The sequence below is a fragment of the Kitasatospora sp. NPDC023385 genome, from assembly GCF_055664045.1.
Genome location: NZ_JBVOOL010000012.1, coordinates 56876 through 171269, shown reverse-complemented (window position 1 = coordinate 171269; position 114394 = coordinate 56876). Strand labels below are relative to the sequence as shown.

The 114394-nt window shown below is 73.4% G+C and carries 103 protein-coding genes and 3 riboswitches (1 of these 106 only partly in view); of the genes, 28 read left to right on the top strand and 75 right to left on the bottom strand.

The window, feature by feature from the left end; translation table 11 throughout:
• The 3 genes from AC0B61_RS20450 to AC0B61_RS20440 form a co-directional block, all read right to left on the bottom strand.
• Window positions 1-479 carry the 5' portion of a C40 family peptidase gene (locus AC0B61_RS20450; protein ID WP_471742116.1) on the bottom strand. 946 nt of this gene lie to the left of the window's left edge, so the window shows 479 of its 1425 coding nt (coding positions 1-479); its start codon is at window positions 477-479; its stop codon lies beyond the left edge, outside the window.
• A 115-nt stretch (window positions 480-594) separates the two neighbouring features.
• On the bottom strand, window positions 595-870 hold the full coding sequence (locus tag AC0B61_RS20445; protein WP_471742115.1) for a hypothetical protein: 276 nt from the start codon (window positions 868-870) through the stop codon (window positions 595-597).
• Window positions 871-907: 37 nt separating this feature from the next.
• Window positions 908-1123 carry a hypothetical protein gene (locus AC0B61_RS20440; protein ID WP_471742114.1) on the bottom strand — a complete coding sequence of 72 codons (216 nt, stop codon included), beginning with the start codon at window positions 1121-1123 and terminating at the stop codon, window positions 908-910.
• A gap of 365 nt (window positions 1124-1488) precedes the next feature.
• Between AC0B61_RS20440 and AC0B61_RS20435 the strand changes: the two genes are divergently transcribed.
• Together AC0B61_RS20435 and AC0B61_RS20430 are read left to right on the top strand one after the other, a co-directional pair.
• On the top strand, window positions 1489-2475 hold the full coding sequence (locus AC0B61_RS20435) for a LuxR C-terminal-related transcriptional regulator (RefSeq protein WP_471742113.1): 987 nt from the start codon (window positions 1489-1491) through the stop codon (window positions 2473-2475).
• A 194-nt stretch (window positions 2476-2669) separates the two neighbouring features.
• Window positions 2670-3449 carry a VOC family protein gene (locus AC0B61_RS20430; RefSeq protein ID WP_471742112.1) on the top strand — a complete coding sequence of 260 codons (780 nt, stop codon included), beginning with the start codon at window positions 2670-2672 and terminating at the stop codon, window positions 3447-3449.
• 94 nt (window positions 3450-3543) lie between these two features.
• On the opposite strand, the gene hisF is transcribed toward AC0B61_RS20430, so the two are convergent.
• From hisF to hisD, 8 genes are all read right to left on the bottom strand, one after another.
• The gene (gene hisF / locus AC0B61_RS20425) at window positions 3544-4314 is read right to left on the bottom strand and encodes an imidazole glycerol phosphate synthase subunit HisF (RefSeq protein WP_471742111.1); all 771 of its coding nucleotides are present in this window, start codon (window positions 4312-4314) and stop codon (window positions 3544-3546) included.
• Entirely contained in the window at window positions 4311-4742 is a 432-nt protein-coding gene (locus AC0B61_RS20420; protein ID WP_471742110.1) for a RidA family protein, read from the bottom strand. Before AC0B61_RS20420 ends, hisF begins: the two co-directional genes overlap by 4 nt.
• The gene (priA, locus tag AC0B61_RS20415) at window positions 4739-5461 is read right to left on the bottom strand and encodes a bifunctional 1-(5-phosphoribosyl)-5-((5-phosphoribosylamino)methylideneamino)imidazole-4-carboxamide isomerase/phosphoribosylanthranilate isomerase PriA (protein WP_471742109.1); all 723 of its coding nucleotides are present in this window, start codon (window positions 5459-5461) and stop codon (window positions 4739-4741) included. Before priA ends, AC0B61_RS20420 begins: the two co-directional genes overlap by 4 nt.
• Window positions 5462-5481: 20 nt before the next feature.
• Window positions 5482-6117 (bottom strand): imidazole glycerol phosphate synthase subunit HisH, encoded by a 636-nt coding sequence (gene hisH, locus AC0B61_RS20410; RefSeq protein WP_471742108.1) that lies wholly within the window; start codon window positions 6115-6117, stop codon window positions 5482-5484.
• A gap of 80 nt (window positions 6118-6197) precedes the next feature.
• On the bottom strand, window positions 6198-6350 hold the full coding sequence (locus AC0B61_RS20405; protein WP_471742107.1) for a hypothetical protein: 153 nt from the start codon (window positions 6348-6350) through the stop codon (window positions 6198-6200).
• Window positions 6347-6940: an imidazoleglycerol-phosphate dehydratase HisB gene (hisB, locus tag AC0B61_RS20400; protein WP_471742106.1), complete on the bottom strand. Its 594-nt coding sequence runs from the start codon at window positions 6938-6940 to the stop codon at window positions 6347-6349. Before hisB ends, AC0B61_RS20405 begins: the two co-directional genes overlap by 4 nt.
• A gap of 5 nt (window positions 6941-6945) precedes the next feature.
• The gene (locus tag AC0B61_RS20395) at window positions 6946-8094 is read right to left on the bottom strand and encodes a histidinol-phosphate transaminase (protein ID WP_471742105.1); all 1149 of its coding nucleotides are present in this window, start codon (window positions 8092-8094) and stop codon (window positions 6946-6948) included.
• The gene (gene hisD, locus AC0B61_RS20390; protein WP_471742104.1) at window positions 8091-9398 is read right to left on the bottom strand and encodes a histidinol dehydrogenase; all 1308 of its coding nucleotides are present in this window, start codon (window positions 9396-9398) and stop codon (window positions 8091-8093) included. Before hisD ends, AC0B61_RS20395 begins: the two co-directional genes overlap by 4 nt.
• Window positions 9399-9488: 90 nt before the next feature.
• Between hisD and AC0B61_RS20385 the strand changes: the two genes are divergently transcribed.
• The 3 genes from AC0B61_RS20385 to ybaK are packed head-to-tail and all read left to right on the top strand — an operon-like array spanning window position 9489 to window position 12348.
• The gene (locus AC0B61_RS20385) at window positions 9489-11069 is read left to right on the top strand and encodes an oxidoreductase (protein ID WP_471742103.1); all 1581 of its coding nucleotides are present in this window, start codon (window positions 9489-9491) and stop codon (window positions 11067-11069) included.
• A 42-nt stretch (window positions 11070-11111) separates the two neighbouring features.
• Complete coding sequence (locus AC0B61_RS20380; RefSeq protein ID WP_471742102.1) at window positions 11112-11840, top strand: LON peptidase substrate-binding domain-containing protein; 729 nt, start codon at window positions 11112-11114, stop codon at window positions 11838-11840.
• Between the two features lie 13 nt (window positions 11841-11853).
• Window positions 11854-12348 carry a Cys-tRNA(Pro) deacylase gene (gene ybaK, locus AC0B61_RS20375; protein WP_471742101.1) on the top strand — a complete coding sequence of 165 codons (495 nt, stop codon included), beginning with the start codon at window positions 11854-11856 and terminating at the stop codon, window positions 12346-12348.
• Between the two features lie 152 nt (window positions 12349-12500).
• Here the strand turns inward: ybaK and AC0B61_RS20370 are convergent, their stop codons facing one another.
• The 6 genes from AC0B61_RS20370 to AC0B61_RS20345 form a co-directional block, all read right to left on the bottom strand.
• Window positions 12501-13202: a hypothetical protein gene (locus tag AC0B61_RS20370; RefSeq protein WP_471742100.1), complete on the bottom strand. Its 702-nt coding sequence runs from the start codon at window positions 13200-13202 to the stop codon at window positions 12501-12503.
• Window positions 13203-13256: 54 nt separating this feature from the next.
• Window positions 13257-14066 carry an ABC transporter permease gene (locus AC0B61_RS20365; RefSeq protein WP_471742099.1) on the bottom strand — a complete coding sequence of 270 codons (810 nt, stop codon included), beginning with the start codon at window positions 14064-14066 and terminating at the stop codon, window positions 13257-13259.
• Window positions 14063-15061, bottom strand: a complete 999-nt coding sequence (locus tag AC0B61_RS20360) for an ABC transporter ATP-binding protein (protein ID WP_471742098.1) — start codon at window positions 15059-15061, stop codon at window positions 14063-14065. The genes AC0B61_RS20365 and AC0B61_RS20360 overlap by 4 nt, the downstream gene beginning before the upstream one ends.
• A 94-nt stretch (window positions 15062-15155) precedes the next feature.
• Entirely contained in the window at window positions 15156-16517 is a 1362-nt protein-coding gene (locus AC0B61_RS20355; RefSeq protein ID WP_471742097.1) for an NYN domain-containing protein, read from the bottom strand.
• A 300-nt stretch (window positions 16518-16817) separates the two neighbouring features.
• Complete coding sequence (locus AC0B61_RS20350) at window positions 16818-17846, bottom strand: aspartate-semialdehyde dehydrogenase (RefSeq protein ID WP_471742096.1); 1029 nt, start codon at window positions 17844-17846, stop codon at window positions 16818-16820.
• A gap of 113 nt (window positions 17847-17959) precedes the next feature.
• The gene (locus AC0B61_RS20345; RefSeq protein WP_471742095.1) at window positions 17960-18850 is read right to left on the bottom strand and encodes a dihydrodipicolinate synthase family protein; all 891 of its coding nucleotides are present in this window, start codon (window positions 18848-18850) and stop codon (window positions 17960-17962) included.
• Window positions 18851-18967: 117 nt separating this feature from the next.
• Here AC0B61_RS20345 and AC0B61_RS20340 point away from each other — a divergent pair, with 117 nt between their 5' ends.
• Window positions 18968-19855, top strand: a complete 888-nt coding sequence (locus AC0B61_RS20340; protein ID WP_471742094.1) for a LysR family transcriptional regulator — start codon at window positions 18968-18970, stop codon at window positions 19853-19855.
• A gap of 135 nt (window positions 19856-19990) precedes the next feature.
• On the opposite strand, the gene dnaE is transcribed toward AC0B61_RS20340, so the two are convergent.
• From dnaE to AC0B61_RS20325, 3 genes are all read right to left on the bottom strand, one after another.
• Window positions 19991-23524: a DNA polymerase III subunit alpha gene (dnaE, locus tag AC0B61_RS20335; protein WP_471742093.1), complete on the bottom strand. Its 3534-nt coding sequence runs from the start codon at window positions 23522-23524 to the stop codon at window positions 19991-19993.
• Between the two features lie 135 nt (window positions 23525-23659).
• A complete protein-coding gene (locus AC0B61_RS20330) occupies window positions 23660-24547 on the bottom strand; it encodes a hypothetical protein (protein WP_471742092.1) in 888 nt (295 codons plus the stop codon).
• Between the two features lie 62 nt (window positions 24548-24609).
• Window positions 24610-25065, bottom strand: a complete 456-nt coding sequence (locus AC0B61_RS20325; RefSeq protein ID WP_471742091.1) for a VOC family protein — start codon at window positions 25063-25065, stop codon at window positions 24610-24612.
• A 211-nt stretch (window positions 25066-25276) separates the two neighbouring features.
• Between AC0B61_RS20325 and AC0B61_RS20320 the strand changes: the two genes are divergently transcribed.
• Together AC0B61_RS20320 and AC0B61_RS20315 are read left to right on the top strand one after the other, a co-directional pair.
• Window positions 25277-25486, top strand: coding sequence for a cold-shock protein (locus AC0B61_RS20320; RefSeq protein WP_471742090.1), 210 nt, complete (start codon window positions 25277-25279; stop codon window positions 25484-25486).
• Between the two features lie 517 nt (window positions 25487-26003).
• Complete coding sequence (locus AC0B61_RS20315) at window positions 26004-26783, top strand: VOC family protein (protein ID WP_471742089.1); 780 nt, start codon at window positions 26004-26006, stop codon at window positions 26781-26783.
• Window positions 26784-27198: 415 nt separating this feature from the next.
• Here AC0B61_RS20315 and AC0B61_RS20310 read toward each other — a convergent pair whose 3' ends face one another.
• From AC0B61_RS20310 to AC0B61_RS20265, 10 genes are all read right to left on the bottom strand, one after another.
• On the bottom strand, window positions 27199-28458 hold the full coding sequence (locus tag AC0B61_RS20310; protein WP_471742088.1) for an MFS transporter: 1260 nt from the start codon (window positions 28456-28458) through the stop codon (window positions 27199-27201).
• Window positions 28451-29182: an HAD family hydrolase gene (locus AC0B61_RS20305; protein WP_471742087.1), complete on the bottom strand. Its 732-nt coding sequence runs from the start codon at window positions 29180-29182 to the stop codon at window positions 28451-28453. Before AC0B61_RS20305 ends, AC0B61_RS20310 begins: the two co-directional genes overlap by 8 nt.
• Window positions 29183-29351: 169 nt before the next feature.
• Window positions 29352-31079 carry a carbamoyltransferase family protein gene (locus AC0B61_RS20300; RefSeq protein ID WP_471742086.1) on the bottom strand — a complete coding sequence of 576 codons (1728 nt, stop codon included), beginning with the start codon at window positions 31077-31079 and terminating at the stop codon, window positions 29352-29354.
• 563 nt (window positions 31080-31642) lie between these two features.
• Window positions 31643-32221, bottom strand: coding sequence for a dienelactone hydrolase family protein (locus tag AC0B61_RS20295; RefSeq protein WP_471742085.1), 579 nt, complete (start codon window positions 32219-32221; stop codon window positions 31643-31645).
• A 136-nt stretch (window positions 32222-32357) separates the two neighbouring features.
• Window positions 32358-33239, bottom strand: a complete 882-nt coding sequence (locus AC0B61_RS20290) for an ABC transporter permease (protein WP_471742084.1) — start codon at window positions 33237-33239, stop codon at window positions 32358-32360.
• Complete coding sequence (locus tag AC0B61_RS20285; RefSeq protein ID WP_471742083.1) at window positions 33236-36043, bottom strand: alpha/beta fold hydrolase; 2808 nt, start codon at window positions 36041-36043, stop codon at window positions 33236-33238. The genes AC0B61_RS20290 and AC0B61_RS20285 overlap by 4 nt, the downstream gene beginning before the upstream one ends.
• 163 nt (window positions 36044-36206) lie before the next feature.
• Window positions 36207-36668: a GNAT family N-acetyltransferase gene (locus AC0B61_RS20280; RefSeq protein ID WP_471742082.1), complete on the bottom strand. Its 462-nt coding sequence runs from the start codon at window positions 36666-36668 to the stop codon at window positions 36207-36209.
• A gap of 1 nt (window position 36669) precedes the next feature.
• A complete protein-coding gene (locus AC0B61_RS20275) occupies window positions 36670-37608 on the bottom strand; it encodes an RluA family pseudouridine synthase (RefSeq protein ID WP_471742081.1) in 939 nt (312 codons plus the stop codon).
• Between the two features lie 72 nt (window positions 37609-37680).
• Window positions 37681-38316: a signal peptidase II gene (lspA, locus tag AC0B61_RS20270; protein WP_471742190.1), complete on the bottom strand. Its 636-nt coding sequence runs from the start codon at window positions 38314-38316 to the stop codon at window positions 37681-37683.
• 160 nt (window positions 38317-38476) lie between these two features.
• The gene (locus tag AC0B61_RS20265; protein WP_471742080.1) at window positions 38477-38941 is read right to left on the bottom strand and encodes a TraR/DksA family transcriptional regulator; all 465 of its coding nucleotides are present in this window, start codon (window positions 38939-38941) and stop codon (window positions 38477-38479) included.
• Window positions 38942-39582: 641 nt separating this feature from the next.
• On the opposite strand from AC0B61_RS20265, the gene ileS reads away from it, so the two are divergent.
• A complete protein-coding gene (gene ileS / locus AC0B61_RS20260) occupies window positions 39583-42765 on the top strand; it encodes an isoleucine--tRNA ligase (protein ID WP_471742079.1) in 3183 nt (1060 codons plus the stop codon).
• Window positions 42766-42905: 140 nt separating this feature from the next.
• Here ileS and AC0B61_RS20255 read toward each other — a convergent pair whose 3' ends face one another.
• The 16 genes from AC0B61_RS20255 to rsmH all read right to left on the bottom strand — a co-directional run bounded on the left by AC0B61_RS20255 (window position 42906) and on the right by rsmH (window position 61643).
• A complete protein-coding gene (locus tag AC0B61_RS20255; protein ID WP_471742078.1) occupies window positions 42906-44279 on the bottom strand; it encodes a DivIVA domain-containing protein in 1374 nt (457 codons plus the stop codon).
• 59 nt (window positions 44280-44338) lie between these two features.
• Window positions 44339-44620, bottom strand: a complete 282-nt coding sequence (locus tag AC0B61_RS20250) for a YggT family protein (protein ID WP_030060143.1) — start codon at window positions 44618-44620, stop codon at window positions 44339-44341.
• A 102-nt stretch (window positions 44621-44722) separates the two neighbouring features.
• Window positions 44723-45334 carry a cell division protein SepF gene (locus tag AC0B61_RS20245; RefSeq protein WP_471742077.1) on the bottom strand — a complete coding sequence of 204 codons (612 nt, stop codon included), beginning with the start codon at window positions 45332-45334 and terminating at the stop codon, window positions 44723-44725.
• A gap of 305 nt (window positions 45335-45639) precedes the next feature.
• The gene (locus AC0B61_RS20240) at window positions 45640-46446 is read right to left on the bottom strand and encodes a YggS family pyridoxal phosphate-dependent enzyme (RefSeq protein ID WP_471742076.1); all 807 of its coding nucleotides are present in this window, start codon (window positions 46444-46446) and stop codon (window positions 45640-45642) included.
• On the bottom strand, window positions 46446-47177 hold the full coding sequence (gene pgeF / locus AC0B61_RS20235; protein WP_471742075.1) for a peptidoglycan editing factor PgeF: 732 nt from the start codon (window positions 47175-47177) through the stop codon (window positions 46446-46448). The genes AC0B61_RS20240 and pgeF overlap by 1 nt, the downstream gene beginning before the upstream one ends.
• The gene (ftsZ, locus tag AC0B61_RS20230) at window positions 47174-48403 is read right to left on the bottom strand and encodes a cell division protein FtsZ (protein ID WP_471742074.1); all 1230 of its coding nucleotides are present in this window, start codon (window positions 48401-48403) and stop codon (window positions 47174-47176) included. The genes pgeF and ftsZ overlap by 4 nt, the downstream gene beginning before the upstream one ends.
• Window positions 48404-48766: 363 nt before the next feature.
• Entirely contained in the window at window positions 48767-49573 is an 807-nt protein-coding gene (locus AC0B61_RS20225) for a cell division protein FtsQ/DivIB (RefSeq protein WP_471742073.1), read from the bottom strand.
• A complete protein-coding gene (gene murG, locus AC0B61_RS20220) occupies window positions 49566-50672 on the bottom strand; it encodes an undecaprenyldiphospho-muramoylpentapeptide beta-N-acetylglucosaminyltransferase (protein ID WP_030239918.1) in 1107 nt (368 codons plus the stop codon). The genes AC0B61_RS20225 and murG overlap by 8 nt, the downstream gene beginning before the upstream one ends.
• Before the next feature lie 6 nt (window positions 50673-50678).
• Complete coding sequence (gene ftsW, locus AC0B61_RS20215; RefSeq protein WP_471742072.1) at window positions 50679-52019, bottom strand: putative lipid II flippase FtsW; 1341 nt, start codon at window positions 52017-52019, stop codon at window positions 50679-50681.
• Window positions 52020-52126: 107 nt separating this feature from the next.
• Entirely contained in the window at window positions 52127-53623 is a 1497-nt protein-coding gene (gene murD / locus AC0B61_RS20210; RefSeq protein ID WP_471742071.1) for a UDP-N-acetylmuramoyl-L-alanine--D-glutamate ligase, read from the bottom strand.
• Window positions 53620-54681 carry a phospho-N-acetylmuramoyl-pentapeptide-transferase gene (gene mraY, locus AC0B61_RS20205; protein WP_471742189.1) on the bottom strand — a complete coding sequence of 354 codons (1062 nt, stop codon included), beginning with the start codon at window positions 54679-54681 and terminating at the stop codon, window positions 53620-53622. Before mraY ends, murD begins: the two co-directional genes overlap by 4 nt.
• Complete coding sequence (locus tag AC0B61_RS20200) at window positions 54681-56084, bottom strand: UDP-N-acetylmuramoyl-tripeptide--D-alanyl-D-alanine ligase (RefSeq protein ID WP_471742070.1); 1404 nt, start codon at window positions 56082-56084, stop codon at window positions 54681-54683. The genes mraY and AC0B61_RS20200 overlap by 1 nt, the downstream gene beginning before the upstream one ends.
• Window positions 56081-57646, bottom strand: coding sequence for a UDP-N-acetylmuramoyl-L-alanyl-D-glutamate--2,6-diaminopimelate ligase (locus AC0B61_RS20195; protein WP_471742069.1), 1566 nt, complete (start codon window positions 57644-57646; stop codon window positions 56081-56083). The genes AC0B61_RS20200 and AC0B61_RS20195 overlap by 4 nt, the downstream gene beginning before the upstream one ends.
• 84 nt (window positions 57647-57730) lie before the next feature.
• Complete coding sequence (locus tag AC0B61_RS20190; RefSeq protein WP_471742068.1) at window positions 57731-59956, bottom strand: peptidoglycan D,D-transpeptidase FtsI family protein; 2226 nt, start codon at window positions 59954-59956, stop codon at window positions 57731-57733.
• Window positions 59957-60020: 64 nt separating this feature from the next.
• Window positions 60021-60512, bottom strand: coding sequence for a cell division protein FtsL (gene ftsL, locus AC0B61_RS20185; protein WP_471742067.1), 492 nt, complete (start codon window positions 60510-60512; stop codon window positions 60021-60023).
• A 156-nt stretch (window positions 60513-60668) separates the two neighbouring features.
• Window positions 60669-61643 (bottom strand): 16S rRNA (cytosine(1402)-N(4))-methyltransferase RsmH, encoded by a 975-nt coding sequence (gene rsmH / locus AC0B61_RS20180; protein WP_471742066.1) that lies wholly within the window; start codon window positions 61641-61643, stop codon window positions 60669-60671.
• Between the two features lie 538 nt (window positions 61644-62181).
• On the opposite strand from rsmH, the gene AC0B61_RS20175 reads away from it, so the two are divergent.
• From AC0B61_RS20175 to AC0B61_RS20160, 4 genes are all read left to right on the top strand, one after another.
• On the top strand, window positions 62182-62724 hold the full coding sequence (locus AC0B61_RS20175; RefSeq protein ID WP_471742065.1) for a beta-class carbonic anhydrase: 543 nt from the start codon (window positions 62182-62184) through the stop codon (window positions 62722-62724).
• Between the two features lie 371 nt (window positions 62725-63095).
• Entirely contained in the window at window positions 63096-64040 is a 945-nt protein-coding gene (locus tag AC0B61_RS20170; RefSeq protein ID WP_471742188.1) for an AAA family ATPase, read from the top strand.
• A 2-nt stretch (window positions 64041-64042) separates the two neighbouring features.
• Window positions 64043-65365, top strand: a complete 1323-nt coding sequence (locus AC0B61_RS20165) for a DUF58 domain-containing protein (protein ID WP_471742064.1) — start codon at window positions 64043-64045, stop codon at window positions 65363-65365.
• Window positions 65362-67794, top strand: a complete 2433-nt coding sequence (locus AC0B61_RS20160) for a transglutaminase TgpA family protein (RefSeq protein ID WP_471742063.1) — start codon at window positions 65362-65364, stop codon at window positions 67792-67794. The genes AC0B61_RS20165 and AC0B61_RS20160 overlap by 4 nt, the downstream gene beginning before the upstream one ends.
• Before the next feature lie 121 nt (window positions 67795-67915).
• Here AC0B61_RS20160 and AC0B61_RS20155 read toward each other — a convergent pair whose 3' ends face one another.
• The 3 genes from AC0B61_RS20155 to AC0B61_RS20145 all read right to left on the bottom strand — a co-directional run bounded on the left by AC0B61_RS20155 (window position 67916) and on the right by AC0B61_RS20145 (window position 70156).
• Window positions 67916-68305, bottom strand: coding sequence for a DUF3040 domain-containing protein (locus tag AC0B61_RS20155; protein WP_471742062.1), 390 nt, complete (start codon window positions 68303-68305; stop codon window positions 67916-67918).
• Between the two features lie 471 nt (window positions 68306-68776).
• A complete protein-coding gene (locus AC0B61_RS20150; protein WP_471742061.1) occupies window positions 68777-69529 on the bottom strand; it encodes a methyltransferase domain-containing protein in 753 nt (250 codons plus the stop codon).
• A gap of 45 nt (window positions 69530-69574) precedes the next feature.
• Entirely contained in the window at window positions 69575-70156 is a 582-nt protein-coding gene (locus AC0B61_RS20145) for an SAV_6107 family HEPN domain-containing protein (protein WP_471742060.1), read from the bottom strand.
• Window positions 70157-70732: 576 nt separating this feature from the next.
• Between AC0B61_RS20145 and AC0B61_RS20140 the strand changes: the two genes are divergently transcribed.
• On the top strand, window positions 70733-71344 hold the full coding sequence (locus AC0B61_RS20140; protein ID WP_471742059.1) for a DUF4126 domain-containing protein: 612 nt from the start codon (window positions 70733-70735) through the stop codon (window positions 71342-71344).
• A gap of 243 nt (window positions 71345-71587) precedes the next feature.
• On the top strand, window positions 71588-73081 hold the full coding sequence (locus AC0B61_RS20135) for a phytoene desaturase family protein (protein WP_471742058.1): 1494 nt from the start codon (window positions 71588-71590) through the stop codon (window positions 73079-73081).
• A 42-nt stretch (window positions 73082-73123) separates the two neighbouring features.
• On the opposite strand, the gene AC0B61_RS20130 is transcribed toward AC0B61_RS20135, so the two are convergent.
• Both AC0B61_RS20130 and metF read right to left on the bottom strand, forming a co-directional pair.
• The gene (locus AC0B61_RS20130; protein WP_471742057.1) at window positions 73124-74011 is read right to left on the bottom strand and encodes a hypothetical protein; all 888 of its coding nucleotides are present in this window, start codon (window positions 74009-74011) and stop codon (window positions 73124-73126) included.
• 203 nt (window positions 74012-74214) lie between these two features.
• On the bottom strand, window positions 74215-75129 hold the full coding sequence (metF, locus tag AC0B61_RS20125) for a methylenetetrahydrofolate reductase [NAD(P)H] (RefSeq protein WP_471742056.1): 915 nt from the start codon (window positions 75127-75129) through the stop codon (window positions 74215-74217).
• Window positions 75130-75347: 218 nt separating this feature from the next.
• On the opposite strand from metF, the gene AC0B61_RS20120 reads away from it, so the two are divergent.
• Window positions 75348-76463 (top strand): polyprenyl synthetase family protein, encoded by a 1116-nt coding sequence (locus AC0B61_RS20120; protein ID WP_471742055.1) that lies wholly within the window; start codon window positions 75348-75350, stop codon window positions 76461-76463.
• 74 nt (window positions 76464-76537) lie between these two features.
• On the opposite strand, the gene thiE is transcribed toward AC0B61_RS20120, so the two are convergent.
• The 3 genes from thiE to AC0B61_RS20105 all read right to left on the bottom strand — a co-directional run bounded on the left by thiE (window position 76538) and on the right by AC0B61_RS20105 (window position 78854).
• Window positions 76538-77188 carry a thiamine phosphate synthase gene (gene thiE, locus AC0B61_RS20115; protein WP_471742054.1) on the bottom strand — a complete coding sequence of 217 codons (651 nt, stop codon included), beginning with the start codon at window positions 77186-77188 and terminating at the stop codon, window positions 76538-76540.
• Entirely contained in the window at window positions 77188-77553 is a 366-nt protein-coding gene (locus AC0B61_RS20110; protein ID WP_471742053.1) for an Rv2175c family DNA-binding protein, read from the bottom strand. Before AC0B61_RS20110 ends, thiE begins: the two co-directional genes overlap by 1 nt.
• A 95-nt stretch (window positions 77554-77648) precedes the next feature.
• Window positions 77649-78854, bottom strand: coding sequence for an NAD(P)/FAD-dependent oxidoreductase (locus tag AC0B61_RS20105; protein ID WP_471742052.1), 1206 nt, complete (start codon window positions 78852-78854; stop codon window positions 77649-77651).
• A 114-nt stretch (window positions 78855-78968) separates the two neighbouring features.
• A riboswitch (TPP riboswitch) is annotated at window positions 78969-79081 on the top strand.
• Between AC0B61_RS20105 and thiO the strand changes: the two genes are divergently transcribed.
• The 4 genes from thiO to pknB all read left to right on the top strand — a co-directional run bounded on the left by thiO (window position 79076) and on the right by pknB (window position 83157).
• Window positions 79076-80272, top strand: a complete 1197-nt coding sequence (gene thiO, locus AC0B61_RS20100) for a glycine oxidase ThiO (RefSeq protein ID WP_471742051.1) — start codon at window positions 79076-79078, stop codon at window positions 80270-80272. It overlaps the preceding riboswitch by 6 nt.
• On the top strand, window positions 80269-80478 hold the full coding sequence (gene thiS, locus AC0B61_RS20095; RefSeq protein WP_471742050.1) for a sulfur carrier protein ThiS: 210 nt from the start codon (window positions 80269-80271) through the stop codon (window positions 80476-80478). Before thiO ends, thiS begins: the two co-directional genes overlap by 4 nt.
• Window position 80479: 1 nt before the next feature.
• The gene (locus tag AC0B61_RS20090; RefSeq protein ID WP_471742049.1) at window positions 80480-81277 is read left to right on the top strand and encodes a thiazole synthase; all 798 of its coding nucleotides are present in this window, start codon (window positions 80480-80482) and stop codon (window positions 81275-81277) included.
• A 101-nt stretch (window positions 81278-81378) separates the two neighbouring features.
• Window positions 81379-83157, top strand: coding sequence for a Stk1 family PASTA domain-containing Ser/Thr kinase (pknB, locus tag AC0B61_RS20085; protein WP_471742187.1), 1779 nt, complete (start codon window positions 81379-81381; stop codon window positions 83155-83157).
• A 32-nt stretch (window positions 83158-83189) separates the two neighbouring features.
• Here pknB and AC0B61_RS20080 read toward each other — a convergent pair whose 3' ends face one another.
• The gene (locus AC0B61_RS20080) at window positions 83190-83819 is read right to left on the bottom strand and encodes a sulfite oxidase-like oxidoreductase (protein ID WP_471742048.1); all 630 of its coding nucleotides are present in this window, start codon (window positions 83817-83819) and stop codon (window positions 83190-83192) included.
• Window positions 83820-84047: 228 nt separating this feature from the next.
• Here AC0B61_RS20080 and bfr point away from each other — a divergent pair, with 228 nt between their 5' ends.
• Window positions 84048-84527 carry a bacterioferritin gene (gene bfr / locus AC0B61_RS20075; RefSeq protein WP_471742047.1) on the top strand — a complete coding sequence of 160 codons (480 nt, stop codon included), beginning with the start codon at window positions 84048-84050 and terminating at the stop codon, window positions 84525-84527.
• A gap of 4 nt (window positions 84528-84531) precedes the next feature.
• On the opposite strand, the gene AC0B61_RS20070 is transcribed toward bfr, so the two are convergent.
• The gene (locus tag AC0B61_RS20070; protein WP_471742046.1) at window positions 84532-84831 is read right to left on the bottom strand and encodes a (2Fe-2S)-binding protein; all 300 of its coding nucleotides are present in this window, start codon (window positions 84829-84831) and stop codon (window positions 84532-84534) included.
• 174 nt (window positions 84832-85005) lie between these two features.
• Entirely contained in the window at window positions 85006-86355 is a 1350-nt protein-coding gene (locus tag AC0B61_RS20065; protein WP_471742045.1) for a class II 3-deoxy-7-phosphoheptulonate synthase, read from the bottom strand.
• A gap of 303 nt (window positions 86356-86658) precedes the next feature.
• Here AC0B61_RS20065 and AC0B61_RS20060 point away from each other — a divergent pair, with 303 nt between their 5' ends.
• Entirely contained in the window at window positions 86659-88620 is a 1962-nt protein-coding gene (locus tag AC0B61_RS20060; protein WP_471742044.1) for an anthranilate synthase family protein, read from the top strand.
• Between the two features lie 113 nt (window positions 88621-88733).
• On the opposite strand, the gene AC0B61_RS20055 is transcribed toward AC0B61_RS20060, so the two are convergent.
• Genes AC0B61_RS20055 through AC0B61_RS20045 form a run of 3 tightly spaced genes read right to left on the bottom strand, consistent with a single transcriptional unit; the run spans window position 88734 to window position 91521 of the window.
• A complete protein-coding gene (locus AC0B61_RS20055; protein WP_471742043.1) occupies window positions 88734-89429 on the bottom strand; it encodes a response regulator in 696 nt (231 codons plus the stop codon).
• On the bottom strand, window positions 89426-90640 hold the full coding sequence (gene macS, locus AC0B61_RS20050; protein ID WP_471742042.1) for a MacS family sensor histidine kinase: 1215 nt from the start codon (window positions 90638-90640) through the stop codon (window positions 89426-89428). The genes AC0B61_RS20055 and macS overlap by 4 nt, the downstream gene beginning before the upstream one ends.
• Before the next feature lie 29 nt (window positions 90641-90669).
• Window positions 90670-91521, bottom strand: a complete 852-nt coding sequence (locus tag AC0B61_RS20045) for a lysophospholipid acyltransferase family protein (protein ID WP_471742041.1) — start codon at window positions 91519-91521, stop codon at window positions 90670-90672.
• A gap of 175 nt (window positions 91522-91696) precedes the next feature.
• On the opposite strand from AC0B61_RS20045, the gene AC0B61_RS20040 reads away from it, so the two are divergent.
• Complete coding sequence (locus AC0B61_RS20040) at window positions 91697-92491, top strand: alpha/beta hydrolase (protein ID WP_471742040.1); 795 nt, start codon at window positions 91697-91699, stop codon at window positions 92489-92491.
• Entirely contained in the window at window positions 92484-93275 is a 792-nt protein-coding gene (locus AC0B61_RS20035; RefSeq protein WP_471742039.1) for a hypothetical protein, read from the top strand. Before AC0B61_RS20040 ends, AC0B61_RS20035 begins: the two co-directional genes overlap by 8 nt.
• Before the next feature lie 9 nt (window positions 93276-93284).
• Here AC0B61_RS20035 and AC0B61_RS20030 read toward each other — a convergent pair whose 3' ends face one another.
• From AC0B61_RS20030 to AC0B61_RS20010, 5 genes are all read right to left on the bottom strand, one after another.
• Complete coding sequence (locus tag AC0B61_RS20030) at window positions 93285-94070, bottom strand: endonuclease/exonuclease/phosphatase family protein (protein WP_471742038.1); 786 nt, start codon at window positions 94068-94070, stop codon at window positions 93285-93287.
• 164 nt (window positions 94071-94234) lie between these two features.
• Window positions 94235-95179 (bottom strand): ROK family glucokinase, encoded by a 945-nt coding sequence (locus tag AC0B61_RS20025; RefSeq protein WP_471742037.1) that lies wholly within the window; start codon window positions 95177-95179, stop codon window positions 94235-94237.
• Between the two features lie 192 nt (window positions 95180-95371).
• Window positions 95372-95845 (bottom strand): DUF5304 family protein, encoded by a 474-nt coding sequence (locus AC0B61_RS20020; protein ID WP_471742036.1) that lies wholly within the window; start codon window positions 95843-95845, stop codon window positions 95372-95374.
• A 93-nt stretch (window positions 95846-95938) separates the two neighbouring features.
• Entirely contained in the window at window positions 95939-97111 is a 1173-nt protein-coding gene (locus AC0B61_RS20015; RefSeq protein WP_471742035.1) for an ArsA family ATPase, read from the bottom strand.
• Between the two features lie 24 nt (window positions 97112-97135).
• Window positions 97136-97570 (bottom strand): SRPBCC family protein, encoded by a 435-nt coding sequence (locus AC0B61_RS20010; protein WP_471742034.1) that lies wholly within the window; start codon window positions 97568-97570, stop codon window positions 97136-97138.
• A gap of 335 nt (window positions 97571-97905) precedes the next feature.
• Here AC0B61_RS20010 and AC0B61_RS20005 point away from each other — a divergent pair, with 335 nt between their 5' ends.
• On the top strand, window positions 97906-99699 hold the full coding sequence (locus tag AC0B61_RS20005; RefSeq protein WP_471742033.1) for an AMP-dependent synthetase/ligase: 1794 nt from the start codon (window positions 97906-97908) through the stop codon (window positions 99697-99699).
• A 65-nt stretch (window positions 99700-99764) separates the two neighbouring features.
• Here AC0B61_RS20005 and AC0B61_RS20000 read toward each other — a convergent pair whose 3' ends face one another.
• Window positions 99765-100901 (bottom strand): glycosyltransferase family 4 protein, encoded by a 1137-nt coding sequence (locus AC0B61_RS20000; protein ID WP_471742032.1) that lies wholly within the window; start codon window positions 100899-100901, stop codon window positions 99765-99767.
• Between the two features lie 216 nt (window positions 100902-101117).
• Between AC0B61_RS20000 and AC0B61_RS19995 the strand changes: the two genes are divergently transcribed.
• A complete protein-coding gene (locus tag AC0B61_RS19995) occupies window positions 101118-102488 on the top strand; it encodes a glycosyltransferase 87 family protein (RefSeq protein ID WP_471742031.1) in 1371 nt (456 codons plus the stop codon).
• A gap of 8 nt (window positions 102489-102496) precedes the next feature.
• On the opposite strand, the gene AC0B61_RS19990 is transcribed toward AC0B61_RS19995, so the two are convergent.
• The 6 genes from AC0B61_RS19990 to AC0B61_RS19965 form a co-directional block, all read right to left on the bottom strand.
• Window positions 102497-103525, bottom strand: a complete 1029-nt coding sequence (locus AC0B61_RS19990; protein WP_471742030.1) for a hypothetical protein — start codon at window positions 103523-103525, stop codon at window positions 102497-102499.
• A gap of 176 nt (window positions 103526-103701) precedes the next feature.
• Window positions 103702-104748 carry a C40 family peptidase gene (locus AC0B61_RS19985; protein WP_471742029.1) on the bottom strand — a complete coding sequence of 349 codons (1047 nt, stop codon included), beginning with the start codon at window positions 104746-104748 and terminating at the stop codon, window positions 103702-103704.
• A gap of 225 nt (window positions 104749-104973) precedes the next feature.
• Complete coding sequence (locus AC0B61_RS19980; protein ID WP_471742028.1) at window positions 104974-106107, bottom strand: C40 family peptidase; 1134 nt, start codon at window positions 106105-106107, stop codon at window positions 104974-104976.
• 10 nt (window positions 106108-106117) lie between these two features.
• Window positions 106118-106273: riboswitch (cyclic di-AMP (ydaO/yuaA leader) on the bottom strand.
• 335 nt (window positions 106274-106608) lie between these two features.
• Window positions 106609-107646 carry a C40 family peptidase gene (locus AC0B61_RS19975; RefSeq protein WP_471742027.1) on the bottom strand — a complete coding sequence of 346 codons (1038 nt, stop codon included), beginning with the start codon at window positions 107644-107646 and terminating at the stop codon, window positions 106609-106611.
• A 197-nt stretch (window positions 107647-107843) separates the two neighbouring features.
• A complete protein-coding gene (locus AC0B61_RS19970) occupies window positions 107844-109310 on the bottom strand; it encodes an NYN domain-containing protein (protein ID WP_471742186.1) in 1467 nt (488 codons plus the stop codon).
• A 142-nt stretch (window positions 109311-109452) separates the two neighbouring features.
• Window positions 109453-109716 (bottom strand): hypothetical protein, encoded by a 264-nt coding sequence (locus AC0B61_RS19965; RefSeq protein WP_471742026.1) that lies wholly within the window; start codon window positions 109714-109716, stop codon window positions 109453-109455.
• A gap of 202 nt (window positions 109717-109918) precedes the next feature.
• On the opposite strand from AC0B61_RS19965, the gene AC0B61_RS19960 reads away from it, so the two are divergent.
• Both AC0B61_RS19960 and AC0B61_RS19955 read left to right on the top strand, forming a co-directional pair.
• Window positions 109919-110701 carry a rhomboid family intramembrane serine protease gene (locus AC0B61_RS19960; protein WP_471742025.1) on the top strand — a complete coding sequence of 261 codons (783 nt, stop codon included), beginning with the start codon at window positions 109919-109921 and terminating at the stop codon, window positions 110699-110701.
• A gap of 41 nt (window positions 110702-110742) precedes the next feature.
• Window positions 110743-111024, top strand: a complete 282-nt coding sequence (locus AC0B61_RS19955) for an Lrp/AsnC family transcriptional regulator (RefSeq protein ID WP_471742024.1) — start codon at window positions 110743-110745, stop codon at window positions 111022-111024.
• Between the two features lie 7 nt (window positions 111025-111031).
• Here the strand turns inward: AC0B61_RS19955 and AC0B61_RS19950 are convergent, their stop codons facing one another.
• The 3 genes from AC0B61_RS19950 to AC0B61_RS19940 form a co-directional block, all read right to left on the bottom strand.
• Window positions 111032-112396, bottom strand: a complete 1365-nt coding sequence (locus AC0B61_RS19950) for an aminotransferase class V-fold PLP-dependent enzyme (RefSeq protein ID WP_471742023.1) — start codon at window positions 112394-112396, stop codon at window positions 111032-111034.
• Window positions 112397-112447: 51 nt separating this feature from the next.
• Window positions 112448-112566, bottom strand: a riboswitch (SAM riboswitch).
• A gap of 108 nt (window positions 112567-112674) precedes the next feature.
• Window positions 112675-113751 (bottom strand): anthranilate phosphoribosyltransferase, encoded by a 1077-nt coding sequence (trpD, locus tag AC0B61_RS19945; protein ID WP_471742022.1) that lies wholly within the window; start codon window positions 113749-113751, stop codon window positions 112675-112677.
• A 121-nt stretch (window positions 113752-113872) separates the two neighbouring features.
• On the bottom strand, window positions 113873-114298 hold the full coding sequence (locus tag AC0B61_RS19940) for a response regulator (protein ID WP_030240069.1): 426 nt from the start codon (window positions 114296-114298) through the stop codon (window positions 113873-113875).
• Window positions 114299-114394 lie beyond the last annotated feature (96 nt).

Here is a 114394-nt window from a genome sequence, read left to right as displayed (position 1 = left end):
CTGTTGTCGTTCAGGAGCGCGTCGCCGGCCTTGAGGTCGCCCTTGCCGATGGTCTCGGTGACGCCCTGCGGGCCGAAGGTGTCGGTGGTCAGCGAGTCGTCGAGCTTCCAGGCCATCGAGACGTAGCCCGAGCAGTCGGTGCGGTACCCGTCGTGCGAGCCGGTCCAGCTGTAGTCGAGGCCGATGCCGACCCAGGACTTGGCGCGCTGGATCGCCTCGCTGCGGGTGACCGCCGGGGCCAGGACGGAGGCGACCGCCGACGACCCGTCGACGGCGGGCGCCTGGGCGGCCCGGGCCGACTTGGCGACCCCGACCGGCTGGCCGGCGCCGCCGTACTCGCCGCCCGCAACGGCGGTGACGGCGGCGGGGGCCGGGGTGGCGGCGAACGCGGTGGCGCCCTGGACGACCAGGCCGAGCGCGAGCGAGCCGGCCAGCCCGAGGGCGACGGCGGACGTGCGGAGATAGGCATTGCGGGACATGAGTGCTCCTGAAAATGGCATTCGAAGGACCGGCGCGGCACGACGGTGCCCGCTCACCGGGAAAGGAAGACGAAGACGAAGCGCCGGAGGGACTCCGGCAGGATGTGGACGGCCGTCAGCCGACGACGGAAACGCGCCAGGACTGGAAGGCCGGCGACCGCGAGAGGGCGGCCGAACACATGGCCAGCGAATGGGCGGGGGCGCTGTCGGCCTTCCCGCCGCTGGTGAAGATGACGAGGTCGATGGAGTCCTGACGGGCCCTCGACTGGACGTGCTCCAGGCCGCCGTAGGGATCGGCGTGGGCCCAGAGCACGTCCTTCAGGACGTGGGCGTCGGCGGCGGTGGGCAACCGCCGATCGGGGCTGGTCAGGGTCAGGCGGACGATGTGCATCGGATCCGGTCCGGGCGGCCGGCGCCGACGGCGGCGGTCAGTGCTTGTTGTCCCAGCTGATGCTGCCCGGGTCGCGCAGACCGTCCTTGCCGGCCTGGTCGGGGGTGGGGTCGCCCGTGCCGGGGGCGCTCGCCGCGGACACTCCCGTCGCGGTGGCCGGTGCGGCGGCGAAGGCGGTGACGGCCGGAAGAGCGAGCGTGGCCAGCACTGCCGCAGCCGCGAGGACACCGGAGACGCGAGCGGTGATCCGCATGGAGAACAACCCCCTGGTTGATGGTCGGTCGGTTCATCGGCGGACGGCGGCTGGTTCCCGCCGTCCCACCGGCCCGGGGCTCGGCGCCCCTGCAGCTCGGTGATCACATCCTGCAACCCCCGGCCGGTGCACCGGAAGGCCTTCCCCGAGGCATCATCAGGTCTGGCAGCATGGCGCCACCCCAGCCACCCCAGCCGCCCCGACCGCCACAGCCACAACCTGCACATCGACCGACCCCCCAGCCACTGTGACCTCGCCGATGCATCGTCAGATCTCCTTGCACACACATTTGCGAACTGTGAGAATCCCGTAGACGGCCGTGACACCACCCTTGGCCGCGCGCATTGCCGAGACCGGGGGGAATCGTGCTCGAAGTGCTGGGTCTCGACCCGACCGCGGAGGCCGTCTACGCGGCCCTGTTGGTCGAGCCAGGGTGCGGGATCACCGACCTGTGCCGCCGGCTCGGCTTCTCCGAGACCGGCGTCAGAGAAGCCCTCGACCAACTCGCCGACCTCACGCTGCTGCGGCCCTCCCAGGAGGTCTCCGGCGCGCTGCGCCCGGTCAGCCCGGCGGTCGGTCTGGAGGCCGTCATCCGCCGCCAGGAGGACGACCTCGCCCGCCGCCAGCAGGAGCTGGCCGCCAGCAAGGCCGCCGTGGCCCGGGCCGTCGCCGCCTACGCGGACCTGGTGCCCAACACCACCTCGGACGCCACCGAGCGCCTGGTCGGGATGGACGCGATCCAGGCCAAACTCGAGATGCTCGCGCGTGACCTCCGGGAGGAGTTCCTCGCCGCGATCTCGGGCGGGGCGCAGTCCCAGGCCAGCATGGACGCCGCCCGCCCGCTCGACCAGGACGCGCTGGAGCGCGGCGTCGCCATGCGCACGCTCTACCAGGACAGCGTCCGCAACGACCAGGCCACCCACGCGTACGCCCAGTGGCTCACCGGGCTCGGCGGCCAGGTGCGGACGGCTCCCCTGCTGCCGCCCCGCCTGCTGGTCTTCGACCGGCGCACCGCCGTCGTCCCGATCGACCCGACGCAGACCAAGCTCGGGGCGCTCTGCACCAGCGAGCCGGGGCTGGTCGCCTCGCTCGTCGCCCTGTTCGAACAGGCCTGGTCCACCGCCGTGCCGCTCGGCGCCGACCAGCCCACCCACCACGACACCGGCCTCACCCCGGCCGAACGCGACCTGCTCCGGCTGCTCGGGACGGGCCTGACCGACGAGGCCGCCGGCAAGCGGCTCGGCATCTCGGTGCGCACCGTGCGCCGCCAGATGTCCGCCCTCATGGAGCGGCTCGACGCCGCCAGCCGCTTCGAGGCCGGTCTCAAGGCGGCGCAGCGCGGCTGGTTGTAGGCGGCCGGAGCCGCCGCAGACGGCCCGCAGCCCTGGACCGAGCGGGCCGCGCGCAGCCGGGCCACCCGCCGGTCAGGCGCGTTCCGGCTGCGGATGTCGGTGCCCGGGGGCAGACTCGCAGGTGGCCGGGGCGGGGGCGTGCGCGCGCCCGACGGAACCGCCCCGGTCACTCTCCGTCGAAGGGGCACCACGCCATGCTGACCACCGACTTCCCCACCGGCTCCCCCTGCTGGATCGATCTCGGCACCCCGGACATCCCGGCCACCGCCGACTTCTACGGCAAGGTCTTCGGCTGGACCTTCCAGGAGGTTCCCGACGCCGGCGGCTACGGTTTCCTCCAGCTGAACGGGAAGACCGTCGGCGCGATCGGCCGCCTCGACGAGGGGGCCCGGTCCGCGTGGACGACGTACTTCCGCACCGAGGACGTGGGCGCCACCGTGAAGGCCGCCGAGCAGGCCGGCGCGACGGTCCGGGTGCCGCCGACGGACGTCATGCAGGAGGGCTGGTTCGCCGCGCTCACCGATCCGCACGGCGCCGATTTCGCCGTCTGGCAGGCCGGGGGTACCACGGGTCTGGACGTCGTCTCCGAGGACGGCTCCCTGGTCTGGTCGGAGCTGCACACCTCCGGCGCGGAGGTCGCCTTCGCCTTCTACGAGAAGCTGTTCGGCTGGCGGGTGGAGAACTTCGAGCCGTCCCCGGGCATGACCTACCGGGTGCTCTCCACCGCCGCGGGCGACCAGCAGGCCACCAGTTTCGGCGGTATCGCCCCGACCATGTCGCCGGAGCAGCCCTCCGCCTGGACGCCGTACTTCGCGGTCTCCGACGTGGATGCGGTGGTCGCCAGGGCGACGGCGGCCGGCGGTTCGGTGATGATGCCCGCCGAGGACGTCCCGAACGTCGGCCGGATCGCCTGGCTGGCGGATCCGAACGGCGCCCCGTTCGCCCTGATCAAGGGTGAGCCGCGGCAGTCCTGAGCTCACCGGAGGGCCCGCAGCACGAGAGGGGGCCCCGGCATGCGAGGGGGCCCGCCGGGGATCGGCGGGCCCTCTCGCAGGCAGCGGAAACGTCTCACCGCACCGGGTGTCCGGCCTCCCGCAGCGCGCCCTTGACCTCGCCGATCCGCAGGTCGCCGAAGTGGAAGACGCTGGCGGCGAGGACGGCGTCCGCGCCCGCGTCGACGGCCGGCGGGAAGTCGGCGAGCTTGCCCGCTCCGCCGGAGGCGATGACCGGCACGGAGACGGCCTTGCGGACGGCCCGGATCATCTCCAGGTCGTAGCCGTCCTTGGTGCCGTCCGCGTCCATCGAGTTGAGCAGGATCTCTCCGGCGCCCAGTTCGGCGGCGCGGCCGGCCCATTCGACGGCGTCGAGGCCGGTGCCCCGGCGTCCGCCGTGGGTGGTGACCTCGAAGCCGGACGGCGTCGCGGTGCCGGGCGGGCAGCGCCGGGCGTCGACCGAGAGCACCAGCACCTGCCGGCCGAACCGATGGGCGATCTCCCGGACGAGTTCGGGGCGGGCGATGGCCGCCGTGTTGACGCCCACCTTGTCGGCGCCCGCGCGCAGCAGCTTGTCGACGTCGTCGACGGCGCGGATGCCGCCGCCGACGGTGAGCGGGATGAAGACCTGTTCGGCGGTGCGGCGGACCACGTCGTAGGTGGTCTCGCGGTCGCCGGAGGAGGCGGTGATGTCGAGGAAGGTGAGTTCGTCGGCGCCCTCGGCGTCGTAGAGCTTGGCCATCTCGACCGGGTCGCCGGCGTCGCGCAGGTTCTGGAAGTTGACGCCCTTGACCACCCGCCCGGCGTCGACGTCCAGGCAGGGGATGACTCGTACGGCGAGGGTCACGGCTGTTGGCCTTCCAGGGTCTTTGCCAGCCCGGAGCGGTACGCGTCGAGCTCGATCTCGACCATCATCCGGGAGTCGATCAGTCCGTCGACCACCACCATGGTGGCCACCGGGCGTACGGCGTCGAAGAGTTCGCGGTGGGCGCGGCCCACCTCGTCGGCGTCGCGGACGTGGGTGATGTACATCCGGGTGCGGACCACGTCGTCCGTGGTCAGGCCGTACGCGGCCAGGGCCTTGAGCCCCACGCCGAACGCGGCGAGGGTCTGCCGGTACGGGTCGCCCTCGTGCTCGATGCGGCCGTCCACCCAGGCGGTGGAGCCGGCCACGTGCACGTGGTCGCCGGCGGCGATGGCCCGGGAGTAGCCGAACTGGTCCTCCCAGGGGGAGGATCCGCTGATCCGGCCGCGTACGATCCGACCATCCGTCATCCTGAAACCGCCTCCAGGGCCTCTTCGAGGGTGAACTTCTGCTCGTAGAGTGCCTTGCCCACGATGGCGCCCTCGACACCCTGGCCGACGAGCGTGGCGATGGCGCGCAGGTCGTCCAGGGAGGAGACGCCGCCGGAGGCGACGACCGGGCGGTCGGTGGCGGCGCAGACATCGCGCAGCAGCTGCAGGTTGGGGCCGGTCAGGGTGCCGTCGCGGTTGACGTCGGTGACGACGTAGCGGGCGCAGCCTTCCTGGTCGAGGCGCGCCAGGACGTCGAAGAGCTGGCCGCCGTCGCGGGTCCAGCCGCGGCCGCGCAGGGTGGTGCCGACGACGTCCAGGCCGACGGCGATCTTGTCGCCGTGTTCGGCGATGGCCTTGGCGACCCACTCGGGGGCTTCCAGGGCGGCGGTGCCGAGGTTGACCCGGGTGCAGCCGGTGGCGAGGGCGCGGGCGAGCGACTCGTCGTCGCGGATGCCGCCGGAGAGTTCGACCTTGATGTCCAGCCGGCCGGTGACGTCGCGCAGCAGCTCGTAGTTGGAGCCGGTGCCGAAGGCGGCGTCGAGGTCGACCAGGTGCAGCCACTCGGCGCCGGCGTGCTGCCAGGCGAGGGCGGCGGCGAGCGGCTCGCCGAAGGAGGTCTCGGTGCCGGAGGCGCCCTTGACCAGGCGGACGGCCTGGCCGTCCCGGACGTCGACGGCGGGCAGCAGTTCAAGGCTCATCAGAACCAGCTCTCAGACAGTCAGAGGGTGGTGACCCAGTTGGTCAGCAGGGCGGCGCCGGCGTCGCCGGACTTCTCGGGGTGGAACTGGGTGGCCCACAGCGGGCCGTTCTCGACGGCGGCGACGAACGGCTGCCCGTGCGTGGCCCAGGTGACCAGCGGCGGGTTGATCCGCGCGCTGTGGGTTTCCAGCTGCCAGTGCCGCACCCCGTAGGAGTGCACGAAGTAGAAGCGGGTCTCCGGGTCGAGGCCGGCGAACATCCGGCTGCCTTCGGGGACGTCCACGGTGTTCCAGCCCATGTGCGGGATGACGGGGGCTTCCAGCGGTTCGACGGTGCCCGGCCACTCGTCGCAGCCGGCCGTCTCCACGCCGTGCTCGACGCCCTTCTCGAAGAGGATCTGCATGCCGACGCAGATGCCCATGACCGGGCGGCCGCCGGCGAGGCGGCGGTCGATGATCCAGTCCCCGCGGACGGACCTGAGGCCGCGCATGCAGGCTTCGAAGGCGCCCACGCCGGGGACGAGCAGGCCGTCCGCGGCCATCGCGGTGTCGTAGTCGGCGCTGACGGTGACGTTCGCCCCGGTCCGTTCCAGGGCCCGCTGCGCGGAGCGGAGGTTGCCGGAGCCGTAGTCGAGGACGACGACGTTCTTGCCCATGTTCAGGTGCCCAGTCTCTCTACGGCGGGTGTCACAGGACGGCGGGTGTCACAGGACGGTGGGTCACAGGACGGCGGCCGTCACAGGCGCATGAGGCCGGAGGCCAGGCACATCACGGCGCCGAAGGCCAGCACCAGGATGACGCTCTTCGAGTGCTTCTGCTTCCAGAAGGAGATCACCCCGCCGGCCAGGAAGAGGCCGACGAAGATGAGGATCATCGCGGTGTTGTTCACAGCGCACCCTTGGTCGAGGGGAGGATGCCGGCCGCGCGCGGGTCGCGCTCGGCGGCGTAGCGCAGCGCCCGGGCCAGCGCCTTGAACTGGCACTCCACGATGTGGTGGGCGTTGCGCCCGTACGGCACGTGGACGTGCAGGGCGATCTGCGCCTGGGCCACGAAGGACTCCAGGATGTGCCGGGTCATCGTGGTGTCGTAGCTGCCGATCATCGGCGCCATGGTCTCGGGCTCGGTGTGCACCAGGTAGGGCCGGCCGGAGAGGTCGACGGTGACCTGGGCGAGCGATTCGTCCAGCGGCACCGTGCAGTTGCCGAAGCGGTAGATGCCGACCTTGTCGCCGAGGGCCTGCTTGAAGGCGGCGCCGAGCGCGAGGGCGGTGTCCTCGATGGTGTGGTGGGTGTCGATGTGCAGGTCGCCGTCGGTCTTGACGGTGAGGTCGAACAGGCCGTGCCGGCCGAGCTGGTCGAGCATGTGGTCGTAGAAGCCGACGCCGGTGGAGATGTCGGTCTTGCCGGTGCCGTCGAGGTCTATCTCGACCAGGACGGCGGTCTCCTTGGTGGTGCGCTCGACGCGTCCGATGCGGGACATGGGGGTTACAGCTCCTGACTGGCAGCTCGCGCGGAGCGCGCTCGATCAAGGGTGGGGGCGGGCGGGAGGGCGGCGCGGACGGCGGCCAGGAAGGCGTCGTTCTCGGCGGGCGTGCCGGCGGTCACGCGCAGCCGGCCGGGTACGCCGTTGTCGCGGACCAGGACGCCCTGGTCGAGGATGGCCTGCCAGACGGCGTGGGTGTCGTCGAAGCGGCCGAACTGGACGAAGTTGGCGTCCGAGTCGGTGACGTCCAGGCCGAGTGCGCGCAGCGCCTCGACCAGCCGGTCGCGTTCCGCCTTGAGCCGGCCGACGTACCCGAGCAGGGTGTCGGTGTGCTCCAGGCAGGCCAGCGCGGTGGCCTGGGTGACGGCGGACAGGTGGTAGGGCAGGCGCACCAGCTGGACGGCGTCGACGACGGCCGCGTCGGCGGCCAGGTAGCCCAGGCGCAGCCCGGCCGCGCCGAAGGCCTTGGACATGGTGCGGCTGACGACCAGGTGGGGGCGGCCGTCGATCAGCGGCAGCAGTGAGGGCCGGTGCGAGAACTCGACGTACGCCTCGTCCACGACGACCAGGCTGGGCCGGGCGGCCTGCGCGGCCTCGTACAGCCGCAGGACGGTGTCGGCGGCGACGGCGGTGCCGGTCGGGTTGTTCGGCGAGCAGATGAAGACCACGTGGGGCCGGTGTTCGGCGATCGCGGCTTCGGCGGCGTCGACGTCGATGGTGAAGTCGCCGTTGCGCGGGCCGGAGATCCAGGCGGTGCCGGTGCCCCGGGAGATCAGCGCGTGCATCGAGTACGAGGGCTCGAAGCCGATCGCGGTGCGGCCGGGGCCGCCGAAGGTCTGCAGCAGTTGCTGGAGCACTTCGTTGGAGCCGTTGGCGGCCCACACCTGTTCGCGGCCGAGCGGGAAGCCGGTGGTCTTGCCGAGGTACGCGGCGAGGCCTTCGCGCAGTTCGACCGCGTCCCGGTCTGGGTAGCGGTTCAGGCCGCGGGCGGCTTCGGCGACGCGTTCGGCGATCCGGGCCACCAGCTCCTCGGGGAGCGGGTACGGGTTCTCGTTGGTGTTCAGTTGGACGGGCACGGCGAGCTGGGGCGCGCCGTACGGGGACTGGCCGCGCAGTTCGTCCCGGATGGGCAGGTCGTCGATGCGTGTCATGAGCCGGGCACCGTCCAGTCGAAGCGTGCCTTGATCGCGTCGCCGTGGCCGGGCAGGTCCTCGGCGTCGGCCAGGTTGACGACGTGCGCGGCGACGTCCGCCAGCGCGTCCCGGTCGTACTCGACGACCTGGACGCCGCGCAGGAAGGTCTGCACCGACAGTCCGGAGGAGTGGCAGGCGCAGCCGCCGGTGGGCAGCACGTGGTTGGAGCCGGCCGCGTAGTCGCCCAGCGAGACGGGGGTCCAGCGGCCGATGAAGACCGCGCCCGCGTTGACGACCCGGGCGGCCACCGCGTGCGGGTCGCGGGTCTGGATCTCCAGGTGTTCGGCCGCGTAGGCGTTGACGACGGCGAGGCCCTGCGTCAGGTCGTCGACCAGGATGATGCCGGACTGCTTGCCGCCCAGCGCCTCGGCCACCCGTTGGCCGTGCTTGGTCCTGGCGACCTGGACGGCGAGTTCGGCCTCGACGGCGTCGGCGAGTGCCGGGGAGTCGGTGACCAGCACCGAGCCGGAGGTGGGGCCGTGTTCGGCCTGGCTGATCAGGTCGGCGGCGACGTCGGAGGGCAGTGCGCTGTCGTCGGCGAGGACGGCGATCTCGGTCGGGCCGGCCTCGGAGTCGATGCCGATCCGGCCGGCGAAGTAGCGCTTGGCGGCGGCCACGTAGATGTTGCCGGGGCCGGTGACCATGGTGACCGGCTCGCACTCCTCGGTGCCGAGGGCGAACATCGCGACCGCCTGGGCGCCGCCGACGCAGTAGACCTCGTCGACGCCGAGCAGCGCGCAGGCGGCCAGGATCGTCGGGTGGACGCGGCCGCCGAAGGCCTTCTGCGGCGGGGAGGTGACGGCGATGCCCCGCACGCCCGCCTCCTGGGCCGGCACCACGTTCATCACCACGGAGGACGGGTAGACGGCCAGCCCGCCGGGCACGTACAGGCCGACCCGCTCGACCGGCACCCAGCGCTGGGTGACCGTGCCGCCCGGTACGACCTGGGTGGTGTGCCCGGTGCGGCGCTGGTCCGCGTGCACGGTGCGGGCCCGGCGGATCGACTCCTCCAGGGCGGCCCGCACCTTCGGGTCCAGCGTCTCCAGGGCCTCGGTCAGCTGCCCGGCCGGCACCCGGGTGGACTCCAGGCGGACGCCGTCGAAGCGCTCGGTGATCTCGATCAGCGCCGCGACCCCGCGATGGCGTACGTCCTCCGCGATCGGCCGCACCTTCTCCAGGGCGGCCGCGACGTCGAAGTCGGCACGGGGCAGCAGGTCACGCGGGTCGTCCAGCGAGCCGCGGAGGTCGATTCGAGAGATCACGCCACCCAGTGTAAGGAGTGGCCGGAACCGCTGGTCCCGCATTTCAGTCCGTGATACGAAAGGCGAGACGACCGGGGGGACGGGAAAACCATGGCGGAGCGCGCTCCAGAGGGCTGGACCGATACCGAGCGTGAGCTCTGGGAGGCCTACCACCAGGGCCAGGTCCTCGACCTCCGCAGTGGCGAAGCCGGCACCGACGACCCCTTCGGCGACGCCGTCTGGGGCGCCCGGCGGACGGTCCGCGCCGACGTGCTCGCCCACCTGCTGCTGGTCCGCCCGGAGCCCGCCCCCGGGCGGGTCGCCTCGCTGCGGCTCAGCGGCGCGCTGGTCACCGGCGCGCTCAACCTGGCCGGCGCCGCCATCGGCGACTACGTCGAACTCCACGACTGCCGCTTCGAGCACAAGGTCCTCATCTCCGAGGCGGCGGTCTCCACCCTGCGCTTCCTGAACTGCCTGATCCCCCGCCTGGAGGCCTCCCGGCTCTCCACCACCGGCGACCTCCACATCGCCCGCTGCCGCCTGCCCGACGGCATCCGGCTCACCGACGCCCGGATCGGCACCGACCTGCTGCTCAACCAGTCCGTCGTCGGCGGCGACCGCCACGGCCGTGCCGTCTCCGCCGACGGGATCACCGTCCACCAGGACTTCGAGGCCGAACGGCTGGAGACCACAGGTGAGTTGAGCATCCGCACGGCCCGGATAGGCGGACGGCTCTCGCTCCGCGGCGCCCAACTGCGGGCCGACCGGCAGCACAACGACACCTGCCTCAACGCCGTCCGGGTCACCGTCGGCCACACCCTGTACCTGACCGGCTCCGCCGACCAGGGCTGGGCCGGCTCCCGCGGCTACTACGGCTCCGGCTACGGCCAGGTGCCGCCGCCCGACGGCCCCGTCACCCCGTTCCGCGCCTTCGGCCGGGTGCGGCTGTCCGACTCCCGCTTCGAGGGAGCCTGCCTGATCTCCGGCGAATTCCACCTTGAGGGTGACGACGAGCTCTCCCTGCGCCGCATCCACACCCCCGAGTTGCGCTTCACCTGCCGGTTCCGGCCCACCGGCACCGTCTCGCTCTCCCGCGCCCGGGTCGGCAACCTGGTCGACGCCCCGCAGGCCTGGCCGCTCGGCAGGCACCTGGGCCTCACCGGCTTCGTGTACGAGAACCTGCGCCCGATGACCGTCTTCACCATCCAGGAGCGGATCGCCTGGCTGGAGGGCTCCTCGGTGGACTTCCAGCCGGAGTCCTACGAGCAGCTGGCCGCCGCCCTGCGCCGCGACGGCGCCGACGACGACGCCCGCGAGGTGCTGTACGCCAAGCAGCGCCGGCGCCGCCGGACGCTGCCGCTGCCCGCCCGGGTCTGGGGCGCCGTCCAGGACGTCACCGTCGGCTACGGCTACCGCCCGGGCCGCGCGGGCCTGTGGCTGCTGCTCGCCTGGATGCTCGGCAGCGTCTGGTTCGCCACCCACCCGCTGGAGCCGCTCAAGGCCGACGAACGCCCGCACTGGAACCCGGTGCTGTACACCCTCGACCGGCTGCTGCCGATCGTGGACCTCAACCAGGGCGGCTGGAACCCGGGCGGCCTCGCCCAGTGGATCTCCGCCGGGCTGGTCGTCATCGGCTGGCTGCTCGCCTCCACCGTCGTCACCGGGGCCACCCGGATGCTCCAGCGCGGATAACCCGGCGGCATCCCCCGGTCCCGGGGAACTACGCTGTCCGCCGTGACAGAACGGCTTCCGCTCTTCCCGCTGAACACCGTGCTCTACCCGGGCCTGGTGCTGCCCCTGAACGTCTTCGAGGAGCGCTACCGCCGTCTCGTCGCCGATCTGCTCGAACAGTCCGAGGACGCCCCCCGGCGGTTCGGCGTGCTCGCGATCAAGGACGGCCGGGAGCTCTCCCCGGTCCGGGCGGAGGAGGGCCCGGCCGGGCCACTGGACGGCCTCGGCACCGCCACCGGCGACCCGCTGGAGGCGGTCTTCCCCGTCGGCTGCGTCGCCGACGTCGCCTCCGTCCAGCCCCAGCCGGACGGCCGCTACGAGCTGCTGGTCACCGGCACCACCCGGTTCTCGCTCCGCTCGGTGGACGCCTCCGGCCCGTACCTGACCGGCGAGATCGAGCCGATCGAGGAGTTCCCCGGCGAGGGCTCCGGCGCCCTGGCCGCCGAGGTCGAGCGGGCGTTCCGGGTCTACCAGACGCGCCTCGCCGGCGCCCGCGAGGCCAGCACCGTGGGCCGCCAGGAGCTCCCGGACGACCCACAGGTGCTCTCCTACCTGGTCGCCGCCGCCTCGGTGTTCGAGACCCCGGTCAAGCAGCGCCTGCTCGCCTGCCCCGACACCGCCCAGCGGCTGCGCGTCGAACTCGACCTGCTGCGCCGCGAGAGCGCCGTCCTCAGCTGGCTGCCGTCGCTGCCCGCCGTCGACCTCACCCGCCAGGCCTTCAGCCCCAACTGAACCCGGACCCCGCATGGCCAGGAAGAGCAGGAAGGGCGGCCACGGCACACCCGCCACCGTCGCCCTGGAGACCGCCGCCGTCCCCTTCACCGTGCACGCCTACGACCACGACCCCGCCGCCGCCTCCTACGGCGGCGAGGCGGCCGAGGTCCTCGGGGTGGCCGCCGAGCGGGTCTTCAAGACCCTGGTGGCCGACGTGGACGGCACCCTCACCGTCGGCGTCGTCCCCGTCGCCGGTCGGCTCGACCTCAAGGCCCTGGCGGCGGCCGTCGGCGGCAAGCGCGCCACCATGGCCGACCCGGCGGCCGCCGAACGCAGCAGCGGCTACGTCCTCGGCGGCATCTCCCCGCTGGGGCAGCGCCGCCCGCTGCGCACCGTCGTCGACGCGAGCGCGCTCACGCACCCGACCGTCTACGTCTCGGCGGGGCGCCGCGGCCTCGAAGTGGAGCTGGCCCCGACCGACCTCATCGCCCTCACCAAGGCCCGCACCGCCACCATCGCCCGCTGAGCCCGGGGCGGGGCAGGGCCGGGCAGGGTGCACCGACCGCGGGGCAGAACGACGGCGGGGCGCAGGGCCGCGGCCCGTACCAGGCCACCGACCCTCCGCCCCGCCACCGAAAACCACGGCCGAGAAAACCACGGCCGAAGACCGCGAAAACCTCAGACTCGGTCCTCGGGCTCCGCCGGAGCCGCGCCCACCGGAGCCGTCCCCGCCGGCGCACCCCAGTACGGCGGCGGGTCCTCCTCGCGCTTGCCGAACGCCGCCGACAGGGCCAGCAGCACCACCATCGCCGCCATCGGCCACACCAGCAGCGCGCCCAGCGCGCCCAGGTCGATGCTCGCGTCGAAGTGCCCGCCGTTGCCGACCCGCCGGGCCTCCCCGATCAGGTCGTTGCTCGGCCCGAGCCACCGCCCGATCCGCCAGGCACCCACCGACCCGAGCAGCCCGCCGACGGTCAGCCCCAGCGCGACCGCGATGCCGCCGCCGCGCCGCCGGGTCACCAGGAAGGCCCCGAGCGCGGTCAGGATCCCGGCGCCCAGGCCGAGGAGCACGAACACCGCGTCGGCCCCGGCCCGCTGCTCCCCTTCGGGGTCCACGTAGAGGATCCGGTCACCGTCCACGACGAGCGGCACCTTCGGCGCCAGCCAGACCCACAGCCCGGCCAGTGCCAGCCCGACCAGCAGACAGGCGACGACCACGCCCGCCCCGACCCGCACTTCCGGCAGCAGCCGCTGCACCGGCGAGGGCCCCTGCGCGGCGGGCGGGGCCTCCTGCGGGGGCGCGAACGGATCGGGCGCGGCGTCCGGGACCGCCTGCAGATCGGTGCGGGCGGGATCCGGAGGTGTGTTCGGTACGGTCACGGGCCCCATCGTTTCACGACGGCGGTCCGGACGATCCCACCGCCCGGGCGGCTCCTACCGCGAGACGGCGCGCCGGTACGCCCACGTGGCGACGGTCAGCGACACCACGCCCACGCCCGCGCACACCCCCAGGTCCGCGAGCACCATCGCCCAGTCCGGGTCGGGCGTGAACGTCCGCGCGAAGGCCTCCACCCCGTACGTGGACGGCAGCAGGTCCCGCAGCCACAGCACCGGCTGCGGCAGGTGGTCGACCGGCAGGACGCCGAGCAGCAGGGCCGCCGACATCCCGAGCTGCCCGAGCATCGTGGCGATCTCCTGCCGCGGCGCCAGCAGCCCGCAGGCCGCCCCCAGCCCGGACAGCGCGGCGCCCGCCAGCGGCACCACCGCCAGCAGCACCCACAGCTGCCCGAGCGGCAGCCCGAACATGACCGCGCCGACCGCCGCCGTGAGGACCGTCCCGGGCAGCGTGAACGAGGCGTACGCGGCGGCGGCCCCCAGGACCACCGAGGCCGGCGGCACCGGCAGCGTCGCGTAGTGGTCGAGGCCTCCGGTGGCCCGCAGCTTCCCGAAGTACTGGGCGAGCAGGTTCAGCGCGACGAACGCCACCACCAGCACGCTCGACCCGGCGACCACCGACCGCGCCGCCGAGGACTGCCCGGCGTCCACGACGCCCCGCATCATCACCAGGATGCCGACGGACTGGAAGGTGGCCACGAACAGCAGCGGGATCCGCGCCACCCGCGCCCGGGCGAGCTGCGCCCGGTACACGGCGGCGAGGGCCGGCAGCAGCCGGGCCGCGGGGGCGAGCGGAGCGGGCCCGGCGGAGGTCCGGCCGGGCCGCGGGGGCGCCGAGAGCAGGGTCACTTGGCCAGTCCTCCGTGGCGGCCGCCCAGCTTGAGGTACGCGTCCTCAAGGCTCGGCGTGGCGAGGGTGAAGTCGTCGAGCGCGGCGAAGGCGGGGCCGGTGGTGACGGCGGCGACCAGTTCGCGGGCCTGCTCGGGGGTGGTGCGGACGGTCCAGCGGCGCCCGGTGCACTCGGCCCGCTCGCGCAGCGCGGCGACGGCGGGCACGCCGACCGGCGCCTCGTCCCGCCAGACCAGGTCGAGCCGGACGTCGCCGTCCACCAGCGCCTTGAGCCCGCCGGGCGTGTCGCAGGCGATCACCCGGCCGTCGTCGACCACGGCGACCCGGTCGAGCACGGTCTCCGCCTCGATGACGTTGTGGGTGACCAGCAGCACCGTGGTCCCGCGTTCGGCGCGCCGCCGGTCGACGGCGGCCCACACCGCCCGCCGGGCGACGGGGTCCATGCCGGTGGTCGGCTCGTCCAGGACGAGCAGCGGCCGGTCCCCCACCAGGGTGGCCGCGAAGCAGGCGAGCCGCCGCTGCCCGCCGGACAGCTTGGCGAGCGGCCGCTGGGCGAGCGGCTCCAGGCCGAGTTCCGCCAGGACCTCCGCCGCCGCGCCGCGGGCCTGCGCCCGGCTGAGCCCGCGCAGCCGCCCGGTCGTCTCGGCGGCCAGCGCCACCGTCAGCTCGTCCAGCGCGGTGGATTCCTGCCCGAGGTAGCCGAGCAGCCGGGCGGCCCGTTCGGGGTGGCGCACGATGTCGTGGCCGAGCAGCTCGACGGAGCCGGAGTCGGGGCGCAGCAGCCCGGTGATCTGGCGGACCAGCGTCGACTTCCCGGCGCCGTTCGGTCCGAGCAGCCCGAAGATCTCGCCCTGCCGGACGGACAGGCTGATCCCGTCGTTGGCCCGGATCTCGGTGGCGGCCGTGCCGCGTCCGCTGCGGTAGGTCCTGACCAGGTCGCGCACGTCGACGCACGGCGGGGTTTCCCCGGGTGCTCGCCCGGCCGTCTCACTCACGACCGACGACTCTACGCGCTCATCCGGGCGAACCGGACAAGGGGGCCCGGTCGCGGGTGGCCGGGGGCGCCGTCGCGGCCCGCCGGCGGGCGGGTCAGTCGTCGACGACCATCGATCCGCCGGGCACCCGCGCCGCCAGCTCCTTCCAGAAGCCGGCCCGGATGGCGTAGCGGTCGTGCTCGTCGATCTGGTCGTCCTTGTGCGCGAGCAGCCCGAAGCGGGCGGCGTAGCGCAGCAGTTCGCCGTCGACCCGGTGCGGGATGCGCGGGTAGTCGGGCCACAGCACGGTGAGCCGTTCGGAGTCGCCGATCCGCTCGCTCCAGCGGCGGGCGAAGACCTGCCCGACCTCGTGGGCGTCGCCGCCGATGGAGGTGATGTCCTCCTCGCGGTCGGCCCAGCGCTGTTCGGCGGTGGTGAGCTGGGCGAGCGTGGGGAGGTTGTCGCCGGCGGTGACGGCGGGCTCGGGGGCGGGCCGGTCCACCCAGCCGCGGTCGGAGGACCACCGCAGCACCGGCCCGGCCTGCACGACGGCCGTGTGCCCGTTCGCCGCGAGCCCGTTCGCCGGGTGGCCGTTGGCGCCGTGCCCGTTGGCCACGTGGCCGTTCGCGCCCGGTCCGCCGACGCCGGTCCCGTTGGCGCCGTGCCCGTTCGCCACCGGGGTGATCGGGGTGACCGACGGGGGCCGCCCGGCCAGGTCCTTGGGCGTCGGGACGACCTTGAGCGCGGTCGCCGCCGACGGCCTCCCGTTGGCGGCGGGGGCGGCGCCCGCCGGCGCGACGGCTGCCGGACGGACCGCCGGCTCGGCCGGCACCCCGCCCGGCAGCGGGGCGGGCGGAGCGGCCGGCGGGGCGGCGAGGATCTTGGCGATCTCCTGCCGGGCCCCGGGCGCCGGGAACAGGGCGGCGGCGTCGCGCAGTGAGAAGGACCCCTCGATCCACTCCCGGTCGAGCACCCGGCGCTCGTCCGCCTCGCCGACCAGGTCCTCGGACTGGTTGAAGTCGCCGTCGGCGGCCTGCAGCGCCCACAGGTGGACGGCCACGCCGTGTTCCTTGGCGGTCATCATGCCGGGCAGCAGGTCGCCGTCCCCGGTGATCAGTACGACGTCGGCGCAGGCCCGGTTGCGGGCGAGTTCGGAGAGTTCGGCGTGCATCGCGGCGTCCACGCCCTTCTGCACCCAGCGCCCCTCGGCCCGGGTGAGCGCGCCGAGCCGTACGGTCACCCGGGGCAGCACGCGCAGCCGCCGGTGCTCGGGCATCGGACGCCGATCGGGCGCGGCGTCGAACCAGTAGATGCGCAGCAGCGGCAGCCCGGTCTCCGCCTCGGCGCGCTCGCGGAGTGCTGCGATCAGGGCCGTGTGGTTCACCGTGACCTTGGACCGGGACGGATCCCCGGCGAGCAGGCTGGCGGCGGCGCCCAGCAGGTATCCGGCGTCCACCAGGACGACACAGCGGTCCATCGCGCACCTCTTTTCGCTTGCCCTCGGGATTCGGCGGGGTGGCTCGACTGGGGCGGGCGGCACACCCGCCGTCCGGGCGTCAAGAGGTGAGGGGCCCCCGTCGTCGCCCGATCGTTGGGTCACCTTTTACCCGGGGTTCGCCTGCCGAACCTTGCCGGATGTCCCGGTCCCGCAACAGCCGCCCCGACGAAGCGCGCGGAACGCGAAGGCGGGCCCCGTACAACGACGGAGCCCGCCTGCTGGTCACGCGGCGGCGTTTCGGCCCTCGGGCCCTGCGGTCGGGTCCTCGGGCGCGGCGCCTCAGCCCCGGAGTTCGGCGGCGACCAGCTCGGCCAGCTGGACGGCGTTGAGCGCGGCGCCCTTGCGCAGGTTGTCGTTCGAGACGAACAGCGACAGGCCGTTCTCCACGGTCTCGTCCACCCGGATCCGGCCGACGTAGCTCGGGTCGCGGCCGGCGGCCTGCAGCGGCGTGGGGATGTCGGACAGCTCGACGCCGGGGGCGGCGGCGAGCAGTTCGACGGCGCGCTCGGGGCTGATCGGGCGCTCGAAGCGGGCGTTGATCTGCAGCGAGTGGCCGGAGAACACCGGGACGCGCACGCAGGTGCCGGCGACCTTCAGCTCCGGGATGCCGAGGATCTTGCGGCTCTCGTGGCGGAGCTTCTGCTCCTCGTCGGTCTCGTTGGAGCCGTCGTCCACGAGGGAGCCGGCGAGCGGCAGCACGTTGAAGGCGATCGGGCGCTTGTACACCTTGGGCTCGGGGAACTCGACCGCGGAGCCGTCGTGGGCGAGCGCGGCGGCGCCGTCGATGACCTTGGCGGCCTGGTCCCGCAGCTCGGCGACGCCGGCGACGCCGCTGCCGGAGACGGCCTGGTAGGTGGAGACGACGAGCGCGGCCAGGCCGGCCTCCTCGTGCAGCGGGCGCAGCACGGGCATGGCGGCCATGGTGGTGCAGTTCGGGTTGGCGATGATGCCCTTGGGGCGGTCCGCGATGGCCTCGGGGTTGACCTCGGAGACGACCAGCGGCACGTCGGGGTCGCGGCGCCAGGCGGAGGAGTTGTCGATGACGACGGCACCGGCCGCGGCGGCCTTGGGGGCCAGCGCCTTGGAGGTGCTGCCGCCGGCCGAGAAGATCACGATGTCCAGGCCGGTGTAGTCGGCCGTGGCCGCGTCCTCGACGGTGACCTCGGTGCCCTGCCAGGGCAGGGTGCGCCCGGCCGAGCGGGCCGAGGCGAACAGCCGCAGCTGCTCCACCGGAAAGCTGCGCTCCGCCAGGATCTCGCGGACCACGCCGCCGACCTGGCCGGTGGCACCGACAATGCCGATCTTCATTCCGACTACTCCTCTGAATGGTGCTGTTCACAGCCGCACTCTGCCCATCATGCCTTGTCACGGGCGTGGTACGACCGGGTGTTCCACGGTGTGAGAGCGGGCCCGGACAACCCCTAGTGGTCCAGACCACTCACCAGTGCCGACGCGGCGTCCACCTCGGCCCGGCCCGCCGGCAGCAGCGGCAGCCGCACGTCCGGCGTCGGGATCCGGCCCTGGGCGTGCAGCACGCCCTTGGTGACCGCCGGGTTCGGCGCCGCGAACGCGGCCAGCGCCAGGCCGGTCAGCCGGTGCCCGAGCGCCCGCGCGAGGTCGACGTCCCCGGCCTGCCAGGCCTGCGCCAGCTCGACGAACCGGCCGGTGGCCAGGTGGGCGGAGGCGAGGATGCCCCCGGCCGCGCCGAGCGCCAGCATCGGCGGGAGGAAGGCGTCCTCGCCGGTGAGGAACGCGAACCCCTCGGGGGTGTCGGCGAGCAGTTCGGCCGCCGTCAGGTCCAGCCCGCCCGTCGCGTACTTGACGCCCACCACCCCGTCGATCGCGGCGAGTTCGCGCAGCGCGGCGGTGGAGAGCTGCTGCCCGGTGCGGTACGGGATGTGGTAGACGAGCAGCGGCAGCGGGCTGCTCGCGGCCAGCGCCCGGAAGTGCGCGACCGTGCCCGCCTCGCCGGGCCGGACGAACGACGGGACGGTGACCAGCGCGGCCGCGGCCCGCGGCACCCTCGCCCCGAGCCCGGCCAGCGCCTCGGCGGTCGCCCGGGTGTCGCCGCCCGCGGCGCCGACGATCAGCTGCGCCCCGCGCGCGGCGCAGGCGGCCGCGGCGACGTCCACCACCGCGTCCCGTTCCTCGGCGGTCAGCGCGGCCGGCTCGCCGGTGGTGCCGAGCGCGACCAGTCCGGCCGCGCCGGCGTCGAGGACGTCGTGCGCGAGCTTCTCCAGCGCGTCCAGCGCGACCGAGCCGTCGGCGGCGAAGGGGGTGACCAGGGGGACGTAGATGCCCTTGAGTTCCATGCCTGCGATCCTGCGGCCGACGGACGCGCCGGGTCCAGTTCACCTTTCCGACGCTTCTCGTAAGCTGAGCCGATGCTCAAGTCGATGCCCAAGCAGATGCCCGCCTAGGCTGGGCTGATGCTCGACGTCCGACGCCTGCGCCTGCTGCGCGAACTCGCCCACCTCGGCACCATCGCGGCCGTCGCCGAGGCGCTGTCCTTCAGCCCCTCGGCGGTGTCCCAGCAGTTGTCCGTCCTGGAGAAGGAGGCGGGCGTCCCGCTGCTGGAGCGCACCGGCCGGCGGGTCGCCCTCACGCCGGCCGGGCGCAACCTGGTCCGGCACGCCGAGTCCGTACTCGCCCTGCTGGAGCAGGCGGGCGCCGAACTCGCCCACGCCAAGCGGGGGTTGGTCGGCCCACTGCGGATCGGCACCTATCCCTCCGCGGCCCGCGCCGTCATCCCCGCGGTGCTCGCCGAACTGGCCGGCTGGCACCCGGGGCTGGAACCGATGGTCACCGAGGTGGACCCGGCGGCCGTCGGCGCGGCCCTGCGCGCGGGCGAGTTGGACGTGGCGCTGGTGCACGAGTACGACCTCGTCCCGACCGACCCGGAGCCCGGCCTCGCGGCGACCCGCCCGGTCTTCACCGAGCCCATGTACCTGGCCGCCCGCACCCCCGGCACGGTCGCCGAGCAGCGCGGCGCGCCGTGGATCACGTCCCCGCCCGGCACGCTCTGCCACACCATGGCCGTCCGCGCCTGCGAGTCGGCGGGCTTCGCGCCCCGGATCCGGCACCGGATCGACGACTTCACCACCGTGCTGGCCCTGGTCGCCGCCGGCCAGGGCGTCGCCCTGGTCCCCCACCTCGGCGCCGCCCAGCCCCCGCCCGGCGTCGTCCTCACCCGCCTCCCCATGTACCGCCGCACCCGCGTCGCGTTCAGGGCGGGCGCCGGCTCCCACCCCGCCATCTCCGCGTTCGTCTCGGCCCTCCACACCGCCGTGCCGCCGGGCCTGGGCAGCGACTCCTGAGCCCCGGCCGCCCGCCTCCCCTTCCCGCCCGCTCCCCCAACGAAAGTTCCCCGCGCCCGAAGGGGCACGGGGAACTTCGCGAAGCGGGATGGCAACCCACCCGCACCCGGCCTCGAAGACCGGCCGCGTCCTGCGTCAGACCGCCAGACAGCTCGGCCCGAGCAGCTGCTTCAGGTCCCCGAACAGCGCCGGGTCGGACTTCACCCGGTGCCGGTCCAGCCGCAGCACCGTCGTCTTGTCGCGGCTCTCCAGCCGCACCCGCACCTCGGTCGTGCCCCGGTGGCTGCCCAGCACCTCGGCGAGCCGGGCGACCAGCGGCGGCGTGATCTTCCCGCTCGGGATGTTGATGGTGATCGGCGCATCGGCGTGCGCGTTCGACAGGTCGGGGACGGACAGCTCCATGCCCATCAGCCGTGGCACGTCCTCCCGCTTGTCGAGCTTGCCGCGTACGAACACCACGGCGTCCTCGACGAGTTGGGAGGACACGAGCTGGTAGCTCGCGGGGAAGAACATGCAGTCGATCGAGCCCGCCAGGTCCTCGACCGTCGCGATGGCCCAGGCGTTGCCCTGCTTGGTCATCTTCCGCTGCAGGCCCGAGATGATGCCGCCGATGGTGACGATCGTCCCGTCCGGCCGCTCCGCGAGGTCGGCGACGGCGCAGTCCGACTTGTCGGCGAGCACGTGCTCGATGCCGTGCAGCGGGTGCGAGGAGACGTACAGGCCGAGCATCTCCCGTTCCTGGGCGAGCAGGAAGGACTTCTCCCACTCCTCGTCGGAGAAGACGACGTCGAGTCCGAAGCTCGGCTCGTCGGCCGTGGCGTCGCCGCCGAACAGGTCGAACTGCCCCTCGGCCTCCTTGCGCTTCACGCCGACGACGTTGTCGATCATCGGCTCGAACTGCGCGCTGAGGCCCTTGCGGGTGTGCCCGAGCGAGTCGAAGGCGCCGGCCTTGATCAGCGATTCGACGGTCCGCTTGTTGCAGACCACCGACTCCACCTTGTCCAGGAAGTCGGGGAAGGAGGAGAACTTCCCCTTCGCCTTGCGGGTCCGGATCATCGAGTCGACGACCGGGCCGCCGACGTTGCGGATGGCGGTGAGGCCGAACCGGACCAGGGTGTCACCGTGCGGGGTGAAGTCCGAGTCCGACTCGTTGACGTCCGGCGGCAGCACCTGGATGCCCATCTTGCGGCACTCGTTGAGGTACACCGCCGACTTGTCCTTGTCGTCCTTGACGGACGTGAGCAGGCCGGACATGTACTCGGCCGGGTAGTTGGCCTTGAGGTAGGCCGTCCAGTACGAGACCAGCCCGTACCCGGCGGTGTGCGCCTTGTTGAACGCGTAGCCGGAGAAGGGGACGAGGACGTCCCACACGGCCTGGATGGCCGCGTCGGAGTAGCCGCGCTCGCGGCAGCCCTTCCGGAAGGGGACGAACTCCGCCTCCAGGATCTCCTTCTTCTTCTTGCCCATGGCCCGGCGCAGCAGGTCCGCCTGGCCGAGCGAGTAGCCGGCGAGGATCTGGGCGGCCTTCTGCACCTGCTCCTGGTAGACGATCAGGCCGTACGTCGGCCGGAGCACCTCCTCCAGGGGCTTCTCCAGCTCCGGGTGGATCGGGGTGATCTCCTGCTGCCCGTTCTTGCGCAGCGCGTAGTTCGTGTGGGAGTTGACGCCCATCGGGCCCGGGCGGTACAGCGCGAGGACGGCGGAGATGTCCTCGAAGTTGTCGGGCTTCATCAGGCGCAGCAGCGAGCGCATGGGGCCGCCGTCGAGCTGGAAGACACCGAGCGTGTCGCCGCGGGCGAGGAGTTCGTAGGTCGGCTTGTCGTCCAGGGGCAGATCAAGCAGGTTGATCTTGATGCCCTTGTTCTTCTCGATCGCCTTGACGGCGTCGTCCATGATCGTCAGGTTGCGCAGGCCGAGGAAGTCCATCTTGAGGAGGCCGAGGCCCTCACAAGTCGGGTAGTCGAACTGCGTGATGGTGACGCCGTCGGTGTGCCGGGTCCAGACCGGGATGTGGTCGGTCAGCGGCTCGGCGGACATGATGACGCCCGCCGCGTGCACACCGGGCTGACGGATCAGGCCCTCGATGCCGCGCGCGGTGTCGATGACCTTCCGGACGTCCGGGTCGCTCTCGTACAGGCCGCGGATCTCGCCGGCCTCGCTGTAGCGCGGGTGGCTGCTGTCCGTGATGCCGGACAGCGGGATGCCCTTGCCCATGACGTCCGGCGGCATCGCCTTGGTGATCCGGTCGCCCATCGCGTAGGGGTAGCCGAGGACGCGCGAGGAGTCCTTGATGGCGGCCTTCGCCTTGATGGTGCCGTACGTGACGATCATGGCGACCTTGTCGGAGCCCCACTTCTCCGTCACGTAGCGGATCACGTCACCGCGCCGGCGCTCGTCGAAGTCGATGTCGACGTCGGGCATGGAGATGCGCTCGGGGTTGAGGAAGCGCTCGAAGATCAGGCCGTGCGGGATCGGGTCGAGGTCGGTGATGCCCATCGCGTACGCGACCAGCGAGCCGGCCGCCGAACCACGGCCGGGGCCGACCGCGATGCCCTGGCTCTTGGCCCACATGATGAAGTCGGCCACCACGAGGAAGTACGCCGGGAACCCCATCTGGATGATGGTGTCCATCTCGTACTCGGCGAGCTTCTTGTGCTCCTCGTCGTACCCGCCCGGGAAGCGCCAGTCCATGCCCTCCCAGACCTTGGACCTGAAGAAGTCCGCCTCGGACTCGAAGCCCTCCGGGATGGGGAAGCGGGGCATCAGGTTCTTGAACTTGAACATGCCCTCGGTGTCGACGCGGGAGGCGACGAGGAGCTGGCTGTTGCGGCAGCCCTCCTGCCAGGCGTCCGAGGAGTCCAGCGCGTACATCTCGGCGGCGGACTTGATGTAGTAGCCGGTGCCGTCGAAGCGGAAGCGGTCCGGGTCGGAGAGGTTCTTGCCGGTCTGGACGCAGAGCAGCAGGTCGTGCGCGCCGGCGTCGGCCTCGGTGGTGTAGTGCGAGTCGTTGGTGACGACCGGGGGGATGTTCAGCTTCCTGCTGATCTCCAGCAGCCCGTCGCGGACCCGCTTCTCGATGTCGAGGCCGTGGTCCATCAGCTCCAGGAAGTAGTTCTCCTTGCCGAAGATGTCCTGGTAGTCGGCGGCCGACTGCACGGCCTCGTCGAACTGGCCGAGGCGCAGGCGGGTCTGCACCTCGCCGGACGGGCAGCCCGTGGTGGCCATCAGGCCGCCGGACAGCTCGGAGATCAGCTCCTTGTCCATCCGGGGCCACTTCACCAGCCAGCCCTCCGCGTAGGAGCGCGAGGTCAGCTTGAAGAGGTTGTGCAGGCCCTCCTTGTTCCGGGCCCAGATGGTCTTGTGGGTGTACGCGCCGGACGCGGAGACGTCGTCCCGCTTCTGGTGCGGCTGGCCCCACAGGATGCGCTTGGTGTTGGAGCGGGACTCCGGCGCCACGTACGCCTCGATGCCGATGACGGGGGTGATGCCCGCGTCGGTGGCCTGGCGGTGGAACTCGGCGGCGCCGTACATGTTGCCGTGGTCGGTCATGGCGACATGGGTCTGGCCCAGACGCTCGACCTCCTTGAACATCTGCTTCAGCCGGGCGGCACCGTCCAGCATCGAGTACTCGGTGTGGACGTGCAGGTGCGCGAACGGCTGGTCGCTCAAGGCGGGGCCTCCGGAGGCTCTGGTGCTGGTCTGGCGGGCCGGCGAACGTGCAGGTCACAGGGGGAAACACCCTGGAAATGGAGGTGGCCCGGACCGCCTCACGGAGTCCGGACCATCGCTCACACGCTCACCCGCCTACTCTAGCTCGCTTCGAACGGGCTTTCCCCGCGTGGCCGACGCCTCCCCGGGCCGGGGCCTGCAAAGCCGCGCCCCGGCGGCCCTCCCGACCGCCGGCGCCTCCATCGGGTCGTCCCGCAGACAGGCCAGACGAGCCCTCACCTCGGGCCGATCGGGGGCGTGCTCGACCCCGAGGAGACGCGCTCGCGCTTCGCAGTCCCACAGCGACTCCGCGTACGCCTCCGCCGTTCCCGCCGAACCGATGGCCGCCAGCGCCTCCAGGTAGGCCGGGCGCTCGTACGAGTGCGGGGTGCAGAGCCAGAACCGGCGCAGCAGGGAGACGGCGTCGGCGGCGTCCGGCCCGAACCGCGTCAAACCGCGCGCGAGGACGGCCGGGCCGCACCAGCGCCGGTCCACCCAGCACCGCTCCAGCTCGGCGACCATCGCCGGGACGTCCTGCGCCTCGCCGCGCCCCTGGTCCACCGGCCGGTGCCCGCGCTCGGCCTCGCACTCCGGCGCCGGCGCGCGCCCGGCCCGCAGCCGCCCGGGTACGGCGCCCTCCGGGGCTCCCCACCACGCCCGCAGCGCCTCCCCGGCCTCGTCCGAGCCGCCGAGCGCCAGCAGCTCCAGGACCTTCGCGGCCCGCTCGCCGGCCTCCTCGCCGGCGGCCAGCCCGTCGATCACCGGCTGGAGCGGCAGCCCCAGGTCCCGGATGAGCCCCGCGAGGTAGCGGTGCCGGTCGTCCGCCTGCGTGTCCCAGCGCCACTCCCAGCGGATGCACCCGTACACCAGCTCCGCGGCCGACGACGGATCCTCCGCCGCCATCAGCGCCCCCAGGCCCCGGCCTCGCTGCAGGAGCCCCGGAAGCGTCCCCGCCGGTGCGTACTCGTGTCTCCGCCGTGTCACGCGGTCCATCGTGCCGCAGCCGCCGCACGCGCGGCGACCTGCCGTCACCAGCAGCCCCCGCCCTAAACGGCGCAGAACTCGTTGCCCTCAGGATCACTCATCACGACGGCGTAGTGGTCCATCCCCGGTTCGGCCAGGACCCGCAGCACGGTCGCGCCGGCCGTGGTGAGCCGTGCCACCACGGTGTCGACGCGCCGCATGCGGACGGCCAGGGGGACGCCACGGCCGCCGCCCACCTTCAGGTCGAGGTGCAGCCTGTTCTTGCCGGTCTTCGGCTCCGGGACCTGCTGGAACCACACCCGCGGCCCCTTCCCGGCCGGATCGACGATCGACTCCGGCTCGTCCCCCGCGCCGCCCGCCAACTCCTCCTCGGGCACCCCCAGGTCCGCCCAGTAGTCCCGCCAGGTCGCATGCCCGGCGGGCGGGGGCTCGGGGACGTAGCCGAGCGCCTCCGCCCAGAACGCCACCATCCTTCGCGGGTCGGCGCAGTCGATCACCAGCTGCAGCGTCATCTCCATCCCCGGATCGTCCCAAGCACCTCTGACAACCGCACCCTTCGACGCGACCGGCCCCAGCGCCCCGCTGCGGCCCTCCCGGTCCCACCCGCGACACGCTGTCGGCGAACTGCCCTGTGGCGGTGCTTGAAGATCCACTCCGTGGGGAGTACTAGAGGTCGGAGCGGCCAGCAACGGGCTGACGTGTGCGGTGCGAGGAAGAGGAGTCGTAGCGATGGCAACGGGCGTAGTGAAGTGGTTCAACGCCGACAAGGGGTTCGGTTTCATCCAGCAGGACGACGGCGGACAGGACGTGTTCGTCCACTTCTCGGCGATCCAGCAGACGAGCGGCTACAAGGAGCTGTTCGAGGGCGACGCGGTCGAGTACGACGTCGTCCAGGGCCCGAAGGGGCCGCAGGCGGAGAACGTGGTCCGCCAGGCGTGACGACGCCGGGCCCCGAGTGACGGGCTCCGTCCCCGACCAGCCGGTCACCGGGGCGGAGCCCTGCCACCTACTCCCCCACGCCTCCCCCGGCGGGCCGGGCCCAGCCCAACCCGCCACCCATCGTGTCGACCAGCCACCGGGCCAGGTCGACCCCCTGCGGCCGGCAGTCACCCTCCGCGTTGGACCACATCGCGCACCCCAGTCGTAGAGCGGCACCCTCCGGCAGGCACTCCGCCGACGGGGAAGCCGGGGCCTCCGACTTCCCGAGCAGATCGGGCGTCCCGGCCGGTGTCTCGGTCACGGCCCTGCCGTGCACTCCACCCCGCTCGCTCTGCCGAGACCTGCCCACCCACTCATCCCACCCATCGGCCCGACGATGCCGAGGCGCCCGGGCCACGCCCGGGAACGCGGCTCGCCCGCCGTCCCCGGTCCCACCGGCGCGGCGGCGTGGCGAGTGGCGTATCGCCGCCCGCGACGCCATGGTGACCGGCAGCAAACCCCATCAGAAAGGGTCAAAATGCCTGAAGTCACCACCCCGTACGCGACCGGCACCCCGTGCTGGGTCGACCTGATGGCGAAGGACCAGCAGGCCGCGCTGGACTTCTACCGTGACCTCCTCGGCTGGCAGGGCCAGGCCGGCCCGGCCGAGTTCGGCGGGTACGCGGTCTGCGAGCTGGACGGCAAGCCCGTGGCGGGCATCGGTCCGGCGATGGCCGCCGAAGGCGCGCCGGAGCCGCCGACCGTCTGGACCAGCTACCTGGCCACCACCGACGCCCAGGCCACCCAGGACGCGATCGTCGCCGCCGGCGGAACCCTGCTCGTCCCGACCATGGACGTGGGCGACCTGGGCCGGATGCTGGTCGCCGCCGACCCGCAGGGCGCGGTGTTCGGCGTCTGGCAGCCCGGCGAGTTCTCCGGCGCCCGGGTGGTCAACGAGGCCGGCGCGCTGACCTGGAACGAGCTGCACACCAGTGACATCCCGGCCGCGACGGCCTTCTACGGCGAGGCGTTCGGCATCGAGATCGAGCCGCTTGACGGCGCGGACTCCTACTGGCAACTCCGGGTCGGCGGCCGCGCGGTGGGCGGCGCCACGCTCCTCGCCAACGACCCGCCCGGCACTCCGGCGCACTGGCTGACCTACTTCGCGGTCGACGACGTCGACTCCACCGTGGACGCCCTGGTCAGGAACGGCGGTACGGTCCTCGCCCCGCCCTTCGACATGATGGCGGGCCGCATGACCGTCGTCGCCGACCCTCAGGGCGCCGCCTTCGCCATGATCACGCCGACCCCCCTGTAACGCCGGACACGTCACGCCGAGGTCAGACCGCCGCCCGCCCGGAACCCTCCGGGCGGGCGGTTCTCGTTCCACGCGGCACCGCGGCCATCGCCTGCCTCTCCCTCTTCGTGTCCGGCCGCACGCGCCGAACCCTCCGCCGGAGTTCCACCACCCCTGACCGCGCCGAAACAATCCGAACCCGGCCGTCCGCAAGAAGGCCGGCTGGTACACGCCGGGAGGCCCGATCACGAACGCGCGGCCCCGCGCAAGCGCAGGTGACGCCAGCGCTCGCCGCCCCCACCCGCACGGGAAAGCGCGGGAAGTCGGCCCGTCCGACTTCCCGCGCTCCAAGCTTCCTTCGCGCCGGCCTCCTGCGCCCAACCCAGGCGCACCAGCCCCCGGCGCGCCAACCGCCTGCGCACCAACCGCCCCCGGCCTACCGCCGAGCAGCCCGCAGCCACAGTGAGAGCCCGAGGCAGAGCAGGCACGCGCCCGCCAGCACCACCGGAATCACCGCCGCTCCGCCCGAGCCGCTGAGCGCCCCCACCACCGCCGGCACGACGGCGTTGCCCAGCATGCAGCAGAGCGTCAGCACGGAGGTCGCCTGCTGCGGCACCTCCGCCACGCCGGAAACCCAGGCGATCAGGGTCGGCAGCACCGGTGCCATCGCCAGCCCGGCCAGCGGGTAGGCCACCACCGCGAGGTGCGGAACGGCGGCCAGCAGCAGCGCCGCGAGCGCCGCCGCCAGGTGGCCCGGCAGGGTGGTGCGGCCGGGCAGCCGCCTGGTCAGCTGCGGGAGGACCAGCCGTCCGACGGCCATCCCGGCCCAGAATCCCGAGGCCGCCGTCGTGGCCGCCTGGCTGCTCCAGCCGTCGCGGACCAGCTGCGTCGACTGCCAGGCGCCGATGCTGGTCTCCATGCCCGCGTACACCAGGCCCACCACCAGGAACGGGAGCAGCGCCATCCCGGTCCGTCCGCGCCGGCCGTCCTGTTCACCGCGCCCCGCGTCGGCCTCGGGCGACGCGGCGAGCACCGCTCCGGCCCGTCCGACCAGGAAGCACGGCAGCGCGCACACCGCGGCCGCCAGTGCCAGCAGCCGGATGTCCGTGTGTCCGACGGCCCCCGCGGCCAGCGGGCCCAGCATCGCGCCGATCCCGAAGACCGCGTTCAGCCGGTTGACCATCACCACGCTGTTCCCGGCGAAGCCGCGCGCGAACGCCGTGTTGAGGGTGAGCGCGAGTCCGCCGTACCCGATGCCGGTCACCGTCGCGCAGCCGAGGTAGGCGGCCCAGCCGGGGCTCACCGCCATCCCGGCCGCGCCCGCCGCGAAGACGGCGAGCAGGACGGGCGGCGCGGCCCGGACGTTCAGCCGCCGGCCGAGCAGCCCGATGCAGACGGTCGCCGCGAGCGCGCCGAGGTTGTAGGCGGAGACCACCCGCCCGACCTCGTGCTGGTCGCCGAACCGTTCGCGCAGGAAGGGGAGCGAGGCGCCGAGCGAGGCGGTGAGCACGCCCAGGACGAGGAAGACGCAGAACGCCGAGACCGCCGCCGACCTGGCCATCACCGGGGCTTCCGACGCGACCGGTATCGAGCCCGCTGCTGCCGACACACCCTCCCCCGAAGCGCCCTCCCCCGAGACGCCCGCCCCCGCGTCGGTGAGCGTCCGGTCGGACGCGGCCCGGCCTGCCTCAGCCACCGGCGGGTCCGACCGCGAGCGCCACGGTGACCAGCCCGTCCGGGTCGGACAACGTGATCGTCCCGTGGTCCGCGCCGGCCCCGCCCGTCACGAGCGCGGTGAAGTCCGGTACGGCGACCACCGCACCGGCCTCCACCAGGGCCCGTCCGCCGATCCCGACGCACACGGCCCCCGCGTCGACCGCCGAGCGGACCCCGCTGACCGAGTCCTCGAAGACCAGCGTGCGCTCCGGCCGGATCCCGAGCCCGCGGCAGGCCGACAGGTACGGGTCCGGGTGCGGCTTGCCCCGTTCGACGTCGTCCCGGGTGACCCGCACCCGGAAGACGTCGAGCAGGCCGAGACCGCCCAGCGCGTTGTCGATCTTGCGGGTCCAGCTGCTGGTGGCCAGGCCGACGGGCACCCCGACCCGCCAGAGCCGGGTGGCGAGCCCGTCGGCACCGGGGACGGCCTGGTACGGGGCCTCCTCCTCGACGGTGTCCACCTCGGCCCAGATCGCCCTGCGGTCGGCGTCCGAGTGGTGCGGGAAGATCAGCCGCACCGTCTGGTCGCCGGTCCGCCCGTGGACGTACTCCTCGACCTCGGGGTCGGCCAGCACCCGGCCGTGGCGCCGGGCCACCGAGCGCCACGCCTCCTCGATCACGGGCCTGGAGTCGATCAGGACCCCGTCCATGTCGAAGACGACGGCCTCGACCTCGTACCGCGTTCCGGCTGCCTGCGGCTGCATCGGTCTCCTCACTCGGCGCTTGCGCCATACGATCTGACGATAGTTCACATCCGACCGGCCGGGCGGTCAATTGGACTAGACCTCGGCCAACAGGCCCGGGCACAGGCACGGGATCCGGCCCGAACCCGACCCCGGGCCCGGACCGTCTCCCGCCCGACCGATCCGACGACTAGCCAGCCTGCCGGGCCATGAAGCCGTCGGCGGAGTCCTTCCAGACCAGGTACACGTCGTCGACCAGGAGCAGGTCGACCACCTCGTCGAGCACCGGGTCGAGCGCGTCGCGGTGCGACCCGACGATCGGCTCCTCGTGCTTGTTGAACGAGGTGTTCACCAGCGCCGCCTGCCCGCTGCGGTCGTACCAGGCCATCAGCAGGCCGTGCAGGAACGGGTCGTCCTGGGACCGGACGATCTGCGGACGGGCGGTGTTGTCGACGTGCACCACGGCCGGGCAGGCCTTGGCGAACGTCTCGTGGCAGTCGTACGTGACGGTCATGAACAGCGCCGCCGGCTGCTCCGGCGCCCAGCCCACGTAGCAGTCGGCCGCCAGGTCCTCGGCGGTGATCGGCGCGAAGGGCATGAACTCGGTGCGGTTCAGGCGCTTGTTGAGCCAGTCGTTCATGGTCACGTCGGCGGTGCCGTAGATGACGCTGCGCCGGCCGAGGGCCCGCGGGCCGAACTCCATCCGGCCGCGGTAGGTGCCGATGACCTGGTTCGCTTCCAGCGCGGCGAGCAGGACCTCCCGCATGCCGTCGCCGATCCGCCGGTAGCGCAGCTCCGGGTAGTCGTGCAGGATCTCCTCCAGCCGGCCCTCGGAGATGGCCGCGTCCGGTCCGAGCGCCATCGAGGGCACCCGCGGGCGCTCGCCGGTCTCGCGATGGGCCACGATCACGGCGGTCTGCAGGGGCAGCCCGCCGTCGCCCATCGGTGGCAGCACGTAGATGTTCCGCACGCCCTCGGTGTCGAAGATCCGCTGGTTGAGCTTGACGTTGGCGAACACGCCGCCGGACAGGCAGACGTTGCCGCCGGGCACCCGGCCGATGTGCCGCGCCACCACGGCGGTCAGCAGGTTCTCGACGTGCCGCTGGGCGGCCGCCGCGACGTCGGCCGGTTCGTGCCGGGCGATCTCGCGCAGCAGTTCCTCGGAGTAGCCCTCGTAGGAGGGCTGGTACCAGTCGCCGCAGCGGGCGCGGATCGCGCCGTTCTCCTCGACGTCGATCATCCGGCGCATCAGCGGGAGGAGCTTCTCCGGATCGCCGTTGGCGGCGAGACCGGTGATCTTGCCTTCGTGGCGGTTGGGGCGGAAGCCGAGCAGCTTGGTGATCCGGCCGTAGAAGTAGCCCAGGCTGTCGATCGAGGTCTCGCGCTGGAGCACCGCCTCGCCGCCGGGGAAGTAGTGCGTGACGGTCAGGGACTGGAAGTCCCCGCGGCCGTCGCAGGTGACCACGAGGGCTTCGTCGAACGGGGAGCAGAGGAAGGCGCCCAGGCCGTGCGATTCGTGGTGGTCGACGTGAACCACCTTTCCGCGCAGCCCGTTCTCCTTGATGAAGGCATCGAACTCGCCGCGCTTCTCGCGGTCGTTCACAATTTCGTCGAATATCCGCTTGCGCAGGTGCGGAAGCGCTTCGGGGCGCAGCCGGGCCTCCTCCGAAATTCGGTCGACGTAGAGCAGCAGGTGCTTTTCGGCGCTGAATCCGGCCTGCCACCCGTAGGCCACCCGGTCGACATCCGAAAGGGCGATCCCGGCTTCCTTCAGGACGTAGTCGATCGACTGCTCCGGCCAGGCCTTGTGGTCCTTGATCCGGGTGAACCGCTCTTCACTGACGGCCGCGACGACGGTTCCGTCCTGGACCAGGCAGGCGCCGGCCAGGTCGTTGTTGGTGATTCCGAGGACAAGCACGTGCGGCTCCAATGCTTATGTCGCGGGAAATGACCAGACGGCATTTCCACGGATTCGGTGAGCAGGTGAAAGTCGGAGTGCACCGCGATGTTATGGAGAGATTTCCCGGGAGATCAACGAGGCCGTGAGGAATCCGGTCAACCCGACCGGCTGTCGGACGGTGACGCGGGGGCGGCCGTCCGGTTAACAACAGTTCGTAGGTCGATCATCAGTGCTGGCGGGGTGGCACAGGCCCGCCAAGAGGTCTGGACCACTAGGGCGCCGATCACCGTCTGTAGCTGTCCGGAAACAGCCCTTCCGAGGGCCGGCCGGCACTTCCGCCGCCTCCCGGGCGTCCCTCCGGCACCTCGCCACTCCCGCACCACAGGCCACCCGGGCCACACGGGCCCCTGGGAACCACCCGGCGGCACCGCCCTCGGCACGCCCTTTCCAGCGCCCTCCGCAACTTCCTCCGCAACGCCGAAGGCCAGGCCGAGGCATCCGCCTCGACCTGGCCTTCGTCCGCTGTCTGTCGCCCGCCGTCCGCTACCGGGCCGTCCCAGCACCGTCCGCCCGGGACGTCCTCAGTCGTCCAGCTCCGCGAGGAACGCCAGCGCCGCCGCCCAGGCCCGCTCCGCCGCCTGCGCGTCGTAGTCCGCCAGCTCCGGGTCGGTGAACAGGTGCCCGGCGCCCCCATAGCGGTGCACCTCCACGTCCGCCCCGGCGCGCCGCATGCGCAGGTACCAGGCGTTCAGCCAGTCCTCCGTCTCGAACGGGTCCGGCTCCGCGACGTGCAGCTGCACGGGGATCGAGGTGGCCGCGTCCTCCCGGAGGTCCGACGTGCCGTGGAGGAGCAGCAGTCCGCGCGCCTTCTCGTCCGCGAGCGCGAGGTTCTGCGCCAGCGAGCCGCCGAGCGAGAACCCGGCGTACAGCAGCCCGCCCTCGGACAGCGGAGCGGCCGCCGTCACCGCCCGGCGCAGCAGTTCGTCGGCGCCCCCGACCTCCTCCTGGTAGGCCTGCCCGTCCTCGATCGAGTCGAAGGTCCGCCCCTCGAACAGGTCCGGGGTGTGCACGGTGTGCCCGGCGGCGCGCAGCCGGTCGGCGGCGGCGTGCACGGCGGGGCGCAGCCCGTAGGCGGAGTGGAAGAGGACGATCTGGGCCACGGTTCGGGGTCCTTCACCAGGGGGGTCAGCGGGTGTCAGTGGGCGTCAGCAGGAGTCCGTACGCGTCCGCAGAAGTCCGCCGGACGCCGACCACTCACCCACACCCACCCCATGATCCCCCATCCGCACCGGCCCCCTACGACACCACGTCCTTGCGCGCGAACCCCCGGAACGCCAGCGCCAGCAGCACCGTCGCGTACGAGAGCGACAGCGAGACGCCCTGCACCATGCCGCCCCACTCCAGCTGCGGCTGCAGGGCGTCCGCCCACGCGTACTGCCAGTGCGCCGGCAGCCACTCGCGCAGGTCGCCCAGCGCGGTGACGGCGTCCAGCACCCCGGTGATGATCGACGCGAACACCGCGCCGCCCACGGCCCCGAGGGGGGCGTCGGTCGCCGTGGACAGCCAGAAGGCGAGCGCGGCGATCACGATCTCGCTGAGGAACACGAAGGCGACCGCGATGGCGATCCGGGGCAGTGCCTCCCCGGCCGGGAGGCTGACACCGGCGGGCAGCTTCAGGTCTCCCCACCCGTACGCCGCCGTTCCGACGACCAGTCCGATGGCGGGCAGCATGACCATCGCGACCGCCGAGAACGCCAGTCCGACCGCGAACTTGCGGGCGAGCAGCCGTGCGCGGGGCACGGGCGCGGCCAGCAGGTACCGCAGCGAGGACCAGCTGGCCTCCGAGGCGACGGTGTCCCCGCAGAACAGCGCGACCGGGATCACCAGCATGAAGCCGGTGCCGACGAACAGCATGGTGACGGCGAAGTTGGCCCCGGAGGCGGTGGCCAGATCGATGAAGGTGGTCCGGTCCGGTCGGCCCGGGGTGCCGCCGACCTGGAACGCGGCCAGGATGACGAACGGCATGGCGGCCAGCACCGCGCCGATCACCAGCGTGCGGCGCCGGCGCAGTTGCCGGATCGCCTCGACCCGCAGCGGCAGTGTCCGGCTCGCCCGGTACCCCTCCGCGTGGTCCTTCGACACCGTGGGCACCTCAGGTGCCCTGGAGACCGAGCTCACGCCGCACCACCTCCGATCAACGACAGGAACGCGTCCTCCAACCGCCGCTGCGGCCCGGCGCTCTCCACCGGCACCCCCAGCCGCACCAGCTCCGCCAGCAGTCCGCTCGCCGTCAGCCCGTCCAGCCGTACGAGCAGTCCGCCGTCGACGGCCTCCGCCGAACCGACCCCGGTCAGGGCGGCGACCTTCCCGGCCACCGACTCCGGGTCGTACGGATCGGCGAGGCCGATCATCAGCAGCTCCGACGAACCGACGATCTCACTGACCGCACCGGTCGTCACGAGCTGCCCATGGTCCATCACGACCAGGTCCGTACAGCTCTGCTCGACCTCGGACAGCAGGTGGCTCGAAACGATCACCGTCCGCCCGCCGGCCGCGTACCGGATCATCACCTCGCGCATCTCGCGGATCTGCGGCGGGTCGAGCCCGTTGGTCGGCTCGTCCAGGATCAGCAGGTCCGGCATCCCGAGCATCGCCTGGGCGATCGCGAGCCGCTGCCGCATGCCCTGCGAGTAGGTGCGCACCGCGCGGTCCAGGGCCTCGCCGAGCCCGGCGATGGCGAGCGCCTCGTCGAAGCACGCGTCGGCCTCCGGCCGCCCGGTCGCCTGCCAGTACAGCCGCAGGTTGGCCCGCCCGGTGAGGTGCGGCAGGAAGCCCGCGCCCTCGACGAACGCCCCGACCCGCGACAGCACCGGCGCACCGGGCCGCACCAGGTGCCCGAAGATCCGCACCCCTCCGGCGTCGGGCCGGATCAGGCCCATCAGCATCCGCAGCGTGGTGGTCTTGCCCGCGCCGTTCGGCCCGAGCAGTCCGAGCACCTGGCCCTGTTCCACCCGGAAGCCCAAGTCCCGTACGGCGTAGCGGTCCTGGGCGCCCTTGTAGCGCTTGCTCAGTCCGCTGATCTGCAGCGGCACCGCGGCCAGTTCCGGATCGAACTCCGGCCCGCCGGCCGCCCGCCGACGCCGCAGCCGCGGCACCAGCACCAGCCCGGTGGCCACCGCCACGGCGACCACCGGCAGCAGCCATGTCCGCGAGGGCAGCGGCGCCGACTCGGTGACCAGCTCCTCGACGGTCGGCACGGTGAGCGCCCCGGCCGGCCCGACCTGGTAGGTGGCCGGCTCGACGGGCGAGGCGTACGCGAGGTCGGTGCTGGCCAGCACCAGCCGCACCCGGTGCCCGGCCGGGAAGGTGTGGTCCACCGCCGGCAGCGCCACGGTGACGGTCCGCCCCGCGTCCGCGCCGGTCACCCGCAGCGGGGCGGCGAGCTGCTGCGGGAGCACCGCCTTGCCGTCCGGTCCGACGTCGTACAGCTTCGCGAACAGCACCGCGTCCGGCCGGTCCGCCTTCACCCGCACCGGCACGGTCGGCTGCCCGGTCAGGTGCAGCGGCGAGTCCAGCGGCGCCGAGTCGAAGGCGGCGTTCTGCCCGGGGAAGTCGAGCGACAGCCCGGCCCCCAGTGCGGCCGCCTGGCTGAGGGCGCCGATGCCCGGCAGCGTCGAGATCCCCGGCGGCGCCCCGCCGGGCGGGTTGGCGACGGTCTGGTCGCCGCCCGCCAGCTCGACGGACCGCGAGCCCGTCCCGCCCAGCCCGGGGTACCGGTCGGCGGTGGCCCCGCGCAGCACGGCCTGGAAGCCGGTGGAGTCCACCCCGCCGGTGCGGGTCACCCGGAACGCCGGCCCGGTGTCGTCGCCGCTCCCCCGCGGGCCGTGGTCCTTCAGGAAGTGGTCGAACCAGGCGGTCACCCGGTCGTCGACCCGCGCGCTGGTGTCCGTGCCGCCGTCGTGCCCGCCCGCGAACCAGTCCACCGCCACCGGCGCGCCGTTGGCCGCGACGGCCCGGGCGATCCGGTCGCCCTGGTCCAGCGGGAACAGCGAGTCCTGCTGCCCCTGCACCACCAGCGTGGGCGCCTTGAGCTGCGCCGCGACCGAGGACGGGCTGGAGCGGTCCAGCAGCGCGACGGCCTCCGGGTCGGCGTGCCCGGCGGTGGCGACCCGGTCGTACATCTGGCAGAGCGAGTCCAGGAACCGCCCGCAGCCGACCTGGCCGTCCGCCGCCGGCGCCGACTCGCCGCCCTGGCGCGGCGCTCCGCCGGACGGCCCGAGACCGCCCGCCGAGCCGGGGGCGGCCGAGCCGGTGGTGAAGAAGATCCCGGCCCACAGCTTCTTGAACACGCCGTCCGCCGCGCCCGAGCCCTGGACGCCCTGCGGGAACAGCGCGTCGGCCAGGTTCCACCAGGTGATCTGGGTGGCCACCGCGTCGATCCGGTGGTCGTACGCGGAGGCGAGCAGCGAGATCGCCCCGCCGTAGGAGGCCCCGGTGATGCCGACCTTCGGGTCGCCGGGGCTGTCGAGCTGCACCTCGGGCCGCTGGGCCAGCCAGTCCACCAGGTGCCGGACGTCCTCGACCTCGCGGTCGGGCGCGTTGAGGCCGATCTTGCCGCCCGAGCGCCCGAACCCGCGCGCGGACCAGGTCAGTACCGCGTACCCCTGGCGGGCGAGCTGCTCGGCCCGCTGGCGCTCGCCCTCCTTGGAGCCGCCGAAGCCGTGCGCCAGCAGGACGGCCGGCCGGGGGCCGCTGCCGGCGGTGAAGAAGGAGGTGTCCAACTGGACCTGCTGCGCGCTGCCGGGCGTCTCCGACATGCTGAGGAAACGGTCCTCCTGATGGACCGCCTGCTCACCGCCGGACGCCACCGTCGCCGTACCGACCCCGGCCACCGCCACCAGCGCCACCGCACCGGCCAGCAGCCTGCGCCTGACGGTCGTACCCCGGCCGCGCCATCGATGCCATGCCCCACCGAACTCCATGGGCGCTGATCGTATCCGCCGTCCGGGTAGGCGCCCGATAAAGCCACCCCACCGGCCGCCTCGAACGACGGTTCCCCGTGCCCCTCAGGGCCCCGGCGAACCGCGCGACCAGCCACCCACCCGGCCCGAGTCCCGTTCCCGACGGCCTCCGGCCCGGGGCGGGTTACAGCACTCGCGTCATCGTCCGGTGCGGGATCCCGGCGTCGTCGTACACCGGCCCCTCCGCCACGTATCCCAGCCGCTCGTAGAACCCGAGCGCGTGCACCTGGGCGTGCAGTTCCATCTCCGAGCCCCCGCGCTCGGCCCCCGCGGCCTCGATCGCCCGTACGAGCTCCGCCCCCAGCCCGGTGCCCCGGGCCGCCGGCAGGACGGCGAGCCGCCCGAGCAGCACCCGCCCGTCGACGCCCCCGGTCAGCTCCCGCGCCTGTTCGCCGAAGATCAGCCGCCCGGTGCCCAGCGCGGCCCCGTCGGCTCCCACCGCCAGCAGGTGCACCGAGGTCCCGTCGTACGCGTCGTACTCCAGTTCCTCCGGCACGTTCTGCTCGACGACGAACACCTCACGCCGGACGGCCCGCACCAGCTCCAGGTCCGCCTCCCCCTCGGCGACCCGGATGGCCGCCGCCACGTCAGCTCTCCGCCGAGATGACGTCCAGCGCCTTCCGCAGGTCCTCGGGGTACTCGCTGGAGAACTCGACCCACTGCCCGTCCGCCGGGTGCTCGAAGCCCAGCGACATCGCGTGCAGCCACTGCCGGGTCAGCCCGAGCCGCTTGGCCAGCGTCGGGTCGGCGCCGTACGTCAGGTCGCCCACGCAGGGGTGCCGCAACGCGGACATGTGGACGCGGATCTGGTGGGTGCGCCCGGTCTCCAGCTTGATCGCCAGCAGCGACGCGGCCCGGTACGCCTCGATCAGGTCGTAGTGCGTGACGGACGCCTTGCCGTCCTGGGTCACCGCCCACTTCCAGTCGGAGCTGGGGTGGCGCCCGATCGGCGCGTCCACGGTCCCGCTCATCGGGTCCGGGTGGCCCTGCACCAGCGTGTGGTAGCGCTTGTCGGTGATCCGGTCGTGGAACTGCCGCTTGAGGTCGGTGTACGCCCGCTCGGACTTGGCGACGACCATCAGCCCCGAGGTGCCGACGTCCAGCCGGTGCACGATGCCCTGCCGCTCGGCCGCGCCCGAGGTGGAGATCCGGTACCCGGCGGCGGCGAGCCCGCCGATCACGGTGGGGCCGGTCCAGCCCGGGCTGGGGTGCGCGGCGACGCCGACCGGCTTGTCGACCAGCACGATGTCCTCGTCGTCGTGGACGATCCGCATGCCCTCGACGTGTTCGGCGACGATCCGCACGGGGGCGGCGGGGGCGGGGATCTCGACCTCCAGCCAGGAACCGGCGGTCACCCGGTCCGACTTGCCGGCCACGGCGCCGTCGAGCGTCACCTTGCCGTCGGCGGCCAGTTCGGCGGCCTTGGTCCGGGAGAAGCCGAACATCCGGGCCAGGGCGGCGTCGAGGCGCTCGCCCTCCAGGCCGTCGGGTACGGGGAGGCTGCGGATCTGCGCTGCGGTACTCACCCGTACGAGTATGCCGGACACGCGGGCCTCCCCCGCCCGCCGCACTTCCCGGGCCGGCCCCGCCGGGCGGCGCTACTGCGTCCTGCCGCCCTGCTGGTGGACGGTCCCGTCCGGGTTGCTGCCCCGGAAGGAGAGCAGTACGACCAGGATCCCGCCACACACGATCGCCGAGTCGGCGAGGTTGAAGACCGCGAAGTGCTGGACGGAGATGAAGTCCACCACGTGCCCGCGGAAGACGCCCGGCGCGCGGAACAGCCGGTCGGTGAGGTTGCCGAGCGCCCCGCCGAGCAGCAGCCCGAGCGCGATCGCCCAGGGCAGGCTGTACAGCCGGCGGGCGATCCGCCAGATCACCACGATGACGGCCGAGGCGATCATCGTGAAGACGACGGTCAGCGCCTGTCCCATCCCGAAGGCCGCGCCGGAGTTGCGGATCACCTGGAAGGTGACGACGTCCCCGACCACCTTGATCGCCGAGTGGTTCTCCAGCTTGGCGACGACCAGCAGCTTGCTGCCGAGGTCGATCAGGAAGGCGAGCACCGCGACGACCAGCAGCACCCCGACCCGCCGCGGGCCGCGGGGCTCCTCCGCCAGCGCCGGTTCGTCCGCGGACGTCGTCCCGGTCGGCTCGGACACGGGCACCTCCACGGCATCGGCGGGGGGCGGGACGGCGTCGTCCCGGGTCTGGGGGGAACCTTGCGTACTGATGATCCGCTCCGCTGCCGATGGAGCTCCCCCGGCCGTAGGAGGGGGAGGGTGGTGGGCCGGTGACGGCCTGGACGCGTCCACGAGCGTTGCGGGCGCGTCAGGCGACGTTACGGGGTCGAGCGTACGGCAAGCCCGACCCCCCGCGCCGCTGCGGTCGCCCGGTTCAGCGGCGCTCCTGCTTGGCCTTGCACTGCACGCAGAGCGTCGCCCTGGGGAACGCCTGCATCCGGGCCTTGCCGATGGCCTGCCCGCAGGACTCGCAGGTGCCGAAGCCGACGCCTTCCAGCCGGGCCAGGGCGCGCTCGGTCTGGGCGAGGCTGTCCCGCGCGTTGTTGGCGAGCGCCAGCTCGCTCTCCCGCGAGATGTTCTTCGTACCGGCGTCCACCTGGTCGTCGCCGGCTCCGTCGTTGGAGTCGCGCATCAGGCCCGAGATGGCCGCCTCGGCGGCGTCGATCTCGTTCTGCAGCCGCTCCAGCTCGCTGATCAGCTCGGTGTGCAGCTCGTGGACCTCCTCGGTGGTCCACGCCTCCTCTCCCGGCCGGACCGGCAGTGTCGCCGGGTCCACGGATTCGGCCCCGCGCGAAACGGTGACGGTGTCGGTGCTGGTCTTCGGTGCGGTAGTGGTCATGGTCCCCTCCCCTGGATCGACCGCCACGGCCTTGCGTGCCCGCTTGGTGGCGGTACCCGCGCCGGTTCCCTTCTCAGCCATGGCTTCGACCCCATCTACGAACGAATCGAGCCGCCGGTTCCCGGCGGCTTCCAGTGCCGGAACGATAATCCCGATCAAAACCGGTCACAACATGACATACCGACGCCTCACCACGATCCCACCCAGGCAGCCGCCCCAACCGCCACGCCCCGCGCGCTGAGAGGGTTGTGCCCAGATCGCCCGCGCCTAACCACCCCCTCTGACCAGCCCCGCCGCCCGTCCCGGGCCCGCCCGCCCGAAACGGTTTGGACAAACCGACTCGCCCGGCCGATACACTGGGGCCTGCAAGGCGCAGATGGGACGAGTACCGACGTACGCAGCCACCAGCGACCCGGGGACGGTGCGAGCCCGGGGGCGTGCACGACGGGAAGATCACCCCGGAGCCGCCGGAAGAACGGCCGCCGCGAAGCCCGTAGCGGCCCACTAGACCCGGCAGCAAGCCCAAACAAGAGGGCCGCAACGCAGCACCGCGGCCAAGGAGGGTGGTACCGCGGGGCGGCTTGCCGTCTCGTCCCTCCGGAGGATCCAGCCCACGCATCCGCCGGAGGTAGACGCCCGCGATGAGCTCCCAACCCGCCACCCACCACCACTCTTCCGACGACGCGCCGCGCGCGGCCGCCCTCTACAACCCCGTCCCCGCCCAGGTGGATCTGCCTGCCCTGGAGCACCAGATCCTCTCGTTCTGGCAGGACAACAAGGTCTTCCAGCGCAGCCTGGAGCAGTCCGAGGGCCGCCCCGAGTGGGTGTTCTACGAGGGCCCGCCGACCGCCAACGGCATGCCCGGCGCCCACCACATCGAGGCCCGCGTCTTCAAGGACGTCTTCCCCCGGTACCGGACCATGAAGGGCTACCACGTCGCCCGCAAGGCCGGCTGGGACTGCCACGGCCTCCCGGTGGAGCTCGCCGTCGAGAAGGAGCTGGGCTTCTCCGGCAAGCAGGACATCGAGGCGTACGGCATCGCCGAGTTCAACGCCAAGTGCCGCGAGTCGGTGACCCGCCACACCGACGCCTTCGCCGAGCTGACCACCCGCATGGGGTACTGGGTCGACCTGGACGAGGCCTACCGGACGATGGACCCGTCGTACGTCCAGTCCGTCTGGTGGTCGCTCAAGCAGATCTTCGACAAGGGCTTGCTGGTCCAGGACCACCGGGTCGCCCCCTGGTGCCCGCGCTGCGGCACCGGCCTGTCCGACCACGAGCTGGCCCAGGGCTACGAGACCGTGGTCGACCCCTCGGTGTTCGTCCGCTTCCCGCTGACCAGCGGCCCGCTGGCCGGCCGGGCCGCCCTGCTGGTGTGGACCACCACCCCGTGGACCCTGGTCTCCAACACCGCGGCCGCCGTCCACCCGGACGTCACCTACGTGGTGGCCACCGACGGCACCGAGCAGCTGGTCGTCGCCGAGCCGCTGGTCGCCAAGGCCCTCGGGGAGGGCTGGGAGACCACCGGCGAGTCCTTCACCGGCGCCGAGATGGAGCGCTGGTCCTACCGCCGCCCCTTCGACCTGGTCGAGATCGAGAACGCGCACTACGTCCTCAACGCCGACTACGTCACCACCGAGGACGGCACCGGCATCGTCCACCAGTCCCCCGCCTTCGGCGCGGACGACCTCGCGACCTGCCGCCGCTACGGCCTGCCGGTGGTCAACCCGGTGCTCGCCGACGGCACCTTCGCCCCCGAGGTCCCGCTGGTCGGCGGCCAGTTCTTCAAGAAGGCCGACGAGGCCCTGGTCGCGGACCTCAAGGAGCGCGGCCTGCTCTTCCGCCACCTGCCGTACGAGCACAGCTACCCGCACTGCTGGCGCTGCCACACCGCGCTGCTCTACTACGCGCAGCCGTCCTGGTACATCCGGACCACCGCCGTCAAGGACGCGCTGATCCGCGAGAACGAGGCCACCAACTGGTTCCCGGAGACGGTCAAGCACGGCCGCTTCGGCGACTGGCTGAACAACAACATCGACTGGGCGCTCAGCCGCAACCGCTACTGGGGCACCCCGCTGCCGATCTGGCGCTGCGAGGAGGGCCACCTCACCTGCGTCGGCTCGCTGGCCGAGCTCAGTGAGCTGACCGGCACCGACCGGAGCGGCCTCGACCCGCACCGCCCGTACATCGACGAGGTGACCTTCGCCTGCCGCGACTGCGGCGGCACCGCCACCCGCGTGCCCGAGGTCATCGACGCCTGGTACGACTCGGGCTCGATGCCCTTCGCCCAGTACGGCTACCCGTACCAGAACAAGGAGCTGTTCGAGAAGCGCTACCCGGCGCAGTTCATCTCCGAGGCGATCGACCAGACCCGCGGCTGGTTCTACACGCTGATGGCGGTCGGCACCCTGGTGTTCGACAGGAACAGCTACGAGAACGTCGTCTGCCTGGGCCACATCCTGGCCGAGGACGGCCGCAAGATGTCCAAGCACCTGGGCAACACCCTGCAGCCGATCCCGCTGATGGACCAGCACGGCGCCGACGCCGTCCGCTGGTTCATGGCGGCCGGCGGCTCGCCCTGGTCGGCCCGCCGGGTCGGCCACGGCACCATCCAGGAGGTGGTCCGCAAGACCCTCCTCACCTTCTGGAACACCGTCGCCTTCCAGGCCCTGTACGCCCGCACCTCGAACTGGACGCCCTCCCCGAGCGACCCGGCCCCGGCCGACCGCCCGCAGCTGGACCGCTGGGTGCTCTCCGAGCTGAACACCCTGGTCCGCGAGGTCGACGCGGCCTTCGAGGCGTACGACACCCAGCGCGCCGGCAAGCTGCTCTCCGGCTTCGTCGACGACCTGTCCAACTGGTACGTCCGCCGCGGCCGCCGCCGCTTCTGGCAGGGCGACGCCGCCGCGCTCGCCACCCTGCACGAGGCGCTGGAGACGGTCACCCGCCTGATGGCCCCGCTGGTCCCGTTCATCACCGAGCGGGTCTGGCAGGACCTGGTCGTGCCGGTCGTCGCGGACGCCCCGGCCTCGGTCCACCTGGCCGCCTGGCCGGAGGCCGACGAGTCGCTGGTCGACGCCGACCTCTCCCGGCACATGGCGCTGGTCCGCCGCCTGGTCGAGCTGGGCCGGGCCACCCGCGCGGAGTCCGGCGTGAAGACCCGTCAGCCGCTCTCCCGCGCGCTGGTCGCCGCCCAGGGCTGGGAGGAGCTGCCCGCCGACCTGCGCGCGCAGATCGCCGAGGAGCTCAACGTCTCCACCCTGGAGTCGCTCGCCGAGGTCGGCGGCTCGCTCGTCGACACCAGCGCCAAGGCCAACTTCCGCGCCCTGGGCAAGCGGTTCGGCAAGGGCGTGCAGGACGTCGCCAAGGCGGTCGCCGCCACCGACGCCGCCCGCCTGGCCGCCGAGCTGCGCGCGAACGGCGAGACCTCGGTCGAGCTGAACGGCGAGACGATCACCCTCTCGCCCGATGAGGTGATCATCACGGAGACCCCGCGCGAGGGCTGGACCGTCGCCAACGAGTCCGGCGCCACCGTCGCCCTCGACCTGGCCATCACCCCGGAGCTCAAGCGCCTCGGCGTCGCCCGCGACGCCATCCGCCAGATCCAGGAGGCCCGCAAGAACTCCGGCCTGGACGTCGCCGACCGCATCGTCCTGCGGTGGCGCGCCAGCTCGGAGGAGACCGCCGAGGCCATCGCCGAGCACGGCGTCCTCGTCGCCGAGGAGGTCCTCGCCACCGACTTCGCCGCCGGCGCGGCCGACTGGGACTCCGAGTCGTTCACCGACGAATCCCTCGGCCTCGCCTTCCAGCTCCGCAAGGCCTGACCCACCCCGAAGCCGCCGGCGCCCCGGGGCGCCGGCGGCTTCGCCGTACCCGCTCCCCCGCCTCCCCGCACACGAGAAGGCGCCCCCGCCCCGACCTGGTGGTCGGGGCGGGGGCGCCCTCGAATGGTGTGGCTACAACCTCAGTTGTCGCCGTCCTCGTCGATCAGGAAGCCCCGCATCGGCGCCGGAGCCTGCTGCATCGGCTGCGGCGGCTGCGGACGGACGGCCGCCATCGGCTGGGTCATCCCGGCCGGCTGCATCTGCGGAGCACCGCCGTTGCCGCCGTTCGACTGCCCGCCGAAGCTCGGCGCCGAGGAGTTGCCGCCGAAGGAGCCGTTCCCGCCGAAGGACGGCGAGTTGCCACCGAAGGACGGCTGGTTGCCACCGAAGCTCGGCGCACCGCCGCCCATCGCGCCCGCACCGGCCGGCGCCATCGACGAGGCCGCCGGCGGCAGCGACGCGGTGGCGGGGATCCGCGGCGGCGCGAGCGAGTCGTCGGCCTGCGACTCCAGCTGACGCAGCTGGGTCTCCAGGTACGACTTCAGGCGCGTGCGGTACTCGCGCTCGAACGCCCGCAGGTCCTCGACCTTGCGCTCCAGCGTGGCCCGCGCGGACTCCAGCGAGCCCATCGCGACGCGGTGCTTCTCCTGCGCGTCCCGCTCCAGGGCGTCGGCCTTGGCGCGGGCGTCGCGCTCCAGGCCCTCGGCCCGGCTGCGCGCCTCGCCGACGATCTTGTTGGCCTCGGAACGGGCCTCGGAGATCGCCTGGTCGGCGGTCTGCTGAGCGAGCGCCAGCACGCGGGCGGCGCTGTCGCCACCGGGGCCCTGCTGCTGCATCGGGCCGCCCATGGGGCCGCCCATCTGCTGCGGCTGGCCCATCGGGCCACCCATCTGCTGCTGCATCTGCTGCTGGCCCATGCCCTGGCCCATGCCCTGGCCCATCGGGTTGCCCATCTGCTGCGGACCACCGGGGCCGCCCATGGGCTGGAGCATCTGACCGCCCATCGGCTGGACCAGCTGCTGCTGGCCGCCCATGGTCTGGTTCATCTGCTGCTGCTGGCCGCCGCCGGCCGGAAGCTGCGGCGCGGAGCCGGCGGGCAGGCCGAGCGGCTGGTTGCCCATCTGCTGCTGCTGCTGCGGACCACCGGGGCCCATCTGCTGCGGACCGCCCGGGCCCATCTGCTGCTGCTGCGGACCACCGGGGCCCATCTGCTGCGGGCCGCCCGGGCCCTGCTGGCCGGGGACCGGCGGGCCGGATATGGCGGCCGGCACCGGGGCGCCGCCCTGGCGGGGGCCGTCCTGCTGCGGCTCCTTGCGCAGGTTGGCCTGGTTCTGCGCGGCGGCACGAGTCGCGGCGGCCAGCTTGGCGCGCAGGTCCTCGTTCTCCCGGAGGAGGCGGGTCAGCTCCCCCTCGACCTCGTCGAGGAAGGCATCGACCTCGTCCTCGTCATAGCCTTCACGCAGGCGGACGGTCGTGAACTGCTTGTTCCGAACGTCCTCGGGGGTCAATGGCATCTCTTCACCTCAACGTGATCGTCGGCACACCGGCATCCTGTCGCATCGCTCACCTACGACTAGGGGTGCACAAGCGAGATCAGGACATACACAATGATCATCAGTACGAAGAAGGACAGGTCGAGCGCCACGCCCCCGAAACGCAACGGCGGAATGAGCCGCCGAAGAAGCTTGAGCGGCGGATCCGTGACAGTGTACGTGGCCTCCAGGACCAGGACCATGGCCTTGCCCGGCCGCCACGAACGCGCGAACTGGAAGACCCAGTCCATGACCAGCCGTACGAGCAGGAACACCAGGAAGACGGTCAGGGCGTAGTAGAGCACCGCCCACACGATGTCCATCGCGTTTTCCCTCTCCCCGGTCCCGAGCCTCTCGGGCCCGCCGCTCGTTCACCTGTCGCTAACCCACTGTTGATCAGATCCACACGTAAAGTCGTGGCCGGGTCAGCTCTGGTTGAAGAACCCACCCTCGGCGATCCGAGCCTTGTCCTCCGCCGTGACATCGACGTTAGCAGGCGACAGCAGGAACACCTTCTGTGTCACGCGCTCGATACTGCCGTGCAGACCGAAGACGAGTCCAGCCGCGAAGTCTACGAGCCGCTTCGCGTCGGTGTCGTCCATCTCGGTCAGATTCATGATCACAGGGGTGCCGCCACGGAACTGTTCCCCGATGGTACGGGCCTCGTTGTAGGTCCGGGGGTGCAGCGTGGTGATGCGGTAGGGCTCTCGTTCGTTCACTACCTTGGGCATGATCACCGGGGCGCTCTTCTCCAGGTTGTGGCGGCGTTCGGGTGTGATGGATGACACGGGCGCCATCCTCGGGGTCTCCTGTCGGATCGGCACCGCCGCCGGCACCGGCTGCGGGGTGATCGAGGAGACCGGGGCGGGCGTGGCGGCCGCGGCGGCGGGCCGGGGAATGTCCTCGGTCCGCTGTCCCGTCCGGATCGGCTCGGGGTCCGCGTCGTAGTCGTCGTCGGGGTCGTACCCCTGGCCGTCGTACGTCTCGTCCTCCACGAGGCCGAGGTAGACCGCCATCTTGCGCATTGCGCCGGCCATGCTCCTGTCTCCTCCGCTCATAGCCACCTCGCTGGCGCTCGGTGGCGGCTTCGCGAAACGCGCACCTTCCGATGGTCGCTCGCTCTGCTCGCTCCGTGCGGACCGGCTCCGTCCCGGCGGCCCGGGCCGTACGGCCCGGCCTGCGGATTCCGCGGTCCCCCCACGACGGCGCGCCAGGCCGACGGCCTGTCAGGATTCGTGGGGTGGGGGCCGCGGAGCTGCGATCCACGGTTCGCTAGCGCTCCGGAGAGCTGCTAGATTCTGTCCTATTTTGTCCTGCAGTCTGATCTACTTACCCGGTGACGTTACCTGAGGGGTGACCTCACTCCGAGTACCGCCGTTCCGACGCGCACATGTGTCGCCCCGGCGGCAATCGCCTGCTCAAGGTCACCGCTCATCCCTGCGGAGACCATGGTGGCAGCAGGATGGGCCGCCCGTACGGCGGTTGCGATTTCCGCCAGTCGATCGAAGGCCCGGGCCGGGTCGCCGGCCAGCGGACCGGCCAGCGGAGCGACGGTCATCACACCGTCAAGCCGCAGTCCGGGTGTGTCGGCGATCGCGTCAGCCAGGCGCGCGACGTCCTGCGGCGCGACCCCGGCCCGGTGGGCGCCTTCCTCGTGCTCCTTGTCCAGGGCCACCTGGACCAGGCAACCCAGCTCCGGGCGCTCCGACTTGAGCACCGCCGCGGAGAGCGATTCGACCAGCCGCAGCCGGTCCACCGAGTGCACGTGGTTCGCGTACCGGACGACCGAGCGGACCTTGTTGGTCTGCAGCTGTCCGACGAAGTGCCAGTCAAGAGGAAGGTTTCTGCACTGTTCCGCCTTGGGTGCGGCGTCCTGGTCGCGGTTCTCCGCGACGTCCGTCACACCCAACCCGGCCAGCAGTGCGCTGTCCTCGGCTGGGTAGGTCTTGGTGACGACGATCAGGGTCACCTCGTCCCGGGCGCGCCCGGCGGCCGCACAGGCGTCCGCGATCCGGCGCTCGACCACCTCGAGGTTGGTCCCCAGCTCCTCGTACCTGGCCCGCTGGCCCTCGGTCAGCGCGCCCGACCACTGCGGGTCGGGAAAGCCGGCGACGCCGCCCGGGAACGGTCCGTAGATGTCGTTCGTCATCAGTGATCAGAGCCCAACCAGACGTAGCTCGCGAGCCGGCCCGTGCGCTGCTCGCGACGATAGGAGTAGTGATCGGCGGATTCGAGGGTGCAGACCCGTGATCGCACCAGGTCGTTGACCCCCGCCGCGGCCAGCTGGGCCGCGACTCCCTCCGGCACGTCCAGGGCCGGGGTTCCCCAGGAGGTCTCGGCGAACGCCTCCGGCACCACGGCCGCGACCTCGTCGCGCAGCCGCGCCGGCACCTCGTAACAGCTCCCGCAGACGGCGGGCCCGGTGGCGGCGACGATCCGCCCGGGCTCGGCCCCCAGTTCGACCATCGCCCGGACGACCGCGGGCACCACCCCGGCCGCCAGCCCGGGCCGGCCCGCGTGAGCCGCGCCCACCACGCCCGCCACCGGGTCGGCCAGCAGCACCGGCGTGCAGTCGGCGGTCAGCACCGCCAGCGCGAGCGGCCGGTCGGTGACCACCGCGTCCACCGTCGGGGCCTCCCCCACCGGCTGGCGCTTCGTCACCACGGCGACCTCGGCGCCGTGCACCTGGTTCATCCACACCACGTCGGCCGGCTCGAGCCCCACCTCCCGGGCGGCGAGCGCCCGGTTCTCCCGGACGGCCCCCGGGTCGTCCCCGACGGCACCGCCGAGGTTGAGCTCCCCGTACGGCGAAGTGCTCACCCCGCCCCACCGGTCGGTGAAGGCGAAGTGAGCACCCGCGCGTACCGCGTGATCGATCACTTAAGGAAGTCCGGCACGTCGAGTTCCTCGGCCGGGCTCTCCACGTAGGGCTGCCGGGCCGGCTGCACCTGCGGCGGCACCGGAGCGGCGGCGGTCGTGGTGGCCGGGGCCTCGGTCGACCGGGTCGGCGCGGCGGCCTCCCCCTCCGAACGGGACGTCACCGAGCCGATGTTCCCGTAGGACGGCCGGCCGGCCGGGCGGTCCGGGGAGGCCGGCGGCGTGGCCGGGCGGTCCGGGGTGGTCGACTTGACCACCGGGTCGCGGACGATCGCCGGCGGCTGCCCGCCGTCGAAGCCGGCCGCGATGACGGTGACCCGGACCTCGTCGCCGAGCGCGTCGTCGATGACCGCGCCGAAGATGATGTTGGCCTCGGGGTGGGCGGCCTCGCTGACCAGCTGGGCCGACTCGTTGATCTCGAAAAGGCCGAGGTCGGAGCCGCCCGAGATGGAGAGCAGCACGCCGCGGGCGCCGTCGATCGAGGCCTCCAGCAGCGGCGAGGAGATCGCCATCACGGCGGCGGCCTTGGCGCGGTCCTCACCGCGGGCGGAGCCGATGCCCATGAGGGCCGAGCCGGCCTCCGACATGACGGACTTGACGTCCGCGAAGTCGAGGTTGATCAGACCCGGGGTGGTGATCAGGTCGGTGATGCCCTGGACACCGGAGAGCAGGACCTGGTCGGCGGAGCGGAACGCGTCGAGGACGCTGACCTGGCGGTCCGAGATGGACAGCAGCCGGTCGTTGGGGATCACGATGAGGGTGTCGACCTCTTCGCGCAGGGAGGCGATGCCGTCCTCGGCCTGATTGGCCCGGCGCCGGCCCTCGAAGGTGAAGGGACGGGTGACCACGCCGATGGTCAGGGCGCCCAGGGAGCGCGCGATGTTGGCGACGACGGGAGCGCCGCCCGTGCCCGTGCCACCGCCCTCACCGGCGGTCACGAAGACCATGTCGGCCCCCTTGAGGACCTCCTCGATCTCCTCGCGGTGGTCCTCGGCGGCCTTGCGGCCGACCTCGGGGTTGGCGCCGGCGCCGAGGCCCCGGGTGAGTTCACGGCCCACATCGAGCTTGACGTCGGCGTCGCTCATGAGGAGGGCCTGCGCATCGGTGTTGATCGCGATGAACTCGACGCCCTTGAGACCGACCTCGATCATCCGGTTGATGGCGTTGACACCACCGCCGCCGATACCGACGACCTTGATGACTGCGAGGTAGTTCTGCGGTGCTGCCACGTCGAAGGCCTCTCGCCTCGAATTTCCGGGTCGGCCCGGCCCGGCGAGGGTCCGTTCCGACGGATGTCGATGGGTAGGGAGCCTGGTTTCTGACTGAATGTCCGAAATGCCGACCGCCGACCCCAACCCTAAACTTGACCTTTAGGGTTAGTCCTGTGTCTCCGTCACATCACCAAGGGACACAGTCTGGTGACACAGGACACTAGGTCGCCCCGGGCACGTGTTTCAACGAACACGCCGAGCTTCCCTTTTTCTTTTGAGCCTATGTGATCATCGGCCGGCTTATGAAACCGGGGTGACCACCAAGGGTCGGGCCGACACTTCGAGGCGTCAACCCCTCCCTCAGGCACAGAACCTACCGGATCATCCCGACACCGCCGGCGCCTCCGGCGCCGTCACGTCGAAGTTCGCACCCTTCACGTTCATCAGCGCCACCAGCACCCGTGCCTTCCGGTCGATCTGCTCCGGACTCCCCCAACGCACCGTCGCACCCCCGCTGAGCTGCAGCTCGATGTCGTCGTACGAGTGCACCAGCACCACCCCGGCCCGCTTGGCGACCTCCGGCGGGAGCCCGGCGGCCACCGCCACCGCGCCCTGCACCAACTGCGGACGGGAGATCACCCCGTCCGCGTCGTTCGCCTGCTGACTGAGCCGCAGCTCCACCACCGGCACGCCCGCCGGCGGGGCGGCCTCGGTGGCGAAGCTCACGCCCCCGGCGTCCACCTGGGTGAACTGGCCGTCCTCCCCCTTGACGGCGGCCACCGCCCTGCGCTGGACGACCTTCACCTGCAGGGTGTGCGGCCAGCCCCGCCACACCTCGGCCTTCGACACCCGGGGGATCGACTCCACCCGGTGCCGGACGTCGTCCAGGTCCACCCGGGCCAGCGGGCCGTCGCCGAGTCCGCCGATCGCGTCGCGGACCTGGGCCGCCGTCAGTTTGTCGTCGGTCGGGCCCTGGACGGCGACGCTGCGCACGTCCAGGACCGACGAGAAGAACACCAGCCAGGCCAGCCCGCCCACCACCGCGGCGCCGAGCACGCTCAGCACCGCGATGCCCCGCCGGGAGAGCCGGAGGCGGGGAGCGGACTCCTCGTCCCCGAACTCGTCCTCCGGCCGGGGGTACCCCCGGCCGGAGCCGGGGGGAGGGTCCGCGGGCCGGCCGTCAGCCACGGCGGCGGCCGCCGCGGTGGGCCTGGATGGCCTCGTAGACCATGCCGACCAGGAGGTCGTCGGCGTCCCGGCGGCCGAACTCGGCGGCGGACCGGCTCATGTCCCAGAGCCGCTGCGGGTCGGTGAGCACCGGCAGCACGTTCTGCAGCACCCAGTCCGGGGTCAGCTCGGCGTCGTCCACCAGCAGGCCGCCGCCGGCCTTGACCATCGGCTGCGCGTTCAGCCGCTGCTCGCCGTTGCCGATCGGCAGCGGGACGAAGGCGGCGGGCAGGCCGACGGCCGCCAGCTCGGCCACCGTCATGGCGCCGGCCCGGCAGAGCATCATGTCGGCCGCCGCGTAGGCGAGGTCCATCCGGTCGAGGTACGGCACCGGGCGGTACGGCGGCATCCCGGGGACGTCCGCGACCTGCGGCAGCTCGTTCTTCGGGCCGACCGCGTGCAGGATCTGCACGCCGTACTGCTGGAGCCGGGGAGCGATCGCGGTGACCGTCTCGTTGAGCCGGCGCGCGCCCTGGGAGCCGCCGGAGACCAGCAGGGTGGGCAGCCGCTGGTCGAGGCCGAAGTAGTGCCGGGCCTCCGGGCGGGCCGCGTTGCGGTCCAGGGTCGCGATGGTCCGGCGCAGCGGGATGCCGATGTACCGGGAGTCGCGCAGCTTGCTGTCGGGCGTGGAGACCGCCACGAAGTCGCTGTAGCGGGCGCCGATCTTGTTGGCCAGGCCCGGACGGGCGTTCGCCTCGTGCACCACGATCGGCACGCCGGCACGCTTGGCCGCCAGGTAGGCGGGCATCGCGACGTAGCCGCCGAAGCCGACCACGGCGTCCGCGTTGACCCGCTCGATGATCTCCTGGGCGGCCCGGACGGTGCCGCGCAGCCGGCCGGGGACGGTGATCAGCTCCGGGGTGGGCTTGCGGGGCAGCGGAACGGCCGGGATGAGCTCCAGCTGGTAGCCGCGCTCGGGTACCAGCCGGGTCTCCAGACCGCGCTCGGTGCCCAGGGCGGTGATCCCGATGGACGGGTCGTGCCTGCGGAGGGCGTCCGCGAGGGCCATGGCCGGCTCGATGTGACCGGCGGTCCCCCCGCCGGCGAGTACGACATGCACCGAAATTCACCGCTCCCTGCGTGCCGGCCCGGGGGCCGGGCGCGCTGTGGTTCGTCGTCGTGGCAGCACCCGGGCCAGTCGCTTCCTGATCCGGGAGTTCTTGCTCCGGGCGGCCAGGGCCGCCTTCGCGCCCGAGGTGCTGCGCGCCAGGCACAGCAGCACACCGATCGCGGACATGGCCGACAGCATGGCGGAACCGCCGTAGGAGAACAGCGGGAGCGGGACGCCCGCGATGGGCAGCAGTCCCAGCGCCGACCCCAGGTTGATCATGGCCTGCGCCATGATCCACGTGGTGGCGGCTCCCGCGGCGTACCTGACGAAGGGGTCCTTCGTGCCGATGGCCACACGGATACCCGCGTAGCCTAGTGCCGCGAAGAGGCCGATCACCGACAGCGTCCCCACGAGGCCCAGTTCCTCGCCGGTCGCGGCAAAGATGAAGTCGGTGTGCGCCTCGGGCAGCTGGCCCCATTTCTCCACGCCGGCGCCCAGGCCGGTGCCGAAGCCGCCGCCGAGCGCGAACGAGTAGACGCCGTGCAGCGCCTGGAAGCAGGCGCCCTCCGGATCGGGCTTGGTGACGCCGATGCAGGCCAGGCGCTCCGCCCGGTGCGGGACGGTGACGACCAGGGCGGTGCAGACGACCACCGCCACCCCGAGGGTGGCCACGAACAGCCGCAGCGGTGCGCCGACCATCCACAGCAGCGCGAACACCATGGCCACCAGGATCATCGAGGTGCCCATGTCGCCGCCGATCATGATCAGCGCGAGCAGCAGCAGCGCCCCCGGCACCAGCGGCACCAGCAGGTGCTTCCACGAGTTCAGGGTGCCGGCCTTCTGCTTGCGGGCGAGCAGGTCGGCGCCCCAGAGCACCAGGGCGAACTTGGCGAACTCGGACGGCTGAAACTGGAAGAAGCCGAAATCCAGCCAGTTCTGGTTGCCGTTGATCCGCACCCCGATGCCGGGCACGGCGACCAGTACGAGCGCACCGATCACGCCGAACATCACCGGGTAGGTGATCACCCGCAGCACCGCCACCGGGACGGAGGCGAAGCCGATCAGCAGGACGAGGCCGAGGATGGCCGCGATCAGCTGCTTGAGGAAGTAGTACTGGGCCGAGTGGTGCTGGCCCAGGGCGAGGATCTGCGAGGCCGAGAAGACCATCATCAGGCCGAGCACGACGAGCAGCAGGGTGCTGCCGACGACCAGCAGGTACGGCGTGAGCGGCCGGTCCAGCCGGTATCGGAACCTGGCCCGGAAGGCCTGGACCCGGGCCAGCGGACCGGCCGACTTGTACTTGGTCGTGGTGGCGGAGATCACTCGCCACGGCTCGGCGGCCTCCTGCTTGTCCACGCCGGAATCCGCCCTGCCCTGCCCCGCCACCGCTCCCCGCTCACTCTCTCCGTACGACGCGCACACGCGCACACGCACGACGTGTACGACGCCGTCGCGCCGACTCGCTACTCGTCCGCAAGCTCCCGGACGGCCGCCGCGAACAGGTCGCCGCGCTCGCCGTAGTTGGTGAACATGTCCATCGAGGCACAGGCCGGCGCCAGCAGCACCGTGTCACCCGATCGGGCGAGCGACGCGGCCGTGCGGACGACCTCCGTCATCGCCACCGCGCCAGTCTGGCCCTCGGCCGCCTCGATCACCGGCACATCCGGAGCGTGTCGCTCCAGCGCCGCGCGGATCAGCGCCCGGTCCTCGCCGATCAGCACGACCGCGCGCAGCCGCTCGGCCGCGCCCCGGACCAGGTCGTCGAAGGCCGCACCCTTGGCCAGTCCGCCGGCGATCCAGACGACCGGCCGGTAGGCGGCCAGCGAGGCCGCCGCGGCGTGGGTGTTGGTGGCCTTGGAGTCGTCGATGTACGTGACGTCGCGGACCACGCCGACCTCGGCGATCCGGTGGGCGTCCGGGCGGAAGGCCCGCAGGCCCTCCCGGACGGCCTTCGGCTCGACGCCGTACGCCCGGGCCAGCGCCGCCGCGGCGAGCGCGTTGGCGATGTTGTGCGGGGCAGCGGGGCGGCGGCGCGCGGCGCCTTCCTCGGCGGGGTGGTGGGCGACGGGTGGGCTGACGTCCTCGACGGAGCCCAGTTCGGCCGCGTTGTTGGCCCGGTCCTCGACGAAGGCCCGGTCCACCAGCAGCCCGTCCACCACGCCGAAGTTCGACGGGCCGGGCGCGCCGAGGCCGAAGCCGATCGCCCGGCAGCCCTCCTCGACGTCGGCCTCCATGACCAGCGCCTCGGTGGCCGGATCGGCCAGGTTGTACACGCAGGCGACGGTGTTGCCCTGGTAGATCCGGCCCTTGTCGGCGGCGTACGCCTCCATCGAGCCGTGCCAGTCCAGGTGGTCGGGTGCCAGGTTGAGCACCGCCGCCGAGTGCGGGCGCAGCGAGGGCGCCCAGTGCAGCTGGTAGCTGGAGAGTTCGACCGCGAGCACGTCGTACGGCTGCTCGGCGAGCACCGCGTCCAGCACCGAGACCCCGACGTTGCCGACGGCGGCGGTGCGCTTGCCGGCGGCGGTGAGGATCGAGGCGAGCATCTGGACGGTGGTGGTCTTGCCGTTGGTGCCGGTGACGGCCAGCCAGGGGGCGGGCTCGCCGGTGCCCGGCAGCGGCCGGCGCAGGCGCCAGGCCAGTTCGACGTCGCCCCAGACCGGGACGCCGGCCGCCTCGGCGGCGGCGAACAGCGGGCTGTCCGGCGCCCAGCCGGGCGAGGTGACGATCAGTTCGGTTCCTTCGGGCAGGCTCGCGCCGTCGCCGAGGCGCACGGTGACGCCCTGCGCCTCCAGCTCGGCGGCCCGGGCGGTCAGGCCCGGCCCGCTGCCGCCGTCCACGACGGTGACGCGGGCGCCGAGGCCGTGCAGGACGCGCGCGGCGCTGATGCCCGAGACGCCGAGTCCGGCGACGACGACCGGCAGGCCGGTGAACTGCGACTTGGTCGACTGAGGGTTGGTCATCCCGTCCGGTATCCCGCGTAGAAGAGGCCGAGGCCGACGGCCACGCACAGGCCCTGGATGATCCAGAAGCGGACCACGACCAGGACTTCGCTCCAGCCCTTGAGTTCGAAGTGGTGCTGCAGTGGCGCCATCTTGAAGACGCGCTTGCCGGTCATCCGGAAGGAGCCGACCTGGATGATCACCGACAGGGTGATCACCATGAAGAGGCCGCCGAGCATGATGAGCAGCAGCTCGGTGCGGGAGCAGATCGCCAGGCCGGCCAGGGCGCCGCCGAGGGCGAGCGAGCCGGTGTCACCCATGAAGATCTTGGCGGGCGAGGTGTTCCACCACAGGAAGCCGAAGCAGGAGCCCATCAGGGCCGAGGCCACCACCGCGAGGTCCAGCGGGTCGCGGACGTCGTAGCAGCTGACGGTCGCGGTGACGGTGTAGGCGCAGCTCTGCGTGTACTCCCAGACGCCGATGAAGGTGTAGGCGCCGAAGGCCATCACCGAGGCCCCGGTGGCGAGGCCGTCCAGACCGTCCGTCAGGTTCACCCCGTTGGAGGTGGCCGCGATCATGAAGTACGCGAAGATGACGAACAGCACCGGGCCGACCGACCAGTTGAAGTCGCGCACGAAGGACAGCGACTGCGAGGCCGGGCTGAGCCCGCGGTCGTCGTGGAACTGCAGCGCCAGGACGGCGAACACCAGGCCGACGATGGACTGACCGGCCAGCTTCGCCTTGGCCCGCAGGCCCAGCGAACGGCGCTTGACCACCTTGATGTAGTCGTCCAGGAAGCCGACCAGGCCGAGGCCCGCGGTCAGGAAGAGCACCAGCAGCCCGGAGGCGGTCGGGCTCTCGCCCGTTATCGCCTTGGTGGCGAAGTACGCGATCAGGGTCGCCAGGATGAAGGCGATGCCGCCCATGGTGGGCGTCCCCTTCTTGCTGTGGTGCGCCTTGGGGCCGTCGTCGCGGATGTACTGGCCGTAGCCCTGCCGGGCGAGCAGCTTGATCAGGGCGGGCGTGCCGGCCAGCGAGAGGATCAGGCCGATCATCCCGGAGAAGAGGATCTGCTTCATCATCGGGCAGCACCGTCCGCCAGGAGGGCCTCGGCCACCTTCTCCAGCCCCACCGAGCGGGACGCCTTCACCAGGACCACATCCCCCGGCCGCAGCTGACTGCGCAGCAACTCGACCGCTGCGTCCGCGTCGGACACCAGCACCGACTCCTCACCCCACGAACCTTCGTTCCTCGCGCCGAGTTCCATGCAGGCCGCCTCGCGTCCGCCGACCGCCACCAGCTTGGTGACGTCGAGCCGGACCGCGAGCCGCCCGATGGCGTCGTGCTCGGCCAGGCTCTCCTCGCCGAGCTCCCGCATCTCGCCGAGCACCGCCCAGGTACGGCGGCGCTCCGGGCCGCGACCCCCCATCGAGACCAGCGCCCGCAGCGCGGCCCGCATCGAGTCGGGGTTCGCGTTGTAGGCGTCGTTGACGACGGTGACACCATCGGCCCGGTCGACGACCTCCATGCGCCAGCGGGACAGCGCACCCGCCTCGCCCAGGGCTGCGGCGGTGTCGTCGACGGACATCCCGAGCTCCACCGCCACCGCGGCGGCGGCGAGGGCGTTCGAGACGTGGTGCTCACCGTACAGGCGCAGTTGCACGGGCGCGGAACCGGCTGGGGTGGTGAGCGTGAAGGATGGCCGCCCGGTGGCGTCCAGGCGAACGTCCGTCGCCCGGACGTGGGCGTCCGGGGACTCCCCGAACAGGACCACCTTGGCCTTGGTGCGGGAGGCCATCGCGCGCACCAGCCGGTCGTCCGCGTTGAGGATCGCGGCCCCGTCGGCGGGCAGCGCCTCGACGAGTTCGCCCTTGGCCTCGGCGATCGCCTCCTTCGAGCCGAACTCGCCGACGTGGGCGGTGCCGACGTTCAGCACCACGCCGATCCGGGGCGGGGTGATCGAGGTGAGGTACTCGATGTCGCCCTTGTGCCGGGCGCCCATCTCCATGACCAGGTGCCGGGTGCCGGCCTCGACCCGCAGCGCGGTCATCGGGTGGCCGATCTCGTTGTTGAGCGAGCCGGGCGGGTAGACGGTCTCGCCGTGGTGCCGGAGCAGCTGGGCGATCAGGTCCTTGGTGCTGGTCTTGCCGGCCGAGCCGGTCAGGGCCACCACGGCGGTGCTCTCGGCGCGGGCGACCACGGCACGGGCCAGCCTGCCGAGCGCCTCCACCACACTGTCGACCAGGACGGCGGGCACGCCGACCGGGCGGGAGGCCAGCACCGCGACGGCGCCGGCCTCCGTCGCGGTGATCGCGTAGTCGTGGCCGTCCACGTGCTCGCCGACGAAGGCCGCGAACAGGCCGCCGGGGCTCACCTTGCGCGAGTCGACCTCGACCGGGCCGGTGACCAGGGCGTCCGGGTCGGCGCCGTCCAGGGTGCCTCCGACTGCGGCGGCCACGTCGGCGAGGGTCAGTGTGATCACTGCTGCTCTACTCCTCGGTCGCCCCGCGCGGCGGTGGTCCGCGCGACGGACTCGCGCAGCACCTCCCGGTCGTCGAAGGGGCGGATCTCGTCTCGTACGTACTGGCCGAGCTCGTGGCCCTTGCCGGCCACCAGCACGGTGTCCCCCGCCTGGGCGCGGGCGACCGCGAGCCGGATCGCCTCGGCCCGGTCGGGGACGACCAGGACGGCCCCGCGCTCGGCCTCGGGCACCGCGGCGGCGCCGGTCAGCATGCCGGCGAGGATCGCCAGCGGGTCCTCGCTGCGCGGGTTGTCGCTGGTCAGCAGGGCGGTGTCGGCGAGGCGGGCGGCGATGGCGCCCATCGGGCCGCGCTTGTGCGGGTCGCGGTCGCCGCCGCAGCCGACGACGACGTGCAGCCTGCCCTTGGTGATCTCGCGCAGCGAGCCGAGGACGGCCTGCAGGGCGTCCGGCTTGTGGGCGTAGTCCACGACGGCGACGAACGGCTGGCCGGCGTCCACCCGCTCCAGTCGGCCGGGCACGCCGGGGACGGCCGCGACGCCGGCCACGGCCTGCTCCAGCGGCAGCCCGGCGGCGACCAGCAGGGTGATCGCGGCGAGCGCGTTGGAGACGTTGAACGGGCCGGGCAGCGGCGCGGTCGCGTCGACCTCGACGCCGCCCGGGCCGAGCAGCCGGAAGGTGGAGCTCACCGGGCCGAGCCGGACGTCCACGGCCCGCCAGTCGGCGTCCGGGAGGCCGGCGGCGGAGAAGGTGGTCACCGGGATCTCGGCCTCGGCGGCGAGCCGGCGGCCGTAATCGTCGTCCAGGTTGACCACGCCGTGGCGGGACTTGCCGGGCCGGAAGAGCCGGGCCTTCGCCTGGAAGTAGTCCTCCATGTCCGGGTGGAAGTCGAGGTGCTCGGGCGTGAGGTTGTTGAACAGTGCGACGTCGTACGCGACGCCGTCGGTGCGACCGAAGACCAGGGCGTGGCTGGAGACCTCCATGGCCACCGCGTCGGCGCCGCGCTCGGCCATCACGCCGAGGATCGCGTGCAGGTCGGTGGCCTCGGGGGTGGTGCGCTCGCTCTTGATGCGCTCCTCGCCGACCCGCATCTCGACGGTGCCGATCACCCCGGGGCTGCGCCCGGCGCCGCGCAGGCCGCCCTCGACCAGGTACGAGGTGGTGGTCTTGCCGTTGGTGCCGGTCAGCCCGATCATCAGCAGCCGCTCGGAGGGGCGGCCGTAGACGATCGCGGCGAGCTCGCCCATGACGGCCCGCGGCCGGTCCACGACCAGCAGCGGCAGGCCGGTACCGGCCGCGAGCTCGGCGCCCGCCGGGTCGGTGAGCACGGCCACCGCGCCGCACTGCGCGGCCTTGGCCGCGAAGGCCGCGCCGTGGTGGTTGGCGCCGGGGAAGGCCACGTACACATCGCCCGGACGGACCGCGCGGGAGTCGTGGGTGACGCCGCTGACGGCACCGCCCTCGACGGGCGCGAGGCCCAGCCGGACGGCGAGCTCGGCGAGCGGCAGGGCGGTGGTCCCGGTCGGGCGGGGCGGACTCACGGTGGTTTGATCGGGTTTCGGCACGGCGGGAAGGCTATCCGCCGAAGGGTGCCCAGGGCCAAACCGGCCCCTCGCCGCGCCGTCGTCCCCGTCGTTGCTCATCCTTGCTCACGGCTTCCACTCGACGGGCAGGTTGGGTGCCTGGCTGCCGCTCGGCGGGACCTGCATGGTCTTCAGGGTGAACTCCATCACCTGTTTGAACACCGGGCCGCACAGCTGGCCGCCGAAGTGGCCGTTGACCGGGCCCTGGAGGGTGCAGGACACGGTGTACCGGGGGGCGTCGGCGGGGGCGAAGCCGATGAAGGAGGCGGTGTAGCCGTCGTAGCCGACGCCGTTGGCGGCGCCCCGGTTGGCGGTGCCGGTCTTGCCGGCCACCCGGTAGCCGGGGATGGCGGCCTTGCCGCCGGTGCCCTGCTCGTCGTCGACGACCGACTCCAGCATCGAGGTGAGGGTCTTGGCGGTCTCCGGGCTGACCACCCGGGTCTGCTCGCCCGCCGGAGCCGGGCTGTACTTGCCGTCCGGGCCGGTGACGCCCTGGACGATGCTGGGCGCGACCCGCACGCCGCCGTTGGCGATGGTCGAGTAGACCGAGGTGGCCTGGAGCGCGTTCATCTGCAGCGGGCCCTGGCCGAAGGCGATGTTGTACTTCTCCGAGGCGACCAGGTCCTCCGGCTTCTTGAGCATCCCGGGGGTCTCCCCGGGGAAGTTCAGGCCGGTCGGCCGGGCGACGCCGAACTTGCGCATGTAGCCGTCCAGCACCTTGTTGGCCTGCGACTGGTCGCCGCCGCCCAGGGTCTCGACGGCCTCGATGGTGCCGATGTTGGAGGACTTGGCGAGCACCCCAGCCAGGGTCAGGTACCAGGGGTCGTGGTTGACGTCGTCCTTGAACTCCTGGCCGGCGCGGACCAGCCGGTTCGGCACGGTGACCTTGGTGTCCCAGGTGGCCTTGCCCGAGTCCAGTACGGCGGCCAGGCTCATCAGCTTGGCGGTGCTGCCCGGTTCGTACGCGTCGACCAGGGCCGGGTTGCCCAGCTGGGCCTGCTTGGACAGGCTCAGGTCGTTCGGGTTGAAGCCGGGCGCGGTGGCCATCGCGAGGACCTGACCGGTCTTCACGTCCTGGACCACGACGTAGCCCTTCTCCGCGCCGGAGTTGGCCACCTGGTCGGTGATCGCCCGCTGGGCCGCCCACTGGATGTCCCGGTTGACGGTCAGCTTCACGTCGCTGCCGGGCACGGCCGGGTCCATCGAGCCCCCGGCCGTGGGCACCAGCCGCCCGCCCGCCTGGGCGTAGCTGCTGTGGCCGTCCTTGCCGGCCAGCTGCTGCTGGTACTGCAGCTCCAGCCCCCCGGCGCCCGCGCCCTCGCCGTTGACGAAGCCGACCAGGTTGGCGGCCAGCCCGTCGGCGGGGTAGACCCGCTTCTGGGTCTCCCGGTTGAACACCCCGGCCAGCGGGTTGGCGCACTCGGTGTCCACCCGGGTGCGGCCGCCCTGGTCGGCGGGCTTGCCGAGCAGCTTCTTCTGGACCTGGCACGCCCGCGAGCCGGCCTGCTTCTCCAGGCTCGACTTGAGGTCGCTGATCTGGTTCTTGGCGGCCGGGGTCTGCTGGGCGGCGAGCCGCTTGTAGCGGGTCTTGGGGGTGTGCAGGTCGGCGGCGATCCGCTCCTTGGGCAGGCCGAGGATCGGCGACAGCAGGGCGGCCGCCTGCTCCGGCGCGTCCGGGATGCCGGTCGCCGCCGGGGTGAACATCGCCGGGTCGGCGGTGATGTCGTACGCGTCGACGGTCGCGGCCAGCGCCACGCCGTCGGCGGACGTTATCGAGCCGCGCTCGGCGGTGATCGGGATGTTCAGGTAGCGGTTGGTGTTGGCGTCCGCGGCCAGCGCGTCGGAGTCCACCAGCTGGAGCTGGACGAGACGGCCGGCGAAGACCGAGAACACCAGCGACATCGCCACGGCGATCACCCGCAGGCGGCGCTTCGGCTCGGCCAGCCTGAGCGCCTTGGGGCGCTGCGGGGGGCGGGTCTTCGGGCGCGGCCGCACCGCCGCCTGGCTGCGGGCCGGCGCACGGTCCTCGGGGCGGCGCTGCTGCGGCGCGCGCGGGGTGCGGGGGGCGGCGGCGTTCTTGGCGGGCTGCGCCTTGGCCGACTGGCCGCGGGCCGGCTGGCCCTTGGCGGCCTGGCCCTTCGCGGGCACCCCCTTGGCCGGTTCCCCCTTGGCGGGTTCTCCCTTGACGGGCCGGGTGCGGCCGGAGGCGGACTGGGCGCGCGGCGCGGCGCCCCGGGGCGCCGGTCGGCGGCCGTTGCCGGTGCCCCCGGGAGGCTGACGGGGCGTGGTCATGCGGCCACCTCGCTACGCTCGGCGGCCACGTCGCACGATGCACGCCTCTCGATGGTTCGCTCGCTCACCGGCCCGCGCCCCCGTTGGGGTGCGGCTGCGCGGGCGCGGCGGGGTTGAGCTGGATCACCGCGTCACCGGCCGAGGCCGCGGTCGTCGGTGCGGCCGGTGCGGCCGACGGCGCGACCGGGGCTGACACCGGGGGCGCAGCCGGCTGGGCGGCGCTCGGGGCGGCCTTCGTCGGCCACGGATCGGCCGTCGAGCGCTTGACCGGCGGGCTGTCCTGCGCCGTGCCGGGCGTGCCGACCACCTTGCCGCCGTTCGGGACGTCCAGGAACGCCATCCCGCCGGCCGGGACCATGCCCAGCTCGGCGGCCCGTCTGGCCAGCGCGTCCGGGGCCGAGCTCTGGTCGATCTGGTGCTGCAGGCTCTGCTGCTCGTCGGTGGCCACGGTGGTCTGCTTCTGCAGTCGGGACAGCTCGAAGGAGCCCTCGTTGAGCGCGGTGTTCAGCGCCAGCAGCCCGAGCAGCCCCGCCGCGAGCAGCACCACCACGAGCACCGCGAACGGCGTGCGCCCGCGGACCGGGCGCTTTCCCGGCCGGACCGTGATGCGTGCCCTGCCCTGTCCGGGGAGTCCTCCCCGCCCCGCCCGGACCTCACCGGCCACCGGCCCCACCGCTCTCCTCCACCCTTCGGACCCCGCCGGACCGGTTCGTCAGCCCCGCTTGTTTCGGTCCCTGATCCTCTCCGCCACCCGCAGCCGTACGGGCGCGGCGCGCCGGTTCTCCTCGATCTCCTCCTCGGTGGCCTGCTCGGCACCGCGGGTGATCAGTTTGAGCCAGGGCTGGTGCTCGTCCGGGATGAACGGCAGCCCCGGCGGGGCGGTGTTGGTCGCCCCGGCGGCGAAGTACTGCTTCACCAGGCGGTCCTCCAGCGACTGGTAGGACATCACGACCATCCGACCGCCGATGGTGAGGGCGTCCAGCGCCCCCGGGATCGCCCGGTCCAGGACCTCCAGCTCACCGTTGACCTCGATCCGCAGCGCCTGGAACGTCCGCTTGGCCGGGTTCCCGCCGGTGCGGCGGGTCGCCGCCGGAATGGCGTTGCGCACCAACTCGACCAGACGCGCGCTGTTGGTGAACGGTTCCTTCGCCCGCTCCCGGAGGATCACCGAGGCGATCTTGCCGGCGAACCGCTCCTCGCCGTAGAACTTGAGGATCCGGGCCAGCTCGCCGTGGCTGTAGGTGTTCAGCACCTCCGCCGCGCTGATCCCCCGGCTCTGGTCCATCCGCATGTCCAGCGGCGCGTCCTGCGCGTACGCGAAGCCGCGGTCCGCCTCGTCCAGCTGCATGGAGGAGACGCCGAGGTCGAACAGGATGCCGTCCACGCGGTCGATGTCCAGGCGCTCCAGCACCTCGGGGATCTCGTCGTAGACCGCGTGCACCAGGGTGGCCCGGTCGCCGAACGGGGCCAGCCGCTCGCCGGAGAGCTTCAGCGCCTGCGGGTCGCGGTCCACCGCGACGAGTCGCACCTCGGGGAACTGGGTGAGCAGCGCCTCGCTGTGCCCGCCGAGGCCCAGGGTGGCGTCCACCACCACGGCACCGGGGCGCGAGATCGCCGGAGCCAGTGCGTCCATGCACCGCTGCAGCATCACCGGGACGTGCTTGGGGCCCGGTTCGTTGGTGGTCATGCGCGGTGGCGCCCTTCCTCGGTGCGGAGCAGCCCGATGTCCGGGAGCTGCGACCATTCTCGCCCACCGTCCCCCGGCACGACGAAGCGGCCCGTGGTCCCCGCCCGCTCAAGGGGAAGATCGTGACCGCCCGGCACCGGGGAAGGTGCGCCAGGTGGCACGGAGCGGGTGGAGGCCACGGACCGCATCGACCGGGCCGCACCGGCCGGGAACGCCCGGTTGACGGGCTCCGGCGGGTGTGCTCCACTGCGCCGCAAACTCTATCGCCCCGGCCCCTCCAGTCAATGGTCCGCTCCGGCGCACCACCCGGGCGGCGGTACGGATCGTCGCAGGTCGCGGCCGTAGGGGTGGCTGCGCAGCGGCCCGGCCCGGGGGCCCTCGGAAACCACCGCGCGCCCCCCACCGCGCGGCCGGGTGCGGCCCACTCCGGGACCATCCGGACAAACCCTCCTGTTGTGGCTATGCGCTCGATCACAGCGGCACGTTCTGTAGCTCCTCACCCCACCGCGGACACCGGAATCGCACTAACGTCGCCGCCATGACAGTGACTCCCGACCGGCCCAGGCCGAACGCCGCTGCCGATCCCGCCCGACCCACCATCATCGACCGCTTCGTCGCGGCCAACCGCGAGTACGCGGTGACCTTCCAGGACGGCGGCATGGACGCCCGCCCGGTGCAGAAGATCGCCGTGGTGGCCTGCATGGACGCCCGCCTCGACCTGTTCGCGGCGCTCGGCCTCGAACTGGGCGACGCCCACGTCATCCGCAACGCCGGCGGCGTCGTCACCGACGACACCATCCGGTCCCTCACCATCAGCCAGCGCGCGCTCGGCACCCGCTCGATCGCGCTCATCCACCACACCGGCTGCGGTCTGCTCGGGCTCACCGAGGACTTCCGCCGCGAGCTGGAGCTGGAGGTCGGCCAGCGCCCGCAGTGGGCGGTGGAGGCCTTCGTCGACCTGGACGGCGACGTCCGCCAGTCGATGCAGCGCGTCCGAACCTCGCCCTTCCTGCTGCACACCGACGACGTCCGCGGCTTCGTCTTCGACGTCCACACCGGCCTGCTGCGCGAGATCGACTAGCGGCGACCGGCGGCGCCCCACCCACCCGTCCCCGCCCGGCCAACGGCGTCCGGGCATTCGGGGACCGCCGAATGGTGACTTCCGGCCGCCTCACAGGGGAGAATGCGCCTGCCGGTCGGACCCCGAACCACCTGGGGCGGCCGGGCCGCGGGCCGCCTCCCCGACGCCGGATCCTCCTTCGGAACCGTCCCCGGGACGGCCGCGTCAAGCATGGGGTGGGGTCCGGCCTCGGGACGGGGCGGGCACAGGGTGCCAGGGAGCGTAAACGCGTGACGAGCTACAACGACCAGGCCGGTCTCGATGGTCCCGCGGGGGGCGGGCAGCGGACGAACGGGTACCAGCAGGTCGGACTTCCCGAGCTCGCCGCGGTCGTGGACCGCATCCGCGCCAACATCGAGAGCGTGATCGAGGGCAAGCCGGAGGCCGTCCGGATCGCCCTGACCGTCCTGCTCGCCGAGGGCCACCTCCTGCTGGAGGACGTGCCCGGCGTCGGCAAGACCATGCTGGCCAAGGCGCTCGCCCGCTCGGTCGACTGCACCGTGCGCCGCATCCAGTTCACGCCCGACCTGCTGCCCTCGGACGTCACCGGCACCAACATCTACGACCAGCAGCAGCACGACTTCGAGTTCCGCCCGGGCGCGATCTTCGCCCAGATCGTGGTCGGCGACGAGATCAACCGCGCCTCGCCCAAGACCCAGTCCGCGCTGCTGGAGTCCATGGAGGAGCGCCAGGTCACCATCGACGGCACCAGTTACGGGCTGCCCTCGCCGTTCATGGTCGTGGCCACCCAGAACCCGGTCGAGATGGAGGGCACGTACCCCCTCCCGGAGGCCCAGCGCGACCGCTTCATGGCCCGGATCTCGATCGGCTACCCCAGCCCCGAGGCCGAGCTCGCGATGCTGGACGTGCACGCCGGCGCCAGCCCGCTGGAGGACCTGCAGCCGGTCGCGCACGCCGCCGACATCCTCAAGCTGGTCGACCTGGTCCGCACCGTCCACATCGCCGACCCGGTCCGCCGCTACGCCGTCGACCTGGTCGGCGCCACCCGCAGCAGCCACGAGCTGCGCCTGGGCGCCTCGCCGCGCGCCACCCTGCACCTGGTCCGGGCCGCCCGCGCCGCCGCCGCGCTGGACGGGCGCGACTACGTCACTCCGGACGACATCCAGCGCCTCGCCGTGCCGGTCCTCGCGCACCGCCTGATGCCGACCGCCGAGACCCAGCTCAGCCGCCGCACCTCCGAGCAGATCGTGACCGACCTGGTCGCCCGGCTGCCGCTGCCCCGCCCGCAGGGCGGCCCGGCCGTCCGGAGGGGCTGAGGGTGGCCCAGTCCGATCCGGCATCGGGACTGCGGGCCGGATTCCGCGGCCTCACCACCCGGGGCCGCTCCTTCCTCGCCGCCGGGATCACCGCGGTGGTCTGCGCCTACCTGCTCGACCAGGACGCGCTGCTGCGCGTCGGCGTGCTGCTCGCCGCGCTCCCGCTGGCCGCCGTCGTGGTGGTCTCCAACACCCGCTACCGGGTGTCCAGCGGCCGCCGGCTCAGCCCCCGCCGGGCGGTCGCCGGCCAGGAGGCCCGGGTCCACCTGCGGCTCGACAACGTCTCCCGGGTGCCCACCGGGCTGCTGCTCCTCGAGGACAAGGTCCCGTACGTGCTCGGGCCGCGCCCGCGCTTCGTCCTGGACCGGGTCGAGCCGCGCGGCCACCGCGAGGTCTCCTACCGGGTCCGCTCCGACCTGCGCGGCCGCTACCCGCTCGGGCCGCTGCAGCTGCGGCTGGCCGACCCGTTCGGGATGTGCGAGGTGACCCGCGCCTTCACCGCCGCCGACGTCCTCACCGTCGTCCCCCGCATCCAGGCCCTGCCGTACGTCCGGCTCAGCGGCGACTGGCTCGGCCAGGGCGAGAGCCACAGCCGCACCCTGGCGCTGGCCGGCGACGACGACGTGATCCTGCGCGAGTACCGGCCGGGCGACGACCTGCGCCGGGTGCACTGGCGCTCCACCGCCCGGTACGGCGAGCTGATGGTGCGCCGCGAGGAGCAGCCGCAGCGGGCCCGGGCCACCGTCCTGCTGGACACCCGCGAGATCGGCCACCGGGGCAGCGGCCCCGCCTCCTCCTTCGAGTGGGCGGTCGGCTGCGCCGCCTCCGTCACCGCGCACCTGCTGGAACGCGGCTACCAGACCCGGCTGCTCACCGACACCGGCCTGTCGGTGCCCGGGCCCGGCGGGGGCGAGCGCAGCAGCGCCGCCGACACCTCCGGGCTGATCCTGGACGCCCTCGCGGTCTCCGACCTGTCCGACGGCGGCACGCTCTCCCGCGCCGAGGAGCCGCTGCGCGCCGGCGGCGAGGGCCTGCTGGTCGCCGTCCTCGGCGAGCTGGACGACACCCAGACCGCCCGGCTGGGCCGACTGCGCAGCCGTACCGGCGGGGCGATCGCCTTCCTGCTGGACGTCGGCACCTGGTCCGGCCTGCGGATGCTCGCCCCGCACACCGGCGGCGACGAGTTCCGGGCCCGGGTCCGGCAGCTGCGCGAGGCCGGCTGGACGGTGATCCCGGTGCGCACCGGTGACTCCCTGCCGGACCTGTGGCGGGCCGTCGAAGGCCCCCGGACGACCGCCCCCGATCGAGAAGAGGCCGGCGCGTGACCACCCGGGCCAAACTGACCGTGTACTCGGCGCTGGCCACCGCCCTCGCCTCGCTCTGCCTGATCCCGCTGCTGACCACGCGCAGCTGGCTGACCCACGCCGTGCTGGTGATCGCCGTACTCGCCGGCGTCGGCGCGGGCCTGCGCCGCGCCCCCCTGTACCGCTGGACGGTGCCCGTCGGCCAGCTGCTGGTGCTGTTCCTGCTGCTGGTGCTCGGCTTCGCCGGCGCCGGCGGGGTGCTGCCCGGGCCGGCCACGATGCGGGTCCTGGACCACGTCTTCACCTCGGGTGTGGACGACATCCAGCAGTACGCGATCCCGGCGCCGCCCACCCCCGGCCTGCGGCTGATCCTGGTCTCCGCGGTCGGCCTGATCGCCGTCGTGGTGGACACCGTCGCGGTGACCTACCGCCGCTCGGCGCTCGCCGGACTGCCGCTGCTGGCGCTGTACTCGGTCGGCAACGGCCTCGCCGGGGACCACGGCAGCTGGTTCTGGTTCGCCGTCGCCGCGGCCGGCTACCTGCTGCTGCTGTTCGCCGAGGGCCAGGACCGGGTCTCCCGCTGGGGCCGGGTCTTCCGCGGCACCTCGCGCGGCACGGTGAACTCCGGCCGGATCAGCCCGGGCGGCCAGCAGGTCGGCATCCTGGCGCTGGCCGTCGCGATGCTGCTCCCGGTCGTCCTGCCGCACTGGGGCTTCGGCCTGCTGCACTCCGCCTCCGACGGCCCGGCCGGCAAGGGCTCCGGCCGGGGCGTGGCCACCAGCCTCGACCCGCTGGTCAGCCTGGAGGCCGCGATCACCAAGCCCACCGACGCCGAGCTGCTCACCTACACCCTGGACAGCACCCTGGCCGACCAGGTCTACCTGCGGACCGGTTCGCTGGACCAGTTCGACGGCACCAGCTGGCGGCTCGGCAGCACCACGGTCAACGACCTCCCGGAGTCACTGCCCGCCCCCGAGGGCCTGCGCAACGCCAACGTCCCCCGGATCGAGGGCGACTTCCAGGTCAGCGACCGGCTGGAGAACAGCTGGCTGCCGCTGCCCTACCCGGCCGCCTCCGTCCAGGTCCCCAACCGCGGGGACTGGAAGCTCGACCCGCTGACCCGCACCGTCGTCCCGAGCAACGACAAGGCGATCCGCGGCCTGCGCTACCACGCCAGCGCCCTGGACCTCCAGCCCACCGCCAACGAGCTGCGCCTGGCGGCCTCCGCGCCGCAGGACGTCCGGGACCGCTACACCGTCATCCCGTCCGACCTGCCGTCCGTGGTCTCCGAGCAGGCCAGGGCGGTCACCGCCGGCGCCCAGAACGACTACGACCGGGCGATGGCGCTGGTGAAGTGGTTCACCGGCCCGGACTTCACGTACGACACCACGGTGTCCGCCGGCACCGGCAGCAACGCGATCGCGGTCTTCCTGCAGGACCGCCGGGGCTTCTGCGTGCACTTCGCCTCCACCATGGCGGCGATGGCCCGGGTGCTGAAGATCCCGGCCCGGGTCGCGGTCGGCTTCACCCCCGGCGACAACAAGGGCGGCAACGTCTACTCGGTGAGCGGCCGGATGTACCACGCCTGGCCCGAGCTGTACTTCACCGGCTACGGCTGGCTGCGCTTCGAGCCGACGCCGAGCCGCGGCATCCCCACCCGCTACACCGAGACGTCCGGCTCCGCGACCAGCGCGCCGACCCAGCACGCGACCACCGCCCCGCAGACCGCGCCGGCCGCCCCGGCGCCGTCCGCCGGTGCGGACTGCACCGCAAAGCAGCGCCAACTGGGCGACTGCGGGCCCAAGGGCAAGACCGCCGCCAAGGCCTCCGCGGAGTCCTGGCTGCTGTCCGGGCAGGTGCTCGGCACCCTCGCCGCGGTGCTGGCGGTGATCGCGCTGCTGCTCACGCCGATGCTCTGGCGCACGGCCGTCCGCCGTCGCCGGCTCGGCCGCGGCGGGCGGCGCCGGCCCGGCGGGGACGGACCGCCGGAGCCGACCGACACCCGGGTGCTGGCCGCCTGGGACGAGCTGATCGACTCCGCCTGGGACCTCGGAATTCCCCCGGACGAGTCACGCACGCCGCGCGCGGCCGCCCGCCGGATCACCGAGAAGGCCGGCCTGGCCGCCGACGCGGCGGCGGCCACCGACCGGCTGGCCCTGGCCACCGAACGGGTGCTCTACGCCCCGCCCGGACAGTCCGGCACGGCGCCGCTGGCCGCCGACGTCCACACCGCGCGGCGCGGCCTGCGTGCGAGCGCCGGCCGGGCCGGACGGGCCAGGGCCGTGCTGCTGCCGCCGTCCTCGGCGCAGCTGTGGTGGCGGATCTCCGACGCCGTGCGGGCGGCCCGGGCGGCCGTCGGCGCCGGCGTGGACCGGGCGGTCGAGGCGGTCTCGGCGCCGGTGCGGCGGGTCTTCACCCGGCGCCCCAAGCCGAACGCCCCGGAGTCCTGAGCCCGGGCACCGCACGCAGAAGCCGGGGGCGGGCAGTCGATCGACTGCCCGCCCCCGGCTTCTGCGGCTGCTTCTGCGGCCGGCTGCTGAGTCCTCGGTCCGGCGCGCTCCGGCCGACGGCTCAGAAGCCGCCGGTCTGCTCGTCCCTGCGGCGCTGCCAGCGCTGCTCGACCCGGTCCATCATCCCGGCCTTGCGGCGGGCGGCGGCGGCCGCAGCGGGCCCGGCCCCCTGGGCCGCCGGCCCGCGGCGCCAGCCGGTCACGGCGAACACCGCGCACCCGAGCATCACCAGGAAGCCCACGACGCTGACCCAGATCTGGTCCGGGACGACCATCCCGCCCATCAACAGGCCGATCCCCACCACGAAGCCGGCGACGGCCAGGTAGACCCGACGACGGGTGTAGGTGCGCAGCCCGGTTCCCTCAAGCGCCGACGCGAATTTGGGATCTTCGGCATACAGCGCTCGCTCCATCTGGTCGAGCAGTCGCTGCTCGTGCTCCGAGAGCGGCACGGAGTCCTCCTACTCGTCGGTCGCGGATGCGACCGGTCCGCCCACCCCGGTCGGGGAGGCAAAGTCCAATCAGCCTTGGGGCACACGGTCGGACTCCTGTGCGGGAGGCCCCGGCCCGTGTCGTCCATATGCCCCACGCGTCCGGCTGTCATGCTTTCCGGCTTTACCCAGATCATACGGTCCGTGAGCCCGTTACGGGGTGGTCTGCGCCGCGTGGGACGGGCCACTTCGAGCGGGCACGGCCGCACCGGTGTCAACGCGCCACGCCACGGACAAGTGCCCGATCGGATGGAATGGGTCCGGACCTGGGGAGCTTCCCCTGCGGAGAGCGAAAACCGGCTGGTCGGCCGGGCCGGTGACCGGCCGGCGTCCGGGACGCGAACCGCCGCCGTCCGGTGTGCGAACCGTACGGCGGCGGAAGGATGCACAAAGGCCTCGCGGAGGCCTCGCGGAGGCGTCGGGGCGGGCGGCTCAGGCCAGGGTGGCCAGCAGGTGCAGCTGGGTGGCCACGGCGTGGAAGGCGGGCTGCGCGGCGGCGGCCTCCTCCAGCTTCAGCAGCGCCTCCAGCGCGCCCGGCTCGGTGTCCACCAGGACGCCGGGGACAAGGTCGGCGAAGACCCGCACGCCGTGCACCGACTCCACCCGCAGGCCCGCAGCCTCGGCCAGTCGGCCGAGCTCCTCGCCGGTGAAGCGGCGCGGCATCGGGTCCTGCTCGCCCCAACGGCCGTCGACGGCGGAGAGCACCGTCCGGGCCTCGTTGAAGTGGCCGGCCAGGGCGCGGGCCAGCACGGCGCCGTTGCGGTTGGCGGCCAGCAGGCTGACCAGGCCGCCCTTGCGCAGGGTGCCGGCCAGGCTGCCGAGCGACTCGGCCGGGTCGTCGACGACCTCCAGCACGCCGTGGCAGAGCACCGCGTCGACGCTGCCGGGGGCGACCAGCTCGGGCAGCGTCTGGGTGTCGCCCTGGACGGCCCGCACCAGGTCCGTCACGCCGGCCTCGGCGGCCCGGCGCTCCAGGGCGAACAGGGCGTCCGGGCTCGGGTCGACGACCGTGACGCGGTGGCCGAGCTTGGCCACCGGCACGGCGAAGTTGCCGGTGCCGCCGCCGGTGTCGACCACGTCGAGCACCGGCTGGTCCAGCTCGGCCGCCCGCTTCTCCAGGGCGGCCCGCACCACCTCCCACACCACGGCGGTACGCAGGGCGCTGCGGGGACGCGTCGGGTACAAGGCGGGGCTCCTTGGCACGTGCAGTTCGATCAGGATGCCTCCACCTTAAGCCTGCCGGGTGGCCGGTCCGCCCGCGCCGGGCGGCTCGTCGCCGTCCAGCGGCAGCCGCGGCGCGGGCGGGACCGCCCGCAGGCCCAGCAGCCGCTCGACCAGGCGCAGGAACAGGGCGGAGTTGCGGATCAGGTCGTCGGCGTCGCGGGCGGACGCGGCGCCCCGGATCCCGGCCTCGGCGGCGGCCCGGCGGCGCGCCCCGGCACCGTAGTAGACCGCCCACTCGGCGAGCTCCGGGGCCATCTCGGGCAGCACCTCCCAGGCGCTGCGGATGGCCTTGCGCCGCCGCGGGCTCTTCTCCGGGCGGCCGCGCACCGCCAGGACGGCCGCCACCGTGCGCAGCGCGGCCAGGTGGGCGGTGGCGTAGCGCTCCAGCGGGTCCTCCAGGGCGCGGGCCCGGGCGAGGGTGCGGTGCGCGTCGGCGAGCAGGTCGAGGGCGGCCGGCGGCGCGGCGGCGCGGCGCGGCACGGGGTGGACGTCCCCTCCGGCGGGCCGGGCGGCGGACGGCCCTGGGGGCTGTGGCAGGGCGGCGGGGTGGAGGCGGGCGGTGACGGGCTCAGGGTGGCTGACGGTCATGGTCTCCCCCGTTCCGAGGCAGCGCGCGGACCGGGTGGTCCGTGCCCTGCCATCGTGACCGGCACCACTGACACTGACCGTGCCGACCGGGGTGCTCCGGGGACCGGCGGGCCTCCGGAACGCCAAGCGGCGGCGGGCGCGGGCCCTCCCCGGTTCCGCGCCGCCGCCGTGTGCCGTCGCTCCGCCGTTCCCCCCATGGGCGGCGGTGGCGAACTCCCCCGCGGCCGGTCTCCCCCCGGCCCGCTCCGCCGCCCCGTGTCGGCGGTGCGGGGACCGTGACCAGCCCCGTGGCGGACCTCCGCCGCCGCCCCCTGACGCTCCCGCCGGGGGACGGACGGATCCGCCGCCCGCGTGGGCCGGCGCCCGACGCGCCGCCCTCCCGGGTGCCCCTACTCTCCCGTCTCCGCAGGTCGGAGGCCACCCGCTGACGTACTCAACCGCGGATCTGAGTATCCGTACTCAGTCCCCGCCCGGACCCGTCATCGACCCCCGCCGGTCACCCGCGGCGTCCCGGGTGCCGGTACGGTACGGCGGGGCCGGGCGGAACCGGCCCGGGTATCCGAGGAGGGGGAGGCCATGACGATCCTGCCGCTGATCTTCACCAGCGGACTGGCCAGCGGAATCAACGCCTACGCGGTGGTGCTGCTGCTCGGCCTGCTGGGCCGGTTCGCCGACGCGCAGTCGGTGCCGCACGCGCTGGAGCGCACGGACGTGCTGATCGCGGCCGCCGTGCTGTTCGCGGTGGAGGCGGTGGCCGACAAGATCCCGTACGTGGACAGCGTCTGGGACGTGGTCCACACCGTGATCCGGCCGATCGCCGGCGCCACCGTCGGCGTGCTGATCGCGAGCAACGACCCCGGCTCGCTCAGCGAGGTCGCGGCCGGCGCGATGGGCGGCACCACGGCGCTGCTCAGCCACCTGGTGAAGGCCTCGCTGCGGATGGCCGTCAACACCTCCCCCGAGCCGGCCAGCAACATCGTGGTCAGCATGGCGGAGGACCTCTCGGTGGCCGGCCTGGTCACCCTGGCGATCTTCCACCCCTGGCTGGCCGCCTCGATCGCCGCCGCGGTCCTGGCCGCCGGCCTGCTGCTGGTCTGGCTGGCGATCAGCCGGATCCGCGCCTTCCGGGCCCGCCGCCGCGAGCGCAGGGCCGCCCGGGCCGCGGACAACGCGTACGCACCGCAGTAGGGCCCGTCTTCAAACTCCCGCCTGCGGGGCGGCGTTGGGGCACGCACCTCGCCGTGTTGTCGTCAGTCGCCGATGTCCCCCAGCCTTCGGCCGGGAGGTACCCCCACCGCATGGACTCTCCCCCAGCCTTCGGCCGGGAGGTGCCCCCATCCTCCGCCTTGCGATGCACGCACCCCAACGCCGCCCCGCCCGCCCTCCGGGCGGACGACGGGAGTCTGAAGACGGGCCCTAGGATCAGTTGCCATGGCACGGATCGTCATCATCGGCGCAGGAATGAGCGGGCTCGCGGCGGCCTCCCGGCTGGCGACCCTCGGCCACCGGGTGACGGTCTGCGAGGCGGGCGGCACGTACGGGGGCATGGTCGGCCGGTACGAGCGGGACGGCTTCGCGTTCGACACCGGGCCCGGGCTGCTCGCCCTCCCGGCCGTCTACCGCGACCTGGCGCTGAAGACCGGCAAGGAGCCGCTGGAGCAGCTGGTCGGGCTGGCCCCGGTCGACCCGGAGAGCCGGCACCTGTTTCCCGACGGCACCTCCGTCACCCTGCCCAACGCGTCCCGCGGCGGCGTCAGCCAGGCCCTGGACGCGGCGTTCGGGGCCGGCTCCGGCGCCCGCTGGAGCGCGGTGATGAACCACGGCCGGACGGTCTGGGAGGCCACCCGCCGCCCGCTGCTGGAGGAACCGCTCCCGGCCGACCGGACGTTCCTGGGCACCGACCCGTACCCCGTCGGGGCGCGCCTCGGCCTGGCCCGGCTGCGCCGCCCGCACCCGTGGTCCCTGGAGCACGTCGCCGCGCGCGAGCTCGACGGCCACCCCGGGCTGAGCGCCCTGCTGTTCGAACCGGCCGTGCGGTACGGCTTCACCCCGGCCGAGGCGCCCGCCGGGGCGACCGTGCTGCCGTACATGGAGCAGTCCTTCGGCGTCTGGTACGTCCGGGGCGGCCTGCGGGCCCTCGCGGACGCGGTTTTCCGGCGCTGTGAGCTGCGCGGGGTCGGATTCCGCTTCGACACCCCGGTCACCCGGGTGGTCGTCGAGGGCGGTCGGGCGGCCGGGGTCGAGACGGCGGGCGGCCGGATCGACGCGGACGTGGTGGTCTCCGCGATGGACGCCGCCGCCTTCCACCGCCACGGCCTCGCCGCGTGGCCCGGGATGCCCCCCGAGGAGTGGGAGCCGCAGGAGGTGCCCGGCCGGTTCAGCGTGCTGCTCGCCCTGCGCGGGCCCCGGCCGGACGGCACCGCGCACCGCACGGTGGTGCACGCGGCCGACCCGGCCGACGAGGCGAACGCGCTGACCCTCGCGGTGCCGCCCTGCGAACGCCCCACCGTCCAGGTGCTGCGCCCGGACGACCCGGCGCTGCGCCCGGACGACGGGCACGAGAGCGTGGTGCTGACCGCGACCGTCCCGACCCAGGGCGACGTCGACTGGACCGCCCCGGGCGTCGCCGACCACTACGCCGACCGGCTGCTCGCCCACGTGGACGCGGCCGGCCTGGGCCTGCGCGAGCGGGTGCTGTGGCGGGTCGTGCGCACTCCGGAGGACACCCGCCGGGAGACCGGCGCGCTCGGCGGCGCGGTCGCCCGCCCGGTCCTGGCCGGCTCGTCGGGCTGGTGGCTGAAGCCGGCCAACGAGTCCCCCGTCCCCGGCCTCTACCTGGTCGGCGGCAATGCCCACCCCGGCGGCGGGCTCGCCCGCGTAGGCATGTCTGCCTGCATCACCGCCGGGCTGATCGGCCCGGCGTAGGCCCGGGAGGGCAGGCCAGCCGGCGGCCCCGGTCAGGTCGGGTCAGCCCTGTTGCCAGGTGTTCTGCTGCTGGTAGCCGTAGTTCTGGTCGTACATCGGCTGCTGCGGGATGCCCTGGGTGTGCTGGTCGTGCTCGGGCTGGGACTGCCACTGCTGCTGGTGCTGCTGGTACTGCTGCTGGGCGTTCGGATCCCAGGGCTGCTGGTGCTGCGGCTGCTGCTCGTAGCCCGCGTAGTGCTCCTGCTGCCCGCCCTGCTGGTGCTGGTAGGCGCCGTACGGGTCCTGCTGTTGCTGCGGGTAGCCGCCGTAGGACTGCTGGTCGTAGCCGAAGGCGGACTGCTGCTGGGTCTGCCACTGCTGCTGGTCGTAGCCGCCCTGGTAGGCGGCGGCGTACGGGTCCTGGTACTGCTGCTCCTGCGGCTGCTGATGCTCCTCGTAGTACGAGGGGGCGTAGATGCCGTCCTGGGCGAGCTCCTGCATCTCGAAGGCGGAGGTCTGCTCGACCTCCGGCGCCTCGTCGGGCACCGGCACGGCGGCCGGGGTCTCCTCGACGGCGCTGACCTCGCCGATCCGCTCCGCGGTGGCCGCGGCGGCCGCCACCGCGGCCGCGCCGCCGGTCAGGGCGCCGAGCAGCGGCACCTTGGCGAGCGGGCCGGGCAGGCTGCCGTCGGCTTTCCGCAGGGACCAGCCGTTGCGGTGGCCGCGCTTGACCGAGAGGGTGACGAAGGCCTGGCCGGCCGCGAACAGCGCCGCGCCGACCCCGATCACCACGACCGACCCGAGGCCCATCCCGGCGGCCACGCCCAGGAAGCCGGCCAGGGCCAGGACCCGCCAGTGCAGCGGCGCCCGGTTCTGCAGCAGCACCTCGGCGACCAGCCAGAGCGCCACCACCGCCAACGCGGCGTACAGCAGCAGGTATCCGATGCCCATCCGCCCGATACCTCCAGTCGCGTGCCCGCGCGTGTCCGCCGCGCGTGTCCGGCGACTGTACCGGTTCAACGGCCGGGGTACCGCATCGCGTTCCCGCCGCACGGGGCACCGGCCGCACACGACCGAGCCCGCCACCGTCGGGACGGTGACGGGCTCGTGAACACCCGGCGACAGGAGGCCCGTCGAGGGACGCGCGCCGCCGCTCAGCGCTGGTGCAGCCCCAGGTTCTGATAGATCTCCAGCGTCGCCGTCGAGTGGTTCAGCGTGATGAAGTGCAGGCCCGGCGCGCCCTCGTCGAGGAGGCGTTCGGCCATCGCCGTGGCGTGCTCGATGCCGATGGCCCGCAGCGCCGCCGGGTCGTCGACGGCCGCCCGCAGGCGGGCCTCCAGGTCGGTGGGGAAGGGTGAGCCGCTGAGCTGCGGGAAGCGCTCCAGCTGCTTGGCGTTGGTCACCGGCATGATCTCCGGGATGATCGGCGTCTCGCAGCCCGCGGCCGTCACCCGGTCGCGCAGCCGCAGGTAGTCGTCCACCTCGAAGAACATCTGGGTGATCGCGTAGTCGGCCCCGGAGCGGATCTTCGCCACGAAGTGCCGGATGTCCTCGTCCCAGTCGGTCGAGCGCGGGTGCATGTTCGGCGATGCCGCGACGCCCACGCAGAAGTCGCCGATGCCCTTGATGAGCTCCACCAGCTCGTACGCGTAGGTGACGCCGTCGGGGTGCGAGACCCACTCGCCCATCGGGTCGCCGGGCGGGTCTCCCCGGACGGCGAGGACGTTGCGGACGCCCTGGTCGGCGTACTGGCCGATGATGTTGCGCAGTTCCGCGATCGAGTGGTCCACCGCGGTCAGGTGGGCGACCGGGGTGAGCGTGGTCTCGGTCGCGATCCGGCCGACCATGTTGACGGTGCGCTCGCGCGAGGAGCCGCCGGCGCCGTACGTCATGCAGACGAAGTTGGGGTCGAGCGGTTCGAGTCGACGGATGGCGTCCCAGAGCTTCTGCTCGCCGGCCTCCGTGCGCGGCGGCATGAACTCGAAGGAGAAGGAGCGCTTGCCGGCCGCCAGGAGTTCGCGCACCGTCAGTGCGCGATCCGTTCTCGTGGAAGCGATACCGAGTGCCATGCTGGCAGGCTATCGGGCCTTCGAGGCGGCCGGACAACCGCGTTCCACGGATTGAGACAATCGACGGACGGCGTTCCGGTCCGCCCGGGGCGACTGCGCGGCAGCTCCCGACCACCCCGGCGCGCTCCCTCGCACCACTCCCCCGGGGTCGCTCGCACACCCGTTCCCAGCTGCCCCGCTACGCTTGCTGCACCCCAGAGAACCAGCGGAGCCCCATCGTGACCTCGTCCAGCACCCGGCCGGCCAACCCCATTGACGTGGAGGACGTCCGGACACGCGTCAACGCCGCGCTCGCCGCGTTCATGGACGGCCAGTCCGCGTTGCTCGGCAGGATCTCCCCCCAGCTGCTCCCGGTCTCCGACGCGCTGCGCGACTTCCTGCTGGACGGCGGCAAGCGGCTGCGCCCGGCCTTCTGCTACTGGGGCTGGCGCGGCGCCGGCGGCCCGGCCGGCGGCGCGGCCGGCGACCCGATCGCCAACGCGGCCGCCGCCCTGGAACTGCTCCAGGCGAGCGCCCTGGTGCACGACGACCTGATGGACCGCAGCGACACCCGCCGCGGCCTGCCCTCGGTCCACCGCCGCTTCGAGGCGTTGCACCGCGACAGCGGCTGGCGCGGCGACCGCGAGCAGTACGGTGCCTCGGCCGCCGTCCTGCTCGGCGACCTGCTGCTGATCTGGTGCGACGAGCTGTTCCTGCGCTCGGGCCTGGAGCCGGCCGCGGTGCTGGCAGCCAAGCCGGTGTTCGACCTGATGCGCACCGAGGTCATGCTCGGGCAGTACCTGGACGTGCTGGAGCCGGTGGCCGGCGACTCGACGGACGCGGGCGCGCCGGACCGGGCGCGGACGGTGCTGCACTACAAGTCCGCGAAGTACACGATCGAGCGGCCGCTGCAGGTCGGCGCACTGCTGGCGGGCGCCGGGCCGGACCTGGTCGAGGCCCTCGGGGCGTTCGGGCTGCCGCTCGGCGAGGCCTTCCAGCTGCGGGACGACCTGCTCGGCGTCTTCGGGGATCCGGCCGTCACCGGCAAGCCGGCCGGCGACGACCTGCGCGAGGGCAAGCGCACCCTGCTGGTCGCGCACGCGATGCGGGGCCTGCCGGCCGCCGACGCCCGGCACCTGGACGAGCGGCTCGGCGCGCCGGACCTGGCGCCCGAGGAGGTGGCCCGGCTGCGCGAGCTGGTCGCCCGCAGCGGAGCACCCGAGCTGGTGGAGCACCGGATCGAGGAGCTGATGCGGCAGTCCCTGGCCGCGCTGGAGGCGGCGCCGCTGGCGGATGAGCGGGCCCGCGGGGTGCTGCTGGCCCTGGCCGAGGCCGCCACCGTCCGCAAGTACTGAGGGACGGCGGCGGCCCTGACCCTGCGGGCCGAAACCCGGCGGGGCCCGTAATCCGGCGGGGCCCCGCCCCGGCGTCAGACCGCGCGCACCCGGCGGGACAGCTCGGCGGCGGCCGCCCCGGGGTCGTCCGCGGCGGTGATCGCCCGGACCACGACGATCCGGCGGGCACCGGCGGCCAGGACCTCGTCCACGTTGCCGAGGTCGATCCCGCCGATGGCGAACCACGGCCGGTCGGTGTCCTGCTTCCCCGCGTACGAGACCAGGCCGAGGCCCGGCGCCGGGCGGCCCGGCTTGGTCGGCGTCGGCCAGACCGGGCCGGTGCAGAAGTAGTCCACCCCGGCCTCGGCGACCGCCGCGTCCACCTCGGACTCGGCGTGGCAGGACCGGCCGATCAGGACGTCCTCGCCCAGGATCGCCCGCGCGGCCGGCACCGGGAGGTCGTCCTGGCCGAGGTGCAGCACGTCCGGCCGGGCCGCGTGGGCGACGTCGGCGCGGTCGTTGACGGACAGCAGCCGACCGTGGCGGCGGCAGGCGTCCGCGAAGACCTCCAGGGCCGCCAGCTCCTGCTTGGCCTCCAGGCCCTTGTCGCGCAGCTGGACGATGTCCACGCCGCCCGCCAGCGCCGCGTCCAGGAACTCGGGCAGGTCGCCCTGCTCCCGCCGGGCGTCGGTGCACAGGTAGAGCCGGGCGTCGGCGAGCCGGGCGCGCGGGGTGTCCGCCGCCATCAGATCAGCATCGCCTGGGCGCGGCGCTTGACCTCGGTGCCGCGGTTCTCGCACAGCGCCTGGATCGGGCTGCCGGGCAGCGACGGGTCCTCGGTGAACAGCCACTCCAGGATCTCGACGTCGTTGTACCCGCAGTCGCGCAGGACGGTCAGGGTGCCGGACAGGTGCTTGACCAGCCCCGGACCGTCGATGAACGCCGCGGGCACCTGCAGCGACTTGTTCGGGCCCCGTCGGACGGCGATCAGGCCGCCGCTGCGCACCAGGTCCCGGACCTCGGTGACGCGGACGCCCCACTGCTCCGAGATGTCGGGCAGGTACATCCACTCGGGGACCAGGGCTTCAATCTTGCTTTCGATCTCACTCACTCCACCAGACTGCCACCTCGGAGGCCCGCCGCGCACCAAAGCCCCCGCCCGGGGGCCGCCGGAGCACCGCCGAAGCGTCCCGCAGGGCGCCGCCGCTAGGCGGTGGCCGACTTCAACGGCACCGCCGGGTCGGCCGCCCGGGCCGGGTCCAGCGCGGTGCCGCGCTCGATCAGCCGCCGCCCCTGGGTGAGGTCGCGCGGCCGGTCCACGGTCAGCAGGGCGCTCGGCACCCCGTCGCGCAGCCACAGCAGGGCCCAGGAGGCGTCCTGCGGGCTGCCGCGCCACAGCGGCTCGTCGCCCTCGGCGTGCCGGCCGGCGTACTGGACCATCCGCCCGAACTGCTCCGACCAGAAGTACGGCACCGGGTCGTACGGCGGCGCGTCCGTGCCGAGGACGGCCGCGGCGGCGGCCTCGCCGGACTGCAGCGCGTGGTCCCAGTGCTGGACGGCGAGCCGGGCACCGGCCCGGGCCGAGGGGTAGCTGACGCAGTCGCCGGCCGCGAAGACTCCGGGCAGGCCGGTGCGCAGGTGCCCGTCCACCACGACGGCGCCGGTCCCGTCCAGTTCGACGCCGGAGCCGGCCAGCCAGCCGGTCGCGGGCCGGGCGCCGATGCCGACCACCACCTCGTCGGCGGGCAGGTGCGAGCCGTCCGCCAGCAGCACCGCGCCGGGCTCGACGGCGGCCACGCCCACCCCGCAGCGCAGGTCGACGCCGGCCTCGGCGTACCAGGCGGCCATCGCCGAGCCGATCGGGGTCGGCAGCGCGCCGGGCAGCGGCGCCGGCCCCGCCTCGACCACGGTCACCTCGCAGTCCGCCTCGCGGGCGGCCGTGGACACCTCCGCGCCGATCCAGCCCGCGCCGACCAGCACCAGCCGCAGGCCGGGGCGGAGCAGCGCGCGCAGCGCCAGGGCGTCGTCCAGGGTGTGCAGCAGGTGCGCGCGCTCGGCGCCGGGCAGGGCGCGCGGAACGGCGCCGGTGGCGATCACCAGCGAGCCGTACGGCAGGTCGCCGCCGTCGGTGTGCAGCACGCCGGGGGTGAGGCCGGTGGCGCGGCGGCCGGTGAGCACCTCGATGCCGAGGTTCGCGTAGTCGATGTCCAGGGTGGTGGTGTCGCTCTTGCCGAGCAGGACGTCCTTGGAGAGCGGCGGCCGGTCGTACGGCGCGTGCGGCTCCTCGCCGAGCAGGACGATCCGCCCGCGCCAGCCGCCGTGCCGCAGCTTCAGGGCGCACTGCGCCCCGGCCAGCCCGGCCCCGACCACGACCACCTGATCCGTTCCGCTCAGTTCTGCCACGCCCGTCACTGTACTCAGCACCCGTGGAGCCCCCTGGCGGCCGCCCTCCCCGCCCGTCCCCCGGCCGTCCTGTCCACCCTTCGTACGGGCCTTCGGCCGGACCGGGCCCCGGCGTTATGGTGGGGACACCATCACGGGAGCCCGGCGAACCGGGCTGAGAGGCGGGCTGGCACGGCCCGCGACCGTACGAACCTGATCCGGGTCATACCGGCGAAGGGAGAAGAGCGGCTTTGACACGTTTGCCATCAGACGCGCACGCCGACGTCCTGGTGATCGGCGGGGGCATCATCGGCCTCGCCGTCGCCTGGCGGTCGGCTCAGCGCGGGCTGCGGACCACCGTGGTCGACCCCTCCCCGGGCGGCGGGGCGGGGTGGGTCGCGGCCGGGATGCTCGCCCCGGTCACCGAGCTGCAGTACGGCGAGGAGCCGCTGCTGCGCCTCGGCATGGCCTCGAACGAGCGCTACGCGGACTTCGCCGCCGAGCTCACCGAGGCGAGCGGCGGCGAGGACACCGGCTACCGCCGCTGCGGCACGGTCGCCGTCGCGCTGGACTCCGACGACCGCGAGGAACTGCGCGAGCTGCACGCCTTCCACCGGCGGCTCGGCCTGGAGTCGGCCTGGCTGACCGGCCGGGAGGCCCGCAGGCTGGAGCCGATGCTCGCCCCCGGGGTGCGCGGCGGCCTGCACGTCGCCGAGGACCACCAGGTGGACGGCCGCCGGATGCTCACGGCACTGCTGCTGGCCGGCGAGCGGGCGGGCGTGGTCGTGCACCGCGCCGAGGCCGTCGAGCTGCTGGTCGAGGACGGCCGGGCGGTCGGTGCCCGCCTGGGCACCGGGGCGAGCCTGGCCGCCGACCGGGTCGTCCTCGCCGCCGGGCCGCACAGCCACCGGCTGCCGGGCCTGCCCGAGGGCGTGCTGCCCGCGATCCGCCCGGTGAAGGGCCAGATCCTGCGGCTGCGCGTCCCCGACGCCTACCGGCCGTTCCTCTCCCGCAACGTCCGCGCGGTGGTGCGCGGCCGGCACCTGTACCTGGTGCCCCGGGAGAACGGCGAGCTGGTGATCGGCGCGACCACCGAGGAGCAGGGCTACGACACCACCGTCACCGCCGGCGGGGTGTACGAACTCCTGCGCGACGCCCACGATTTGGTGCCGGGCATCACCGAACTCCCGCTGGTGGAGACCTCGGCCGGCCTGCGCCCCGGCTCGCCCGACAACGCCCCGCTGCTCGGCCCGACGGCACTGCCGGGCCTGGTCGCCGCCACCGGCCACTACCGCAACGGCGTGCTGCTCACCCCGGTGACCGCCGACCTGGTCTCCGAGTACCTGGCCAGCGGCGAACTCCCCGAGCTGGCACAGCCGTTCACCCCCACCCGGTTCTCTCCCGACCGACCCTCCCCCGACCGCTCCACCACGAAGGCCCTGGCATGACCGAGATCGCACTGACCGTCAACGGCGAGCCCCGCGCGGTGCCCGCCTCGGCCACCCTCGCCGAGGTGGTCGCCACCGTGAGCCGGGCCAACTCCGGCGTCGCCGCCGCGCTCAACGAGGCCGTGGTGCCGCGCAGTTCGTGGTCCGATACGCCGTTGAACACCGGCGACCGGGTCGAGATCCTCACCGCCGTCCAGGGAGGCTGAGATGGCCGACGACCTGCTGACCATCGCCGGGGCGGGCTTCTCCTCCCGGCTGATCATGGGCACCGGCGGCGCGCCGAGCCTGGAGGTCCTGGAGCGCGCCCTGCTCGCCTCCGGCACCGAGCTGACCACCGTCGCGATGCGCCGGGTCGACACCACCACGCAGGGCTCCGTCCTGGACGTACTGACCCGCAACGGCATCCGGGTGCTGCCCAACACGGCCGGCTGCTTCACCGCCGGCGAGGCGGTGCTGACCGCCCGGCTGGCCCGCGAGGCGCTCGGCACCGACTGGGTGAAGCTGGAGGTGATCGCCGACGAGCGGACCCTCCTGCCGGACCCGATCGAGTTGCTGGACGCCGCCGAGACGCTGGTCGACGACGGCTTCACGGTGCTGCCGTACACCAACGACGACCCGGTGCTGGCCCGCAAGCTGGAGGACGTCGGCTGCGCCGCGATCATGCCGCTGGGCTCGCCGATCGGCTCCGGCCTCGGCATCCGCAACCCGCACAACTTCCAGCTGATCGTGGAGAGCGCGGGCGTCCCGGTGATCCTGGACGCGGGCGCCGGCACCGCCTCGGACGTCGCGCTGGCGATGGAGCTCGGCTGCTCCGCGGTGATGCTCGCCTCCGCGGTGACCCGGGCTCAGGACCCGGTGCTGATGGCCGAGGCGATGCGGCACGCCGCCGAGGCGGGCCGGCTCGCCCGGCGGGCCGGCCGCATCCCGCGCCGCTTCCACGCTGAGGCCTCCTCCGCGATGGCCGGCCGGGCCGACCTGGACACCCGGGAGCGGCCCGCCTTCTAGACGCCGGGCGCCGGCGTGTCACAAGCCGGGCACAGCCGGGCCCGGGGTCGTCGTCCTCAGGGTCCGGCCGCCCGGCCCGGCACTAGACTCGCCGGGTGGACATGGCACTGCACGACCCCCTGATCGGCGCCCTGCTCGACAACCGGTACCGGGTCGGGCAGCGCATCGCGACCGGCGGGATGTCCACCGTCTACCAGGGCACCGACACCCGGCTGGACCGGGTGGTCGCCCTCAAGGTGATGCACCCCTCGCTGGCCGGCGACGAGAACTTCACCTCCCGTTTCATCCGCGAGGCCAAGGCGGTCGCCAGGCTCAGCCACCCCAACGTGGTCAACGTCTTCGACCAGGGCGCGGACGGCGGAAACGTCTTCCTCGCCATGGAGTACGTGCCCGGCCGCACCCTGCGCGACCTGCTGCGCGACCGCGGCGCGCTCTCCGTCCGGGCCGCGCTGGACGTGATGGAGCCGGTGCTCGCCGCCCTCGGCGCCGCCCACCGGGCCGGGCTGGTCCACCGCGACGTCAAGCCGGAGAACGTGCTGATCACCGAGGACGGCCTGGTCAAGGTCGCCGACTTCGGCCTGGTCCGGGTGCTCGGCTCCGCCGACGGCGCGCCCACCTCGACCAGCACCGCCACCGGCGGCACGGTCATGGGCACCGTCTCCTACCTGGCGCCCGAGCAGATCCTCCCGGACGCCCCGACCGACCAGCGGGTGGACGTCTACGCGGCCGGCATCCTGCTGTACGAGATGCTCACCGGCCGGCGCCCGCACACCGGCGACAACCCCGTCCAGGTCATGTACAAGCACCTGCACGAGGACGTCCCCGCGCCCTCCCTGACCGCCCCCGCCGTCGGCCCCGAGCTGGACGCCATAGTGGCCGGAGCCTGCGCCCGGACGGCCGGCGCCCGCCCGCACGACGCGGTCGAGCTGCTGGCCGCCCTCCAGCGGGTCCGCCGCACCCTCGCCCCGCACGAGCTGGACGCCGAACCCCCGGCCTCCACCCGGCCCAGCCCGAGCCACCCCACCGGCGAACCGACCTCGGTGATCCAGCCGCCGCCCCGGCCCGCCGACGCCCCGCCGCCGGAGCGCACCAGCGTGCTGGACGTGCCGCCGGAGCTGATGGACCAGCTGCTCACCGAGCCGCGCCCGTACGACGAGCCGGCCCCGGCCCGCGAACGCCGGCAGGGCCCGCTGCGCCGCCTCCCGCGCAGGCCGCTGATCTGGGCCGCCGCGCTGACCGCCCTGGTGCTGGCGATCGGCGGTGTCACCTACGGGCTCTCCGAGGGCCTGTACGGCTCGGTGCCCGGGGTGCTGGGCAAGGACCGGGCCGAGGCGCAGCGGATCCTGGACAAGGACGGCCTGCACGGCAGGTTCGTGGAGGCCTTCAGCGAGTCCGTCCCGTCCGGCCAGGTGGTCTCCACCGACCCGGGGGTGGGCGCCCGCACCCGCCGCAGCGACACCATCACCGTCACGGTGTCCAAGGGCCCCAAGCGGATCGCCGTGCCGGACCTCACCGGCAAGAGCGCCGCCGACGCCGCCGCGGCCCTGGCCGGCGCCGGCCTGACCAGGGGCGGGGTGACCGAGACCTACAACGACGGCGTGCCGGAGGGCTCGGTGGTCAGCAGCTCGCCGGCGGCCGGGCAACCGCTGCAGGAGAACGCGGCGGTCTCGCTGGTGGTGAGCAAGGGCATGGTGCCCGTCCCGGACGTCTCCGGGCTGACCAAGGACGAGGCGCAGAAGGCGCTGCAGGCGGCGGGCTTCACGATGCAGACCAGCGGTTGGGACGTGTTCGGCGCGGTCAAGGCGTCCGGCCAGTCCCCGGCGGCGGGCGAGCGGCGGCCCCAGCGCAGCACGGTGACGGTCAGGTTCTCGCTCTTCTAGCGGCACCCCCGCGGCGCCTCGGTCGGGGCGGTTCAGCGCAGCGGCCCGTCGCCGGGCTCCTCCTGGTAGGAGTAGCGCTGCTCGCGCCAGGGGTCGGCGAGGTTGTGGTAGCCGCGTTCCTCCCAGAAGCCGCGCCGGTCGGCCCGCATGTACTCCACCGCGCGGACCCATTTGGGGCCCTTCCAGGCGTACAGCCGCGGCACGACCAGCCGCACCGGGAAGCCGTGCTCGGCGGTGAGCGCCTCGCCGTTGCGGTGGGTGGCGAGCAGGCTGTGCGGGTCGGCGAAGTCGGCCAGCCGCAGGTTGGCGCTGTAGCCGTACTCGGCCCAGACCATCACATGGGTGACGCCGGGCGCCGGGGGCACCAGGTCGAGCACGGCGGCGGCCGGCACTCCCGTCCACGCGTTGCCGAGGACGGAGAACTTGGTGACGCAGTGCAGGTCCGCGACGACGGTGGTGCGGGGCAGGGCGTTGAAGGCCTCGAAGTCCCAGCTGTGCTTCTCCGCCGAGGCGGTGGCGCCGAACACCTGGAGGTCCCAGGTCAGCGGCTTGAAGCGGGGCACCGGCCCGTAGTGCAGGGCGGGCCAGCCGCGCTGGACGCGCTGGCCCGGGGGGAGCCTCGGGTCAGACGGCGGAAGTGGTTCGTGATTGGACTGACCCATGGATCCATGGTGACAGACGGCGGACGAGCGCCGGCGCGCGCCCCTTGGGGCTGGTTCACGCCCTGCCCGTACGGTCCAACGGTCGATCGCCCACCATCGGAGTTCCGCCCAAATCGGATATTCCGACACATGTCCTAGTGAGTGTGAACTTACTGGAATTCCTTCCCGCCACGGTGCCAGGATGCGCAGCGCAGGACCCATCGCAGGGACGAGCGCAGGAGGCACCGCATGCAGGGCGATCCCGAGGTCATCGAATTCCTCAACGAACAGCTCACCGCCGAGCTGACCGCGATCAACCAGTACTTCCTGCACGCCAAGATGCAGGAGAACTTCGGCTGGACGAAGCTCGCCAAGTACACCCGGCACGAGTCCTTCGACGAGATGAAGCACGCCGAGACGCTCACCGACCGGATCCTGTTCCTCGACGGGCTGCCCAACTACCAGCGGCTCTTCCACGTCCGGATCGGCCAGACGGTCAAGGAGATGTTCGAGGCCGACCGCCAGATCGAGGTCGAGGCGATCGACCGGCTCAAGCGCGGGATCGTGGTGATGCGGGCCAAGAACGACGTCACCTCGGCGAACATCTTCGAGGACATCCTCGCCGACGAGGAGCACCACATCGACTACCTGGACACCCAGCTGGAGCTCCTGGAGAAGCTCGGCGAGGCGCTCTACCTCGCCCAGCTCATCGAGCAGCCGGAGTCCTGAGCGCTCAGGCCACGCGCAGCGGGAGCGCCGGGGCGATCGGCCCCGTCACCGGCGCCGGGGCGACCGGGGCCGCGGGCGCGGCCTGCGGCTCCGGGTCGGCCAGGCCGAGCTTCGCGGCCAGCCGGGCGGTCGGGCAGGGCCGGGCGCCGTGCTCGCCGAGCAGCGCCTGGATCCGCCGTACGCAGGAGCCGCAGTCGGTGCCGGCCTTGCAGCCCTTCGCTATCCGGCGCGGGGTGTCGGCACCCGCGTCGATCGCCTTCTTCACCTGGTCCTCGGTGACCGCATGGCACATGCACACGTACATCGCGGGCTCTCCCAGGGTGAAGCGGAGCGGATCTTGACTAAGGCTTGCCTTAGCTCACTAAGCCTCACCTTACCCGGCGATCCGGGTACGAAAAAGCCCCTCCGGGCTCGGGAATCCCGAATCCGGAGGGGCCTTCGTCACATTCGGCGCCGCAGGGCCGGCAGCGCCCGGGGCTCACTGCCCCCGGTACATCTCCGCCACCAGGAACGCCAGGTCCAGCGACTGGCTGCGGTTGAGCCGCGGGTCACAGGCCGTCTCGTAGCGCTGGTGCAGGTCGTCGACCATGACCTCGTCGCCGCCGCCGACGCACTCGGTGACGTCGTCGCCGGTCAGCTCCACGTGGATGCCGCCCGGGTGGGTACCGAGCGCCCGGTGCACCTCGAAGAAGCCCTTGACCTCGTCCAGGACGTCGTCGAAGCGGCGGGTCTTGTGCCCGCTGGAGGCCTCGAAGGTGTTGCCGTGCATCGGGTCGCAGATCCACACCGGCTTGGCGCCGGAGGCGGTGACCTTCTCCAGCAGGGTGGGCAGGTGCTCGCGGATCTTGCCCGCGCCCATCCGGGTGATGAAGGTCAGGCGACCGGGCTCGCGCTCCGGGTCCAGCTTCTCGATCAGGGCCAGTGCCTCGTCCACCGAGGTGGTCGGGCCGAGCTTGACGCCGATCGGGTTGCGGATCTTCGACGCGAACTCGATGTGCGCGTGGTCCAGCTGCCGGGTGCGCTCGCCGACCCACACCATGTGGCCGGAGACGTCGTACAGCTCGCCGGTGCGCGAGTCCACGCGGGTCAGCGCGGTCTCGTAGTCGAGCACCAGCGCCTCGTGTGAGGAGAAGAACTCGACCGCCTTGAACTCCTCCGGCACCACGCCGCAGGCGCTCATGAACGCCAGGGCGTTGTCGATCTCCCGGGCGAGCTGCTCGTAGCGCTGGCCGGCCGGCGAGTTGCGCACGAAGTCCTGGTTCCAGGCGTGCACCTGGCGCAGGTCGGCGTAGCCGCCGGTGGTGAACGCGCGCACCAGGTTGAGCGTCGCGGCGGACGCGTTGTACATCCGCTTCAGGCGCTCCGGGTCCGGGATCCGGGACTCGGGCGTGAACTCGAAGCCGTTCACCGAGTCGCCCCGGTAGACCGGCAGCGTCACGCCGTCCCGGGTCTCGGTCGACTTGGACCGCGGCTTGGAGTACTGGCCGGCGATGCGGCCGACCTTCACCACCGGCACCGAGGCCGCGTACGTCAGCACGGCGGCCATCTGCAGCAGGGTCTTCAGCTTGTTGCGGATGTGCTCCGCCGAGACGCCGTCGAAGGCCTCCGCGCAGTCACCACCCTGGAGGAGGAACGCCTCCCCGCGCGCCACGGCCCCGAGCCGGGCGCGCAGCTGGTCGCACTCGCCGGCGAAGACGAGCGGCGGATACGAGGCGAGCTCGGCAAGGGTCTTGCGCAGAGCCTCTTGGTCCGGCCATTCAGGCTGCTGCGCCGCGGGCAGGGACTGCCAGGAGTGGGCAGCCCTCGATGTCTCAGTCGTAGCGGTCACACGGCCAAGGCTACGGGGTGGCACGAGCGATCCGTGACCATTGCCCGAGGACTGAGACACATCTCGGACAACAGTAGTGACCGGCCTCACCCGTCCCGCCCGATCCGCTACGCTCGAACCCATGCACGCGCCCCACAACCACTCCTGGTGGTGGGCCTCCTTCAAGGGCGGCCCACCGATCGCGCGTTCCTAAGACGAACACGACGGCCGCCCCTCGGGGCGGCCGTCGGCATCTGAGCAGACGGCTCTCCGGGAGCGGATCCAGCACCGCCCTCGCCATCCACCCGGAAGGAAGCCGCACCCGTGACCACCGCCACCGGCCTGCTCGCCCGCCTCACCGCCCCCGGCGCCCCCGCCTTCGCCCTGCTGCACCGCCGCACCCCCCGACTCGCCCCGGACACCGTCGAGGTGCTGGTGGGCACCGTCGACAGCTACGAGCGCCTCGCCGACCTCCCGGTGCGCGACGGCGTCCCGGCCGGCGGCACCCCGGTGCACGACCTGCTCGCGCTCGTCCCGTACCGGCAGATCCGCGAGCGCGGCTTCGAGGCGCACGACGACGGCACCCCGCTGCAAGCCCTGTCGGTGACCGAACAGCACGCCCTCCCTTTGGCCGAATTCACCTCCGCCCTCCCGCAGTTGCCGGTCTCGCTCGCCGGTGGCGCGTTCGACGTGGACGACGACGCGTACGCCTCGATCGTCCGCCGGGTGATCGAGGAGGAGATCGGCAACGGCGAGGGCGCCAACTTCGTGATCCGGCGCGACTTCCACGCCACGCTGGAAGGCCCCGGCGGAGCCGGGGACGGACACTGTTCGCCCGCGCTCGCGCTGACGCTCTTCCGGCGGCTGCTGGAGCAGGAGCGCGGCGCGTACTGGACCTTCCTGGTGCACACCGGCGACCGCGTCCTGGTCGGCGCCTCCCCCGAGGTGCACGTCCGCCAGAGCGGCGGCACCGTCGTGATGAACCCGATCTCCGGCACCTACCGCTACCCGGCGGCCGGCGCCGACCTCGACTCGCTGCTCCAGTTCCTCCACGACCCCAAGGAGTTGGAGGAGCTGACCATGGTCGTGGACGAGGAGCTCAAGATGATGTGCACGGTCGGCGACCTCGGCGGCCAGGTGCTCGGCCCCCGCCTCAAGGAGATGGCCCACCTGGCCCACACCGAGTACGAACTGCGCGGGCGCACCTCGCTGGACGTGCGCGACGTGCTCCGCGAGACGATGTTCGCCGCCACCGTCACCGGCAGCCCGGTCGAGAACGCCACCCGGGTCATCCGGCGCTACGAGCCGACCGGGCGCGGCTACTACTCCGGCGCGCTCGCCCTGATCGGCCGCTCCGCCAGCGGCGGCCAGCTGCTGGACTCGCCGATCTGCATCCGCACCGCCGACATCGACCCGGCCACCGGACGGCTCGTCGTCCGGGTCGGCGCCACGCTGGTGCGCCACTCCGTCCCGGAGTCCGAGGTCGCCGAGACCCACGCCAAGGCCGCCGGCGTGCTCACCGCGATCGGCGCCCGGCCCGCCCCCGCCCGGCTGCCCCACCCCACCGGCCCCCGACTCGCCGACGACCACCGGGTCCAGGCCGCCCTCGACGCCCGCCGGGCCGGCCTCGCGCCGTTCTGGCTGCGGATGCAGGCGCCGGTCGAGGTCACCGAGGCCGAACCGGCCCTGGTCGTGGACGGCGAGGACACCTTCACCTCGATGCTCTCCCACCTGCTCGGCTCGCTCGGCCACCGGGTGACGGTGGTCCGCTACGACGAACCGGGGCTGCGCGCACGGGTCGCGGCGCACCGCGGCACGCTGGTGCTCGGCCCCGGCCCGGGCGATCCGGCGCAGGCCGACGACCCCAAGATGGCCCTCCTGCGGCCGATCGTCGCGGACGCCCTGGCCGCCGTCCGCTCCGGTGCCCGGACGGCGCCGCTGCTCGCGGTCTGCCTCAGCCACCAATTGCTCTGCGCCGAGCTCGGGTTGGCGCTCGGCCGCAAGGCCGTCCCGTACCAGGGGGCGCAGGAGGGCATCGACCTGTTCGGCACCAAGCGGACGGTCGGCTTCTACAACGCCTTCACCGCGCGCTGCTCGGCGGCCGACGCCGCCAGGCTCGCCGCCGAAGGCGTCGAGGTCGCCCGGGACGCCGCGACCGGCGACGTCCACGCCCTGCGCGGGCCCGGCTTCGCCGGCCTCCAGTTCCACCCCGAGTCGGTGCTCAGCCGCGAGGGCGTGGACATCGTGGCGGGACTGCTGCGCGAGGCGGCGGCCGTGCGGCGCTGAGGAGTCGGCGGCGTCCCGGGCGGCGAATCCGCCCGGGACGCCGTGCCGGGCAGGCAGTCGGACCGGTTCAGGCCCCGTCAGGCCCCGTCGGACCCTCGGACCCGTCAGGCCCGTCAGGCCCCGTCGTCCAGACCCTGCTCGATGGCGTACCGGACCAGCTCCACCCGGTTGTGCAACTGCAGCTTGCCCAGCGTGTTCTGCACGTGGTTCTGCACCGTCCGGTGCGACAGCACCAGCCGGTCGGCGATCTGGCGGTACGACAGGCCCTTGGCCACCAGCCGCAGCACCTCGGTCTCCCGGGCGGTCAGCTGCGGGGCGGCGGGCGCCGAAGCGGCGGCCGGCTCGGCCGCCAGCCGGCGGAACTCGCCGAGCACCAGGCCGGCCAGGCCCGGGGTGAACACGGCGTCACCGACGGCCGTGCGCCGCACGGCGTCCAGCAGCTCCTCCCGGCCCGCCGACTTCACCAGGTACCCGGTCGCACCGGACTTCACCGCCTCCAGCACGTCCTGGTGCTCCCCGCTGGCCGACAGCACCAGCACCCGCACCGCCGGGTCGTGCGCCACCACCTGGCGGCACACCTCGGCGCCGGGCAGGCCGGGCAGGTTGAGGTCCAGCACGACGACCTGGGGCGAGCAGGCCCGGGCGCGGCGGACGGCCTCCTCGCCGTCGCCCGCCGTGGCCACCACGTCCAGTCCAGCCTCGGCGAGGTCGCGCGAGACGGCGTCCCGCCACATCGGGTGGTCGTCCACCACCATCACCCGCACCGGCCGGTCGGTGGTCGGCTGATCGGTCATCAGCTGATCGGTCATTGAGTGGCCTTCCTCGGGACGCGCAGTTCGACCTCGACGCCTTCACCGGGCGCCGAGTACAGCTCGGCCGTGCCACCGAGGTCCAGCAGCCGGCCGCGGATGGACTGGGAGACGCCGAGCCGGCCGGCCCGCTCCGCCTCGCCGAGCCGGCCCGCGGCGAAGCCGGGGCCGTCGTCGCGGATGCTCACCGTGACGGCCTCCGGCTCGTCCTCGACCAGGATCCAGGCCCGGGCCCCCTCCCCGGCGTGCCGGCGGACGTTGTCGACGGCGGCGCCGACCGCCGCGGCCAGCTCGCCCACGGCCGGGCGGGGCAGCAGCACCGGCGTGCCGGGGGCGGAGAGCGTGATCCGCTCGTCGGCGTACGGGCGCAGCAGCGCGGTGAGGTCGCCCGGCTCGGCGGCCTCGGCCCGCGACGGGCGCTGGCCCGGGATCGGGCCGCCGGTCATCAACGCCCGCAGTGCGCGCTCCTGTTCGCCGGCCAGCCGTCCCAGCTCGGCGAAGCCCGCAGCACCGCCGGCGCCGCCCGTGCCCTCGCCCTGCTCCGCGCCGCGCCGCTGGACCAGCGCGAGCACCTGCAGCACGCCGTCGTGGATGTCCCGGGAGAGCCGCTCGCGTTCCCGGGTGGCCGCCTCGACCTGGAGCGCCCGGGTGAGCGTGGCCTCGCTGGCCCGGGCCAGCTCGATGACGTAGCCGATCGCGCACCCGGCCACCATCAGCAGCACGATGTTGTGGATGTTGTCGCCGGTCGGTCCGCCGTGGCCGAGGATGTTGGCGGCGCCGATCACCGAGCCGGAGGCCGCCGCCGGGCGCCAGCCGCCCTTCGCGGCGCAGCCGAGCACCGTGCCGGCGGCCCAGATGGTCGGCAAGGTGGGCGCGCCGTGGCTGATCCGGGCCGGGGCGTCGGTCAGGCCGCTCAGCACGATGCCGGTGACGGCGAGGACGAGGTCGACGCCCAGGACGTACCAGGTGCAGCGCTGCGGGTTGGCGAAGGCCCGGGTGGTGGCGAGGGTCCAGAGGGTGAGCGCGCCGAGGAAGATCCAGCCGGCCACGGGGTGGAGGAAGTGCAGGTACGAGTTGAAGTACCGCAGCAGGGCGTAGCACAGGGCCAGCACCCGGAAGTAGGAGACGGCCTTCCACAGCGGGAGTTCGACGGACATGCCGCCGGCCGCCACCGTGCCGCCCACCCCGCCGGCTCTGCCGCCGTCCGTCATCCGTCCCTCCCCCGGGCCCGGCCGGGCCGTCAGGCCGAGCCGGTCTCCTTGTCGGCCTCGGCCGCCTTCTCCGCCTTCTCAGCCTCGGCGGCCTTCTCAGCCTCGGCGGCCTTCTCAGCCTCAGCGGCCTTCTCAGCCTCAGCGGCCTTCTCGGCCTTGGCCGCCGCGCGGCGCTCGGCGTCGGCCTTCTTCTTGTCGTCGGCGATCTGCCGCTTGGCGGCGGTCGCGTAGATGTCCACGTACTCCTGGCCGGAGAGCCGCATGATCTCGTACATCACCTCGTCCGTCACCGAACGGAGGATGAAGCGGTCGTTCTCCATGCCGTGGTAGCGGGAGAAGTCCAGCGGGCGGCCGATCCGGATGCCGGGCCGGGTGCCGAAGTTGGGGACGACCTGGCCGGGCGGCTGCACCTTCTCGGTGTCGATCATCGCGACCGGGATCACCGGGGCGCCGGTCGCCAGTGCGACGCGGGCCAGGCCGCCGACCTTGCCGCGGTACAGCTTGCCGTCGGGCGAACGGGTGCCCTCGGGGTAGACGCCGAACAGCTCGCCGCGGTCCAGCACCGCGATGGCGCTGCGGATCGCGGCCTCGCCGGCGCCGCGCACGCCCGAGCGGTCCACCGGCAGCTGGCCGACGCCCTTGAAGAAGGCGGCGGTCAACCGGCCCTTGAGGCCAGGGGTGTTGAAGTACTCGGCCTTCGCGATGAAGGTGACCCGGCGCTTGATCAGCGCGGGGAAGAAGAAGGAGTCCGAGAAGGACAGGTGGTTGCTGGCGATGATCGCCGCACCCTCGGCGGGGATGTTCTCCTCACCTTCGATCCACGGCCGGAAGAAGATCCGAAGCAGTGGCGCGACGATCATCTTCATCAGTCGGTAGAACAACCGGGGCCTCCTGTTATGCGGACCGGTCGATCCTAATGCCCCGTGGGCGTCGGCTGTGCCCGGCCCCGCCGAAGGGGGTGTACGTCCCGGCGCGGGGCGTGGGACGATGCGGCTTCCTGCAGCTTCCCGTCCAGCGTCCCTCCCCCAGCGCCACCCGCCCGCGAAGGAGTCCGCCATGCCGTTGCTGCCAGGTGCCGAACCGTACCGCCACCGCGGCGGACCGGTGGGAGTGCTGCTCTGCCACGGCTTCACCGGGTCGCCGCAGTCGCTGCGGCCGTGGGCCGACGAACTGGCCGCGGCCGGGCACACCGTCTCGCTGCCGCTGCTGCCGGGGCACGGCACCCGCTGGCAGGACATGCAGCTCACCCGCTGGGAGGACTGGTACGCCGAGGTCGAGCGCGAGCTGCTGACGCTCGCCGACGAGTGCGAGCAGGTGTTCGTCTGCGCGCTGTCGATGGGCGGCGCGCTGGCGCTGCGGCTCGCCGCGCTGCACGGCCCGACGGTGTCCGGGCTGGTCCTGGTCAACCCGTCGGTGCGTTCGGACACCCCCGCGAGTGTGCTGCTTCCGGTGCTGCGCCACCTCGTCCCGAGCACGCCCGGCATCGCGAACGACATCGCCAAGGCGGGCGCCGCCGAGCTCGGCTACGACCGGACGCCGCTGCACGCCGCCTGGTCGCTGAGCCGGCTGTGGCGGGAGGTCCGGCACCGCCTGCCGGAGGTGACCCAGCCGGTGCTGCTCTTCCACAGCCCGCAGGACCACGTCGTCTCGCCGGCCAACTCGGAACTGGTGCTGGCCCGGATATCCTCGACCGACGTGACGGAGCGGCTGTGCCAACGCAGCTTCCACGTCGCGACGCTGGACCACGACGCGGCGGAAATATTCGCGGCCAGTCTGGACTTCATCCGACGGCTGGCTCCCGCGCACACGGCGGGCGTCATCCGGGTCGAATCCGACGATCACCATGGCTGAAGGGCCGGAAGTGCACGAGAGCAGCACGGCGGGCGGCGGGGACGAGGCTCCCCGCGAGGACGGCACGGCGAAGGACGGTACGGCCAAGGACGGCGGGGCGAACGACGGCGGGGCGCCGGACACCGCCCCGGGCGGTGCGCCGACGGACCGCACCGGCGCTGGCGGCGCCGTGACGCCCCCGCCCGCGCCGGACACCGCCGCGGACGCCGCCGGAGCGCCGGCCCCCGCCGAGCCCCGGCCGCGCCGCGCCCCCGAGCGCAGCCAAGCCGAGCAGGACGAGATCTTCGCCGCCCTGGTCGCCCAGTTCGACGACCCGGTCGACCTCAACAACCCCCGCTGGCCGGAGGTCGAGAACCTCCGCGCCCAGAACGGACTCAAGGGCGGCTACAAGGAGGGCCCCGCCGGTCGCGGCGACGCCCCCGACCGGGACGACCTCACCGACCTCGCCCCGCAGCCCCGCCCCCGCTCCGGCCGGCCGGTGCTGCCGGCCGCCGGCCCGGGCCCGCGCGACTTCGAGCTGGAGGAGACGGACGAGGGCCACTTCGTCCCGCCGGAGCCGCCGCCGCTGCCCGAGGCCGACGTGACCGCCAAGTTCGCCTGGCTCGCCGTGCTCGGCGGCCCCGCGCTGCTGCTGATCGACGCGGTGGTCTGGCGGGAGATCTCCGGCTGGCCCGCCTGGATCGGGATCACCGCCTTCCTCGGCGGCTTCGTCACCCTGGTGGCCCGGATGCGGGACCGCGACGAGGACGAGCCCGAGGACCCGGACCACGGCGCGGTGGTCTGAGGCCCGTCGTCAGGCCTCCGGGATCTCCAGCACCGCGAGCACCGGCAGGTGGTCGGTCGCGGCCCGCAGGTCGGGCTCGGTGACGCCGGACAGCCCGTGCGGCACCCCGCAGCCGAGGACGGTGATCCCGGGCGTGGCGAAGACGGCGTCGATCCGCTGGTAGGGGCGCTCCGGTACGGAGGTGAACTCGCCGCCCCAGGGCGCGGTCGGGTACCCGTCCTGCAGCCGGGAGGCCAGCAGCCGCCAGCCCGGACCGTCCGGGTGCTCGTTGAAGTCCCCTGCCACCACGCCGTGTTCGGCGATCCCGAGCTGGTCGAGCAGCAGCTCGAACTGCCCGTGGCGCTCCTCCGGATCCAGGCTGAGGTGGCAGCTGGTGACGGTGAACGGCGCCGCGCCGGGCAGCCGCAGCAGCGCGGTGGCGAGGCCCCGGGCGTGCAGGCCGCGGGTCTTGGGCAGCAGCCGGTCGTACACGCCCGCGACCTCCACCGCGCCGGGCCGGCCGAGGAGCAGCGGGCCGGCCGCGGTACGGCCGCCGCCGGCCAGGACGACCGTGCCGGTGCTCCGGGCCAGCCATGCGGCCTGGCCCTCGGGCCGCCAGTAGCGCGGCGACTCCTGGACGCAGACCAGGTCGGCGGCGCAGGCCCGGATCACCCGGACCAGCGCCCGCCGGTCGTCGCGCAGCGAGCGGATGTTGTAGCTGAGCAGGCGCAGCCGGCGCGGGCTGGGCGGCGGCGGTTCGACGGCCGCGGCGGCCGCAGCGGTGACAGCGGTCGCGGCAGGGTTCGCGGCGGTCATGGTCCTCCCCTGGGCGTCGGCGCCGGCGGCGTCGGCGCCGGCGGCGTCGGCGCTGGGTCCGACCGTACGCGGCGGTGCCGGGACGTGCGACGGCGGCGGCGCGTCCGGGATCGGTCGGGGCCCGGTCGCACCGCCGCCGGCGGGCTGGAAGGGGTGGTGCGGGACTACTCGGTACGGGCCAGGTCCGCGGCGCCGACGATGCCGGCGGCGGAGCCCATCGAGGCCAGCACGACCTCGGCGCGCGGGCGGTGCACCCCGCCGGTCAGGTAGTGCTCGAAGGCCTTGGCGACCGGGTCGAGCAGCAGGCGGCCGGAGTCGGAGACGCCGCCGCCGAGCACGAAGACGCCCGGGTCGAACAGCGCGGCGAGGTCGGCCATGCCGCGGCCGAGCCAGTCGGCCAGTTCGGCGTAGCACTCCAGGGCGAGCGGGTCGCCCTCCTCGGCGGCCTGGGTGATGTGGATGCCGCGGATGGTGTCGGCGAGGCCGTCGTTGAGCTCCAGCATCCGGTGGCCGCGCTGCGGGTCGGCGGCGGCCTTCTCCCGGCCGTAGCGGCGCAGCGCGCGCCCGGAGCCGTACTGCTCCCAGCAGCCCTTGCCGCCGCAGCCGCAGGTCAGTCCGTCCGGGACCATGTTGAGGTGGCCGATCTCGCCGGCCACGCCGAAGCGGCCGCGGTGCAGCCGGCCGTCCAGGACGATGCCGCCGCCGATGCCGGTGCCGACGGTGATCAGCACCATGTCGTCGTGTTCGGCGGCCGCGCCGAAGCGGAACTCGGCCCAGGCGGCGCAGTTGGCGTCGTTCTCGACCACGGCGGACAGGCCGGTGAGTTCCTCGACCCGGCCGCGCAACGGCTCGTTCTCCCAGTCGATGTTGGGCGCGAAGATCACCGTGGAGCGGTTGCTGTCGACGAAGCCCGGGGCGCCGACGCCGACCGCGGTGACGCCGGGGTGCTGCTCCTTGAGCTCGCGCACGGCCTGCGCGATGGCGTCGACCGCCCACTGCGGATCGGCCGGGGTGGGCACCCTGGTCCGGGCCAGGATCGTGCCCGCCTCGTCGACCACGCCTGCCGCGATCTTGGTCCCGCCGACATCGACGCCGATGGTCAGAGCCATGTGTCCCTCAGCTATTCACTCGTTCCCGCTGGACGGAACGGTACCGCCCAACCCTGCCCCCGTACACAGCCTCGCATACATTATCCGAAGACAATTCTGGGACAACCGGGCCGCGATGCTTCAAAAGTCGTATCGAATCTCCCCCGTCGTGACGCATCAGAGCAACGCGGTCACGCTCCGAAAGTCACGGTTTCACTGCTTGGCGGACGGTTCGTCAGGCCCGTCGAGGTCGATCTTCTCCGCGGCCGCGCCCTGCCCGGCGGTCCAGCGGTGCTCGTGCCCGGCCACGGCGGCGCGGTAGGCGGCCAGCAGCTCGGAGCCCGCGGCCGCGAGCCCGGATCCGGCGGCGGCGAGGTGGGTGTAGACCTCCGGCTGCTGGGTGCGCAGGCGGTCGGCCAGCTCCGAGAGGGTGATCAGGGTGGTGGCGCCGGTCTCCTGGGCCTTCTCGCCGAACGCGGTGGCGAACCGGCGCACCTCGTCCACCAGCGGGCCCAACTCCGGCCCGAACGGATGAGCCTGCCCGCCGGGCTGACCGGCGGTGGACCCGCCGCCCGCCTCGGTCCGGCCGCTGGCCGCCTCCTCGGGGCCGCCACCGGTCTCGTCGCGGCCGCCACCCGCCTCGGCTCGTCCGCCGACGGGATCGGTGCGGTCGTCGGTGCTGGTCATCGCGGGCGCCTCCTCAGCTGTGGCCGCACCCCGCGGCCCTCCGGCCCGACGCTACCCGACCGGCCGGACAGCCCGGAAAGGCCGGGAGCGCCGTCAGCCCTGGGGCCAGAGCGAGGGATCAGGCGCGAACCGCACCGAGAGCGCCCCGTCGAGCAGCCCCGCACCCGCCACCGTGCAGCGGCGCAGCGCGGAGGGCAGGGTGAGCACCCGGCGGTGGGCGCCGATGCCGACCACCAGGTCGTCGCCCCGGCGGACCAGGTCCAGCTCGGTCCGGTCGGCGCCGGGCAGGTCGAGGTGCCAGACCAGCAGGCCGTCCTCGGCGAGCCGGTCCTCGACCGTCCACGGCACGGGGGCGAGCGGCTCGGGCCCGGGGCCGTCGCCGTACAGCCGGTCGGCGACGGCCTCCAGGGTGGCGTCGGCCGGCCCGGTGGCCAGGACTGGGGCGTCGGTCCCGGCGGCGAGTCCGGCCAGCTCCTCCGCCCGGCGGCGGGCCAGCGCGGCCAGCCACGGGTCGGGCGAGGCGGCGGCGGCCTCGGGCAGCGCGCCGTGCACGACCACGGCGTCCGGGCGGTGCCCGTACAGCGCGAGCCCGGCCCTGATCCGGCGCAGTTCGTCGTACGGGTGGCCGTCGGCGGGGACGACCAGGCGGACGCTGGTGCCGGGGTCGGTGACCGCGGCGCGGGACTCGGCGAGCGCCGCGGCGGCCTTGGTGCGGCCCTCGTACAGCCAGTCGGCGGGCATCGGCACGCCGGCCAGTCCGGCCAGCAGCGGGCGCAGCGCCCGGGCGGCCTGCCGCTGCTCGGGGACGAGCCGGTCCAGGTAGCGCGCCAGCTGCTCGGGCAGGGCGAGGGTGGCGATCAGCTCGGCGGGCGGCGGGGCGAGCACGACGAGGACGTCGTGGTCGGCGGCGGGCAGGGCGCGCAGCAGGGCGAGCCGGGCGATGCCGGGGAGGGCGGTGAGCTCCTCGGGGTCGAGCTGTTCGGCGCCGAGCAGGTCGAGGGCGGGCTTGAGCCGGCCGGTGAGCGCGCCGACGGCGTAGCGGAAGGCGGCCTGCTCGTCGATCCGGGAGACGGTCAGGCCGGGTGCGTAGCCGAGCGGTTCGGGTTCCAGCCGGGTGCCGAGGGCGGAGTCCAGTGCGCGGTGCGGGTCGTCGGCCGCCAGCAGCCAGGTGCGGTGGCCGCGCCGGGCGGCGTGCAGGGCGGTGGCGGCGGCCACCGCGGGAGCGCCCGCGTCGCCGCTGACCAGGATGGTGCGTGTCGCCGTCATGCCGTCGGCTCCCGTTCCGCCGCGTCAGCCCTCGACGCGCTTCTTGAGCCCGGCCAGGGCGCGGTCGATGATGACCTTCTCGGCCTTGCGCTTGATCATGCCGAGCATCGGGATCTTGACGTCCACGGCGAGCTGGTAGGTCACCTCGGTGCGGCCGCCGGCCAGCGGGGCGAGGGTGTACGAGCCGTCCAGCGAGCGGAGCATCTGGCTGCGCACGAGGGTCCAGCCGACCTCGCGGTCGCCGTCCCAGGTGTAGGCGAGGACGTGCTCGTCACGGATCGCGCCGGCGTCCAGCAGCAGCCGGACCTGGGCGGCGCGGCCGTCCTCGCCGGTCTCCAGGACCTCGATCTCCTTGACCTCGCCGGTCCAGGCCGGGTAGGCGGCGAAGTCGGCGATCACGGCCATGACCGTGGCCGGGGTCGCGTCGATGGTGATGCTCGACCTGGTGTGCTCCGCCATGGAATGGCCCTCCGCGTCGTCCCTCTGCCTGCCGGTCCGGCCGGGGCGCACTCGGCCCGGTCCGCCCGGAGCAGGCTATCGCGACCGGCGTTCCGCCCGACGGCGCGGCCCGCGTCGGACGGGCGGCCGCGGCGGGGCGGGCGCCGGGCGGCGGGCATGCCACCGGCCGGTCACCGTGACGCTACCGTAGGGTGCGATTCGAACGACCCGGTCACGGCCTGGTCGGACCCGGCCGGGTGTGACACTTCGAACACCGGGGCCGACCCCTCTGGTCGAAGCTGCCTACCGGGCAGTAACGTCCTGCCGTCCCGCAGCGTCGCGAACGAGGAGCAGTCTTGCTCGACTTCAGCCTTCCGGCCCTCTACCAGGTACCGAGCGGCGGTAACCTCTCCGACCTCGTGCACCAGAACGCCGAGCGGCATCCGGACGTCGTGGTGCTCAGCCGCAAGGTGGACGGCCAGTGGCAGGAGTTGACCGCCGCCCGGTTCCTGGTCGAGGTGCGGGCCGCCGCGAAGGGCCTGATCGCCACCGGCATCCGCCCCGGCGACCGCGTGGGCATCATGTCCCGCACCCGCTACGAGTGGACCCTGCTGGACTTCGCGATCTGGACGGCCGGCGCCGTCACCGTGCCGGTGTACGAGACCTCCTCCCCCGAGCAGGTGGAGTGGATCCTCGGCGACTCCGGCGCGGTCGCCGTGCTCACCGAGACCGACCAGCACCGCACGGTGGTCGAGGAGGTCCGGGGCCGGCTGCCGGAGCTGAAGCACACCTGGCAGATCGAGCGGGGCGCGATCGCCGAGCTGGAGGAGGCCGGCCGCGAGGTCTCCGACGAGACCGTCACCGAGTACCGCTCGGCCGCCGGCTCCGACTCGATCGCGACCATCGTCTACACCTCGGGCACCACCGGCCGCCCGAAGGGCTGTCAGCTGACGCACGGCAACTTCCTCGCCGAGTGCGGCAACATCGTCGAGCGCCTGGCCCCGCTGTTCCGCACCGGCGAGAGCTCGGTCCTGCTGTTCCTGCCGCTGGCCCACGTGCTCGGCCGGATCGCCGAGATCGCGCCCGCGATGGCCCCGATCAACCTCGGCCACGTCTCCGACATCAAGGACGTCACCGCCGAGCTGGCCGCCTTCAAGCCGACCCTGATCCTGGGCGTGCCCAGAGTCTTCGAGAAGGTCTACAACACCGCCCGTGCCAAGGCCCAGGCCGACGGCAAGGGCAAGATCTTCGACCAGGCCGCCGAGACCGCGATCGCCTACAGCCGGGCGCTGGACGCCGGCGGCGCGGGCCTGGTCCTGCGGCTCAAGCACGCCGTGTTCGACAAACTGGTCTACAGCAAGCTGCGCGCAGCCCTCGGCGGCCGGGCCACCCACGCGATCTCCGGCGGCGCCCCGCTCGGCGAGCGCCTCGGCCACTTCTACCGGGGCATCGGCTTCACCGTCCTGGAGGGCTACGGCCTGACGGAGACCTGCGCGGCCACCGCCTTCAACCCGTGGGACAAGCCGAAGATCGGTACGGTCGGCCAGCCGGTGCCCGGCGCCTCCGTCCGGATCGCCGAGGACGGCGAGGTCTACTTCAAGGGCCCGCACGTCTTCACCGGCTACTGGAACAACCCGCAGGCCACCGCCGAGACGCTCAAGGACGGCTGGATGGCCACCGGCGACCTCGGCTCGCTGGACTCCGAGGGCTACCTGACCATCACCGGCCGCAAGAAGGAGATCATCGTCACCGCGGGCGGCAAGAACGTCGCCCCGGCCGTGATCGAGGACCGGATCCGGGCCCACGCCCTGGTCGGCGAGGTCATGGTGGTCGGCGACCGCAAGCCGTTCATCGCCTGCCTGGTCACCGTCGACCCGGACTTCTTCCCGAAGTGGAAGGAGCTCAACGGCAAGCCCGCCGGCGCCACCGTCGCCGAACTCGCCCAGGACCCGGACCTGCTGGCCGCCCTGCAGTCCGCGGTCGACGACGGCAACGCGGCCGTCTCGCACGCCGAGGCGGTCAAGAAGTTCCGCCTGCTGGACACCGAGTTCTCCGAGGAGAGCGGCCACCTGACGCCCTCGCTCAAGCTCAAGCGCAACATCGTGCTGAAGGACTTCGCCGCCGAGATCGAGGCGATCTACCAGAAGTAGGCGCGCGGCAGCACGCCCGCACCGCACAGGGCCCCGCCCCCGGGAGGAGGCGGGGCCCCGGCGCCTCAGCCCGCCAGCAGCGAGGTGAGCCGCCCGGCCAGCAGGTCCCAGCGCCAGGAGCGCTCCACCCAGCGCCGTCCGGCCTCGCCCATCCGCCGCCGCAGTTCCTCGTCGCGCAGCAGCCGGACGATCCGCTCGGCCGCCGCCGGGGCCGAGGCGCCGGGCACCACGTACCCGGTCTCGCCCTCCAGCACCGCGTCCGGCGCGCCGCCGGAGTCCCCCGCGACCACCGGCAGGCCGGTCGCCGACGCCTCCAGGTAGACGATGCCCAGGCCCTCGACGTCCAGCCCCCCGCGCCTGGTCCGGCACGGCATCGCGAAGACGTCCCCGGCGCCGTAGTGGGCGGGCAGCTCCTCCCACGGCACCGAGCCGGTGAACCGCACCGAGGCCCGTACGCCCTTGGCATCCGCCAGCTTCTCCAGGTCCGCCCGGTACGGGCCGCCGCCGACGATCAGCAGCACCGCGTCCGGCACGTCGGCCAGGATCTGCGGCATCGCCTCGATCAGGGTGTCCTGGCCCTTGCGCGGCACCAGCCGGGAGACGCAGACCACCACCGGCCGGTCCGCCAGCCCGAGCCGGCGGCGGACCTCGGCGCCCCCGGAGCCCGGGTGGAAGGCCGTCTCGTCCACGCCCGGCGGCAGCTGCACCATCCGGGCCGCGGCCTGCGGCCCGACCGCGGCGGCGATCCGCGAGCGGGTGTACTCGCCCAGGTAGGTCAGCACGTCGGTGCCCGCGCCGATCCGGCGCAGCAGCTGCCGGGAGACCGGCAGTTGGGCCCAGGCGGCCTCGTGCCCGTGGGTCATGCCGAGCAGCCGCCCGGCCCCGGCCCGGCGCAGCGCGGGTGCCATCAGGCCGAGCGGGGCCGCGGCGCCGAACCAGACCGAGTCGCACCGCTCGGCGCGCACGATCTCGGCCGCCCGCCGGGTGACCCGGGGTGTGGGAACCATCACCTTCGTCCGGTCCCGGATCACCGGGAACGGCTGTTCGGCGTCGAAGCGCCGCACCTCGCTGCCGTCCCGCCAGGTGGAGGCGTACACCACGACGCTTCCGGCGGGCTGACGGACGGCCATGTTGTGCACGAAGGCCTGGATGCCTCCCGGGCGGGGCGGGAAGTCATTGGTGACGATCAAGGTTCTGTGCATCAGGCCACGGCTCGCTCGGTCGGGGGGTGCGCGGTGTACCGCTGGGTGATCCGTACGATAGGTCAACACCCCGACCCGCCGGGAACGGAACCGCGCACGGCAACCGTTCGACCTCCGGGTCAGTCCTAGTACCTAGGCCGCCGTCCTTGGACGCGGCCCGGGCGTCCGTCGGTACGACGCCTCGATGGGGACGTCCGAGACGAACGAGGGAGCGCAGTGGAATTGGCCCCGGCCACCGAGTCCGGCTCTTCGCGCGGCCGCCTCGGCCGCCCGCTCGGGGCGCTCGCCGCGCTCGGCGCGACCTGGGTGGCCACCCGTACCCTGCTGGTGCTGCTGATGACCGGGGTGCTGAAGTCCCCCGGCGGCGACGTCACGGCCGACGTGTGGATGATCTACCACGCCTGGTACGGCGTGCTGCAGACCGGCACCTTCCCGTTCGACGACGTGACCTGGCAGTACCCGCCGGGCGCCGCGCTGGTGATCCTCCTGCCGGGGCTGCTGCCCTGGTCGTACCTGGTCTCGTTCTGGGTGGTCTGCGGGATCGCCGACGCCGCCGCGGTCACGCTGCTGGTCCGCACCGGCCTGCGCCGGGGGCGGGCGCTGACCGGCGCCTGGATGTGGGTGGCGGGCGTCCCGCTGCTCGGCCCGATGATCTACAACCGCTTCGACGTGATCGTCACCGCGGTCACCCTGGCCGGCCTGCTGGCCCTGGTCCGCCGCCCGGCGGTCGGCGGGCTTCTGCTGGGTCTGGGCGGCATCGTCAAGGTGTGGCCGCTGCTCGGGCTGATCGGCACCCCCTCCGGCCGCCGCACCCGCCGTTCCTGGACGCTGGCCGCGGCCACCGCCGTCTCGATCGGCTTCCTGCTCGCGGCGGGCATGAACGGCGCCTTCGACTTCCTGGCCTTCCAGAAGGACCGCGGCATCGAGGTGGAGTCGGTCGGCGCGCTGCCACTGCACTTCGCCCGGCTCGCCGGGGGCTGGGACGGCAAGGTCACCATGAACTACGGCTCCCCCGAGATGCTCGGGCCGTGGGTCAGTGTGATCAGCAAGGTGATGATGGCCGGCACGGTGCTGGGCTTCCTGTGGCTGCTGCTGTGGCGCTTCACCTCCAGGCGCCGCAACGCGGCCACCATGTACGACGCGGCGCTGTGCGCGTTGCTGGTCTTCGTGGTGACGAGCCGGGTGATCAGCCCGCAGTACCTGGTCTGGCTGGTCGGCGTCGCGGCGGTCTGCCTGACCGTGCGCGGCACCAGCCAGCGGCCGGTGGCGCTGCTGATCCTGCTCGCCTGCCCGCTGACGCTGGTCGAGTTCCCCACGATGTTCACCCAGGTCCTGGCCAGCGAGCCCGGCGCCGTCACCGTGCTGGCCCTGCGCAACGGGCTGCTGGTGGCGGCCACCGTGCTGTCCTGCGTCCGGCTGTGGCGCTCCACCCGCGGCGAGGCGCCGCTGCCGGCGACCGTGGTCCTGGACCGCGAGCCCGCCGCGCTGCCCCCCTCCGGCTACCCGGTGCGCCCGGGCATCGCGTACGAGCAGGACCTGCTGGACGGCATCGACCACCCGGGCGCCCCCGCCGAGCAGCGGCGCTGACGGGCGTCTCAGCCCCGGTCCTTCAGCGCGGCCACCGCGTCCAGCCAGAGCCGGGTGAACTCGGCCAGGCCGATGCCCAGTTCGCCGCGCAGCAGCCGGTCCGTCCGGTGGTCCCGGTCCTCGCCCTGCCCGTCGCCCGCGCCGACGGCCCGGTAGAAGGCGACCAGCCGCTGCGGACCGTAGCGGCTGGCGATCAACTCGCAGGCCAGCCAGGACTGCTCGTAGGCCTGGGCGATGCCGGCGGCGCCGGCGGCGAAGTCCCGGTCGGCGGGCAGTTCGGCAGGCAGCTTTCCGGCGGAGACGTCCCGGGCCAGCTCGGGGGCGATCTGCCGCGGCGTCCGGCCGGAGCCGCGGTAGGCGGTCCAGTCGGCGACGCCTTCGGAGAGCCACAGCGGGGTCCAGGACCGGGTGTCGGCCCTGGTGGCGACGTGGGTGGCCTCGTGGGTGACGACCACCTGCCGGCCGAAGTCGCTGAGCCGCCCGAACGCCTCGGGGTTGACCAGTACCCGGTCCGCCGGGGTGTGCACGGGCGCCCCGGGGGCGGCCACGGTGACCGCCGCCATGTCCGCCCAGTCCGCCGGGTCGCCCTCCAGCAGCCGGGCGAACTGGGCCTCGGTGGCGGCCAGTTCGAGCAGCAGCCGGCCGGGCCAGGCATCGCCCCAGACCGCGCCGACGGCGGGCACCGCCCGGTCCCCCACCGCGACCAGCCCGGCCGGGTCGGGTCCGTCGGCCAGACCGAGCACCAGGCATTGCGCGCCGGGGGCGGAGCGGGTGGCGCCGAGGTCCCACAGCGCCGGCGGCCCGCTAGTGGCCTCCTCCCGCTCGACCCGCCAGCGGTCACCGGCCCGGACCAGCCCGATCCGGCGCGGATACACCACCGGCTGGTCGTCGTACCCGGCGATCCGCACCGCCAGGTCGGCGGCGGCGCTCGCCCGGTCCGGCGTGCGGCCCGCGGCGAGCACCAGGTTGCGGTACGCCGCCTCGGCGATCGGCAGCCCGGTGCGCTCCGGCAGCGAGCGAGCCCGCTCCGTGAGCACCGCGCCCACCTCGGCGTGCAGGTCGGCCGCCGGGCGGGCGGGGGCCGCCGGAGCGGCGGGCGGCAGCGAGAGCTGGGCCAGCCCGCCGGCCGCGAGCAGCAGCGCGCCGCGTCGGGACAGCGCGCGGCGGGGTATGCGGGTCGGCCGGCGGTCGGCGGGGCCGGCGGTCGGCGCGCTCAGAGCCGGACCACCCCGGCGACCGGCATGGCGTTGACGCTCTCGTAGCGGACCCTGGCGCCCGGGTAGGGGGCGTGCACGATGACGCCGCCGCCGGCGTACATGCCGACGTGGTGCATGTCCCGGTAGAAGATCACCAGGTCTCCCGGTCGCGCGTCGGACAGGTTGATCCGCTGCCCGGCGTACGCCTGGGCCTGCGAGGTCCGCGGCAGGGTCACTCCGGCCTGCCGCCAGCTGTAGTACATCAGACCGGAGCAGTCGAACGCGCGGGGCCCGGTGGCACCGTAGACGTACGGCGAGCCGATCATCCGCACCGCGGCGGCCAGCGCGGCCGCCCCCCGCTCGGAGGCGGGCGGGGTGGAGCCGAGGTCCAGCCGGTCGGTGCCCCGGGTGGCGCGCTGCTCGGCGTCCCGGGCGTCCTGGACGGCCATCCTGGTCCGCTCGGCGGCGCCCAGGCCGTTGAGCAGCTTCTGCGCCCGGGCCAGCCGCTGCTGGACCTGCTGCTTGCTGTCGGCGAGCGAGCGGCGGGCCTGGTCGAGTTCGGCGAGCTTGCCGGCCGCCTCGGTGCGGCGCTGGTCGAGCCGGCGCTGGCGGCTCACCAGTTCGTGCAGCGCCTCCCGCTGCCGCTCCGAGGCCTGGCCCAGGGCGCGGGCGCGGGCGAGGTAGCCCTCCGGGTCGGACGAGAGCATCAGTTGGGCGGTCTGGGTCATCCCGCCGCTGCGGTACTCGGCCCCGGCCACGGTCGCCAGGTCGCCGCGCAGCTGGTTGAGCTGGTCCTGGGCGACGGCGATCTCGCCCTGCAGGATCGTGGTCTCGCCCTGGAGCCTGAGCTGGGCCTCCTGCGCCGCGTTGTACTTCTCCGACGCCTGCTCGGCCTCGTCGTAGAGCTGCCCCACCTGCGCCTGGACGTCCTTGCGGTCGGCCGGTTCGGGGCTGCCCGGGGCGGCCTGGGCGCTGCCGCCGGTCGCCACGCCCAGCGCGGTGGTGGCGGCCGCCGTCAGTACCAGCGCGCGGGCGAGCAGTTGGGGGCGGCGGTGCACGGGCATGGCGGCAACGGCTCCAATCCTGCGGCGCGGCCCCGCCGCCGCACCATGGCATGCGGCCGTCGAGCGGGAGTCCGGTGGCAGACGTTAGCGAGTCCGGGCAAGCGAGTCCAAACCCCTCCCAACCCGAATATTCGCCCCCCAATCGGACACCAGCCCGATCCGCCGGAAAAGCCGCAGGCCCGGGCTTCCGTGACGGAAGACCGGGCCTGGCGGAGCCGAGTGGAGTCAGACCCGAACGATGCTGCTCAGCGGCATGTTGCTGACGGCCTCGTAGCGGACCGAGGCGCCCGGCTTGGGAGCGTGCAGCACCTGGCCGTTGCCCGCGTAGATGCCGACGTGGTGGGCGTCCCCGTAGAAGATCAGCACGTCGCCGGGCTGGGCCTGGGACAGGTCGGTGCCGATCCGGGTGCCGGCGTGGGCCTGCTCCTGCGAGGTGCGCGGCAGCGAGACGCCGACCTGGTTGAACGACCAGACCATCAGGCCGGAGCAGTCGAAGGAGCCCGGGCCGGCGGCGCCCCACACGTACGGGCTGCCGATCTTCGAGGCGGCGGCGGCCAGCGCGGCGGCACCGTGCGAGCTGCCGGGGGCCAGGACCGGGGCGGCCGGCTTGGCGGCCGGCGCGGACGCCCCGGCGGAGATGTCGGTGCGGCTGTTGTCGCGCGAGGCACGGTCGGCGGCCTGCTGCTGCGCCTTGGCGGCGTCGGCCTGGGCCTTGGCGTCGGCGGCGGCCTTCTCCTCGGCCGCGCGCAACGCCTGGCGCTCCTGCTCGGTCAGGGTGTTGAGCAGGTCCTGGGCGGCCTTCAGCTTGGTCTGGACGTCGTCCTTGGAGGCCTTCAGCTGCTGGGTGGTGGACTCCAGCTCGGCGAGCTTGCCCTGGGCCTCGCTGCGGTCCTGGTCCAGCTTGCGCTGCTGCTCCTGCAGCTGCTTCAGCTGGTTCTTCTGGGTGTCGCCGGCCTGGTTCAGCGCACCGGCCTGATTGAGGAAGTTGTCCGGGCTGGTGGAGAGCATCAGCTGGACGGTCGGGGATATGCCGCCGTTGCGGTACTGCTCCCCGGCGATCTCGGCGAGGCCGCCCTGCAGTTCGGTCACCTGGTCCTGCTGGCGGGCCACCTGGTCCTGCAGGCCGGAGACCTGCTTCTCCAGCGTCTGCTGCTTCTCCTGGGCGGCGTTGTACTGCTCGGTCGCCACCTCGGCCTGCTGGTTGAGCTGGTCTACCTGCTCCTTGACCTGCTCCTTGGTCGGCTGCGGGTCGGCGTGGGCGCCGGACTGCGCGGAGAGGACGACGGCTGCGGCGGCGACACCGGTCAGGATCGAGACCCTGGCACGGCCGGCTGGCTTGGGACGACGGTGGGACGCCACGAAGGCGGGCTCCTTCTTCCTGCGTCCGCCTACCGGGTGAGCTGACGGGTTCGGGCTGGAAGTATGCCCTACGACGCCTCACGGCCTTCCAAGGCCGACCTGGCGCCGATTCACCCCGGAGGAACATGGTTCCCCGGCTCCGCTCCGCAGCCGCCCCCGACCACTGGGCTCCCCTGTCGGACAAGTCGTTTCGACCTGCCCCGCTGCCTCGCGAACTCGGCGGGAACCACCGCCGCCACCCAGGCTGGGTGATCGACTGTGCGGTGGTCCGGGGCATGACCCTAGTAACTGAACCGTGATCGGTTCAAATCCTTGTCAGAAATAAGACAGAAGATTACCCAAGTTCTTTTGTGAAAATGACCGTTGGTGACCATCGCGGCACGCAAGGCTGATCAGGTCTCACCAGGTGGTCGCCAAACCTGCGAAAAGCCGAACGCCACCCCCGATCTGAGGGTGGCGCGGATCACAGCCCCGGCCGGGCCCGTGCGGCGTGTCGGACCGTCAGACCCGGCGGATGGTGTTGATCGGCATCGCGTCGGCCTTCATCACCTTCACCACGTCACCGGTGTGCGGCGCGTGGACCACCATGCCGTTGCCGATGTACATCCCGACGTGGTGCATGTCGGGACCGTAGATCACCAGGTCGCCCGGCTGCGCCGCGGCGAGCCCGGGCACGGCGGTGCCGTAGTGGCCCTGCTCCTGCGAGGTGCGCGGCAGCGAGACTCCGGCCTGCCCGTACGACCAGACCATCAGGCCCGAGCAGTCGAAGGTGGAGGACCCGGTGGCGCCCCACACGTACGGCGAGCCCTGCTTGCTCATCGCCTTGGCCACGGCCGTGGCCGCGTAGCCGCTGGCCGGCGGCAGGCTGCTGAGGTCGACCCGGTCGCTGCCGCGCGAGGCCCGGTCGTCCTGCGCCTGCTGGGCCTTCAGCGCGTTGCGGTCGGCCGCGCTGAGCGAGTTCATCAGGTCCTGGGCGGTCTTCAGCTTGGTGTTGACGTCCGCCTTGGCCTGGTTCAGGTCCTTGGTGGTGCTGTCGAGCGAGGCCAGCACGGCGGCCGCCTCGGCCTTCTCCTGGTCCAGCCGGCGCTGCTGGTCCAGCAGCCCCTTGAGCGCCTCGGCCTGGCTGGTGCTGGCCTGCTGGACGGTGGAGGCCTTCTCCAGGTAGCCGGAGGGGTCGGAGGAGAGCATCAGCTGGACGGACGGGTCGATGCCGCCGCTGCGGTACTGCTCGCCCGCCACCTCGGCCAGACCGCCCTGCAGCTGGGTCATCTGCTCCTGACTGCGGGCCACCTGGTCCTGCAGCTGGTCGGACTGCTTGCGCAGCTGGTCGGCCCGCTCCTTGGCGCCGTTGTACTTCTCGGACGCCTGCTCCTGCTCCTGCTGGAGCTGGTCGATCTGCGCCTTGACGTCCGTCTTGTTCGGCTGCGGCGCGGCGTGCGCCGCCACTTGGGCGGAGAGCGCGACCGCGGTCGCAGCAGCAGCGGTGAGCACGGAGACCCGCGCGCGGCTCGGCTGCTTGGGACGGCGGTGGGAGGCCAAGGGTCCTGCTCCTTCTTCCATCGGACTCACCCGATTGAATGAGATTCCGGAAAATAGGTTTGACGCCAGACCCTAGTGAAGATCTAACCGATTTGCTACTCCCCGAAGGCGTGAAGTCCGTTTCCCACACCGACTTCACCGGACCCGCACAATGCCCCGGAACCCGCACTGACCAGGCATCACACCGCCCGGCCGGCTCAGGGCCGGGCCAGCCGGTTCAGCAGCAGTACCGACGCCACCGGGCGCGCGCCAGCCTTCCGCACGCCCTCCGCGACCTCGCGGTCGGTGGAGACCACCACCACCGGACGTCCCTGCGGCTCGGCCCGCACCAGACGGCGGATCAACTCGTCCGCCGTCTCCCCGGTCCGACTGAACCGTACCCGGACCCCGCGCGGCGGCGCCATGATCACCGGAACGTCCAGGTCCTGCCCGTCGAACACGCAGGTGACCTCCGCCTGCGTGCGCTGGGCCAGCATCGCCAGCCCGCCCAGCAGCCGGATCCGCTGCTGCTCCAGCGGCAGCGACGGGTAGCCGGTCTTGGTCACGTTGTAGCCGTCCACCACGAGGTGCACCTGCGGGATCGCCAGCAGCTGGTCCAGCAGCGCCGGGTCGTCATCGGCCAGTCCGCGACGTGCCACGTCGTGCGGCGAGGCCGCCCCCGGCACCACCGCCTCCACCAGGTCCGCCGGGCGGATCTGGGAGACCGGCAGCGCCAGCTCCCGCTGCAGCCCCTGGGCCGACTGCAGCACGGTGTCCAGCAGCAGCCGCAGCCGCATGTCCTCGACGCCGCGCCCCTCGCGGGCCGACCGGCGGCCCTGCTCGGCGGCGGTCTCCAACTCCGAGACCCGGTGCTTCAGCCGCCGCGCCTCGACCTCGGCGGCGCCGCGCTCGGCCGCGCCCTGGGCCTTCACGGCCTCCAGCTCGGCGAGCACCCGGCGCGTCTCGGCCTGCGCCCGGCGGGTGTCGCTCTCCAGCGAGCGCACCTTCTTGCGCAGCGACTCGGCCTCCCGCCGGACGCCCTCGAACTCCCTGCGCTGCCGGTCCAGGTCCGCCCGCGCCGCGGACCGCACCTCGGCCAGTTCGGCCTGCAGCTTCTCCGCCAGCCGGGTCGCCTCCGCGGCCGCGTCCTCGGCGCCGGCCCGCTCGGCCTCCTCGCCGGCCTCGGCGACCAGCCGGCTCCAGCCCGCCGAGCGCACCAGGTAGGCGGCGGCCGCGACGTCCATCGGATCGGCGGCGCCCGGGACGCTGCCCGACTCCAGCGCCTTCACCAGGTCCGGCTGCCCCAGCCGCAGCCGCTCCGCTATCCGCACCCGGAAGGCCGGCTCCGCCTCCAGCGCCGCCGCCAGCGCGGTGGCCGCGTACTTGGCCCGCCGCGCGGGCGTGAACTTGACGTACTGACGCAGGCTCTGCGGCAGCTCACCCGGCGGCAGCCCGCCCAGCGCGTCCGAGGCCAGCCCGACCACGCGCCGGCGCACCGCCTCGGGCAGCGGCCGGTCGAGCTTCTCGACGGCGCGCTCCGGCCCGGGCCGGGAGGAGTCGGACGAAGCGGCCCCGGTCTCGACGGCTCCGGACGCGGCGTCCTCGGCCGGGCCCGTCCCGGTGTCCGGCGCCTGCGCAGCGGACCGAAGTCCCCGCTCTTCGTCGGGCTCCTTCGCTGCGTCCACCACGTCCTCGGCTCCGATCCTGTTTCCGGCGGGGTACGGCCGCGACCGCCCCCTGTCGTCACGCTCCGTGCGTCTGGTCTGTTCTGTATTGTCCCGTGCGGCGGACGGGCGCGCCGCGCGCCGCCCACCGCACGGGCGGGACTCAGCCCTGCTCGGCCCGGGCCTGCGCATCCTCGGCGCCCGGCCGGGCCACCAGCTCGACCTGGTCGACGGCGTTGCACCAGCGGCAGCGCACCGACTCGACGGTCTCGCTCAGCACCTCGGTCTCCTCGACCTTGGACTCGCCGGCCAGGTCGAAGTGCAGGAACTCGGTCACCCGCGCGGTGCGGGTCACGTCGAAGCGGGTGAGGTTGCCGCACAGCGTGCAGCGCCAGCGCGTCTCGGCGGTCAGGGCGGGGACGGTCATCGGGGGGTCCTCTCGGGTGGTCCCTGCGTGGGCCAGGCGCTCCCCCCGAAGCCCCGGCGTCGGCGGCGGGAGGCGGGATTGCCCGCCCCAAGCCTATTGCCTGGGGCATCCGCCGCGACCACCGGTCAGCGGAATAGCCGGACTAGTCCACCTGCCGTAAACCGCCGTGTCACCAGCGGCGCCCGGCGGGATGCTTGGCCGCATGGCGCTCACCGCCCCGGACCACACCGCCGCGCGGGCCGGCCGGCCGCAGCCGCCCGCCCCGGCGGTCACCTACGCCCTGATCGCGGTCAACACCCTGGTCTTCCTGATCGGCCCGGCCGCCGGGCTCAACCCCCTGTACGGCACCGGTCAGGCCCGGGTCTGCGCGGAGCAACGGTACGAGCAGCGCTGGGGCGCCGTCCCGGCCGAACTCCTGACCGGACGGCCGCTGACCTCCGAACAGCTGGCCGAGGCGCCCGACCCGGTCCCCGGCTGCCCGGCCGCCCCGACCCCGGGCAAGCACCCGGCGCTGTCCGCGCTCAGCGGCCTCTTCCTGCACGCCGGCTGGCTGCACCTGCTCGGCAACCTGCTCTTCCTCCACGTCTTCGGCCCCACCGTCGAACAGCGGCTGGGCCGGGCCCGGTACGCCGTCTTCTACCTGGCCGCCGGCAGCCTGGCGACGTACGGCTTCGCGCTCGCCGAGGCGCACTCGCCGGATTCCACCCGGGTGCTGATCGGGGCCTCCGGCGCGATCTCCGCCGTCCTCGGCGCCTACCTGCGCTTCCACCCGCGTTCCCGGGTGACCACGCTCGTCCCGCTGCTGTTCTTCCTGCCGCTGCGCTTCCCGGCCTGGCTGGTGCTCGGCCTCTGGTTCGCCCTGCAGTGGTGGTCGGTGCACTCGGCGGGCCCGGGGGTGGCCTACCTGGTCCACGTGATCGGCTTCTCGGCCGGCTTCCTCTACGCCTGCACCCTGGCCCGCCACCCCTCGCGACGACCCGGCTGACGCCCGATACGCTGGCCGCACCCCACAAAGGAGCCCGCACAGTGATCACCGCCATCGTCCTGATCAAGACCAGTGTCGACCGCATCCCGGAGATCGCCGAGGCCATCGCCGCGATCGAGGGCGTCAGCGAGGTGTACTCGGTGACGGGCGGCTACGACCTGGTGGCGATGGTCCGGGTGCGCCATCACGACGACCTGGCCGACGTCATCCCGGGCCGGGTCAACAAGGTCCCGGGCGTGGCCCACACCGAGACCCAGATCGCCTTCCGCACCTACTCCCAGCACGACCTGGAAGCCGCCTTCGCCCTCGGCCTGGACGAGTAGCCGGCGCTCAGCCGTCGCGCCGGGTGTCGACGACGCAACGCCCGCCCTCGTTGCGGTAGTTCCACGACGCGCCGTCGGTGACCAGCTCGCGCACGGCGGTCAGGAAGCGGTCGATGTGCTCGTCCGGCGTCCCGGCGCCGAAGCTCACCCGGATCGCGTTCAGGCTGCGCTCGCCCGGCAGCGAGGGCTCCGGCGCGCCGCACTCCGAGACCGCCACGTCCTCGTCCCCGAGCAGGGTGCGCACCAGCGGGTGGGCGCAGAAGAGGCCGTCGCGCACGCCGATGCCGTACTCGGCGGACAGCGCGGCCGAGAAGTGCGAGCTGTTCCAGCCCTGGACGACGAAGGACAGCACGCCCACCCGCGCCGAGTCGGAGCCGAACAGGTTCAGCACCTTGACCTGCGGGATCTCCGCCAGCCCCGCCGTCAGCCGGGCGATCAGCTGCCGCTCCCGGGCCTCCAGGGCGTCGAAGCCGGCCTCGCTCAGCGCCCGGCAGGCCGAGGCGATCGCGTACGCGCCGATGACGTTCGGCGAACCGGCCTCGTGCCGGGCCGGGCCGGTGTGCCACTGCACGGCCACCGAGCCGTCCGTCTCCCGGGCCACCGTCCGGGTCGCCCCGCCGCCGGCCAGGTACGGCTCGGCCGCGTCCAGCCAGTCCGCCCGGCCGGCCAGCACCCCGGCGCCGAACGGCGCGTAGATCTTGTGGCCGGAGAAGGCGATCCAGTCGACGTCCAGCTCGCGCACCGAGACCCGGTGGTGCGGGGCCAGCTGGGCGGCGTCCAGCACCACCCGGGCGCCGTGCCGGTGCGCGGTCCGGGTCAGCTCGGCGACCGGCCACAGCTCGCCGGTCACGTTGGACGCGCCGGTGACGCAGAGCAGCTTGGGGCCCTCGGGCGCCTCGGCGAGCGCGGCGTCCAGGGCCACCACCGCCTCGGCCCGCGAGCGCGGCGCCCGCAGGTAGGTGACGTCCAGTCCGGCGTGCGCCCAGGGCAGCAGGGAGGCGTGGTGCTCGGTCTCGAAGGCGAACACCCGGGTGCCGGCCGGGACGGCGGCGGCCAGCAGGTTGAGCGAGTCGGTGGTGGCCCGGGTGAAGACCACCTGGTCGCCCTCGCGCAGGTCGAGGAACTCGGCGACGGTGCGGCGGCTCTGCTCGAAGAGGTCGGTGGACAGCTGCGAGAGGTACCCGGCCCCGCGGTGCACGCTGCCGTAGTACGGCGCGTACGCGGCGACGTCGTCCCACACCCGCTGCAGCGCCGGCGCGCTGGCCGCGTAGTCGAGCGCCGCGTAGCCGACCTTCGCACCGCTGGCGAGCGGGACCTGGACGTCGGCGCCGAGGACGGCGAGGGGGGCACAGATTTCGGTGGCGACCGGCATGGGGATGCACTCCTTCGGGGTGATGGACCCCCGGGAGTGTCAGTCGTCGGGCGTCCGCGCTTGTCGCACGGACGGCTTGCCGTGGCGACCCGGTCCTCACCCAGGGCACCCCGCCACGGACGGAGGGTTGCCGGACAGCAAGCTGGGGCTTGGCGCTGTCGCTCATGACCTGCCGAAGACTCTAGGTCGCGTCCGGCGGGTGGTCAAACGGGCATCCACCATCCGGACAGGCCGGGAGCCCGCGCCGGCTCGTCCGACACGGGCTCCCAACTACCGCTTCAGCTCCGGCTGGTGGCCTCCGACCAACGCCGCAGCAGCTCCTGCGCGGCGCCGGAGTCGACGGCCGCCGAGGCCCGCGCCATGCCCGTCGCGAGCTGCTCCGTCAGCGGCGCGTCGCCCAGGTCGAGCGCGACCAGCGCCGCCGCGGTGTTCAGCAGGACGGCGTCCCGCACCGGCCCGCGCTCCCCGGCCAGCAGCCGGCGCGCGACCTCCGCGTTGTACGCGGGATCCCCGCCGCGCAGCGTCTCGATGCCGACCAGACCGATGCCGACGTCCCGTGGGTCGAAGGAGGTCTCGGTGACCGTCCCGTCGCGCACCACCCACACCTGTGAGGTGGTGGTGATGGTCAGTTCGTCCAGCCCGTCGTCGCCGCGGAAGACCAGCGCCGTCGAGCCGCGCCGGGCGAGCACCCCGGCGATCAGCCCGGCGAGCCGGGTGTCGAAGCAGCCGACGGCGTGCGCGGTGACCTTGGCCGGGTTGGTCAGCGGGCCGAGGATGTTGAAGGCGGTCGGCACCCCGAGGTCGCGCCGGGCGGTGGCGGCGTGCCGCATCGAGGGGTGGAACTTCGCCGCGAAGCAGAAGGTGAGCCCGACCTCCTCGGCCACCTCGGCGACCCGCCGGGAGGACAGGTCCAGCGCCACGCCGAGCTTCTCCAGCACGTCCGAGGAGCCGCTGGACGAGGAGGCGGCCCGGTTGCCGTGCTTGACCACCTTGGCGCCGGCCGCCGCCGCGACGATCGCCGACATGGTGGAGATGTTGACGGTCTTCGCCCGGTCGCCGCCGGTGCCGACGATGTCCACCGCCGGGCCCGGGATGTCCAGCGGCTCGGCGTGCAGGTACATCGCGTCCACCAGGCCGGTGACCTCGTCGACCGTCTCGCCCTTGGCCCGCAGCGCGATCATCAGGCCGGCCACCTGGACGGGGGACGCCTCGCCGCTCATGATCCGGTCCATCGCCCACGCGGTGGACGAGCGGTCGAGGTCCTCCCCCTTCAACAGCGCCGCCAGGAGGTCCGGCCAGGAGCGGACCACCTGCGCGGGGTCGCTACCGCCGTTCGCAGGGTTCACGTTCACCATGGCTGACTCCAGCTGTTGTCGGTCCCCCGCCGTGCGGGGGACGTCCGTACGGATGGGAGTCAGCCTATCGAGCGGCGGGGCGCCTACGGCCTTGCCATCTCCACTACTGAGACGCCGCCGCTCAGCGGGCGGCCGGAGCCCGCTTCGCCAGCCGCGCCCGCAGCAGGGTGGCGACGGCCCCGGCCAGCGCCACCGGCTCCACCGGGTGGGAGATCGCGGCGTCGGCCCGGCTCCAGGCGGCGAGCCAGGAGTCCTGCGGCCGGCCGATCAGCACCAGCACGGGCGGGCAGCCGTAGATCTCGTCCTTGAGCTGGCGCCCGAGCCCCAGTCCGCCGGCCGGCACCGCCTCGCCGTCCAGCACGCAGAGGTCCACCCCGCCCTTCTCCAGCGCCTTGAGCACCGCGGGGGTGGTCGCGCACTCCAGGTAGGACAGCTCCGGAAGATCCTCGGCGGGCCGGCGGCCGAGCGCCGTCAGCACCTGCTCACGGGTGTTTCGGTCATCGCTGTAGACGAGGACGGTGAGCGTCTCGTCGGTCGTGTACGCCATGGACCCTGCTCCCTCAAGTGTGATCCGGACCACGTTCGCCTGACCCGGATGCTACTCCCGATCACCCCGCGCCGAGTGCCCCTCGCGCACCTTCCT

Excerpts from the sequence above, each read along its gene's own strand:
- AC0B61_RS20255 (WP_471742078.1), bottom strand. The coding sequence starts at position 44,279 with ATGCCATTGACCCCCGAGGACGTTCGGAACAAGCAGTTCACGACCGTC.
- AC0B61_RS20035 (WP_471742039.1), top strand. The coding sequence starts at position 92,484 with ATGGCTGAAGGGCCGGAAGTGCACGAGAGCAGCACGGCGGGCGGCGGG.
- AC0B61_RS20315 (WP_471742089.1), top strand. The coding sequence starts at position 26,004 with ATGCCTGAAGTCACCACCCCGTACGCGACCGGCACCCCGTGCTGGGTC.
- AC0B61_RS20245 (WP_471742077.1), bottom strand. The coding sequence starts at position 45,334 with ATGGCCGGCGCAATGCGCAAGATGGCGGTCTACCTCGGCCTCGTGGAG.
- AC0B61_RS20350 (WP_471742096.1), bottom strand. The coding sequence starts at position 17,846 with ATGAAGATCGGCATTGTCGGTGCCACCGGCCAGGTCGGCGGCGTGGTC.
- AC0B61_RS19985 (WP_471742029.1), bottom strand. The coding sequence starts at position 104,748 with ATGCCCGTGCACCGCCGCCCCCAACTGCTCGCCCGCGCGCTGGTACTG.
- AC0B61_RS19965 (WP_471742026.1), bottom strand. The coding sequence starts at position 109,716 with ATGACCGTCCCCGCCCTGACCGCCGAGACGCGCTGGCGCTGCACGCTG.
- priA (WP_471742109.1), bottom strand. The coding sequence starts at position 5,461 with ATGAGCCTTGAACTGCTGCCCGCCGTCGACGTCCGGGACGGCCAGGCC.
- AC0B61_RS20445 (WP_471742115.1), bottom strand. The coding sequence starts at position 870 with ATGCACATCGTCCGCCTGACCCTGACCAGCCCCGATCGGCGGTTGCCC.
- AC0B61_RS20055 (WP_471742043.1), bottom strand. The coding sequence starts at position 89,429 with ATGACCGATCAGCTGATGACCGATCAGCCGACCACCGACCGGCCGGTG.
- AC0B61_RS20070 (WP_471742046.1), bottom strand. The coding sequence starts at position 84,831 with ATGTACGTGTGCATGTGCCATGCGGTCACCGAGGACCAGGTGAAGAAG.
- AC0B61_RS20135 (WP_471742058.1), top strand. The coding sequence starts at position 71,588 with ATGGCACGGATCGTCATCATCGGCGCAGGAATGAGCGGGCTCGCGGCG.
- AC0B61_RS20265 (WP_471742080.1), bottom strand. The coding sequence starts at position 38,941 with ATGACCACTACCGCACCGAAGACCAGCACCGACACCGTCACCGTTTCG.
- AC0B61_RS20385 (WP_471742103.1), top strand. The coding sequence starts at position 9,489 with ATGGCGGAGCGCGCTCCAGAGGGCTGGACCGATACCGAGCGTGAGCTC.
- AC0B61_RS20010 (WP_471742034.1), bottom strand. The coding sequence starts at position 97,570 with ATGGCGGAGCACACCAGGTCGAGCATCACCATCGACGCGACCCCGGCC.
- AC0B61_RS20000 (WP_471742032.1), bottom strand. The coding sequence starts at position 100,901 with ATGCACAGAACCTTGATCGTCACCAATGACTTCCCGCCCCGCCCGGGA.
- AC0B61_RS20130 (WP_471742057.1), bottom strand. The coding sequence starts at position 74,011 with ATGGGCATCGGATACCTGCTGCTGTACGCCGCGTTGGCGGTGGTGGCG.
- bfr (WP_471742047.1), top strand. The coding sequence starts at position 84,048 with ATGCAGGGCGATCCCGAGGTCATCGAATTCCTCAACGAACAGCTCACC.
- AC0B61_RS20175 (WP_471742065.1), top strand. The coding sequence starts at position 62,182 with ATGACAGTGACTCCCGACCGGCCCAGGCCGAACGCCGCTGCCGATCCC.
- AC0B61_RS20395 (WP_471742105.1), bottom strand. The coding sequence starts at position 8,094 with ATGACACGCATCGACGACCTGCCCATCCGGGACGAACTGCGCGGCCAG.
- AC0B61_RS20430 (WP_471742112.1), top strand. The coding sequence starts at position 2,670 with ATGCTGACCACCGACTTCCCCACCGGCTCCCCCTGCTGGATCGATCTC.
- rsmH (WP_471742066.1), bottom strand. The coding sequence starts at position 61,643 with ATGACCACCAACGAACCGGGCCCCAAGCACGTCCCGGTGATGCTGCAG.
- AC0B61_RS20440 (WP_471742114.1), bottom strand. The coding sequence starts at position 1,123 with ATGCGGATCACCGCTCGCGTCTCCGGTGTCCTCGCGGCTGCGGCAGTG.
- AC0B61_RS19940 (WP_030240069.1), bottom strand. The coding sequence starts at position 114,298 with ATGGCGTACACGACCGACGAGACGCTCACCGTCCTCGTCTACAGCGAT.
- thiS (WP_471742050.1), top strand. The coding sequence starts at position 80,269 with ATGACCGAGATCGCACTGACCGTCAACGGCGAGCCCCGCGCGGTGCCC.
- AC0B61_RS20140 (WP_471742059.1), top strand. The coding sequence starts at position 70,733 with ATGACGATCCTGCCGCTGATCTTCACCAGCGGACTGGCCAGCGGAATC.
- AC0B61_RS20020 (WP_471742036.1), bottom strand. The coding sequence starts at position 95,845 with ATGACCAGCACCGACGACCGCACCGATCCCGTCGGCGGACGAGCCGAG.
- AC0B61_RS20090 (WP_471742049.1), top strand. The coding sequence starts at position 80,480 with ATGGCCGACGACCTGCTGACCATCGCCGGGGCGGGCTTCTCCTCCCGG.
- ybaK (WP_471742101.1), top strand. The coding sequence starts at position 11,854 with ATGGCCAGGAAGAGCAGGAAGGGCGGCCACGGCACACCCGCCACCGTC.
- AC0B61_RS20355 (WP_471742097.1), bottom strand. The coding sequence starts at position 16,517 with ATGGACCGCTGTGTCGTCCTGGTGGACGCCGGATACCTGCTGGGCGCC.
- AC0B61_RS20015 (WP_471742035.1), bottom strand. The coding sequence starts at position 97,111 with ATGACGGCGACACGCACCATCCTGGTCAGCGGCGACGCGGGCGCTCCC.
- mraY (WP_471742189.1), bottom strand. The coding sequence starts at position 54,681 with ATGAAGCAGATCCTCTTCTCCGGGATGATCGGCCTGATCCTCTCGCTG.
- trpD (WP_471742022.1), bottom strand. The coding sequence starts at position 113,751 with ATGGTGAACGTGAACCCTGCGAACGGCGGTAGCGACCCCGCGCAGGTG.
- AC0B61_RS19960 (WP_471742025.1), top strand. The coding sequence starts at position 109,919 with ATGGCGCTCACCGCCCCGGACCACACCGCCGCGCGGGCCGGCCGGCCG.
- AC0B61_RS20240 (WP_471742076.1), bottom strand. The coding sequence starts at position 46,446 with ATGACGAACGACATCTACGGACCGTTCCCGGGCGGCGTCGCCGGCTTT.
- AC0B61_RS20420 (WP_471742110.1), bottom strand. The coding sequence starts at position 4,742 with ATGACGGATGGTCGGATCGTACGCGGCCGGATCAGCGGATCCTCCCCC.
- pknB (WP_471742187.1), top strand. The coding sequence starts at position 81,379 with ATGGCACTGCACGACCCCCTGATCGGCGCCCTGCTCGACAACCGGTAC.
- AC0B61_RS20145 (WP_471742060.1), bottom strand. The coding sequence starts at position 70,156 with ATGACCGTCAGCCACCCTGAGCCCGTCACCGCCCGCCTCCACCCCGCC.
- AC0B61_RS20305 (WP_471742087.1), bottom strand. The coding sequence starts at position 29,182 with ATGCAGCCGCAGGCAGCCGGAACGCGGTACGAGGTCGAGGCCGTCGTC.
- AC0B61_RS20040 (WP_471742040.1), top strand. The coding sequence starts at position 91,697 with ATGCCGTTGCTGCCAGGTGCCGAACCGTACCGCCACCGCGGCGGACCG.
- AC0B61_RS20325 (WP_471742091.1), bottom strand. The coding sequence starts at position 25,065 with ATGGAGATGACGCTGCAGCTGGTGATCGACTGCGCCGACCCGCGAAGG.
- AC0B61_RS19950 (WP_471742023.1), bottom strand. The coding sequence starts at position 112,396 with ATGCCGGTCGCCACCGAAATCTGTGCCCCCCTCGCCGTCCTCGGCGCC.
- AC0B61_RS20025 (WP_471742037.1), bottom strand. The coding sequence starts at position 95,179 with ATGGCTCTGACCATCGGCGTCGATGTCGGCGGGACCAAGATCGCGGCA.
- AC0B61_RS20340 (WP_471742094.1), top strand. The coding sequence starts at position 18,968 with ATGCTCGACGTCCGACGCCTGCGCCTGCTGCGCGAACTCGCCCACCTC.
- AC0B61_RS20250 (WP_030060143.1), bottom strand. The coding sequence starts at position 44,620 with ATGGACATCGTGTGGGCGGTGCTCTACTACGCCCTGACCGTCTTCCTG.
- ileS (WP_471742079.1), top strand. The coding sequence starts at position 39,583 with ATGAGCTCCCAACCCGCCACCCACCACCACTCTTCCGACGACGCGCCG.
- AC0B61_RS20320 (WP_471742090.1), top strand. The coding sequence starts at position 25,277 with ATGGCAACGGGCGTAGTGAAGTGGTTCAACGCCGACAAGGGGTTCGGT.
- metF (WP_471742056.1), bottom strand. The coding sequence starts at position 75,129 with ATGGCACTCGGTATCGCTTCCACGAGAACGGATCGCGCACTGACGGTG.
- AC0B61_RS20190 (WP_471742068.1), bottom strand. The coding sequence starts at position 59,956 with ATGACCACGCCCCGTCAGCCTCCCGGGGGCACCGGCAACGGCCGCCGA.
- AC0B61_RS20080 (WP_471742048.1), bottom strand. The coding sequence starts at position 83,819 with ATGGGTCAGTCCAATCACGAACCACTTCCGCCGTCTGACCCGAGGCTC.
- hisH (WP_471742108.1), bottom strand. The coding sequence starts at position 6,117 with ATGGGCAAGAACGTCGTCGTCCTCGACTACGGCTCCGGCAACCTCCGC.
- macS (WP_471742042.1), bottom strand. The coding sequence starts at position 90,640 with ATGACGGACGGCGGCAGAGCCGGCGGGGTGGGCGGCACGGTGGCGGCC.
- AC0B61_RS20030 (WP_471742038.1), bottom strand. The coding sequence starts at position 94,070 with ATGACCGCCGCGAACCCTGCCGCGACCGCTGTCACCGCTGCGGCCGCC.
- murD (WP_471742071.1), bottom strand. The coding sequence starts at position 53,623 with ATGACCAACCCTCAGTCGACCAAGTCGCAGTTCACCGGCCTGCCGGTC.
- AC0B61_RS20345 (WP_471742095.1), bottom strand. The coding sequence starts at position 18,850 with ATGGAACTCAAGGGCATCTACGTCCCCCTGGTCACCCCCTTCGCCGCC.
- hisB (WP_471742106.1), bottom strand. The coding sequence starts at position 6,940 with ATGTCCCGCATCGGACGCGTCGAGCGCACCACCAAGGAGACCGCCGTC.
- AC0B61_RS20285 (WP_471742083.1), bottom strand. The coding sequence starts at position 36,043 with ATGGAGTTCGGTGGGGCATGGCATCGATGGCGCGGCCGGGGTACGACC.
- thiE (WP_471742054.1), bottom strand. The coding sequence starts at position 77,188 with ATGGCGGCGGACACCCCGCGCGCCCGGCTCGCCGACGCCCGGCTCTAC.